The sequence below is a fragment of the uncultured Cohaesibacter sp. genome, assembly GCF_963556055.3.
Lineage (GTDB): Bacteria > Pseudomonadota > Alphaproteobacteria > Rhizobiales > Cohaesibacteraceae > Cohaesibacter.
Window position 1 is genome coordinate 402,869 of sequence record NZ_CAUVYE020000013.1, and the last position, 115,343, is coordinate 518,211.

Here is a 115,343-nt window from a genome sequence, read left to right on the forward strand (position 1 = left end):
AAAAATCGTCGGCGTATTTGAGAGAGGATCTTCAGGGAGGAAGCGCACAACGATGACCACCAAACCGCTTGTACTTGCCATAACGGGCTGCATATCAGGTGTGGCACATACCTATATGGCTGCAGAGGTAATCGAAAATCTCTGTCGTGAACTCGGGTATAAAGTGTCTGTCGAAACACAAGGGGCCCTTGGCATTGAAAATGCCCATGGCCCTGATCTGATAGAGAAAGCGGATCTGGTGATCTTTGCAGCCGATGTCACCGTTGCGGAAAGAGAACGGTTTGTTGGTTTGCGCATCATTGATACCGATATTCAGACAGTGCTCAAATCACCTGAAAAGGTTCGGGAAGCCATCGTCAGGATATTGTATTTGCAAAATGGTTTTGTCATGCAAATCTGACGATCCTTTTTGAAAAAGCAAGCTCGGCATCGCCATTCCTCTCGGCAAGCTTGAAAAGCCCGTGCCCGTGAAGTCATAGAGCCCTCTCCGCCTTTACCAAAGTCAAGGAGACACCGCGTCTTCTCGCAACAAAGGAGAACCGTCATGTCCTCCATCAAAGTCGCAATCATTGGATTTGGAATGTCCGGAGCCTGCTTTCACGCTCCCATTCTCAGAGACATGCAAGACTATGAAATAGTGGCAATTGTCTCGTCGCGTATCGATGAAGTTCACGGATATCTGCCCGATGCTCAAGTTTTTGCCGATACGAACAGCATGCTCGGTGAGTCCGATGCCGAGCTTTGCATCATTGCCACGACCAACGAAATGCATGTCCCGCTTGCCAGAGCCTGCCTTGAAGCGGGACGGCATGTCGTGGTCGAAAAGCCGTTTGTGCTGGATCCATTGGAAGGACTGGCCCTTGATACCCTTGCAAGACAGAAGGGGCTCTCTCTCACGGTTTACCAAAATCGCCGCTGGGACGGTGATTTCCTGACCCTGTGCGCCCTCATTGCCCAAGGAAAGATTGGCAAACCGCACACATTGGAATCCCACTATGATCGCTGGCGCCCAAATATTCAGGATCGCTGGCGCGAGCGTCCCGGCCCTGGAGCAGGGATCTTGTGGGATCTCGGTCCACACCTCATTGATCAGGCTCTTGTTCTGCTCGGTCCGGCCAGAACAGTCACAGCTCGGCTCGCCAACTCGAGAGCAGGGGCGAGCGTCACCGATCACTTCCATATCCTCATCGAACATGATGATGCGGTTTCAATCCTGCATGCCGATAGCCAAACATGCGCCCCCGGCCCCCGGTTCATGCTGCACGGGGATCGGGGCTCCTTCGTGAAATATGGAATGGATAATCAGGAAAACTGTTTGCGCGAGAAACAAGGCCCCAACTGTCCCGACTGGGGCAAGGATCCACAAGACCATTGGGGCTTGCTGACGCAGGCAGATGAAGCGCAAACCCAAATCGTGAGTCACATAGAAACAGAAGCTGGCTGCTATGAACAATTCTATCAGCTGCTGGCCCGCTCAATCCGCGACAAAGCCCCCCAAATGGTACCGGTTACTGCAAGCTCGGCAATCGATGTCATCGCTCTCATCTTGGCCGCCCAGAAGAGCGCCAATGAAGGACAAACCATTTCATTATGAAGGATTTGCGATATGAATTTTCAAACACCTCCAGCCAATTCTGTTCCCCCCTTGTCACCACCACCCGTCCTTTCCATCGCCAGCATCGCGCTGATGCTGGATTTTGATGGCACCCTCATCCCCTATTCGATCAAGGATACAAAGCAGCCGAAAGTCGACAAAGCCCTGCCAAGCTTGCTAGAGGCCCTTCAAAAAGGCACAGAAGGAGCGACCGCAATTGTCTCTGGCCGGGGGATTCTGGAGTTGGATAGCCTGCTGTGCCCGGCCCGACTGCCGATCTCGGGGACTCACGGGGCACAAATCCGGCTTTCATCCGACGGTGAGATAAAAACCCTGTTCGCAGCTGATGGCTTGTCTGAGATGATCAGACTTTGCAAGGACTGGGCCGCTGGCTATCCCGAGGTCGAGGTCGAGCAGAAGCCGATCACCGCCGTTCTGCATTTTCATGGTTTCCCGGCCCTTGAAGCCCCTGCACAGAGCTTCGCAAAACAACTATGCGAGGAGTTTTCCACCTTCATCCCTCAATTTGGCATCGGTTCCGTCGAAATGAAACCGGAAGGGGCGAATAAGGCCGTGGGGGTGACCCATATGATGCAGGAAGCAACATTCCAAGGTCGTCGGCCCATCTTTATCGGCGATGATCTGGCCGACGAAGCTGGCTTTGAATGTGTCAATCAAATGGGGGGCATCTCGATCAAGGTCGGACAGGGCGAAACAATCGCCAAACATCGACTTGCAGACGCCATGGAAGTCCGCAGCTGGTTGGCGTCATTGCTGAATTGATCAAACGCCTCCGCTTGATTTTCTGACCAGGCGTGAAAACACGATGCGGGAGCCTTCAAATCGAATTGAAGGCTCCCTTTTTGTCAGTTGAATTTGGGCTGGCTGCGATATTGCATCCGATATTCGGAGGGAGAGCGGTCGGTTTTCTGGCGAAACAGCCGACAAAAATAATTGCTGTCCGCAAAACCGCTGCTATTGGCCACTTCCTTGATCGTCATGCCATAATTGCGCAAGAGGTGTTTTGCCTGTTCAAGACGCACCTGATTGAGATACTCATTGAAAGAGGTCTGAAACTCCTTCTGGAACAGATGAGAAAGATAGTTGGGCGTGATGCTGAATGCATAGGCCACAGATTCCCGGCTCAGATGCTCGGAGAAATTCTCCTCGATATGTTCCTTGATCGCCTGGGCCAGAGCAGAGCTGCGCGATGTCACGGTTACCTGAATGTTCATCAGATCCTGAACATGAGCAACCAGCGCCCGGATCAGATAAACCGGAGTTGACTTGTCTTGCGGTCGCATCACCAGTTCGTTGAGAGCATTGAGAATAAAGGTGCCACTGCGAGGCCCACGGCGCGGAAGATCGAATTTGGTAATTGAGCTTTGCTCATGCCCGTCCCACCGTGAGATCGAAATACCCACCCGCTGCTTGCCAAACAGCAGATCCAGCATTTCCACTTCGCCGTCGGACCATTGCGGATCGTTCCAGCCGTTTGAAGGAACATAGAGCGCAGTGGAAGAGGACTGGGTAATCTGTATCGTTCGGCCCAGCTTGTCACCGATGGTCTGCTCGAGTTTGCCGGACAGGATGAAGCCCACGCGCGGAAAGGGAATCTGATAGGCCAGCTTGGGTCTCTGATCTCGTTCAGGAGCAAAAATGACCTGATCGATTTTCGGAATCGTCTTGAGAAACTTGCTATATTCTTCCTGCATGGTCAGGTCGATCTGGTCATTACTCACCAGCGGCATTTTTCTTGCTGGTGGCACATGTCGCTTTCTGGGTAGTGATGCAACTGTTTGCATGGGTCTTCCAATCAGACCAAGTCCCCACGGCTCAGGACACGTGACAGGCACCTGTCTTGCCTTCCATCGTGGGTTACATTCAAAAATAGAAACATGTCGGGTTTCTGTCAATTGATCTCAGAATGCCCGCAGAGCTAGCTGTGTGCCGCAATAAATGACTTAAGCACGGTAACGACAAGACGATGATCGTCCGCTTGCGGCAAGCCCGAAACCGTTACGACGCCGATCCGTCCGGCCCCCTTCACTCTCAAGGGAAAGGCCCCGCCAAAGGGACCAAACTCTGCCCGACTGATGAGTGACTTTTCCTCAATAGTCGTTCCCTTGGCCTCATATTGATGCTTCATATACCAGGAACTATGCTCAAATCGCTCGACGATTGCGCGCTTGCGTGCGATCCACTCGGCATTGTCAGCACTTGTGCCTTCCATTGCGTGGAAGAAAAGGCAGCGACCATTGACTGTGATGTCAATGGCGACCGCCACACCTGATGCATTTGCCGCATCACGCAAGGCACAGCCCAGCTCAAAGGCCAGATCCGCACCAAAGGATGGAAGGATGAGACTGCTTTCTTCCTCTATCAAGTCTTGCAAAAGATCCGCCAATGTCATTGTCTGCCTCACAAGGTAAAACGGAAATCGGAAATGCAATGCTCCATTCCGGCACTGCTGAGTGGGAAGCTTACCCCAAGAGACGCCAGCTTGTCAGTAGCAAGCCGTATGTCCCGACGCGCAGGCGCTTCAACCGCTTCGAGAAGCTCGCTAGTGCGCTCCCCCAGCCCCATCAGCTTGAGGCAATGCTCCGCCAAGTCATAGCGCGAGAGATCATTTCGACTGCCAACATGGTAAAGATCCGGCTTGCACTCCAGAATGGCTTCAAAGCGATCAAGCAGATCATGAACATAGGTAATACCGCGGAATTCGTTGGTGCGTTCCTTGAGCATCTTGCCAGCCATCAGAGACTGGACCACATTCCAGACAACCCCCGGAGACATGCCCGTTCCCCGCTCAGGCAAGCCAAAGAGCCAGGTGAACCGCAAGGTCCACAGATCCTCAAGACAGGTGCGCAACTCTCCCTCAGCGGCAAGCTTGGTCTCGCCATAGACCGTATCCGGCTTTGCGCTGTCTTCTTCGCTATATGGCCCGTCTTCCTCATTGCCATTAAAGACCTGTTCGGAACTGATGAATACCATACCAGCACCGGTCTTTTCTGCTGCCCTGGCAAGAGAAACTGCACCGTCAACATTGATCTTTCGGGCAAGATCAGGATGTTCATTGCAGAAGGCCGTGGCAGCAACCGCAGCAGCATGCAAGACAAGATCCGGCTTGAAGGTTTCAAAAGCCGAGGCGACATGGTCCTCGTTATTGATATCCAGCGTATCGACATCCGTCGCCAATATGTCAAAACGATCATCAAATCGTTGAACAAAACGGCTGCCAAAAAATCCATTGGCCCCGGTGATAAGAATACGGCGCTTGGCCATGCTATTACTCCTCGTGAATAGACGCTTGAATATACTCAGTCAGAAAAGATCGAGACAAATGAGCATTGGAGCCAGGCACCTTGCATGAAAGCTTCTGAAGTCTCGCGGCTGGCTGGCGTCCAGCCCGACCAAGCAGTGAAATCAACTGGCCGGGCTGGCATTGTTTTTTGATCAGATGTGCCGTCAGAAAGGATCTTGATCAGACCGTTCGCTCACGCGCCCGGCGACCGGTACACCGGATCCTTATCCAATCTGGATATCCAGGCTCAAATCATCATCCAGAGCAGAGTCCGGCGCTTTTCGAGTTGCGGTGAAGCTCTTGAGCAGGTTGACGATGATCGCGGTTGCAACACCACCCACAGCAAGGGCAATGATGAAACTCAGGCGCCCATCAACAACGGGCAGAACAATAAGGCCAGCCCAAGCCGCATAGGATTTGACCCCAAGCATTGCAGCGGTCACACCACCAATTGCGGTCCCGATCATGATGGAAGGAATGACGCGCAACGGATCTGCCGCAGCAAAGGGGATCGCCCCTTCCGTAATCCCGACGCATCCCATCAGGAAAGCAGCCTTGCCAGCTTCCTTTTCGGAAGGGCCATAAAGCTTGTTGCCTCCGATCATCGACGCAATCCCCATACCGATGGGAGGAACGGCGACAGCAACAGAGCTGATACCGGCAATATTGTAGAGCCCTTCCCCGACACAGAGAACAACAAATGCATAGGCAACCTTGTTAACCGGTCCGCCCATATCGAAGGCGATCATCAGCCCCATAATCGTGGCAAGAACAACGATGGAACCGGACTGGAAGCCCTTGAGCCATTCGGTGAGCCAGGCTGTCATCGAGGAAATCGGAGCCCCAATGACCCACATCATCAGACCGGCAACAATGAAGGTCCCGATAACAGGAATGACCACAATCGGCATGACCGACCGAAAGACTTTCGGAACCCTGATCTTTTTCATATAGAAGACCACGATACCTGCAAGAAGGCCTGCAATGATGGCACCAAGGAATCCAGCACCGAGATTGTTCCCAACCATTGCGCCAATGGCAGCTGGGGCCAGCGCAGGTCTGTCGGCGATGGAAAAGGCCACATACGCCGCCAAAATAGGCACCATCAATGTGAAACCGACAACACCAATATCGAAAAGATCCTTGAGAAACTTGCTGTCTGGCACAGCCCCCTTACCTGAAAGCATCACCGCCAACGCAAGTAGAATACCCCCGGCAACAACGAATGGAATCATGTAGGAAACACCCGTCATCAGATGTTTTCTTGTTCCCTTCAAGATTACGATGAGATCGTCCATTTTCTTTACAGGATATTGAACTGTCAGCAGATCAAATCTCCCGTCCTCCGTTTTTTAATGAAACTGTGATCAGGATATCCCTTTGAATTGCCCGAACTAGTGGACCAGATATCTTTTAACTGGATGACGGTGTTCTAAAACCTATGCCCGATGATCATTTTAACACAATGATCCAGAATGCAGGCCTCTCAAAATCCTTCTCAGGACTGAGCGGGAAAGAAGAATATTGAACTGCTGAAACAAGCGCACCTCTCTGACAGAGAGTGGAGTGCCACCGGTCAGAGCCCTTTTTCGATTCCTGAAACCAGACTTTTCCATTGAGCCGCAGAAGACCTGCAAACCCGATTTCCATGACTCAGGCATAGAAAACCATAGCCTACAAAATTAGGGACTTTTCAAATCTGTTTTCATTGAGAAAAGGATGGTGGGCGTAACTGGGATTGAACCAGTGACCCCTACGATGTCAACGTAGTGCTCTCCCGCTGAGCTATACGCCCATCCTTGGTGACTGGACCGAGCCAGTCTCATGCGGTGACAAGGCTTCTAGCGCCCTGAGCAAGGGAATGCAACCCCCTTTTACATATCTGTCATAAGTGAAGGCAAAATCTGTGAAAAACCGATCTGAAGCCTTCCCATCACGTACCTTGGCGACCGCTCGAAAGCCTTTAGGCGGCCAGCATTTTACCGACTTCGTTAACCAGATCACGCAGATGAAACGGCTTTGAAAGCACTTTGGCATCCTTCGGTGTCTGACTATCCGGATTGAGCGCAACGGCAGCAAAACCGGTGATGAACATCACTTTAAGATCAGGATCGAGCTCGGTTGCCCGTCTGGCCAGTTCTATGCCATCCATCTCGGGCATGACGATATCGGTCAAAAGAAGCGTGAAAGGCTCCTCGCGCAGCCTGTCATAAGCGCTTTTCCCATTATCGAATGATACGACTTCGTAACCCGCATTCTGAAGGGCGCGCGCAAGGAAACGGCGCATGTCATTGTCGTCTTCAGCAAGCAAAATCTGCGACATTTTTATTATCTCCGGCCCGTTCGCGGGCAAGCCTCAGCAAATTCGTTCAAGCCCATGTTCGGGATTCATAGAACACCATTTCAATGCCCATGGGTAAAAATCCCGTGAACCGAGCAGCTTTTTCGCACAAGACTCCTCAGTTCTTTTCAAATCCCAGCCCAATTTTGTCGAAACTATCGCTCCCAATTTCGATAATATTGAATTACAATTCCATGACAAGTGTCTTGATGCACAGGGAATCAAGTTTTTGCGAGCATCGTAAAAATACCTTGTCCGATCAAATACCTGCACCATTTGCAAGAACCAGATAATGCGCACCCTGCGCGTTCTTTCGACAGGCTGTCGAATTGACAAAGAGAGAATGAGTTGAACGAAGAAACCTTTTTGCCAACGCAAGAGCTTACGGATCCTTTCACGATCGAAAGGCCAGAAGAGCAATTGGCACCCTTCCTGTTCAATTCTCCCCACTCAGGCCGTTGCTATACCGAAAGCTTCAAGCAATCAAGCAGATTGACGGAAGAGGAACTCAGAAGCTCGGAAGACGCATTTGTCGATCTGCTCTTTGCCAAAATACCCGCTTGCGGCATGCCTTTGATGAAGGCTCATTTCCCACGTGCATTCCTGGATCTCAATCGGGAGCCTTATGAACTGGACCCTTCCATGTTCACGAGCCGCCTTCCCTCCTATGCCAAGACAACGGGCCCGAGGGTTGGAAGCGGGCTTGGCACGATCGCCCGCATTGTATCGGAAAACAAAGAGATCTACCGACACAGACTTAGTCTGGAAGAGGGCATGAACAGGATTGAGACCCTGTACAAGCCCTATCACCAGAGCCTGCGGCGCGAGCTGGCGCTGACGCATGTCAAGTTTGGCTATTCGTGCCTCATCGACTGCCATTCGATGCCTTCGCGGGTCTTTCAGAACAGCTGCCAACGCAATCGCCCTGATATTGTGCTGGGCGACAGATATGGTACCAGTTGTCATCCGTCACTGACCAACTCCGCAAAGAGCATATTGCAGCATCTGGGTTTCAAGGTGGACATGAATCGTCCCTATGCGGGCGGCTTCATTACCCAGCATTATGGGCGACCCTTAAAAGGTTTGCACGCCCTGCAAATCGAAATCGACCGCGGTCTTTACATGGATGAACAAAGCTTCCAGCCCGTGTCTCATTTTAACGAACTGGCAGAGCTTTTCGCTCGCTTTGGAGACTTGTTGATGCAATGCATGAATGATGCTCTCTTCCCGTCCGCAGATGCCGCGGAATAGCCCCCGGCACCATCTTTGAGAATCTGTCCCGGCGCTTTTGATGCGGGCAACGAGTTTGTCGCAAAAAAAAGGCCGCTACATGCGGCCTGAGAAGTCTAAGGAGGAAACGCCCAGCAAGGGCGGCGGGAAAATGTTCCGCACCTTCAGACTCGCATCACAGCCTCAAATAGTCAAACAAGCGCTGCCTAATTTTAAATCACCAACCTCCCGATTTTACTGTAGAACCCCTCAAGGAAAGCACCAAAACGAACACAAGGCATTGAAATACCGCCCCATTCCGTAGAGGAACCGCCAGCAAAAGTGACTAATAATTAGTGTGCGCAATAATTAGGCGACCACAATTTTGGGGGATTTTTGAACAAATATTGAGCAAAATCCACCAAGACACTGCCCTTTCAAGCAGGGTTGACGACATGCTCACATCAATCCGCTCATCGACTCGCCCCGCGACACCCGAACCGGAGCACTGCGCACCAATGCACATATCACCCTAAAGGGCATGAAATCGGGAAAGCACCAACTCCATGCTTGACTTGAGGCGAAAAATGGCCCGAAAAGAGAACACCCTATCCCGCCTTGAGGACAAATTCATGTTTTTTGCAAGTGACAACTGGGCAGGTGCATCCGATCCCATTATGAATGCACTGGCACGCCACACGGATGGCTTCGAACCGGCTTACGGCGAAAGCAGTCTTTGTGATTCCATCGAAACGCAATTTCAAACTCTTTTCGAAACCGACTGTTCCGTTTTCGTCGTAGCAACCGGAACCGCAGCCAATGCCTTGGCCCTGTCCGCCGTCACAGGTCCGGCAGGAACGGTTTTTTGTCACAAGGACGCTCACATCCGCGTTGATGAATGTGGCGCCCCTGAATTCCTCACCTCGGGGGCACGAATGTGGGGCCTTGATGGAAAGTTCGGCAAGCTGACCCCGAGAGCCCTTGAAACGGGATTTCAGGAAGTACCACAAGGTGTAGTCCACCACGGACAACCAAGTGCCATTTCCCTCAGTCAGGCAACAGAATGGGGCACCATTTACGATCTGTCCGAAATCAACACCTTGTCAGCGCTTACTCACGACAAGGGACTTGCGGTCCATATGGATGGCGCACGCTTTGCGAATGCAATGGTGACGCTGGAAACAACGCCTGCTGAAATGACATGGAAATCAGGAGTTGACCTATTGTCTTTCGGAGCCACCAAAAATGGCGCCTGGTGTGCCGAAGCGGTTGTCTTCTTCAACAAGGATTACGCTCGCGACTTCATCTATCGAAGAAAACGCGCTGGCCATCTTTTCTCAAAAATGAGGTTTGTTGCCGCCCAGTTCGAAGGCTATTTCGAGAACAATCATTGGCTCGACAATGCACGCCATGCCAATGCCATGGCCACCAAACTGGCAGAGGGCCTTGACGCGACCTCTTTCTGCCGCACGGTCTGCCCAACACAAGCCAATGAAGTCTTTGCAGTCATCCCCAAAAAGCTAGCAGAAAAAGCCCAGTCGAACGGCGCCGTCTTCCATGATTGGCCAAGCCTTGGACTTGATGGGAAAGAGCGCCTGAGCGAGGATGAGGGACTTTATCGCCTGGTCTGCTCGTTCAGAAGCACAGAAGCGGAAATCGACCGGTTCTTGAATGAAATCGGAGCCTAGCCGATTTCAAAAAGGTGCCCAAAGCAACCAATGAGCACCTTTCCGGTGAGAGAGCGGATGCCGAAAGCCCTGGCACAAGACCAAAGCCTCCGACAACCCGTCTTGGGATGAAGAGATGGGCGGTCCCGACCGGACCGCCTCGTTGCCACGGCTCAAAAACCGAGTGACAACATCGGGTCAGAGATTAATGCTTGGACCCTTCGATCACAGCTGGATCGTCCGGATTGCCGGTAGAGCGAATAGAAATCTGGCGGGGCTTCATGGCTTCAGGGATTTCGCGTTTGAGATCAATGTGCAATAGACCATGTTCCATGCTTGCGCCTTCTACCTGCATGTAATCGGCGAGCTGGAACTGACGTTCAAAGGCGCGCGATGCGATTCCGCGATGCAGATAGTCTTTTTCCTTCTCGCTTTCCTCGATGACTTTTTCGCCGGTCACCTTAAGGCTATTCTCTTTCACTTCGATGGAAAGATCCTTTTCCGTGAACCCGGCTACCGCCATGGAAATGCGATAGGAGTTTTCGGCCAGACGTTCGATATTGTAAGGTGGGTAGGACGGAACACCATTCTCCGGACCTGTCACGCTATCAAGCATTGAGAAAAGTTTGTCAAAACCGACGGTCGAACGGTATAGTGGTGTAAGATCATAGTGACGCATGGTAAGCCCTCCTTTTGAGCGACAGATTTGCGTTTATTGACAATAGGAAATTCCCCCGAAAAGTGGCGGGAACAGTGTCATATCGGAGCCTTCTCGGCCTCCGATGCAATTGATATGGAAATAGGTAAAAAGCATTTCAAGACCCCAAAAACCATTTTCTGTGCCCGCGAAAACGGCACCTTTGTCATGAGGCTGCCTTATATTTGCCACCTTGTTAAATCTGACATGAACATGCTTTTCCGAAATGGTTCATCGGGACCTGCTAAAGTAAAAACAAGGGCAGAGATTTCATCGATACAAACACAAGGACGCAAGCCAATGAAAATAGCTGCATTTGCACTTCCAATTTTGTTGTTAATGGCCTTCACGAGCGCGCCCGCGCTGGCAGAGAGGGACACTCCGAGAAACGTTTACGATGATGCTCCAACCTATCAGACCCAGAAAAAACCTGTCGCGAAGAAGAAGGTAATCAAGAAGAAGCCTGTCGTAACGAAAAAGCCCGTCGTTAAAAAGAAACCGGTGGTCAAAAAGCCGGTTGTCAAAAAGCCGGTGGTGAAAAAGAAACCCGTTTACAAAAAGCCAAAGCAGGCGGGCCCCATGTCGCTGGAAAAAATGATTCAGCGTCTGAGAAAACAAGGGTTTTATGAAATCAGCTTTATTCGCACGGAAGGCCTTACAAGCATCTTTTCGGCACGCACCCGCTATGGTCGCCTCGTTTATCTGACAATAGACTCCCGCACCGGAGAAATTCTCAGTCAACGCGAAGCCATGGGACAGCAATATAACAGCAACCCCTGGGCACCCCAGCAAAATCCCTACTATCAGGGCCCAAGTTACGGTCAACCATCGCCCTACAATCAGGGCCCCGGTTATGCCAACCCTTATGGATACAACCAGGGTTCGGGCTACCAACAGCCATCGCCCTACTATCAGAGGCCTAGCTACCCTCGCCGCGAACCAAGCCGCATCCCATTCTGGCAGCAATAACAAAACGCGTCCTTCAGAAAAAAATCGGGCCCATCTCTGGGCCCGATAGTCATTTGATACCGGTCAAGACATTTTGATCGAAAAAAATGGTGGTCCGAGCCAAATAGCTCTCCACTTCAAGATGGTTTTCGCTAAACTGTCGGCAAAACGCCAGCAGCTGCCGGGAACGCCGATGTATTTGAATGATTTGGAAAATTATCCGACCCTTAATGATGGCATCTGCAAAAGCATGACATGCTGGGATCGGTATAGAATTCGCTTCGCGCTTTGGCCATCCCTTCAAGGCACCCCGAAAGGAACGGTCTGTCTGCTTCACGGTCGGGCCGAGTTCATCGAGAAATATTACGAAGTCATAATGGAATTGCGTCAGCGAGGCTTTGCTGTAGCAACCTTTGACTGGCGCGGGCAAGGCATGTCGGAACGCCTCATCCCCAACCAGAACAAAGGCTATGTCCGGAAATTTTCCGATTATGGCAAGGATCTTGAGCAGTTCATCAAGAAAGTGATGCTTCCTGACTGCCCACCCCCCCATTTTGTGCTTGCCCATTCCATGGGAGGTCTGGTCCTTCTCTCCAACCTGCCACGCCTGAGAACCATGATAGAGCGAGCGGTTCTATCCGCACCTCTCATTGAAATCGCAACGAGTCACAAGAGGCTGATGGGCCTGAAGATACAACAATCCGGCATCAGGAAAGTGTCCGCCTTCCTGCGCCTTTTCGGGCAGGGAGCAATGTTCATGCCCGGTGTCTCGTCATCGCCATTTGATCCTCAGGGTTTCTATAGCAATGCCGTGACATCCGATGGCCCGCGCTATGATCGGAACCGGCAATTTCTGATCGATTTCCCCAAATTGGCCATTGGCGGCCCAACCGTTCAATGGGTACATGAAACCTGCAAGGTGATCGACAAGCTTCAGTCGAGCGACTTTCAGGCAACCATCCATACCCCGACATTGATCGTCACGGCAGGACAGGATACCGTCGTCAATTCACTTGCCTCGGAATATTTCGCAAGAACGACCCGGTCGGTCAATTCGGTCGGCATTGCCGGGAGCAAACATGAGCTGATGATGGAACGCGACATGATCCGGCAACAGTTCTGGGCGGCCTTTGACAGTTTCATTCCGGGCGAGGCACCGATAAAAATTGCAGCAGCCTAGACATCGTTACCCTGCGCCCGAGAACGCAGGGCACGCCTGAAGGACACGGCCCCTCCAGAGCAAGCTCAAATTGGCCTGGAAAGAATCTCGAGCACCTGCTCATGCAATTCCGCATTGCCGCTGGCGACCACCTGACCGCCATCGAAAGCAGATCCACCCTGCCAGTTGGTCACAATACCGCCAGCCCCTTCGATGACTGGAATAAGAGGCGCGATATCGACAGGCTTCAGCCCTGCTTCAACGACCAGATCGACCGAGCCAAGAGCAAGCATGGCATAAGCATAGCAATCAACACCATACCGAGACAAACGAACGGAATGTTCCAGGATCTGGTAATGCGCCCACTCCTGAGCATTGAAAATCTGCGGCGCAGTTGTAAACAAGGTCGCACTGCCAAGCGCGGAGCAATCCCTGCACCGGATTTCCCGCGTCCCGTCAGGGCCGCGATAATGGCTCTTTTTGCCATCCCCCCAAAAGCGTTCCCCGGTAAATGGCTGGCTCATCATGCCAAGACTCTGAACGCTGTCGTGGCGGTATCCGATCAACGTGCCCCAGGTTGGAAGTCCTGAGATGAAGGCCCGCGTCCCGTCAATGGGATCAAGAACCCACAATTGTTCCGCATCAAGATTCTCGGCCTCATATTCCTCGCCAAGAATGCCATGATCGGGAAACCGGTCCTTGATCAGCACCCGCATTTCACGTTCGGCCATTTTGTCGGCCTCGGTTACCGGATCAAAGCCATCCAGCTCCTTGTTCTCAATCTCGATCGGCTTTCTAAAAAGCGGCAGGACCACCTCGCTCGCCTTGTCTGCAAGGTGATGTAAAAAATCAAAATCGGGCTCAAGAACAGGATTTGGCATAGAATGGGTTCCAGACAGATGAAGGCTGAAGCAAAAGCAAAAAGGGGGCCTGACTCACATCAGAGCAGGCCTGCCAGCTTGTACAGTTTCCACCACACAAGAGCAATCCCCCCATTTCGATCAGAGCGTTCAGAGCCTTCGCTTGAACGCACTAGTTTCCGCCTTTCCAGGAAAAATCATCCACTCGATATTTAGGGGGATAACGGGACGCCGAAAGCTCGTCTTCTGAAAGCGAGTTATTGGAGAAGGACAGCGCAAAAACGCTTGGATTGATCAACTGTTCAGCATTGAGCGATGGCTTGCGCAGAACGAAGATATTTCGACGAGCACCAAGCCCGTCCCGCAGCGCCGTTTCATCGGCCACAGTCAGATTTTTCGGCAAGACATCTTCGTCAACCGATTGCGACAGGACGCGAATAACCAGTTTCTCAACAAAATAGGCAAGTTTGCGACGTCCATCCTGCGTAAAACGGATACCGTTTTTGAGGCGCAACCTCACTTCCTCCCCCGCGAGGTCGGGACCGCGCAGGGAAAAGGCTCCTTCTTCATTGGAAAAGGCGTCCCAGATATCAATGAATTCCTCGTCGCGCTCGGTCAGCCGACTGGAGACGAGATCATTCAGATATCGCATATCGCCAGACAGTTTCTCGCTTCCCACTGGCGGTAGACCAACCCAGAAAACCGGCTTATCCTGCTCGGCGAAAGCCAGTCGCAACCGGTCGATCTCACGCTGATAGGCCCTCGCCCAGCTGTCGGTTCGAAATTCATATGGCGGCGATATCTCCGTCCCGTCTTTGTCTTTCCGGCCCGGCATTGTCACCCGGTCATTCAGACCAACCATGACAACAGCAAAATTGAAGGGATGTTGTGCAAAATAGTCATCGGGATCGAAGAGCGGTTTGTTGCGACTGGCACGATAAACGATACCGCTTCCGGGAATGGAATGAAGTTCCACCTTCACGTCAGACATTTTGGCAAAGGCATCTTTCAAACCCCAGCCGATATCCTGAGAAAACTCATCGCCGAAAACGGCAATCACGAAAGCATCGTCATCTTTGGGAACCGTTTGAATAACAGGCTTTGGAGCGGCTGCCGGGTTCGACGCCTTCTTCTTCACTGGCTCGCTCTTGGTTTCTGTCTTTTTCTTGCGTGAGCTGCGCTTGAAAATCCGCTCGAAGAAACTGAGCGCGACTTCGTATCTGCCATCATCAGGTTTGACCCTGACAGGCTGTGACATGTCAGCACCGGCACCAAGCTCGCTCAGGGAAACAGAACTTGCCGGCTCCACCAGAACGAACTGGAAAAGCAGACAGGCGCAAACCATCTGCCCAACAAAAGCAAGACTTTTCGCCTTTTTAACTCTTCCGTTCCCTTGATCCATAACCTGTCACCACGATTTCAAAATCAATTGGAGGTCTCGCTGCCCTAACCACCCTTGCGCAAGGCTTCAAGCACCATGCCACTGGCAAAACCATCGGGTATCATGCCAGAACGTTTTTGCCAGCTTCGAATGGCTGCACGGGATTTCGACCCCAGCCGACCGTCGATACCGCCAGTATCATACCCCCGTTTATTCAACAATGTCTGCAATTCTTTGCGCTCACTAAGGGTCAACATGCGATCTGACCTTGGCCATTCATGATAAAAGGCACCCCCGCCCATGATCCGATCTGCCAAATGTCCGATCGCCAACGCATAGGATGTGGCGTTATTGTAGCGTTTGATGACCGAGAAATTCTTCAAGATCAAAAAGGCTGGCCCTCGATAGCCCGCTGGCATGATCAGTTGCGCCTGATCATCAAGTCGCGGGAAAGCAAGTCCCCGCACCCGTTTCGCACCCAAAGCCTGCCATTGCTCAAGGCTTTTGGTTGTCCTGCCGTCGGCAAGCTCAAAAGTGAAATTTTCGGGCAGGCTGACTTCATAGCCCCAGGTTTTGCCGGTTTCCCAACCAGCCGTTTTGAGGAGATTGGCACTCGAAGCCAAAGCGTCCGCCACCGAGTTCCAGATATCGCGCCGACCGTCGCCATCATGGTCAACTGCCTTGAGCAGATAGGTCGTTGGAATGAACTGGGTATGCCCCATTGCTCCGGCCCATGACCCCACCATCGAAGAAGCAGGCACATCCCCATTTTGCAGAATCTTGAGGGCAGCAATCAGCTGCGTGCGGCCGTATTTCCCGCGTTGCGGATCGGCATAGGCAAGGGTCGCCAGAGACTGGATGGTCGGCTTGATCAGTTTCTTGTTGTTGAAAATGGCACCATAAGCGGATTCCATGCCCCAGATAGCGAGCAGGATGTGCCTGTCAACACCATAGGTCTGCTCCAGTTTGGCAAGCAGGCTTGCATGACGCCTTTTCATTTCGACGCCATTTTTGATTCGGTAATCGCTGACCGCACTGTCCAGATAGGTCCAGATCGGTTTGACAAACTCGGGCTGATTGCTCGCTTTCGTGACGATTGAAAGATCAAGCCGAGCACCTGCAAACGCGCTGTTATAGGTCTGAGAAGTAATCCCGGCCGATTGTGCTGTTGGCCAGAAGCTCCTGATCCAGCTCTGAAATCCCTGTTCAGTCTGGGCTTTTGCAAGGCCTGACCACAAAAGAACAAGGGCGATGCTTACGAAAATGGCTCCCAAATGGGCAGGAAGAATCGATAGACTTGGCCGCTTGACATCTGGCATGGAATAATCCTGTTTCAACAAATCAAATTTGGCACCCGAAAAACCAATGGCACAAAAATATGTCCATCGTCGTAATCTATTTATCAAAACTTTTGCGCTAAGTGTGTTTTTATCTGATTGCGCGATTTTTCCTTCTGCCTGTTTTGACAAGATCGCCGGGGGGCAAACTGATACAGACATGGAAATCGACAAACCTGTGATCGGGGAAACACAGCAAGAGAATCTCGAACTATTTCACTAAGCACCTGTTTTCCCAAGCCTTATTCGACGGAGCATGATAGTCATGGCAAAACCCATTCGTAAGGCCGTATTCCCAGTGGCCGGTCTTGGAACGCGTTTCCTTCCCGCCACCAAGGCGGTTCCCAAAGAGATGCTGACGATTGTTGACAAGCCCGTCATTCAATATGTTGTTGATGAAGCAAGAGACGCTGGCATCGAGTTCTTCATTTTTGTTACCGGCCGAAACAAGGAAGTCATCGAAGACCATTTCGATGTTCAGTTCGAGCTGGAACACACCTTGCGCCAAAGGGGAAAACTGGATGCGCTTCGGGCTTTGCGTCGCGATTTGCCCAAAGCGGGCCACATGAGTTTCACCCGTCAGCAGCAGCCGCTTGGTCTTGGCCATGCTGTTCTGTGCGCCAGCGAACTTGTGGGCAACGAGCCCTTTGCCCTGCTTCTTCCGGACATGATCATGAAATCGGAACGGGGTTGCCTGTCCGAGATGATGTCTGTTTATGAAAAACGGGAAGGCAATGTGGTCGCCCTTGAAGAGGTGCCGATGGAAATGACCCACAAATACGGCATCGTGCAGCCCGGTACGGTGAGAGACGACAGCATCGAGATCACGGGCATGATCGAGAAACCCGACCCCGGCACGGCCCCCTCCAACCTCATTCTTTCGGGGCGCTATATCTTGCAGCCTGAGATTTTCAGCTATCTCAAGGAACAGGAACCGGGTAGCGGTAACGAGATCCAGCTCACCGATGCCATGATCAGTCTAAGCAATGAACAGGATTTTTCCGGCTATCATTTCAGAGGAAAAACCTATGATTGCGGCTCGAAGTCCGGTTTTATTCTCGCCAACATGGCTTTTGGCATGGAGCGGGATGACATTGCTCCCAATGTCGTGGATGCCATTGAAAAAATTGTCGGAGAATACAAGCAGCATAACGCCAAGAGCTAGACGCAGATAACCGAAGCGGATCAAACGATCCGCTTTTCTTTTGAATGCCAAACGGGACATGAGCCGCCCGCGACTATTCAACCAGAGTGATGATATTGCCTGAAGGGTCAATCAGATGCACAAGCGAGCCGCCCCAGAACTGACGTTCCGGCGGAGACACGAACGGCACGCCGCGCGCCTTCAATGTCTTGTAAAGGGAGGGCAAATCATCAACCGCGAGCGACAGCCCCGTGAAGCGCCCGATGAGTGAAGCCTGCGGCCCACGTGCGTCTTCTTCTTCGATGATGACGAGCATGCCCGGCTCAAAACCGACGGCTCCCTGCTCGAACCTGTCCCAAACCATGGGCCATTGCAGGGAGTTTGCGTAAAAATCGCGCGCAGTGGCGAGATCCCTTACGAAGATCCGAAATGCGGTTACATGCATTGGTTCGCCCCTATTTGCCCAAAGCTATCCCAGTATCAGCTTCTTCGAACCCATAGCAGGCAAATCAAACTCGATCAACTGAGCGTTTGTGCTTTTCAATGATACTGTCGTATCGCACACACTCTTTGCAGTCTTGGCCGGAAAAGGGCTCTTAAGACTAACAATATATTGGAAACAAACCCTTGGGTCTTGAGTAATTGCTCACAAACTAACAGCAATTTTGCCTTTCTGGCAGAAGAAAAGGGCGCGTTCAGAGAACCCGCCCTTCAAAATCCAAAGGCTTTGGCACAATCGCCAATACAAACCAGTTATTCCAGCAACAACCCGGTTTCCGGCCAGGAACCGGCAATCGCCATAGCTTCTTCTTTGGTGATTTGCTGATAGCGTTTGAGGATGGCCTGACTTTGTGCCGACGAAAGACAAAGCATCCAGGGGCCGCATTCGAGTATGTCGCGAACAAATTCATCGGTGAACGATCTCAGCCGGAACAGGACCAACACCTGCTCCCAATGCAGACAGGCCATCATTCGCGCAACAATCTGATGTGGAAAACCGGACAATTTAGAAATCCCGCAAACCAGATCAGCGAACTGATCGTTGCAGGCAAATTGCCTCAGAACCCCGTTGCCCAGAAAACCCTGCTCAAACAGCTTTTCAATTTTCAGAAGAGATGGATCAAACCTGTAATGCTCAAGGTAGGAATGGCCCGATAGGTCATAATAGCGCTCTTCAATTTGAGGCTCTATCCTTTTCCAAAGCCGGCTAAGATCCATGCCGACGTCATCAGTGAGATTCTTTTTCTCCGCATTGCCAGCCGGTCGATTGAAGGAAGAGCGGTTATCCATTTCATGCGCAAGAGCGTGGTCATTTGCTGCGGCGGACTTGAGAATGCTCATACCCCGCTCTGATAACTGAGCGTCAGAATTGGCAGCAAGCTTGATCATCACGGTGCCATGCCCGGACCGGATGAGAACGTCGGTCACCAACGAATTCAGACCTTTGCGCATGCATATGGAGATCATATGCTCGGTGCCCTTGACCTCACTGACTTCGATCAGATCATCATCGGTCAGCACCGGCGAATGCCGCAAAACAGGATCTGCAACCTTAATGCTGTCAAACGCAAACCGTTTGATGATGTTGTAGGGCGCATTCTCCAGCTGGCAGATCTTTTGCGCAGCAAATGTCCGCGTTTCTTCCCCCACAAGATCAGATAAACGCATCAACACCGTGTCATAGGTTTCCAGCTGTTCATCGTCACAATGGGTCGCGGTCAAAGAGAAAAGGGAAGCTACATGCCGCATCAACTCATCGCTTTTGCCATGTGCACCTTGACCGTTGAGAACTTTCCAGTCCACCAGTTCTGTTTTCATTGCAAGCTGCATTTGTTTCATCCCGCTCGGATTGACAGTTGCTCCGACTGACATCGGAATCCTCTTTCCAAATACTCTACGGGCAAGCTCTCTATAAACGGCTAAGTCAAGGTCCGAATTTTTAGAATAACACTCTGAAAAACTAATGAAAATTTGATTCAATTTTTCATCAGTCGACGTCACTCAAAAGAGTCCATGCATACCGGGCCACTCGCAAGGGAAGTTTGCTGCACCGATGCACACTCGAAAAGCATGACCCGTTCATGCGTTATTCTGGATACGAGTTTTCAACCCGCCCAACTCAACAACTGGACAAGAACAGCCGCTGACACAAAGTCACAGCCCATTGCCTCCCGGCAATGGAAAAACGCTGCAACGCCCATCCCGAAAAGTGATGCAAGCAATTGATTACAGGAATGAATTTTCATCCACCCAGCCAGGACAAAGAGAATTTGCAAGCTTGAACACCTGTGTTCGTCGTCAGCGTTTCTCGCATCCTTTGCCTGAACAACAAATGGCAGCTTCTTGACCCATGCAGACACGACCACGAGGAAAGCCCATCAGGCAGAATGTCAGCCTTACAAAACCGCATTCTCTCTCCGCCTGAGATATCGTTCCGGACTGTTGCCAAGATCACAAATCTGTCCAAAACCCGCAAGATCGGAAGATCCCGGTAAGCTTTCGTAAATCATAAACAAAAAAGCCCCGCTCTTTCGAACGGGGCTTTTGCCATCATTCCATCGAAATCAACGCGTGAAGGGTTTGTATTTCACCCTCTTGGGATTAACCGCATCCGGCCCCAAACGTCTCACCTTGTCGGCTTCATAATCTTCGAAGTTCCCTTCGAACCACTCCACATGACTATCCCCTTCGAAGGCCATGATATGGGTTGCAAGGCGGTCAAGGAACATACGATCATGGCTGATGACCACGGCGCAACCTGCAAAATCCTCAAGCGCATCTTCCAGAGCGGCCAGGGTTTCCGTATCCAGATCGTTGGTCGGTTCGTCGAGCAGCAAGACGTTGGCACCCGATTTCAGCACCTTGGCCAAATGCACCCGGTTGCGCTGGCCACCGGACAGCGAGCCAACTTTCTGCTGTTGATCACCACCCTTGAAGTTGAAGGCCGAGCAATAGGCGCGGCTGTTCATCTCGCGCTTGCCCAACTTGATGATATCGTCGCCTCCGGAAATCTCTTCCCAGACCGTCTTGTTGGCATCAAGCGCATCGCGAGACTGGTCGACATATCCCAGATGGACGGTGTCGCCCAAGCGGATTGAGCCGTCATCCGGTGTATCGTCTCCCGTCAACATCTTGAACAAGGTGGTCTTGCCAACACCGTTGGGACCAATCACGCCGACAATACCGCCCGGTGGCAGTTTGAAATCAAGCCCGTCAATCAGAAGGCGTTCACCAAAGCCCTTTTTCAGGCCTTCAGCTTCAATCACGATGTCACCGAGACGCTCTCCTGGCGGAATAATGATCTGTGCCATGCCCGGAGCCCGTTCCTCGTTGCGCTTGAGCAACTCGTCATAGGCCTTGATACGGGCCTTTGACTTGGCCTGACGAGCTTTCGGGCTGGCTGCAATCCATTCCTGCTCGCGCGACAGGGCGCGTTGGCGAGCTGCCTCTTCCCGGCCTTCCTGAGCGAGACGTTTGGCCTTCTTCTCAAGATAGGCAGAATAGTTGCCCTCATAAGGAATGCCGGAGCCGCGGTCGAGTTCCAGAATCCAGCCGGTAACATTGTCGAGGAAGTAGCGATCGTGGGTGATGATCAGCACAGCTCCCTTGAACTCGCGCAGATGCTTTTCAAGCCAATGAACGGTTTCCGCATCAAGATGGTTGGTCGGCTCGTCAAGCAACAGCAGATCAGGCTCGGCAAGCAGCAACTTGCACAAGGCCACACGACGCTTTTCACCACCGGACAGGACAGACACATCCGCATCGGACGGAGGACAGCGCAAGGCATCCATCGCCATTTCGACCTGTGACTGCAAATCCCACAGATTCTGCGCATCGATAATGTCCTGAAGCTTGGCACCCTCTTCCGCCGTTTCATCGGAATAGTTCATCATCAGTTCATTGTAACGATCAAGAATGGCCTGCTTTTCGGCAACCCCTTCCATCACGTTGCCAAGCACATCCTTGCTTTCGTCAAGCACGGGTTCCTGAGGCAGATAGCCGATCTTGGCGCCATCGGCCGCCCAGGCTTCACCGGCAAATTCCTTGTCCAAACCGGCCATGATGCGCAGGATCGTTGATTTACCCGCCCCGTTCGGGCCCAGAATGCCAATCTTGGCATCGGGGTAGAAAGAGAGATGGATATTATCCAGCACCTTCTTTCCGCCGCTATAGGTCTTGGACAGACCATGCATATGATAGATGAATTGTCGAGCCATTCAGTCGCCGCCATTCAATTTCACTAGAGGGAGATTTTTCAAGTTGCCCCGTTTTAATGGGCCAAGCGTGGCGTTTCAATCCCTATTTCAGAAACTGACCGATCAAGTGGCAGCATTCACGTGACAAATTGAGGCCAACAACACCAAACTGGAGTTGGCCAGCCAAAGAAATGCCAAACGCAGCTTTTTGGAAACGCATACGATTTCACCAATTGGAGCATGGCAAGAACCGGGCGAGGAATGCCGCTTCAACACGAACTGACAAGGCTACCGACATCCCCGAAGACTCAGGAAGAAGCAACAAGCAAAGGCCTGGCGTCGATGCAGAATTGTTGATCCTTGAAACAGAACCGCCCGCGTCCGCTGCTTTTGCTAACATAGAGCTGTTCGTCAGCACGCGCCACGACTGCGGCTGAACCTTCTCCTTGGCGCGAAACCGCACCACCCAGAGAGGCTGAACAGGACACGATTCGTCCATCAATCTGAAACCAGGACTCCTGTACCAGATGCATGATGCGCTTGCCGACAGACACAAGGCCTTCCTCCGTGGCATGAGGAAGAAGCACGACATATTCGTCTCCGCCCCATCGACATGCGACATCCTGCGCCCGGATGGCTGAAGTAAGCGTTCTAGAAACCGTAGCGATCACACGGTCTCCCACCTGATGCCCCCAGGTATCATTGATCGATTTGAAATGGTCGATATCGATGAACAACACGGCATAGGGGACACCGTTCGTTTTCAGATTCTCTTCCATATTCTCCAGCGTAACATCGGCAAAACGCCGGTTGCCGATACCGGATAGCGGATCGATGAGAGCATCCTGTCTCAAGGCCTCGACCTCCGACAACATCGCAAGACGATTGCTGTTGTCTGAGAAGACCTCTACCGACCCGATGATTTTGCCTTCATCGTTGCGCATGGGGAAAGAGCGGATGTGAACGGGCACCCTGTAACCGGACTTGTGATGCATGTAGACATTGACGTCGCGCGGCACTCCATCGCGCATGCAACCAGCCAAAGGACATCCGGTCTTGCAAAGCTTGTTACCCTCGTCGTCAACATGATTGAGCGTGTTTTCGGCGCAACACTTGCCCAGAATTTCTTCCGCGCGGTAACCACTCAACTCTTCAGCGGCCTTGTTCCAGAAAAGAACCTGACGCTTTCGATTGACGAAATAGACGCCATCACTCATGACATCCAGTATAGAGCGATAAAATTCTGCATCCATCCTGTTAGAACCCTCCCCGATTCCAAGCTCGTGGGTCCCAAAGGTGGTAGCAGATTTGAATTACTCAAACCCTAAGGCGAGGTAATAATTTACCCCATGATTTGAACAGCTTGTCACTTTGGTTAAATTAGTTCAAAACAGCAGTATTACTACTCAGACGCATCGACACACAAACGAGAAAGCACCATGCGCAGACCCAACATGATGGTCGCAATCAATCGCCCAGATCGCACCAGTTCACCGTCTCTCGCCCCATTTCTGATAGAAAAGTGTTGGCTCGAGAAAAACAGCGGGATCCCAGAAAAGCATCAAAATCCTTGCCAGCCTTTCGCGCCCGCAGAGGGCTTGGGTGCGATGTCCGAATGATCATATGCCGACTGGCATCAATTGCCTCGGCCTGCTTGTGGCTGTGCTTGCCCCAAGCCAGAAAGACCACCGGCTGTGGCTGCCGATCAACCGCAGCCAGAACCGCCGCAGTAAACGCTTCCCACCCCATCTTCGCGTGGGAAGCCGCCTCTCCCTGCCGCAAGGTCAATGTACTGTTGAGCAGCAGAACACCTTGCCTCGCCCAAGCGCTGAGATCACCATGATCGGGCTTGATCAACCCGAACTCTTCTCCCAGCTCCTTGTAAATATTGTTGAGCGACCTTGGAGGCTTGATCCCTCGTGGCACAGAAAAGGATAGCCCCATCGCGTGGGGAATATCACCCTCCAGTCCCGGATAGGGATCCTGCCCGGTGATAACGACCTTGACCGCCGAAAGCGGTGTCTGACGAATGGCATTCAACCGCATGCCTCTTGGTGGCAGGATCCGGGAATGACGCTCCTCTTCCAGAAGCCAGTCATCAAGACGCTCGAGACGATTGTGTTGATCGGACAGAGCAACATTCCATTCGGAACAGACATCAAGCTCCTCAACAAGACGCATCATCACCCTCCCCGGCAAGGGCAAGGAAAGCGTCGTCTCTTGCCACATACAGCTTCTCGGATTGCGACCAGCAAAGACCGCATGCCTCGTAGAATTTTTGCGCGCTCACATTGTCCGCATCAACAGACAATCGAACATAAGCGCAGCCCCGATCTTTGCCCAAACGAGCCACATACGCCATCAAGCGCCGTCCCAGTTTCAATCCGCGCGCTTCAGGCGCAACAAACAGATCCTGAACATAGAGACCGGGCTTGCCCATCCATGTTGAGAAACTGTCGAAAAACAGACACATCCCAACCGGCTCGCCATCCAGCTCTGCAAGCACGCATTCAAAGCGCGGCGCCTCGCAAAATCCATATTGCAGATAGTCCTCGGCGCTCGCCTTGTGCTTGTGCGCCTCCCCCAAATGGGCCGCTATACCGGCAACCATGCGATGGATCGCTTCAACGTCTCTTGCATTTGCCATTCGCAACTGAACAGCAGCCCTTGCGATCTCATCGGTGGAAAGAAGCTTTGAACTCATTTTGGAAATTCCTAATCATATGGATTTGCCAGACCCTACAAGCCTTCTGCCGGTTGTTCAATTTCTCTGACAAAAAAAGGGCGGAGCAATCCCGCTGCTCCACCCTGTCAGTCTGAGAGGTCAGGCCTATTCTAGTTCATCAGACCTCTACACCAGCTTTCCATTTCTCTGGTTGCCATTTCCATAGGCGGCTCAAGAAAGGAGATGTGAAAGCTGTTTCCCATATCCGCAACCCCGATGGACCGCGGCCGAACCGAAAGCACCTTGGGATTTGGCAAAGCCAAACCGAAACAGAACAGAATATTCTTGGCGTCCATGATATTTTCGGCAATCGCCCCGTCAATCGACCGGGTGTGACCATAGTGATCAAACACGCCAATATAGGCGACCTTCGGATGAGCATCGATTTTCTCCTTCAAAGCGGCAATGACGGCATCGACGCTTTCATAAGGTGTTTCACTCTTCTCAAGATCCATGTCGAAGATCGGATATTTTTCCATCAAAATTGATTGTTTCACAATTGTTCCCTTTCAATTCATTCCTGAAGCCATCGAGATCGGAATCATTCCAAGTTCATAGAGTATCTACGTAAGTACAAACCACGTATCAATTGACCAAGTTGCCGCAGTCGATGGGAATGCAAAAAAGAATTCACCAAAAAATCAATCAATCGATTGATTAATTTTCATGCTCATGATATTTCTCAATCAATCGATTGAATAAAAACGATCAAGAAACACAAATCATGGTTCAAACACGATCAGACTCCACCAAAACCGCCCTGGTTGACGCAGCAACGAGATTGTTTGCGGAGAAAGGCTTTTCGGCAACATCGACACGCGAAATCGCATCGGCGGCAGAAACCAACATAGCTTCGATCACATATCACTTCGGAGGCAAGGAAGGTCTTCGAATGGCATGCGCGGAGGCGATAACGGACCTCATGTCGCAAATCCGAAAAAACCCCGAAGCGCTCGAAACGCCCAAACTGGTTGAAGTGGCTGAAACAGCGTTTGAGGCTTCCATTCTGCGACAGGCGAATTTGCTTCTGAACTTTGAGCAAGCAGAGCCAAAAATCCGGTTTTTCTTCCGCGAAATATACGAAAAAAGTGATATATTTGAATATATTCATGAAAGTTTCCTCGCGCCGACTCTTGACTTTCTGCTCTTGCAATGGGCTGACGCAATCGGCATCTCCGCCAAGGAGGCTGACAGGGAGGAATGCCGGTTGGCCGTTTTTTCTGTCATCTCCCAGATTGCCTATTTCCGCATCGGTCAGCCTCTCATCAGCCTTTACATGAAATGGGATGGCTATGACCGGGAGAAAACCGAGCAAATCCTGACAATCATCCAGTTCAACATTCGTGCAATCATCAAGGCACACCGGAGAGTCTCATGAGTTTTGTTTGTGCTGTTCCCATTCTCGGCCTTCTTTTCAGTAGCTGTCTGCCGCCACAACCATTGGCCACCGGGTATGTCGAAGGCGAATATGTTCTGGTTGCGCCAATTGAAACCGCAAGAATTGCCAAGATCTCTGTTGAACGGGGAGATCGTGTTCGCTCCGAGCAATCCGTCATCTGGCTGGAACAAAAAGACGCTGAAATCGCCGTCGCGAATGCAAATGCTGCGCTGGCCCAAACCAAGAGCACCCTGGCCAATCTGCGACAGGGTGCACGCCCCGAAAAGATTGCTGCACTTGAAGCCTCTCTCGATGCGGCCATCATCAATTCCAGAAAAGCGGAACGGGACATGATACGGCAGGAAAAACTCCTGCAAAAAGGCTCCGTGGCACAATCAACATACGACACGGCAAAAACGTCGTATGATGTATCGGAGGCGCAAGTGAAGGAGATCAGGGCAAACCTCGCCTACACTCGCCTTCCGGCACGCGACTATGAAATTGCGGCAGCAGAAGCAGCAGTCGACCAAGCCAGAGCCAGCCTGCAATCGGCCGAATGGAAGCTGTCTCAGCGCACCTTGAAGACACCCCAGAGCGGTCTAGTCACCGACATCATCCATGAAGAGGGAGAAATGGCAGGCCCACAGGTGCCGGTTCTCTCCATTTTGCCAGACAATGGCGTGAAGCTGCGGCTCTACCTGCCTCAGAATGATCTGGCATCCATTCATCTGGGCACCAATCTCGCAATTGACTGCGATAATTGCTCGCAAGATTTGAGAGCGACCGTTAGCTACATCTCTGACGGACCGGAATTCACCCCGCCGGTCATCTATTCCATCCAGAACCGTCAAAAACTGGTCTATATGATCGAAGCCAAGCCATTGGAAGGATCCAACTTGCAACCGGGCCAGATCGTCTCTGTAAGACTGGCCACAAATGCCGCGGAGATCGCCAAATGAAGGCGATCGACGTGCAAAATCTGGTCAAGCGGTTTGGTGACAAAACCGTTGTTGACGACGTAACCCTGTCGGTTGAGGAAGGCGAGATCTCCGGCTTCCTCGGCCCCAACGGCTCAGGCAAGACAACGACGATCCGCGTGATGTGCGGGCTTCTCACGCCCGATGAAGGAAACGGAAAGGTCCTTGGATATGATTTGCGCGCCGACCAGCTCAAGATCAAGCGGCAGGTTGGCTATATGACGCAAAAATTCTCCTTCTATACCGACCTCACCATCGAGGAAAATCTCTATTTTGTTGCCCGCCTTTATGGGTTGAGCCCTGCACGGGACTATGTGCGGGACACCCTGGACAAACTGGGCCTGACATCGCGCAAGAACCAGCTCTCCGGCTTTCTGTCAGGCGGATGGAAACAACGGCTGGCCCTCGCTGCCTGCATCATGCATAAACCGAAACTTCTCCTGCTGGACGAACCTACGGCCGGGGTCGACCCCAAGGCAAGACGGGAATTCTGGGACGAAATCCATACGCTTGCCGCCGATGGCATGACCGTCATGGTTTCCACTCACTATATGGACGAGGCCGAGCGCTGCCATCGCATCAACTATATTTCCTATGGCAAGCTTCTGACGTCAGGAACAGTGAAAGAGGTTGTCGATGAAGCCGGGCTTCTGACCTACATTCTGACAGGGCGAAATTCTCAGTCTGCGGCAAAAATGCTGACAACCCTCGAAGGGGTCGATCAGGTCACGCCCTTCGGCAACAGCCTCCACGTTGTTGGGCGGAATCCCGATCAGCTCAAAAAAGCAGTCTCCGAGGCGACCGAGAAATTCGGCGTAAGCTGCGAGGTGGGGGAAACAACGCTGGAAGATGTCTTCATTCAATATATGGCCGACTCGACCGACAACATGGCCACTCATTCGGAGAATTGAGGAAAACAAGCATGAACCACATCTTCTCCATGACCCGCCTTTACGCTCTGCTCGCCAAGGAAATCACCCAGATGATGCGCGACCGCATCACCTTTGGCATGATGATCGGTATTCCGCTGGTTCAGCTTGCCCTTTTCGGCTTTGCCATCAACACTGACCCCAAAGAGCTCCCGTCTGCCCTTGTCGCAACATCTCAGGACCAGTTCACCCGCGCAATCGTATCGGCTCTGGAAGTCACCAATTACTATCGTTTCGATCACATTCTGGACTCCGCAGAACAGGCCGACAAGCTTCTTGAAGAAGGCCGGATCTCCTTTGTTCTGACCATCCCCTCGGACCTCTCCAAGAGGGTTCTGCGCGGAGACAAACCCCAAATCCTGATCGAAGCGGATGCCAGTGATCCAGCTGCCTCGTCCGGAGCGATTTCAACCCTGTCCAACGTTGCCAAACAGGCTTTCGCCCGCCAGCTCGGAACCGAGGAGCAAGACAGCAGCGGCCTCGATATCGTCATTCATCGTCGCTATAACCCGGAAGGCATTTCCCAATATAACATTGTCCCCGGTCTGCTTGGTGTTATCCTGCAATTGGTCATGGTCATGATGACATCCATGGCCCTGACGCGGGAAGTTGAAAGAGGGACCATGGAAAATCTGCTGGCCATGCCCGCGACCCCGTTTGAAATCATGCTGGGCAAGATTTTGCCCTATCTGGGCATCGGAGCAATTCAGGTGGTCGTCATCCTCACCGCAGCAAAGCTCGTGTTCAATGTACCTTTTGTCGGAGACTTGTCCCTGCTTCTTCTGGGGATTCTTATCTTCATCGCCTCGCTCGTGCTCATCGGCTATTTCATATCCACCGTCGCCCGCAGCCAGATGCAGGCCATGCAAATGAGTTTCTTCTTCTTCCTGCCGTCTCTGATGCTGTCCGGCTTCATGTTTCCCTTCAAGGGGATGCCGGAATGGGCACAGGTGATTGGCAATCTCTTTCCGCTTACCTATTTTCTACGTATCGTCAGAGGTGTTATGCTCAAGGGAGCAGATCTTGAAACGATGCGGTCACCGATCTTCGCCCTTGTCCTGTTCACGGTGGGACTGAGTGTCCTGTCGCTCCTCAGATTCCGCAAAACCCTGGATTGACGCTTGGGTGTCACGCAATTCGTTTACAAGCTTCACAGAAAGAAACCACAGACTCCACCTGACAGACACAAATCCTCGCGTTCACCAATGCAAGAAGGGCACATCTAATGGTCGAGACCGTAGACAAGCCGCTGGCCTTTCAGACCAAAAATCTGACAAAGGTTTATGGCGAAGGCAATGCCGCGGTGCATGCCCTTCGCGGTGTTGATTTGCAGATTCCATCAGGCGAAATCGTTGTTCTGCTTGGCGCGTCGGGATCGGGCAAGTCAACCCTTCTCAATATCGTTGGCGGTCTTGATCGGGCAACCGATGGTGAAGTCTATTTTCAGGATCAATGCCTGTCCGATCTTTCCAATGACAAATTGACGCTCTATCGACGCGATCATGTCGGTTTTGTCTTTCAGTTCTACAATCTGATGCCCAGCCTGACGGCTTATGAAAATGTCGAACTGGTAACGGAAATTGCCGATAATCCCATGGAGCCGCAGACCGCCCTTTCCCTTGTTGGCCTTGCGGACAGGGCCGATCATTTCCCCGCCCAGCTTTCAGGGGGCGAGCAACAGAGGGTTGCCATTGCCCGCGCAATTGCCAAGCAGCCAACGGTTCTGTTCTGCGACGAGCCAACCGGCGCACTGGACAGCAAGACCGGCAGAGTCATCCTGAAGGTCCTCAAGGATGTCAATGAGCGCCTGGGAGCCACAATTATGATAGTCACCCATGCGGCAAGCACCGCAGCGATGGCCGACCGGGTCATTCACTTTGCCGATGGACGCATTCGGGAAATCGTCAAGAACGAGAACAAGCTCAGCCCTGAAGAAATCGAGTGGTAGGGAACGCGCGCACCATGGCACCCCTTGATCGAAAATTGTTGCGAGATCTCTGGCGCATCAAGGGCCAGGCCATCGCCATCGCTCTGGTCATAGCAACCGGTGTCTCGCTACTGGTCATGATGTCTGGCATCATCACTTCTCTGGAGGAAACCAAACGCGCCTATTATGAGCGCAATCGTCTCGCTGACATTTTCGCACCAGTGAAACGGGCACCCCAGCATTTGACCAGAAAGCTTGCAGACCTGCCCGGCATCTCGGCAGTGGAAGGACGCATAAGCGGTTCCGCTCTTATCAGCTTGCCCAGCCTTGACCTGCCATTGCGAGCAACAGCCATATCATTGCCGGACAACAGAGAAACGCGCCTCAATACCATTTACCTCACAGACGGCCGTCGGCTCGACGCGAAAAATGCCGATGAAATCATCCTGCTGAGCGGCTTCGCCAAGGCTCATGATCTCAAGCCGGGCGATCATCTGAGCGCAACCATGAACGGCTCGAAGCGGACCTTTCAGATTGTCGGCCTCGCCCAGTCCCCGGAATTCATCTACAGTGTCGCTCCGGGTGAAATGATCTCCGATGACAGCCGTTTCGGGGTCATCTGGATGAGCCAGACAGCCCTCGCCGCGGCCTTTGACATGCAGGGCGCCTTTAATGAAGCCCTTCTTGCGATAGGCAGAGGCAACAATCTCCAGGCCACGCTTGAAGGGATAGACCGGATATTGGATCCCTATGGCGGATTGGGGGCCTATGGGCTCAAGGACCTCACATCAAACCGCTTTGTGGTTGAGGAAATCGAAGGCATGCGGTCATCCTCAAGCGTCGTTCCGCCACTCTTTCTGGCGGTCGCCGCCTTCCTTCTCAACATCGTCGTCTCGCGCATGGTGCAGGCAGAGCGCGAACAGATTGGTCTCATAAAGGCCTTTGGCTATTCGGATCTCGAAGTCGGCCTTCACTATTTCAAACTGGTACTGATCATCGCCATTGGTGGTTCGCTGCTGGGCTGCGTTGGCGGCATTTCCCTTGGACGAGCCATGATGCCGCTCTATCTGGAATTCTATAAATTCCCGATCCTTTTGTTCCGACTGGACCCGGCCTCCTTCGCAATTGCAATCCTGACATCAATCTTTGCAGCCTCCGCCGGAGGATTGTTCGTCTTGCGTCAGGTTTTTGCTCTCACGCCCGCCGTTGCCATGAGGCCGCCTGCTCCTGCCGATTATTCATCGACGGGACGGTTTGGCAAAAGGCTGAACAAGCTCCTCGATCAGCCGAGCCGTATGGTTTTACGGCGCATAACGCGACAACCGGGCCGCATGCTCGGCTCACTCGTGGGAATTGCCTGCGGCATGGCCCTGTCGGTTTCGATGATTTCGATGCTGTCTTCCTTCGATCAAACCATCGAGATGACCTATACCGTCATGAACCGAAGCCATGTCACCGTCACCTTCACTCATGCGATTTCTCCCGATGTCATCCATGAGTTGAAAAGCATCGAAGGTGTCCTTGATGTCGAACCTGAGCGAGCCGTGTCCGTCGAGTTTAAAAACGGCCTTTACAGCTATCGGGGCGCTATCAATGGGCTGGTAACCGAACAACGCCTCAAGCGTGCCCTGGACAAAGACACTGCGCCCATTTTCTTGCCCGAAAGAGGCATCGTTCTGTCGCACTCTCTGGCCAAGACACTCAACATATCGCCCGGAGAGATGCTCAGCGTCAAAATACTCGAGGCAAACCGCCCCACCTTGCGCATTCCGGTCACCGCAGAAGCCGAAAGCCTGTTGGGATCACCCGCCTATATGCGCATGGAAACGCTCGACAGATTGCTGAATGAGCCAAACAGGATTTCTTCCGCTTATCTGCGCATCGACATGCAAAGAAAAGGTGCCATTTTCAAGGCACTGAAAAGCCGACCCTATGTGGCAGGTGTCAGCCTCAAGTCCGACGAGCGGGCGGCCTTTCAGAATATGATGGATACCGGTGCAGGCTCGATGCGCTTCGTCATGCTGATCATTGCAGCGATCATCACCTTTGGCATCGTTTACAACGCCGCTCGCATTGCCTTTGCAGAAAGACAGCGCGATCTCGCCAGCCTTCGCGTCATGGGCTTCACAAAATCCGAAGTCGCATTTGTGCTTTTGGGGGAATTGGGTCTTGTCACCCTCGCAGCCCTGCCCGTGGGCAGCCTTTTGGGCTATTATTTCACCCAAGTCATTGCAGCAGGCTTCAGCACCGACCTCTATCAAGTACCAACCATGTTCATTCCCGCAAGCTATGGCAAGGCTGCTCTGGCGATCATTGTCGCCTCGGTTGCATCGGGATGGCTGGTCAAACGCGACATCGATCGCCTCGATCTGGTCGAATCCCTCAAGGTCAGGGAATGATGTTTATAGGTAAACCGTAAGGATGTTCGTCATGGCAAGAAAAAGATCCCGTTCCTATTTCGCCATAATCGCATTGGCAGCAACCACGGCCGCCCTTGCCTATGCTTTCTGGCCGCGCCCGCTGACGATAGACATTGGCAAGGCCGCAATCGGCTCCATGACGATTACCATCAATGAAGAGGGCTTCACGCGGGTTCATGACGCCTATGTCGTTTCAGCACCGGTGGCCGGTCGCCTGATGCGTGTCGCGGTCCAGCCCGGCGATGCGGTTATCAAGAACCAAACCGTCATAGCCCAGATGAGACCAGCCAACCCATCCATGCTTGACATAAGAACCCGCGAGCAGGCCGCAGCCTCGGTCGAGGCCGCAGAGGCAACGCTCCGGGTCGCCAGAGCCGACCTCAACAAGGCGACATCAGACCTTGATTACGCCAAGCGGGAGCTGGAAAGATATCGTCAGCTCGCAGACAGGGGAACCGCCAGCCAAGCCACTCTTGACAGATATGAAGCAGACTATCGCAGCGCCAGCGCCGCCCGCGACAATGCAGAAGCCGCCATTGCGGTAAGGGAAGCCGAATTGGCCAATGCCAGATCCAGACTGGTCGGCTTCAATGACAGGGATCTCAAGTCCTCTGTCTCTGACGACAACAGCATCCCGCTAAGATCTCCAACCACCGGCAATGTCTTGCGCGTCATCCAGAAAAGCGAAACGACTCTTTCCGCCGGGGCCGAAATCATGGAAATCGGCGATGTCACTCACGATCTCGAGGTGGTCGTCGAACTGCTATCCACCGATGCCGTTCAGGTAACGGTCGGCGACCGGGTCATCATCGATGACTGGGGTGGAGACACGCAACTGGCAGGGACCGTTAGCCGCGTCGAGCCATGGGGTTACACCAAATATTCCTCGCTCGGCGTTGAAGAACAGCGCGTCAAGGCCATCATCGCTCTGGACAGCCCGCGAGAAAGCCGCGCCAAACTGGGCCATGGCTATCGCGTCGAAGTCAGAATTGTCATCTGGGAAGCGAAAGACACGCTGACGATTCCTTCCAACGCCCTTTTCCGCGATGGCGACGGTTGGGCGGTTTTCAAGGTCGTGGATAAAACAGCACAACAAACCCCTGTAAAGGTCGGAAAAGACAATGGCCTTTCTGCCCAGATACTGGATGGTTTAAGCGCAGGAGACCCGATCATTCTCTATCCTTCCTCAGGAATAACCAATGGAGCCAAAGTGGCCCAGAGAATGATCGAATAAAGCAAAGCTGCAAAAAGCCAGCACGGATATGACAATGTCGACTTCGAATCAAAGCACCCCCACCCGCCCGCAAATGACCAAAGAGCAGGCTGCTCTCTATCGCCCGGACATCGTGCTCAGTCACGACACTGCCTCTGAAGAAGGAGAGCCTTGGGACCCGATAGCCCCGGCTCTTGCCTCCCTTCCGCGCAAGGCAAAACCGGACTACCGCGTTGACCCGACTGACCTGAGCAGCGCCAACTGCTTTGCCTCCATTCAGCGGGCAATCAACAAGGCCGTGGTCGATGCCAAGACCAAAAAGATCACCGATCGCCTCGTCATCGAAATCGCTCCGGGCACTTACAACGAATTGGTCTATGTTCCCTCGCTTGAAGTCGATGGCAAGAAAGTGCCCCTTACTCTCATCGGACGCGAAACCGATGCGACAAAAACCGTCATTTCTGTGAATATTGATCAGGGACTGACCGCAGACGCCTATACGATGCGTTTCAGCTCCGCATTTTTGGAACTCGATGACAGCATCCGCAGCATGTTCGAAGCCGTATCCGCACGTGGGGATTTCGATATCGGCACGACCAACTCCTGTGTCATGCGCGTTTGCAACGACGGGTTTGAGGCCGTCAACCTAACCATCGAGAACAGCTATAACGAAGATCGCCTGACGCCCGATGTTGCGGATCTGCCGGCGGATGAACGTCCTCTCAATGAGAAGGGACAACTCGCTTATGGGCAACATCAGGCCGTTGCCGTCTTGATCGATGCAGCCGACAGGGTCTATTTTGAAAATGTCCGCCTGCTGGGCGATCAGGACACGATCTATTTCAAGACCAACGAGCCGCGCGAAACCGTTAAATCCTATTACAAAGATTGCCATATCGAGGGCGATGTCGACTTCATTTTCGGCAACAGCACTGCCTATTTCGATCATTGCAGGATCTGCTCGAAGGGGGCTCGCACGCCAAATACCTATGTTGCTGCCCCCAGCACCAACATTCACATTCCCTATGGCATTGTCTTCTGGGATTGCGATTTCATCCACGACGACAGCGAAGCCGCCTTGGCTGGTCGCTTCCATCTCGGACGGCAGTGGTTCGAACGCGTTCGAGCAACACCATATGGCAGCTCACCAGTGCCCGGATATAACTGCAAACTAGGTGATCTGTCTCATTATGAAGAACCCGTTGGCACCATTGCCCTCAAGACGCTGGAAGCCGTCGGGAAAGTCGCGGTCCTGCACAGCCGGATTGGTGATCACATCAACCCTGCCGCCCCATGGACAGACTGGAATGGCGGCGAGTTCGACAGGGATGGCAATTACCTCCCGGCCCCGTGGGCCCCACGCTTCCGCCCTGTTCAGTATGATTTGGATGACTTCACCCGCTATCTGGAAGACTGGCTCGCCAAAGAGGGCCTCGATTACAGCACGCTGGACAAGACGCTGCCCTTCATCGGCGAATATGGCAACAGCGATAACGGGGAAAACTGAAACAAGGGGGGTGGTGGGCCCGGAGGGACTCGAACCCCCAACCAGACCGTTATGAGCGGTCGGCTCTAACCAATTGAGCTACAGGCCCTTAGATTTCAGGTGAAAATGAACTATACTGAAATGCCCCTCGGAGCAAGCCCCGCGCACCGGATCAGTGGATAGCCCACGGACTTTTTCCCGTATGTCCTAGGGCAAATGTAGCTGTATCCATTCCTCACCCCACTCTGGCCACAAATTTCGTTATAGGTGTCGTGTCGGCCAATCAAAACATGGCCAAAACAGATTCACATGGAAAACGACTTTTCCTTGACACAAAATCGCCTATTGCGGAGGAACCAGCTCATGAAATTTCCGGCTATCGCCATTATGGCGCTTCTTGCCTTGTTGACGTTACCAGCAACCGCATCTGAGCTGGGCAAAAACACCATTTCGATAACCGGATCCGGCATTGTAAAAGCCGAACCGGATATGGCGATTGTTTCGGCCGGAGTAGAAACAAGAGCAAAAGATGCCAAAGCGGCGCTTTCTGAGAATAACAGCAAGATGGCGGCGTTGATGGAAGCCCTGCAAGAGGCTGGCATAGACAAGAAAGACATCCAGACCAGCAATTTCAATATCAGCCCGCAACTCACCTACCCCAAAGATCAGGACAGAGCCCCTGAAATAGTCGGCTATGCCGTCAACAATCAGATAACGATCCAGATCAGACAATTCGACAAAATCGGCAATGTCCTCACCTCTTTGGTCAACAGTGGAGCAAATGACATATCGAGCCTCAGGTTCGATGTTTCAGACAAGTCCGAGTTGCTCGACACGGCCAGAAAGGCCGCTCTTGCGGACGCTCGCCACAAGGCAGAGCTCTATGCAAAAGAGCTCGGAGCTGAAATTCATGGCCTCAGAAGCCTGTCCGAATCCAGTGGCTTCGACAGTCTTGCTGCTCCCGAAATGAAGCGCGCAATGAGCATCAGCTCCGATGTTCCCGTTGCCGGGGGATCGGTTGACTTGTCCATTTCAGTCAACACCACCTGGATCCTTGCAGACTGATAAATGGCCATCAGGCATCGGATCAATGGTCTGCGAGAATGTTATGGAACAGATTTACGCCCTTGCTATTGAAGCCTGACCGGGGTCAAGGTGTTGGCTTCGGTCCAAAAAAAGAAGCCGGATCGAAGACTTCGGCAAGAAACGTGACTCAGACTCTCAAGCAGGCTGAACAGGAATCAACCGATAAAAAAACCCGGCGTCACCGCCGGGTTTCTCATGACAATCAAATCTGACCATCAGCTATCCAAGAAGCTGCGCAGTTTGCGCGAACGGCTTGGATGCTTGAGTTTGCGAAGTGCCTTTGCCTCGATCTGACGGATACGTTCACGGGTCACCGAGAATTGCTGCCCCACTTCTTCAAGCGTATGGTCGGTATTCATGCCGATGCCGAAACGCATGCGCAACACGCGTTCCTCACGCGGGGTGAGCGATGCAAGCACGCGGGTTGTGGTCTCGCGCAAGTTGGCCTGAATGGCCGCATCGATTGGCAGAACCGCATTCTTATCCTCGATGAAATCGCCAAGATGGGAATCCTCTTCATCACCGATCGGTGTTTCAAGAGAAATCGGTTCCTTGGCGATCTTGAGCACCTTGCGCACTTTTTCAAGCGGCATTTGCAGCTTTTCACTGAGCTCTTCCGGTGTCGGCTCACGCCCGATTTCGTGTAGCATCTGACGGGAGGTGCGAACGATCTTGTTGATCGTCTCGATCATGTGAACCGGAATACGGATCGTGCGAGCCTGGTCGGCAATAGAGCGGGTAATCGCCTGCCGGATCCACCATGTGGCATAGGTCGAGAATTTGTAACCGCGGCGATATTCGAACTTGTCGACCGCTTTCATCAGGCCGATATTGCCTTCCTGAATAAGGTCGAGGAACTGCAAACCACGGTTGGTATATTTCTTGGCAATCGAGATAACCAGACGCAGGTTCGCTTCCACCATTTCCTTCTTGGCCTGACGGGCTTCACGCTCGCCTTTCTGCACGGAGGAAACAATGCGGCGGAACTCGCCGATTTCAAGGCCGGTCTCGGTCGAAAGCATCTGGATGTCTTCGCGCAGATTCTCGATCCGCGGCAATTCGTGATGGACAAATTCTTTCCAGCCACGCGATGTCAGATTGGATACGCGCTCCATCCAGTTCGGATCAAGCTCGTTACCCTGATAGTGTTTGAGAAATTCGGAGCGATTGACGCCATAAGCCTCGGCAAGGCGCAAGAGACGCCCTTCCCGACCGACAAGCTGCTTGTTGATGTCATAAAGCTGAGAGACCAGGGCATCGATACGGTTCTGGTTCAGCGACAGGCTCTTGACCTCGACAATGATGTCTTCCTTGAGCTTGTCGTAGCGACGTTCCTGGCTCGGAGACAGCGTCTTGTTTGCCATCCGGTTTTCAACGAGCTGATCTTGCAGACGGCGCAGTTTCTTGTAGTCCTCGGCGATCTGATCGAAGGTCGCCAGCACCTTTGGCTTCAGTTCGGCTTCCATTGCCGCAAGGGAGAGGCTGTTTTCGAGGTCATCTTCATCCTCGTCTTCGTCGTCTTCCCCTTCGCCCTCGCCGCCTTCTTCGCTTTTCTCATCATCGGATTTTGCGGCAGCAGGTTTGCTTGCGCCATCATCATTGGCGGCAGGAGCCGCAGCCGGTGCAGCAGCCTCTAGCTCTCCGCCCTCGGCCTCGTCCTCATCATCAGAGTCGTCATCCTCATTGCCGGGACCTGCATAAGTAGCTTCCAGATCGATGATATCGCGCAGCAGAATATTGCCCTCAAGCAATTCGTCGCGCCAGATAATGATGGCCTGAAATGTCAGAGGACTTTCGCACAAGCCTGCGATCATGGCCTCACGACCGGCCTCGATCCGCTTAGCAATTGCAATCTCGCCTTCGCGGGAGAGAAGCTCCACAGACCCCATCTCGCGCAGATACATCCGCACAGGATCGTCTGTCCTGTCGGTTGGTTCCTTGCTCGTGGTTGTTTTGGCAACCGCTGTCGACGTTTTCGCTTCAACCAGTTCGGTTGACTCGCTCTGCGTTTCGTTGTCTTCGGCTTCTTCCGCCTCGATGACATTGATGCCCATATCCGACAGCATCGACATTGTGTCTTCGATTTGTTCTGAAGAAACTTCTTCCGACGGCAAAACTTCGTTCAATTCATCATAAGTGACATAACCACGCTTTTTAGCGGTCTTGATCATCTGTTTGACAGCCGAAGCTGTCATATCCAACAATGGGGCATCGGAGTTTGAGCCTTCACTGTTGTTCTTGTCGTCGTTTTGCGTTGCCTTCGTTGCCATTCCTGTCTCCAAGGACGCTCCTTTCAGACATATGTCTGTATTGGCCATCCATTCGATGCGGATAATCGATCATGCAGTTTTCTCGTCTAGAACAAAAACCTGCATGATTTTTCAGGATTCAAATGTCTACATACCGATGGGTTCGTTAAATGCCTCTTAATCTGACCTGTTATCAGGTGCCACCACTGAAGTATTTCACACACGAAAACAGGCCGGACAGACAGCAATGCCCCCGGCTTTCAAATCACGGTTGACTGTTCGCAGCTAAAATCATTTCGTCGCCAGCTTGACATTTGGCGCATAGAGGCTGCCGGACCCTGATATTTAGCGCAGCGAATCGATTCGGCAACCCCCAAGACTATAAAAAAAGGCGTTTTTTTGGATTATCCGAATCATTTTGCACCTTTGCGTCAGCAGATTCGGGATCAAGGCAGCGATTCGCATAAATTAACGATAGTTCAGAGACAAACGCTTTATGCGCTACTCTTCAAGCGAACCGGGAATAGCCAAATGAGCCAGAACATCTTCAAGGCTACGGGAGAGTCCGGCTGATTTCATCTGATCATAAAGCTCGCTCAACTCCTGCTCCTCGCGCAAATTCTCTTCACGCCGTCGATGCAATTCGTTGGTCAGGGTCTGGATTCTTGAAAAGGAGTCTTCATCGACACCACCTGACAGCCCTTCGATTTCCCGCGACAGATCCGTCTCGATTTCCCGTACTTCCAACACATTCAAATAGGATTGATAAAGCCGCTCCAGAAAGAGTCGGCTCGGCTCATAGACCAGTTGATGAACCCGTTGCCGCCCGGCAAGTCGCCATCCCCAGGGATGCACCAGATTGCCATTACCGTCCCGCACCTCTGCCCCGTGCAGGTCATCCAGCAAATCCTTGAGATTGTCAGGACAATGCAAATAGATATCTTTGTAGCTGGTTGCGTGTTGATCGAAAATGATGTGCGAGAGCACGAATTTAAACGCCTCGAGGCTGCTTTTCTGAAAAGGCACCGACAGGATTTGCTCTGCAAATTGCTCAAACAGATAGGGCATGTGGATGGAAAGCCCCATCAGACAGTTTTCATATTCGATTGACTGACCGTCTTCCGGTGCGCGGGAAATATTGATCGAAGCCTGCAAGGCATTGGCAGGGCCAGCCCCCTTGCCAGCCCGAGCGCCTCCTCCGGTATAATAGCGGTTCCGGTTCTGGTCGCGTTTGGCTCTTTCCTGCTGCCAGAAATAGTTTGAAAGCGCGGACTTGAAGCTCATCTGATACTGGCGCTGAACCCGCTCGTCCTTGATCTGGCGGATGAGATCCTCAATCCGTTTTTCAAAGGCAGCCTTGCGCTCAGGCGTATCGACCGGTTGCGCCTCCTGCTCCCGCTCCCAAATCACATCGGACAGGGGTTTTGCCTGTTGCAAAACCTGTTGGAAGGCCTTGGCACCGCCCTCCCTGACCAAGTCGTCGGGATCCTTGCCGTTGGGCAAGAAAACGAACTGGAAGGAATAGCCGGTCTTGAGGCTCGGCAAAATGCGGTCGATGGATCTGTGCGCGGCTCCCCTGCCCGCTTTATCACCATCAAAGCAGATATAGGGCTCGTTGGAAAAACGCCACATCCGCTCGATCTGCAACTCTGTAAACGCTGTTCCCAGCGAGGCCACCACATGGCGAATGCCCGCCTGATAAAGCGCGATTGCATCCATGTAGCCTTCTACAACAATCGCGGCACCCGCATCATATGCCGCACTGCGCGCCCTGTGCGCATTGAACAGCATGGTCCCTTTGGAAAAGAGCCGGGTTTCGGGTGAATTGAGATATTTCGGCTTGCCGTCCTTGTCCAGAAGCCGCCCGCCAAAGGCAACAACCCGCCCCTTCTCATCTTCGATGGGAATCATCAAACGATTTCTGAAACGGTCATAAGTCGCTCTGCCATCGTCAGGCTTGATGACCAGCCCCGTGGCGAGCATGTCCTCTTCGCTCACACCATGTTGCAGCAGATGGTTTTTAAGATGATCGCGGCTGTTTGGCGAAAAACCGATACGGAAGGTGCGCAGCGTCTCCTCACTCAGATGCCTGCTTTGTGCATAAAGGAGCGCAGGTCGTCCGATTTCAGATCGCAACTGCATCTGAAAATACTTCGTTGCCAGTTCCATGACATCATAAAGGCTGGCCCGCTCCTTTTCCCGCCTTTGCACTTGCGGATCCGGATCCGGCAGAGAAACCCCCGCCTGATTGGCCAGCAGCTCAACCGCTTCAGGGAAACTCAAACCCTCGGTTTCCATGAGAAAACGGAAAATGTCACCATGTTTGCCCGATGAAAAGCAATGATAGAACTGCTTCTGATCATTGACGAAGAAACTGGGTGTCTTCTCCTTGTTGAAGGGTGAGAGACCCGCAAACTCACGCCCCTGACGGCGCAACTTGACCTTGCGCCCAACCACATCGGACACCGGAATCCGATCTCGTATCTCCTCGAGCAGACTTTGCGGAAACTTCATCAATTTGTCTCGAACTTCATTTCACATCTCGCCAGTCAAGCGGAGTGAAAACACCAAAGCAAGGGATCATGTGGGAAATGATAATAGGCGGATATCCCAAAAGCACAATGGCCCCGAAAGCAGGGGCCATTTCTCTATTGGATAGATGCAGAATCTTGAGCGCTAAAGCAGCAGCCCCTTGACAACACAGCTTGCCTTGCCGAAATCCATCTGACCCGGATAGGTGGCTTTGAGGTAATTCATCACCTTGCCCATATCGCGCAAGCCCTCGGCTTTCAGATCCTTGACAGCCTGAGCACAGGTTTGGGAAACCTCTTCTTCATCCATTTGCGCAGGCAGGAAATCCCGAATGATCGTCACTTCATCGCGCTCTTGCGCGGCGAGTTCCTCTCGTCCCGCCTCTTCATAAACACGGATTGATTCTTCGCGCTGCTTGATCATTTTTGACAGGATTTGCAGCACTTCATCGTCAGTAACGCGCTCTTTGCCGTGCCCCCGGGCTTCAACATCACGATCCTTGATCGCAGCCATAATCAGCCGCAAGGTTGCCATTCGGCGTTTATCCTGGGACTTGATTGCGTCCTTAAGGCTTTCCGAAATCTGCTCACGCATGTCTGTTGGCCTTTCTCTTGCCGTAAAAACGGACCCGCTTCGCATGACAGGCTTTATGCCGCCACGCCGTTTGACTTGATCCATTTTTCGCTGACTTGCATTATTTTCTCTCCATCTCGATCCAAACTGTCAAGGTCACAAAAAGAAGCCGAAGCCTCTTTGGCAAAAAGACCCTCACTCGAAAATTTCACGGCTATTCCCGGTCGTTAGAGGAAAGCACACGATGGCAAAGAAAACTCTGTTTCCCTCGTAAGCAGGAGCAAACCGATTTCCGATTCTGTGCAACCTGCCACGGATTGATAATTTCTGAGTGCCCCGTCGGCACAGCGACCAAAACTGTGTGTTTGATACAGCCACTTCATCTGATAGTAAAGTCGGCTTTGCACTTACGTATAAGCAAGGGCCTTTTCTATTGCCAGATCGACAATCTGTCAGCACACCCCGATTAGCTCAGAGAAATGTAGATAACAATTCAAAACTGTTAGCTTTCCGCTCGATTGAGCAAGTAGATCCAATGAAGGCACCTATGAAAAATCTTGGTATAAACCATCGGACGCAATATCTGAGGAAAAACCGGATCTGAAGCACCAGCAACAAGTGGCGTGCCGCCGTCGCCACAGTTGAAATCGACTTTTACAACCGGAGGTCTGCCCTGGTTTCGCCCCCTTGACAGACATGACCTTGTTCACGACATCAAAGACCGCCCTGTCTTTGGCCAACCCGAAAGCCCGGTTTCCCCATCCACCACGACATTCGTCCGTCAAAAACGGGCAAAGGCAACATTATCAGCATAAAATTTTGAAATTTCTTGTTTTTACAAAATTTTTTATTCAATTTGAGCACAGCAAGCATTGACGCTGGACCTCTTTTGTCATAGATGATCACCTCTGAGAACAAGCATTTCCCGTATCCTTTGAAATCAAACTGTGACAGCTGCTGCCATACCGCTCAGCGCATAGGCTAGGATACAGAATGCACCTACAGCATTTTCAGGACTTTTCGGCATGGCAAATCCCGACATATCAACTGCCCAGGAAAGCACACCAGCCCCCTGGCAAGACCAAAAACCGACAGCGCTGCTTGTCCTTGCTGACGGGACCGTCATCGAAGGCCAAGGCATCGGAACAACCGGCACGGCCGTTGCAGAAGTCTGCTTCAATACTGCGATCACCGGTTATCAGGAAATCCTGACCGATCCCTCCTATGCCGGACAGATCGTCACTTTCACTTTTCCCCATATCGGCAACGTCGGAACCAATGATGAAGATGTTGAAACCATCGATATGAACACAAATTCCGGTGTTCGGGGAGCTGTGGTCAAAACAGATATCACCGACCCGTCGAACTATCGCGCCAACCGCCATTTCGATGCATGGCTGAAATCCCGCGGCATTATCGGGATCGCGGGTGTTGACACACGTGCCCTGACCGCCCTCATTCGCGAAAAAGGCCTTGCCAATGCCGTCATAGCACATTCACCGGATGGCAATTTCGATGTTGAAGCCTTGAAGCGAGAAGCAGCAGGCTGGAACGGACTGGTTGGTGCAGACCTGGCCAAGGATGTGACCGCACCGCAAACCTTCACCTGGGATGAGACCCCTTGGGTGTGGGACAAAGGCTTTGGCAGCCGCAAGGAAGGCCAGTTTCATGTGGTCGCACTCGACTTCGGTATCAAACGTAACATTCTGCGCCTGCTCGCCGAACAGGGTTGCCGACTGACGGTTCTTCCGGCAACCGCAACCGGCGAAGAGATTTTGGCACTCAAACCTGATGGAGTATTTCTCTCCAACGGTCCGGGCGACCCGGCAGCCACAGGCGACTATGCCGTAGATGCGATTAAGACCGTGATCGATGCAGGCATTCCGCTATTCGGAATCTGCCTTGGACATCAGATGTTGGCCTTGGCCCTTGGCGGCAAGACCGCCAAGATGCATCAGGGGCACCATGGTGCCAACCATCCCGTACAGGACAAGACAACGGGCAAGGTGGAAATCACTTCCATGAACCACGGCTTCGCGGTTGATGGAGAAAGCCTGCCGGATAATGTGGAAGAAACCCACATTTCACTGTTTGACGGATCAAACTGCGGTCTGGCGGTGAAGGGAAAGCCGATTTTCTCGGTCCAGTATCACCCTGAAGCCTCTCCCGGCCCACAGGACAGCCACTATCTGTTCACGCGTTTCACCAACCTGATGCGCGCCCAGAAGGGCCTGGAACAAAGACCCGAATAACACATCTCACAGACTTTGAAGCACGAGAAAGCCCGCCATGGAAAACCATGACGGGCTTTTTTTCAAACAGACAGTTTGGTCAGAGGCTCTTCACAGAAAAGGTGTCGCACGCTTTCAGGTTGCCATTCTCATAGCCTTTGCTGAACCATCTCTTGCGCTGCGCCGACGTACCGTGATTGAAGCTGTCCGGAACGACATACCCTTGGGTTCTTTTCTGAAGGGTATCATCTCCGATCTGAGTTGCCGCATTCAGGGCTTCACCCAGATCGCCTCTCTCCAAAAGCCCCTTCTGATCGGTGTAATGCGCCCAGACACCGGCATAACAATCTGCCTGCAACTCGACACGAATCGAGAGTTTGTTGGCTTCAACCTCCGAAAGGGACTTCCGCATCTGGTTGTATTTGGGCAGGATGCCGAGCAAATTCTGAACATGATGCCCCACTTCGTGTGCAACAACATAGGCTTGTGCAAAATCACCGGGTGCATCGAAACGGGTTTTCAGCTCTTTGTAGAAGGACAGATCGATATAGACCTTCTTGTCACCGGGACAATAGAAGGGTCCCGACGCAGAAGAGGCCGTACCGCAGGCCGATTGAACCTGATTGGAGAACATGACCATCTTTGGTTCGGAGTAGCTTCCACCCGCTTTCTCGAAGATCGCGCCCCAGACATCCTCTGTCTCAGCAAGCACAACCTTGACGAAGCTGGCCAATTCTTCTTCTGCGGCTGATCGCGGAGTGGCCGAGTTCTGCACCGACTGGGTCTGAGTGCTATAAGTGCCCCCGCCGCCCAAAAGCATTGAAATGATCTCATTGGGGCTGACGCCCATCATCCAGAGGACCCCGCCAATAACGATCAGGACGAGCAGGCTCGGCCCACTCTTACCGCCCGACCTGCCAATAGGCAGGCGCATTCCACTTCGAGAATATCCTCCCGAGGATTGCCCACGTCTATCTTCTACATTGCTGCTCTGCCTGCGACCGCGCCAACGCATATCTGCCCCACTTCCTTCAAGCTTAAGTCCACCCTTCGGGCTCCAAAACACCCTAAACCCGGACACACAAAAAACAAATCGGGGAACGCTTTGCAATCACAAATTTGCTATGAGCCGGATCTATGCAAGCAAGAGGCTCAAACAAAGAAGAAGAGGCCCGATGGGAAACCCGGCCTCTTCTTTCTGGTAATTTTATTGAACTTGATGTTCGTTTATTTGGATGCGGCTAAACTGTTCAACTTCTTTTGAACACGCGTGCAAACCAGCAGCGAACCTGAGCGAACTTATGTACGTCGCACCTACGATTGACGCCCAAAGCTTCGCGACTTACCATGATGTCTACCAACATTGGGTCTCTCCATTTTGTGGGCCTATACTTAGTCCCGGTTAGCATCGCACATAAATACATCCTCGACCCATTGACCTCTTGGCAAAGGTGCGCTTTATATAAGTCCCAAGACTGCACTTTGTGCGCTTACGATTTTAAATATGCGCACTGCGTGCACAATTGTCAACCCCGAAGCGCACTTTTTGCGCAAAAAGAATTAGTGACGTGCCGAAAACATCAACAAAACAAAATCGCACACAGATGTCCGCAGGCCAATTCAAGGCATGGCGCCACAAAATGGGGCTAAAACAAAAAGACGCAGCAGACCTGCTTGGCCTGAAAAAACGGATGATCCAGTATTATGAAAAAGGCAATCGGGACGGCAAGGAAGTGACAATTCCCAAATCTGTTCGTTTGGCCTGTTATGCCTTGGCAATTGGCGTCAGTGATTATGATGGCACTGAAGTCAAGTATTCCGACATCAGCAAAACCAGCGAGACCGTGGGCGAGAGCGAGATCAACATGCTCGGCGAAACCGATTGAACGTCAACGCCCCCTCGGCGACCACCTGCTGGGTCAAGACCGGGGACACACTTTCCCTAAATTTTTCTTTCAAATATCAAAATTGCAAACAAAACCGCTTTCACCCCCCAAATGCACGATCATGGGTTGAAAGCCCATCGCAAACCGCACAAACTTTCATAAAAAACGAAAATGAGATAAAAAATCGACTCCCAGCTATGGCGTTGAAGCGATTATTTCGCTATAGCGATCCAAATCTCATTTGCAGCCCCAGACTTGCAACGGCCAGGCCTCCTGAAAGACAAGGGAGAGCGGTGCCTCGACGTGAGCGCGAAAAACAATGCCAAAACGGAACGACATTCAATCCATCCTGATCATCGGAGCCGGACCGATCATTATCGGCCAGGCATGCGAATTTGACTATTCCGGGACCCAGGCCTGCAAGGCCCTTCGAGAAGAGGGCTACCGAATCATTCTGGTCAACTCCAATCCGGCGACCATCATGACCGATCCGGAGATGGCGGACGCGACCTATATCGAGCCGATCACGCCCGAGATCGTCGCCAAGATCATCGAAAAGGAACGCCCGGACGCATTGCTGCCCACCATGGGCGGTCAGACCGCGCTCAACTGCGCCCTGTCGCTGCGCAAGATGGGTGTATTGCAGAAATATAATGTCGAGATGATTGGCGCGACCGCAGAAGCCATCGACAAGGCGGAAGACCGCGAACTGTTCCGCGAAGCGATGGACAAGATCGGGCTGGACACACCGGTTTCGCGCCTTGCGCATGACATTCCCGAAGCCCTTGCAGCCCTTGAGGTCGTCGGTCTGCCAGCCATCATCCGCCCCTCTTTCACCATGGGAGGCACTGGCGGCGGTGTTGCCTATAACCGGGAAGAATATCTCGACATCATCGAAACCGGCCTCGACGCCTCTCCGACCACCGAAGTGCTGGTAGAAGAAAGCATCATTGGCTGGAAAGAATATGAGATGGAGGTCGTTCGCGACAAGAATGACAACTGCATCATCATCTGTTCCATCGAGAACCTTGATCCGATGGGCGTTCACACCGGCGACTCGATCACCATCGCGCCCGCGCTGACGCTCACCGACAAGGAATATCAGATCATGCGCGACGCATCTCTTGCAGTGCTTCGCGAAATCGGTGTCGAAACCGGCGGCTCCAACGTTCAGTTCTCGGTCAATCCCGAGAATGGTCGCCTGATCGTCATTGAAATGAACCCGCGCGTATCTCGCTCTTCGGCGCTGGCGTCCAAGGCAACCGGCTTCCCGATTGCAAAAGTCGCCGCCAAGCTCGCCGTCGGCTATACGCTTGACGAGTTGGCCAACGACATCACCGGAGGGGCAACTCCCGCATCCTTCGAGCCGTCAATCGATTATGTCGTGACCAAGGTCCCACGGTTCGCCTTTGAGAAATTCCCCGGCGCGGAACCCATTCTTACAACCGCCATGAAATCGGTTGGCGAAGTGATGGCCATTGGCCGGACTTTCCAGGAATCATTGCAAAAAGCGATGCGAGGACTGGAAACAGGCCTCACCGGTCTCAACGAAGTGGAAATCGAAGGCCTCGGACAAGGCGACGACAAGAACGCCATACGGGCTGCTCTTGCAAAGCCCACCCCGGACCGGTTGCTCAAGGTTGCTCAGGCAATCCGTCTGGGCGTTACGCATGACCAGATTTTCCAGACCTGCAAATTCGACCCCTGGTTCATTGAACAGATCCAGGGCATTGTCGACATGGAAGAGCGCGTCCGTGCCCATGGCCTGCCGTCCGACGCGGCAAACCTGCGCAAACTCAAAAGCATGGGCTTTTCCGATGCGCGCCTGGCCGAACTGGCTGGCACGACAAGCGACAAGGTTCAGGCCCTTCGCTATGATCTCGGAGTCCGCCCGGTCTACAAACGCATAGATACTTGCGCGGCCGAATTCGCATCGCCGACCGCTTATATGTATTCGAGCTACGAGATGCCATTCAATGGTGTGCCTGCATGTGAAGCCAATCCCTCGGACCGCAAGAAAGTGGCAATTCTGGGCGGCGGACCAAACCGGATCGGTCAGGGCATCGAGTTTGACTATTGCTGCTGTCATGCCTGTTTCGCCATGAGTGATTGTGGTTTTGAAACCATCATGATCAACTGCAACCCCGAAACGGTGTCCACCGACTATGACACTTCCGATCGCCTCTATTTCGAGCCGCTGACCGCAGAAGACGTGATTGAAATCCTGCGCAAGGAACAGGAGAATGGTGAACTGGTCGGCGTTATCGTCCAGTTTGGCGGCCAGACTCCGCTGAAACTGGCTCAGGCCCTTCAGGACGCAAACATCACGATTCTGGGCACATCACCCGACGCCATCGATCTGGCCGAAGACCGCGACCGTTTCCAGAAATTGTTGCATCAGCTTGATCTGAAACAGCCACGCAACGGTATTGCCTACTCTATTGAACAGGCTCGCATCGTCGCCGATCAGATCGGATTCCCGGTGGTTGTGCGCCCATCCTATGTTCTGGGTGGCCGCGCCATGGAAATTGTTCGCACACCAGAAGCATTTGAAAAATATATCCAGATGACGCTGGCTGAACTGGTTCCTCCCGATATTCGCCTCAAATATCCAAACGACAAGACAGGTCAGATCAACGCGGTTCTGGCACAAAATGCCCTTCTGTTCGACAGCTACCTTTCCGGTGCCATCGAAGTGGATGTCGACTGTCTCTCGGACGGTGAAAATGTTGTCGTTGCCGGTATCATGGAACATATCGAGGAAGCGGGCATTCACTCGGGCGACTCCGCTTGCTCCCTGCCACCTTATTCCCTTTCCGACGACATTCAGGCCGAACTCGAACGCCAGACCGTAGCCATGGCACTGGCCCTCAATGTGGTTGGCCTGATGAATGTCCAGTTTGCGGTTAAGGAAGACGAGATCTTTGTCATCGAAGTCAATCCGCGAGCCTCCCGCACGGTGCCATTTGTGGCCAAGGCTGTCGGCAAGCCGATTGCCAGCATCGCATCGCGTTTGATGACCGGAGAATCCCTCACCAAGTTCAATGTCAACCGCGAGAAAATGGACCATATCGCAGTCAAAGAGGCAGTCTTCCCCTTTGCCCGTTTCCCCGGCGTAGACACTATTCTCGGCCCGGAAATGCGCTCGACCGGCGAAGTCATGGGACTGGACAGGGACTTCCCGATCGCTTTTGCCAAATCCCAGCTTGGTGGTGGCACGAAAGTGCCAAGCGAAGGCACAGCCTTCGTCTCGGTCAAGGATGAAGACAAGCCGCGCATCCTGCCAGCGGTTCGTCGCCTTAAAAATGTCGGGTTCCGGATTATTGCTACTGGCGGTACTCAACGCTATTTTACGGAAAACGGGATCGAATGTGAAAAAATCAACAAGATGCTGGAAGGACGCCCGCATATTGTTGACGCCTTGAAAAACGGTGAAGTACACCTTGTTTTTAACACAACCAAGGGTGCAAAAGCCATTTCCGACAGCCGGGATTTGCGCCGGGCGGCTCTTTTGCATAAGGTACCCTACTACACAACCGTTGCAGGCGCTTTGGCCGCAGCCCAGGGTATTGAAGCCTATAAGAAGGGAGATATTGAAGTCCGCCCCTTGCAGGACTATTTCTCATAAGGCAAAGTAAAGACTCGATTGGCTAATTCATACGCGTCTCGCATGCAAATCGCATTCGGGACGCGAAACTTTTTGTTGAGGGGACTTATTTGCCCCGGATAATTCAGGAGGCTTTCCTAAGGCTATGGAAAAAATCCCTATGACGCCTGCCGGATATCAGGCTCTGAGTGAAGAACTGAAACTGCGTAGCAGCGAAGATCGTCCGCGCATCATTGCCGCGATTTCTGAAGCACGCGCCCATGGCGACCTGTCCGAAAATGCCGAATATCATGCTGCAAAAGAACAGCAGAGCCTGAACGAAGGCCGTATCGCAGAATTGGAAGACAAGCTTTCGCGCGCCGAAGTCATTGACGTTGCCAAGATGAGTGGCGACACCATCAAGTTCGGTGCGACCGTGACAATTGTCGACGAAGATACCGACGAAGAAAAGACCTATCAGATTGTAGGGGATGTCGAAGCGGATCTGAAAAAGGGAAAAATCTCCCTGTCATCGCCGATCGCTCGCGCCCTGATCGGCAAACAGGTTGAAGACTCCGTCGAAGTGACAGCACCTGGTGGTGCGAAATCCTATGAGATCCTGAAAGTTCAGTATATCTGATCTGCTGAAATGACGATGGCCCGCAAGGTTCAAACCCGCGGGCCATGATGTCTCGAACGATGGCAATGCCTTACAGAAACAGGATCATCTGGCAGGATCACTCCTGTCAGTCGCCAAGATTGATTGGCACATTGGGATCATTTTTGCTCTGACGGATCGTCAGTGATGTCCGAACGCTGTCAACATTGGGTGCAGATGTCAGTTCATTGATGATGAAAGACTGGAACGCCTGCAAGTCCGGAGCAACGCACCGCAATACGAAGTCGATATCGCCCGAGAGCATGTAGCATTCCCGCACTTGTGGCCAGGACCGAACACGCGCCTCAAAGGCCACCAGATCGGCTTCGGCCTGACTATGCAGCCCGACCATTGCAATCGCAGAAACGTCAAAGCCAACCTGCTTTTCATCGACGATTGCCCTATATCCCTTTATGATGCCAGCTTCTTCCAGTGCGCGGACACGACGAAGACAGGGCGGAGCGGAAATCCCGACACGTCGTGCCAGTTCCACGTTGGTTATACGACCATCGTCCTGCAATTCTTTCAGGATTTTCCAGTCAATCGGATCTAGTCTTGCTTTCAAGGTGACAGGTCTCTTATTTTCAAGGAGCCTCGTATGGATCGGGCTTGGATTATACAAAAGATATAGCGCGGCACGTCATTTGATCATAGTGATAAATGATCAAGATTGGAAAGTTTGGACATGTTTTTGTTCTCATTTAGGTCACAGATTAACACTCTTGTGAATGATTCGAAAAGATCACGGTAAAAAACACGAGAAAGTACCAGCCATGCTGAAGCGGAAAATATGGGTTTTGACGGACGGCAAAGCCGGTGACGAGAATCAGTGTTTAAGCGTTGCCGAGCGCCTTGGTGGGGAAATTGAAGTGCGCCGGGTTGCTCCGACCTCTCCATGGGTCTGGATCATGCCCTGGGGGCCGGTACCATGGAAAGACCAGCCCAACAATCCATCCTCCCCCCTTCATGGACCGTATCCGGATCTGGCAATCGCATCGGGCCGAAGAGCCGTGGCCTATCTGCACAAGCTCAAGAAAATCAATCCGGACACCATCACGGTATTCCTGAAAGACCCCAGAAAAAGTTCCCTCAATGCCGATCTTGTCTGGGTACCGTTCCATGACAAGCGACGCGACAGCAACACCATTGTGACACTCACCGGTCCGAACCGGCTGACAGCCGAGCGACTGAGGGACGCACGCACCAAGGGCCCGCAAGCCTTGCACCACTTGCCCGTTCCGCGCATCGCCCTGATTTTGGGCGGAGATACAGCCAAAGAGAAGTTCGGAGTTGGTGCCTCACGACGGCTCGCAAACTTTCTGGCCAACGAGCTCCAGCCGGATGCCTCGGTCATGGTCACCCCGTCTCGCAGAACCCCCGATCATCTGATTGGCGCGGTCAGCAAAGCGCTCAAGCCGCGCAGGCACTGGATCTGGGACGGCAAAGGCGACAATCCCTATTTCACGATGCTGGCTCTGGCTGATGCCATCATCGTGACTGCTGATTCTCACTCCATGCTCTCGGATGTCCTGGCAACAGGTGTCCCTGTCTATATTTTCGAGCCCGATGCCTATCCAAAGAAGCTCAAACGCACAATCGATCAGCTGATTCAGCAACCTTTCGTGCAACTTCTGTCACACCCCCTTGAAACTGGCACCCGGCCAGCCATAGATTCAACTGAATTGATTGCAGATGAAATCCGTCACCTGTTGCAAACCAGATAGAGAATAAACGGAGATCCCAGGCAGGCCCTCCTTGTCCTCGTCTCCTCTCAGAATTTTCAGATCAGAAAGTTATCCCGATGCATAGCAAAATGTTGATCATTGGATCCGGTCCCGCTGGATACACCGCCGCAATTTATGCCGCACGCGCCATGCTTGAACCCACCCTGGTTGCAGGCATGCAGGAAGGCGGTCAGTTGACCATTACCAGCGAGCTTGAAAACTACCCCGGTTTTGCCGAGGAGATTCAGGGCCCATGGTTGATGGAACAAATGAAGGCCCAAGCCCGGAATGTCGGAACCAACCTCATTTCCGATATCATAACCGAACTTGACCTGTCTGAACGCCCATTCAAGGCGAAAGGAGATTCCGGCACAGAATATACCGCTGACACCATCGTCATTGCCACCGGTGCTCAGGCTCGCTGGCTCGGGCTGGCATCCGAGGACAAGTTCAAGGGCTTCGGCATTTCCGCCTGCGCCACCTGCGATGGATTTTTCTACCGCAGCAAGGAAGTTCTCGTGATCGGCGGCGGCAATACAGCGGTTGAGGAAGCGCTTTATCTGACCCACCATGCTAGCAAGGTCACAGTGATCCATCGCCGCGATGAGTTCCGAGCTGAAAAGATCTTGCAAAACCGTTTGGAGAAGAACCCCAAAATCGAGGTAATCTGGGATTCAACCATTGAAGAGTTCATCGGCAAAGAAGGCTTCCCGCCAAGCGTGACAGGAGCCAGACTGCGCAATGTCAAAACGGGCGAGATTTCCGAAATCACGGCAGACGGGATCTTTGTCGCCATTGGACACGCACCCGCAGTTGAACTGGTCAAAGACAAGCTGAAAATGAAAGAAAACGGTTATCTATGGACAGCCCCCGATTCGACTCAGACATCGATTCCGGGCGTTTTCGCCGCAGGAGATGTCACAGATGACAAATACCGTCAGGCTGTTACAGCTGCCGGTATGGGCTGTATGGCAGCCCTTGAAGCGGAACGTTTTCTTGCTGAACAGGAAGATGACTGAAGAACAAAGGGTTTTGCCCAGAAAACATACCTTTCGACCTCCGACCACCTTGTTTTGAGCTTGAAACTTATTAGACTTAGGGCTACGCCAATATTTGCATATCTGGCGTAGCCCAAACGCATACCGTTTTGGCGAGGTAAAGACGTGACCGATGGCGAGTTGAATTGCGCCTGGCGCCATTCAATCGGAGGATATAATGGATTGGGACAAACTTCGCATTTTTCATGCAGCTGCTGATGCGGGCAGTTTCACACATGCCGGTGACAAGCTGCATATGAGCCAATCCGCTATTTCCCGGCAGGTCAGCGCCCTTGAGTCCGATTTGGGCGTCACGCTCTTTCATCGTCATGCGCGTGGCCTTATTCTGACCGAGCAGGGTGAACTGCTTTATCGCACCGCTCATGACGTGCTGATGAAGCTCGAAACAGTCAGAACTCACCTGACCGATTCCAAGGAAAAGCCAACCGGTGAATTGCGGGTAACAACAACGGTCGGTCTCGGCTCAGCCTGGCTCACCCAGCATCTGGCCGAGTTCATGGAACTCTATCCCGGCATCTCGCTGTCCCTGTTGCTGGAGAACGAAGATCTTGACCTAGGCATGCGTCAGGCCGATGTCGCAATCCGTCTGCACCAACCAACCCAGCCGGATCTCATTCAGCGCAAACTCTTCACCGTGCATTTCCATATGTACGCGTCTGCCAGCTACCTAAAGAAATTCAGCCAGCCCCGCTCCATGGATGAGCTGGAACAACACAGACTGATTTGCTTTGGTGAAAAACACCCAAACTATCTCAAGGATGTGAACTGGCTTGAAACGGCCCAGATGCCTCCTGGCAAGAAACGGGAAATGGCCCTCAAGGTCAACAACCTTCTGGGGATTCGAAACGCAGTGATGCGCGGTGCGGGTATTGCGATTCTACCTGATTATGTCGTTCATCCACGCGATGAGCTGATTCAGCTGCTACCAAGTGTGGAAATGCCCAGCTTTGAGACTTATTTTGTCTATGCCGCAGAATTGAGAAATTCCATGCGCATTAATGCCGTTCGCGATTTTCTGCTCTCAAAAGCCGCTAGCTGGCATTATTGATCGATTTGCCGCCCGATCACGGAAGAAACGTTCCGTTCTCCGACCTAACGCAGAGAGAACGCACAGCGCGTCATGCGAGCAATACTCAAAACGCATGACTGCTCTGCACTTTCACGTATTGAATAGCGTCTAAATAATAGGCATATACGCCTTAGCTGAAGGCAATAATCGTTGCTAACTACCTCCCTGCGACGATGTTTGTAGCCAGCTGTTCCCCTCTGGAAGGTGATTGCTCCGCACTTTTGTGCGGAATAGACTTTATAGCCGGACTTTTTAGTCCGGCTTTTTTCTACCCTCTCCATTCACCATCAATATTCTGAATATGACTATTATTTGGGCATGGCTAATTTTGCTGCACTTTCATGCTATGCAGTTTTAGCAAAGCTCAGCCAGGCCATTCCGATTCAGCTGTATCAAACAAACAGTGCAGTCCACGCCCATGAGATTGGCATGACAATCCAGAGAGCCGGAAGCATGTTGCCAACCGGAAACTGTTTGATGCCACATATCCGGAGGCCCACGGCAAGCATGATGCAGCCACCACAGGCCGAAAAGTCGGCCAGCATGTCTGGCGTCGTCAACGGGATGATCAGCACAGAGGCAGCAAAGAAGGCGCTTTGAATGAGCAACTGCGGGATAAACAATACAGCGATGATATATCCCATCGAAGCGGCAAATATCATGGCCGTAAAGAGATCGAGGATGGATTTGACGACCAGCAATGTCGTATCGCCCGTCATCCCCTCATTCATGGCACCATAAATGCCCGTCGCGCTCATCGCGAACAGGATCAGCAAGGCCACGAAACGTCCCATGAATTCTTCTTGCGACAATTCCCCTTCTGCCGGTGTCAATCTGGCCAGAATGGTCTTGGTCTTGAGAGACAGGCGATGAATCCAGGCCTCCAGCTGGACAATCTCCCCGAACAGGGACCCCACAATCAGAGCAAGAACGACAGGGGCAAGAGAAACGACCTTGCTGGTCATTGCCACGCCAAGCCCGATGGATGAAATGCCAAAAACCAGCGGCATATTCTGTTTGACATTTTCGCGGATTTTCGAGCCAACAAAAGCTCCTGCAACGCTGCCGATCAGGATCGCAGCGCTGTTCAACAATGGACCGATCATTGAATTTCCTTATTTTTATAAACCGATCACACAACCGGAATTTGGCTTTCACCGATCTGAACTGAATCCGAACGTGATTTCCGATTTTGTGTAAAAGACTTTCAAATCATTTTTCTCGAGCAATGCCATCATTGCCTCGCATTCTTCTTCTGAGAGAGCCATGGTCAACTTCTGAGGCGGGTCCTGCATATCGAAATAGCCGTTGGAATGATATCGGCCATCGTGGCCAAACCCTTCCTGCGCAGTGGAGAGCGTTGCTCCCCGAACACCAACTTTCATGGCTTCATCCATGATCCAACGAGCCAAGGATTTGCCATCATATTCGCGACTTCTTTGCGTAAAGAAAGTGATCAAATATCCTTCTGTCATGATAAACCCGATCATTGCTAGATTTTGGCCTGCTCGTTCCGGAAAGCCAAAGCAACACGGGAAGACTCGCACAACAAAACCAACGCAATGGAGCTTGTCGCAACGAATGCAGAACAGACCGTAGAGTGGAAGATGGCTTCAATATCAGACGAGGTGTCCAAAAAGGCAATCGAAAAGTCCGGTTTTTAGAGCATTGCAGGCATGAAATATACTAAAAAAGGCCTCCAGCACACGCAACAAGGCCGAAAGGGAACGAAAAAAGACGGAGCGTTGCACCCCGTCTTTCAAGCATTTCCTTAAAACCTGACTTCTTTGTCAGCCTTCCTCTTTGGCCGCTTCAAGAACAAGATCGGCCTGACGTCCGGTCAATTCCTGCATGTGATTGAATGTCGCCTCGAATGAAGCCACACCGGCAGAGATTGAGCGCAATTCGATAATCAGATCACTGATTTCGGACTGAGGCATCAGACTCTCGACCACGTCCCAACCTTCCCAGCCGGGCCGGGCATCATAGCCCATCAACTGGCCGCGACGGCCTGCCACAATCGTATTGACCTTGGCCGTAACATCATTGGGAACAGCAATTTTCACATTCATGATTGGCTCAAGCAGAACAGGGCTGCATTGCGGCAAACCTTCCCGCATGGCCAGCGTCCCGGCGGAGCGGAAAGCCTGATCCGAGCTGTCCACGGTGTGGTAGGAACCATCACTGAGGTTGGCTGCCAGATCTACAACTTCAAAACCCAGACTACCCTTGACGAGCGCATCCCGAATCCCGTTCTCGACCGAACCGAAATACTGTTTTGGAACAACGCCTCCGGTAATGGTCTCGCTGAACTGGAAACCCTCACCCCGCTCAAGCGGTTTGATATCGATGACAACATCGCCGAACTGGCCATGGCCACCAGACTGTTTTTTGTGCCGACCGCGCACCGTCACGCCCTTGCGAATGGTTTCCTTGTAAGGAATCGCAGGAATGTGACTATCGATATTGATGGAATATTTGCCTTCCAGCCGCTCCAGAGCAACGCGCAAATGCATTTCGCCCTGACCGCGCAGGATGGTTTCACTGCTATCCTGATTTTGCTCGATGATCAGCGAAGGATCTTCCTCGGCGAGCTTTTGCAAGGTTGCGTGCAGTTTGACTTCATCCCGATGCTCTTTCGGACGCACGGCCATGGCATAGACCGGTGACGGTATCTCAAAGGCGTCGAGAGGATCAATGCCTTCCTTTGCCGTTGTCAAAGTGATACCGGTGTGCGCATTGTCCAGCTTGCCAAGTGCGATGACTTCCCCGGCTTCGGCTCCACTATCCTTGACGGTCTTCTGCCCCTGAACGTGAAACAGACCAGAAACGCGGCCGATTTCCTCGCCATTTGCGGCATAAAAGATATCGCCGTCGGTGACTTTTCCTTTCAGGACACGTGAAATGGACAACTTGCCACCATGCGAGGTATGAATGCTTTTCATGACCTGCAACACCGGCTCACCATTGGGCATGTCAGGGCAGCCAAGGCGATCGGCCGTATAGGTAACGCCGAGCCCTTCATGGCGCAGCACTTTCAACAGGCGCAAAACACCGCTCTCCTGCTCGGCGGCACCGATGAGAACGGGCATGACCTGACCCTTGCGCATTTCTGCAACCAGATCGGCAAAAACCTGTTCCTTGGATGGCTCCATGTCTTCAAGCAGCATTTCCATCAGCTTGTCGTCATGGTCCGAAAGGGTCTCGAGCATCGAGTAGCGCGCTTCCCATTCCCTTTCCTGATCGTCTGTACTCATATCGATCAGTTGGCTTGGAGCATGTTCTTGATACATGAAGGCCCGCTCCAGCGCCAGGTCGATCGAACCGATGACCTGCTCACCCTTCCAGATGGGAATCTGGCGCAGCAGAAGCGGCGTGTTCGAAGCCTGCTGAAATGCTTCGACCAGCTCTCTGACACGCGTGGTGCATTTATCCATTTTATTGAGGAAGAGGATGCGCGGAATATTGCGTTCTTCAAGTTGTTTGAGGATGACCTGCAAGGCTGGGATTTTTTTCTCGTCTGGTTCGCAAACGACGATTACCAAATCGACGGCAGAAAGAGCAGGCAAGCTTTCGAACTGGAATTCAACCGATCCGGGACAATCGATAAAGGTGTAAGTGTCTCCCATGAAGTCTGTTTCGGCGATGTTGGCTTCGACCGACATCTGATGCGCTCGAGCTTCCTGAGATCCGTCCCCGACAGAGCCGCCGCTCGCAACAGACCCGAATTTGTTAATGGCTCCGGTTCGCGCCAGCAAGGCTTCAAGGAGTGTTGTCTTACCGCTACCAAAGGGCCCGACGATGGCTATGCAACGTGGACCCTCGACTCTTCTGCCTGTTTGTCCCATGGCAGATCCTCCTTTCTATTCTTATGTGAAGTCCGGCACCAGCCTGACATGTCGCCGGAAATGGCGACAGACAGCTCCTCCTGGCAATTTTGCAAGTTTGACAACAGCCCTCCTGTTCTTTATTCGCGCCAAACTGTCAAAGTCTCGGACAGTACAAGCAATAGCTTAGCCTAGATTTGCCCTTCCCATTTGATCGAGCGCAAATAGAGGACAGTAAGCGGCTCAGAGTCACCCATATTTGACGAATTGATGACAAAAATCCGCGTCAATCTCCCCTTACGACTAAGGAATAGCAGTTAGGAAAATTTCGGTATTGCCGGCCTGTTAGAAGAGGCACGATCCACTCTCCTGCAATCGGAAAATGCACTGGCAGCTGCCCTACCATTTGAGCAACAGACTGCGGCGCAATTGATTGACCGCGTCGGTCTGTTCTGCCGAGGCCATGGACCTGTGGGAGCAAACCCGCTTGGCCATCCCGTAAAGCTCCTTGCGTTCACGAACCGTCAGTTGATCGCGCCACATTTTCGATAAACCATTGATGACACTTGATATATCAAGTCCCGCATCAAAAGCCCGATGCGCATAGGAAAGACGCTCCTCGCAGTCCCTCACTCCCGTGACGCGACAAAGCAGCCGCACAATTTCGGTCTCGTCCCTTTGCGTGAAAGGACCACCCAACCTGACCAGACCAACAAGCAGGATCGCAGCACCCAATGCAGGTTCGTCAACCCCTATCAGTGGAGAAGCGTCCGGAACAGCCGACTGTCTGGCCTGTTCATAAGTCTCCCGGGCGCGAGCGACAGCATCAGGATGGGCAGAAAGGCGGGAGCCCCGTCCTCTCTGGCGATACAACCAGAGCAGCACCAGACAAAGTGCACTTAAAACGAGGCCCCAACGATACATCAGTTCAGCTCACCCGAAGAAAGAAACCGGAGTGAGTCTAGCGCGTAAGAACAAAAAGAAAAGGGGCCTTGAAGCCCCTTTTCGTTCGTCTGAATCAATTTGACGCAAAAGCGCGACTATTTTACGGCTTCACAGAAGCGTTTGATGCGAACACAGGCCTCGGTCAGGGCCTCGGTCGAGGTTGCATAGGAAATGCGGAAGTTCGGGCCAAGTCCGAATGCGGAGCCCTGTACAACCGCAACGCCTTCGGTTTCGAGCAATTCGGTCACGAAATCCTCGTCACTCTCGATGACTTTGCCAGACGGTGCAGTTTTACCGATCAAGCCTGCACAAGACGGATAGACATAGAATGCCCCTTCCGGCGTTGGGCAGCTGATGCCTTCACAGGCATTGAGCATGGAGACAACCAAATCACGGCGTTCCTTGAAAACCTGAGCACGTTCTGGAATGAATTCCTGAGTGCCGTTCAGGGCCTCAACCGCCGCCCACTGGGAAATGGAACTCGGGTTGGACGTTGATTGTGATTGCAGTTTCGCCATGGCCTTGATCAGTTCGGCAGGACCTCCGGCATATCCGATACGCCAGCCAGTCATGGCGTAGGCTTTGGAAACACCATTGACCGTCAGAGTGCGATCATAAAGAGCAGGCTCGACCTGAGCCGGCGTGGTGAAATTGAAATCATCATAAACCAGATGCTCATACATATCGTCGGACATCACCCAGACCTGAGGATGTTTGAGCAACACGTCGGTCAAGGCTTTCAGCTCTTCTTCCGTGTAGGCCGCACCGGACGGATTGGACGGCGAGTTGAAAATCAGCCATTTGGTTTTCGGCGTGATCGCAGCTTCCAGCGCTTCCGGGGTCACCTTGAAGGTCGCCTGATCCGCTTCCACAATAACCGGCTCGCCACCAGCAAGCAGAACCATGTCAGGATAGCTCACCCAATAGGGAGTCGGAATGATCACCTCATCACCCGGGTTCAGGGTGCAAACCAGCGCATTATAGAGAACCTGCTTGCCACCGGTTCCAACCGAAATCTGGTTCGGCTGATAATCAAGACCATTCTCACGTTTGAATTTGGCGCAGATTGCCTGTTTCAGTTCTGGCAAACCGTCAACTGCGGTATATTTTGTCTTGCCTTCATTGATGGCGGCAATCGCTGCTGCTTTGATGTTGTCGGGAGTGTCAAAATCCGGTTCACCAGCACCCAGACCGATCACATCACGGCCCGCAGCCTTCAGTTCCCGAGCTTTGTTGGTGACCGCAATGGTAGCGGATGGTTTAACACGCGAAAGCGACTCGGCAATAAAGCTCATAGAGCCCTCCAATATTCAGCCAAAAAAAGACAAGTAATTTGCGTCGCCAGACTGTTCGAAATCCGGCGCACATGCCCGCGAACCCTAGTTCAGCCCTTGCAACAATTCAAGGCAAGCTGAGCAATAAATAGCCACTTTCAGCGCCATCTGATCAATATTCTTGCGCACAAACGTACCCAACCAACAAGCAGATGCCTACAATTGTTTCAGCCCGACGAGAGCATACGGCAGGATACGTAGCCTGAAACGATGATCCACCGAAATCAGCCTAAGTCATTTTGATATATATCAAATTTCCGCTTAATAGCCGACTAAAGTGCGACATATTTCCGAATATTACAAATCGGCAATGTTTGGAAATTCAAATATAATGAAATGTGGACCGGGCGAGTCTGGCGCCCCAAACCCAGATTGCACAAACAAGCGTGCACAGACTCAAACCAGCCAGGTGAAAGTCTTCCACTCGCATCTGGCTGCATTACTGCATCCGTTGGGAGGACTAAATGACGGACCATGCAGCCTTCAGGGGCTTGGGATCAGTTTGCAGATTTTTCGCTGCGATGATCCTTCTTTCATTTTATTTCATCGCATCAGAACCAATCGTGGGACCAGGCAGCGCCCTGGCCGCGACGACTGGTTCTTCTGAAGCAAAACCCACTGACGACCAAATCACGGGCAAGAAACCGGGAGAAACAGCAGACCATACGAAATTCGAGATCCTGCAACAGGATTTCAAATCCGCACCGGATGTCACCAAGGCCTGCCTGAGTTGCCACAATGAAGCGGCAACCCAGGTTCATGACTCCATTCACTGGAAATGGGAGTATGACAACGAGAAAACGGGTCAGAAGCTGGGCAAGCGGTACGTGATCAACGCTTTCTGCGGAAACGTCGCTTCCAACGAAGCCCGCTGCACATCGTGTCACGCGGGATACGGCTGGAAGGACATGCGCCAACCGCCGCCAAGCGAGCCGGAAAATGTCGACTGCCTCGTCTGCCATGCAGAGAAAAAATACTATAGCAAATTCCCGACCATGGCGGGTCTGCCGGTTACCGAGCCGACTAAATTCTCGGGCAAGGATTTTCCGGTTTCAGACCTGACCAAAGCGGCGCAATCCGTCAGCCTGCCACAACGCGAGAATTGTGGCTCATGCCACTTCTATGGCGGCGGAGGTGACGGGGTCAAACATGGTGACCTTGACAGCTCGCTTCATAATCCATCTTTGGACCTGGACGTGCATATGTCCGCCGACGGTGGCAACATGGCCTGTTCCGCCTGCCATTCCGGCTCTGGACACACATGGCCGGGATCCCGCTACGATATCGATGCCAAACCTCAGGCTCGTGATGACGAAGGCAAGAAGCTGCCCGTTTTCGCAATGCGTCGGGTCAATGAAACCGCGTCTTGCGAAAGCTGTCACTCAGATGCGCCACACCAAAGCGCAACTCTTGAAGCCATCAAGCTCAACAATCACACCGATACCGTTGCCTGCCAAACCTGCCACATCCCGGAATTTGCACGCGGTGGCGTTGCAACCAAGACACTGTGGGACTGGTCAACCGCAGGCAAGCTCAAGGACGGCAAACCCTTCACAGTCAAAGACGACAAGGGCCATCCGAGCTACGATTCCAAAAAAGGAGATTTCAACTACGAGGAAAATGTCCAGCCGACCTATAGCTGGTTCAATGGCACATTCACTTATGTGACGGATGAGGATCCGGTCGATACATCCAAACCGGTCATTCTGAACGCTCTGGGAGGCGATGCCAATGACGACAAGGCTCGCATCTGGCCGTTCAAGCTGATGAACACCAGGCAGCCGATCGATGCGGAAAGCAAGAAGCTTGTCTATATGCATCTGTTTGGCAAAGACGCCGATGCCTTCTGGAAGAATTTCGATTGGCCGAAAGCCATCCAGAGCGGCATGGACTATATGGGCAAGGACTATTCAGGCAAGTTTGAATTTGTCGAAACCCGCATGTGGTGGCCGATCACACACATGGTGGCCCCTGCCAACAAGGCCGTTCAATGTGATGAATGTCACTCAAAGAACGGACGCCTTGAAGGCATCGAAGGCGTATTCATTCCGGGCCGGGACAATCACGGCATCATCGATTGGCTTGGCTATGGTCTGATCATCCTGACAATCCTGGGCATCGGGATCCATACCATTTTCCGCATTGCCACGCGTAAAAGCCGTCAGCATTAAGGAGGACAGACTCATGACAGACAATCAATCTTCCCCTGCGGCCAGAAAGAATGACAAACCTGCAACCTTCCATCGAAAGGTGAAAAACTACAGTCGCTATGAACGCTTCTGGCATTGGTCCCAGGCCATACTGATCTTCATTCTGGCCTTCTCCGGCTTTACCGTGCATGGCACAATCCGCTTCATTCCGTTCAAATCGGCAGTGATGATCCATGACATTGCGGCATTCGCCCTGATCTTCCTTTGGCTCTTCACCGCTTTCTGGACCTTCACAACTGGACAATGGAGGCATTTTGTTCCAACCAACAAGGGACTTTGGGCGGTCATCATGCATTATCTTGTCGGAATGATGAGCGGTCAGCCCCATCCGTACAAACGCACCCTCAGCCGCAAGCAGAACCCGCTTCAGTCCTTCGCCTATTTCAGCATCATGACTGTCGTCGGGCCATTGCTATGGCTGTCGGGTCTTGCCTATATGTTCTACAGTTTCTGGGCAGGCAACTCGGGTAACCACGACATATTCAGCCTGGTTGTGCTGTTGCACCTGATCGGAGCCTTCCTCATGGTCGCCTTTGTAATCGGACATATCTATATGGTGACAACGGGCAAAACTCTTATCCACTATACCAAGGCCATGATCACGGGCTTTGAGGATATGGAATTAACCGAGGCGGAAGTCACTTATCTGGAAACTCACGAACCAGACCGTATCAAATAAGAATTATCCCCAATACAAAGGGTCGCAGTTACATATTGCGGCCCTTTCTTTTTCATTATCATCGTAAAAATTACGTAGTTTTGAATACGTGCGACAGAATGTCCCACCGACAATATTCGAATATGTTAAACAAGAATAATATAGTCTTATTTAAAGCACCCGATGAATCGGCCCTGACCGGACCCGGTTCTCAGCACCTTGTTTTTACAATCTAGTACAGATCGGTCACCAACCGATCTCAAGTCTATTGCATTTGTTCGGAGGACCCTATGGCGAACGTTGCAAATAGGGGCAGACGGTTCTCGAACACACGTAACATTGCGTTGTCAACCTGGCTGTCGACCCTGTTCATCCTTTCTGGCTTTTTCATAAGCACAAACTCAGCCCTTTCGGAATCCGGCACCGATTTGCCGCACTCGCCAAGACAGGCAAATACACTGCAATTGTCTGGCAAGCCTGCGGGAGGAACGGCGGACCACTCCAAGTTTCTGATCCTGCAACAGGATTTCAAATCCGGCCCGGAAGTCACAAAAGCTTGCCTCGCCTGCCATACCGAAGCCGCCGATCAGGTTCAGCATACGCTTCACTGGAAATGGGAAGTCAAGAATGAAGCCACGGGTCAAACCCTCGGCAAACGCACCGTTATCAACGCATTCTGCGGCAACGTCGCCTCCAACGAGCCACGGTGCACCTCTTGCCACGCTGGCTATGGCTGGGAAGATATGCGCAAGGCCCCTCCCTCCGAACCGGAAGCGGTTGATTGCCTTGTCTGTCATGCAGACACTGCGCTCTATAGCAAATATCCGACCAAGGCTGGCCATCCACTCTATGAGCCGATCGAGGTGAATGGCAAGACCATCATGCCACCGGACCTGGCAAAGGCAGCCCAGTCGGTTACCAATCCACAACGCCAGAATTGCGGCTCCTGCCACTATTATGGCGGCGGAGGCGATGGCGTCAAACACGGTGATCTGGACAGCTCTTTGGACCATCCGGACGTCGCGCTCGACGTTCACATGAACAAAGACGGGCTCAACATGGCCTGCACGGCCTGCCACTCGGGATCAGGGCACCAATGGCCTGGGTCTCGTTATCATACCGAAGCCAAACCAACGACCAAGACCGTCGAAGGCAAAGACACCAAAAGCGCAAAAATGCGCAAGGTGGATCAGATGGCCAGCCTGATGGAGCCGACAGCCTCCTGCGAGAGTTGCCATTCCAACCGTCCACATGAAGATGACGAGCTGATCGGCATCAAGCTCAACGATCACACCGACACGGTGGCTTGTCAGACCTGTCACATTCCGGAATTCGCCCGCGGCGGCGTTGCAACCAAGACCCTTTGGGACTGGTCAACAGCTGGCAAGCTCAAGGACGGCAAGCCGTTCAAGATCATGGATGAGCACGGCCATCCGAGCTACATGTCCGAAAAAGGCAATTTCGAATATGGCGAGGATGTGATCCCTCATTATGCATGGTTCAACGGCGAAACCACATGGACCCTGCTTGATGACAAGATTGATCCGACCAAGGTCGTTGAAATCAATGCTCTGGGTGGCTCCGCAACCGATGGCAAATCCCGCATCTGGCCATTCAAACAGATGCTTTCACGCCAGCCTTACGACATGGAAAAGAACCAGCTGGTCTATAACCATGTCTATGGCAAGGACGACACCGCGCTTTGGACGAATTTCAATTGGGACACGTCGGTTCCCGCCGCCATGGACTTTGTTGGCAAGGAATTCTCAGGCAAACTCGGTTTTGTTGACACCCATATGTATTGGCCAATCACACATATGGTTGCTCCGAAAGAAGGAGCGGTCAAATGTACCGAATGTCATTCCAAGCAAAGCCGTCTGGCGGGAATCACCGGTATCTACATGCCTGGTCGCGACAATTTCAAATGGCTTGACTGGATCGGCTATGCAGCCTTTGGCCTGACCGTTCTGGGTGTCCTGCTTCATGGTCTGCTGCGCATTTTGTTCCGCAACCGCAACAACGAGGCATAAGGAGATCACCATGACTGACATCACGTCTTCTGCCAAAGCTGAAGATCTGACCATCAAGCCTAATGTCCACAAGCGCGCGGTCAAGATCTATTCACGCTATGAACGTTTCTGGCACTGGTCCCAGGCTGTTCTGATTTTCATCCTGGCCATATCCGGGTTCAACCTTCATGGCACGCTTAACTTCGTCCCATTTCCATTGGCTGTAATGGTTCACACCTATGCGGCGATCGCTCTTTTGATCCTGTGGTTGTTCACCACCTTCTGGAACTTTACTACCGGACAATGGCGCCATTATCTGCCGCAGAACAAGGGCCTGTTCGCCGTCATCAAATTCTATGCCATCGGCATCATCACCGGCGCACCGCACCCTTATTCAAAAACACTCAACCGCAAGCAGAATGCCCTACAGTCTCTGGCCTATCTGACCTTCATGGTCATCATCGGCCCTGCCCTCTGGCTGTCCGGCATCGCTTACCTGCTTTATGGTCTGTGGTCGGAAATCGCCAATGGGCAACAAATCTTCACGCTTGTTGCCTTCGTCCACACTGCGGCAGCCTTTGCGATGATCACCTTTGTCGTCATTCACGTCTACATGACCACGACCGGCAAAACTGTATTCCACTATATTCATACGATGATCACTGGATATGAGCGCATTGAACTGACCCCGGCAGAAGAGGCCTATCTGGAAGAACAACAGCCGGAGATGCTGAAGAATCCCGACGAATAGGTCCTGCTGACCCAAAACAAAAGCCGCAGCAAAAAATGCTGCGGCTTTTTTATTTGCGCGTTCAAACATCTCGAAATCGGTTTGTCGGGCGTCACGCCCGGCTTTGTGCAAGCCGATAACGATCAATCAAATGCAGTGCCAGGCTTGATGCCAATTTTCTTGAAGATCATGGCAGCAGGACAAAAACCGGTGAAAGCAGACTGAATCATGTTGGCACCGATGAACACGGTGAACCAGACGAAGAGCGGGTGAACATAGAGTGTCAATATGACCGACAGCAGAATCATAAAACCTGCAAAGGCCATTACAGAGCGATCAAGAGACATTTCGTACCTCGTAAATGAATATCTTCGAACATAACTATCAAATGAACATTTCAAGGTAAAGCAAGAACATTAAGGTTATCCCTGAGACAAGCTGCCGCGCCTTGTGTATGACCACAAGAAAATGAGTGCTTTACCATACTACAATTGACCCAATGGCCCTGAAAAGGTCACAAAATCGGCACTTTTGCGACCTTTTTCCCGCAAAACTGGGCCTCATTCTCATGTAATACTCGGCAATGATTATGGGACCAACCCTATTGCGGGATAGAAAAATGCCACTGCCAAAAACTCATTCGTCACGGCGCGGTCACAAGCGACACAGCATCGAACTGCGCCCCAAATCCAATCACGAAAAATCAGTTTCAAAAGCCTTCAAGCTTTGGCTAGGTGCGTATGCGCTGATCTTGGGCGTTGCGCTCTCGATTGCAAATTCGCCCGCCCAGTCGGCCCAGACCACGGCACCGGAAATAAAGGTGGAACAGCAAGACCCCTTGAGACTTGTCACGCCAAATGACATGCAATCGGGCAGCCTGCTGTTCAACTCCAAGGAACCGGGTCGCTTCATCGAAGCCCCGAAAGTCAACACGGATTTCAAGATCGACATAACGGGCCCTGTCGCCCGCGTCATCGTCACCCAGGAGTTTTTCAACCCAAGTGACGCCTGGGCGGAAGGGGTTTACGTTTTCCCTCTGCCGGACAATTCGGCGGTTGATCAATTGAAAATGAAAATCGGTGACCGCATCATCGAGGGCAAGATAAAGCGCAAACAGGAAGCGCGCGAGATTTACGAAAAGGCCAAGGAAGAAGGCAAGAAAGCCAGCCTTCTGGAACAGAACCGGCCCAACATTTTCACCAATTCGGTTGCCAATATCGGCCCCAAGGATTCCATTACAATCCAGATTGAATATCAGCAGACCATCCCGCGCAAGGAGAATGAGTTCTCGCTGCGCGTGCCCCTTGTTGTCGCGCCTCGTTACAATCCGCTCGACAAACCCTTGCGTCCGGTGATCGACATCCAGACCAATCAGACGCAGAGCACTTCGGGCTGGAGCAGCACAGATCCGGTTCCCGATCGTGATGCAATCACCTCCCCCATTCTTGACCCGGAGAAAGACGGCAAAAGCAACCCTGTGACATTGTCAATAAACCTCAAGGCAGGGTTCCCCTTGAAGAATATCATCAGTCACTATCATGAAGTGGCAATCAAACCGGACGGCGAAGACAAGATGTCACTCACTCTCAGAGACGAGACGGTTCCCGCCGACAAGGATTTTCTTCTGACCTGGACAGGCAAGGCAGGAAAAACACCCAATCTTGGCCTCTTCACCCAGAGCAAGCACACACCGGACGATCCAGCCGTATCGGACAAGGCAAATGTCGGACCGGATGAGGATTATCTGCTTGCCTATATCACGCCCCCCTTCAAGCTGACAGAAACCCTGATGACGCCGCCTCGTGAGGTTGTCTTCGTCATCGACCAGTCCGGCTCTATGGCAGGCCCGTCCATTGGTCAGGCCAAGGCAAGCCTGCTGGAAGCCCTTGGACAGCTGAAGCCGGAAGACAAGTTTCAGATCATTCGCTTCAACAATCAAATGTCAAAACTTTTTGACGCACCACAGCAAGCCGACAGCGAGCATGTCTCGACTGCTAAATATTGGGTGGCAGCAATTGATGCCAATGGCGGAACAGAAATGCTGCCCGCCATGGAAGAAGCCCTCAAGGACAGCAACCCGAACGAGCCAACCCTGCGTCAGGTCATCTTCCTCACAGACGGAGCAATCGGCAACGAACGCCAGTTGTTTGAAGCCGTGAAATCCAAAAAGGGCCGCTCCCGCATCTTCACGGTCGGAATTGGCTCTGCACCCAACAGCTTTTTTATGTCACGAGCCGCAGAAGTCGGACGCGGAACCTTTACGGAAATTGGCGACATTGGCGAAGTCAAAGACAAAATGGGCAAACTCTTCACCCAGTTGACAACACCGGTTGCAACCAATCTTGAGATTGAGCTTCCCGAAGGCAAAGACATCGAAGCCTCGCCGAGCGAGCTGCCAGACCTCTATCTGGGAGAGCCGGTCATTCTGGCTCTCAAGGCAAAAGACCTCGGCAGCAAGCTGACACTCAAGGGCCGCTTCGACAATCAGCCCTGGTCCATGGATGTCGATATTTCTCAAGCGGCCCCCTCCAGTGCCATCGACAAATTGTGGGCACGCGGCAAGATCCGTCAGCTTGAAAACGATCGTCTGCTCTCCAGTGACATGGTCGGCATAGACAAGGCCATCGAGGATCTCGGTCTGAAGCATCACCTTGTAACGCGCCTGACCAGTCTCGTGGCTGTTGACGTGACCCCGTCACGCCCAGAGGATGAAGACCTGAATAGCCAAAAGGTCCCGCTCAACCTGCCGGATGGATGGGACATGAACAAAATCGACGGGTCGGTTGATCCCAACGCAACAAGCGCCGCCTTGACAGCACCAGCACCGCTGGGCGCGACAAGAAGCTTTGGCAAGAAGCTTGCGCGCTTTGCTCTTGCTCCCGAAGCAATGCTGGCAATGGACACGAGCGCGGTGCCCACGGAAAGCATATCAAGTGTTGCTTCCGCACCAACCGGTGGACAGCAAATCAAACTGCCCAAAACCGCCACTTGGTCAGAGCTGATAACCTATGCAGGTCTATTCTTCCTTGCTCTGGCTGGAAGCCTCGCACTCTGGCTGAAATGGCATAAGCCTCAAACAAAAGGGTAGAAACAATCCGCGTGCGGCGGGCAATCGCCGCACGCCTTTTTGCAATTCATGAAATGAAGTGTCGCCTATCCGGGAACAAACAATTGAGGCCTTCGACAAGGACCACGATCAAATATCTCACACTGCTATTCCTGCTCTTGGGAAGTGGCCTGACGCTCTATGGCTTGTGGCTTCCCATCAAGGCCCAGGTGGCGCAGCTTCTTCTGGAACGCGCCTGGTCCATCAGCCGCAACACTGGCAAACCGCAGAAAGCATGGCCATGGGCCGACAGCTGGCCGGTTGCCAGACTGTCCATTCCATCGCTTGATCTGGACGCGATCATACTCAAGGAAGCGGGAGGGGAGGGCCTCGCCTTCGGCCCCGTTCTTCTTGATCAGTCCGCCCCTCTCGACCAGAAGGGAACCACGGTTATCGCCGCGCACCGGGATACGCATTTCAAGGCCCTCGCAGACCTACATAACGGGGCATTCATCAAAATTGAACCATTTGATGGAGCAGCGAAGACGTTTCAGGTCGACAAAATGCGCGTTGCCCGCTGGGACGAATCTGGCCTGATCAAGGAGTCTGACGAGCAGGAACTGGTCCTGTCTTCCTGTTGGCCCTTCGATAGCATCAAGCCCGGCCCCTTGCGCTTCATCGCCGAAGCAAGAAAGACCGAGCAAGCGGCAGCTCTGCTTCCCTGACCAGACATGCCTGTTTCATCAATTTTCCTTGGCAATTGATAAAAAGAATTTGGTTGCGAAAAGAGCGCTGTTTCGTTTAATTGTCGCTCATTCTGCCTCGCCTGGGGGTGGAGTTCTTTCTTTTCAGGACAATCCCAATGCCAAGAATGACTGCTAACCTGCTGTTGCTTGTCGCCGCCATCGTCTGGGGCGCGGCCTTCGTCGCGCAATCCACGGCCATGGATGCAATAGGCCCACTGAATTTCACAGGGATTCGCTTTGTTCTTGCAGCTCTAGCCGTGGCACCCTTCGCCTATTTCGAGCGCAGAAGGGTTGAAAATCCGATCCCTTTGCCGGTCATTCTCAAAGGCATCCTTATCGGGACCATTTTTTTTGCTGGTATCATCACCCAGCAATTTGGGTTTTTCACCACATCGGTCACCAATGCCGGTTTCCTGACCGCACTATATGTGCCGCTCACCCCGCTGGTAGGCATCATACTTCTGCGTTCCTGGCCATCGCCTTTCGTCTGGCCGATCATAGCGCTCTCCATGATTGGCGCCTATTTGCTGGCAGGAAATATCGACACCATGAGAACCGGCGATATTCTCATGCTCTTCAGCGCCCTGTCATGGGCTTTGCAAATCACCTTTGTCGGTCGCATGGTCAGCAAATATGGCAACCCGCTCGCTTTTGCCTTCCTGCAATTCGCAACAGCTGGCGTCCTTGGCATGATTGGCGGGCTTCCCTTTGAGACTCTTGAACTTTCAAGTTTGCAGGGAGCCTGGTTCGAAATTATCTATACCGGTGTCTTCTCAGGCTCGCTTGCTTTCGGTTTGCAGGCCATTGGCCAGCAATATTCACCCCCGGCCGATGCCGCCATCCTGCTGTCAAGCGAAAGCCTGTTTGCGGCAATCTTTGGTGCCATACTCCTGCATGAACGCCTGACTCCGAGCCAATATCTGGGTTGTTTCCTGATTTTCTCCTGCATCCTTCTGGTCGAACTCTTGCCACACATCCAGAAACGTTTGCGCAGAACCAAAGACCGGGCCGAAGCCGCAGCCGATTTGCCCGCATGATCCTTGCCAAGGCGCACAAAAAAAAGCCGCTGTACGAACGAACAGCGGCAGTCAGAGCCTTCAATTGGGAATTGCCGGTCCAGAGTTATTTGATCTTGCCGATATCGAGCAAGCTCAAAACGGCTTTCTCATAATAGGGTTCGGTCTCACCTTTACGGATCTTGCGCAGGAAATATTTCTCAAACGCAATCTTGGCCAGATGAACCCATTTGCCTTGCGCAGAATAGTTGGTGTTCCGCGGCGGAATCTGAGGCATCGCAACAAAGGCAAGCCCGCTATCGCCGAAGTCAGCCAGACAGATGGCATTCCACGTTGCCTGATGGGTCGGTTCCTTACCGTCCAGCAATTCACGCATATTGTGCGCAGCTGCGGTCACCATGGATTCGATCATGTAACCGGTTTTCGGCACACCCACTGGCACAGGTGTTTTCTCATAAGGCGGAATCGCAATACAAACACCAATACCAAAGATGTTTGGATATTTCGGATTGCGCTGATGTTCATCGACAATCACGAAACCACGAGGATTGACAAGTCCATCGATGCCGCGCAGTGCAGGAATGCCCCGGAAGGCAGGAAGCATCATGGAATGCTTGAAAGGAAGCTCGTGTTTCTGTTTCACATCGCCATTTTCATCGCATTCGGTGACATGCATGACACCTTCTTCAACCTTGTCCACCTTGGCATTGGTGATCCATTTGACCGTGCGATCACGGAAGGCTGACTCAAGCATGCCTTTGGTATCACCCACACCGCCAAGACCCAGATGGCCGATATAGGGCTCGGACGTCACAAAAGTCATCGGAACCTTGTTGCGGATCTTTCTCTTGCGCAGATCTGTATCGAAGATCATTGCCGTTTCATAGGCAGGACCATAGCAAGAGGCCCCCTGCACAGCACCGACAACAATCGGGCCTGGATCTTGGCAAAAGGTTTCCCATTTTTCAAAGCCTGAGGAAGCATGATCCACGTCACACACGGAAATGGTGTTACCTTCGGGGCCAAGCCCTTCAATTTCATCAAAGGCAAGCTCTGGTCCAGTCGCAATCACCAGATAGTCATAGGACCTGGTGGTGCCGTCTTCCATGCCGATGGAATTGTTTTCCGGATCGAGACTTGTAACAGCTGAACAATGGAAATCGACTTTGTTCTTGGGCAATGTCTTGGCAAGATCGAGTGTAATATCCTTCTTCTTGCGCCAGCCAACCGCAACCCAGGGGTTGGAAGGTGTGAACTGGAAGAATGGTTTATTTGAAACCACCGTCACCTTGTCCGTTTTGGACAATTTTTGACGAAATTCATAGGCAGCAGATAGCCCTCCCAATCCACCACCGATAACAACTACATGTGTCATTCTTTTCTCCTCGACACAGACTCCTCCCCTGAGCTGTGCCAAATTCCATTTCAAAACTGGCTAACTATTTTAGTCATTTCGAATATTAGGACAATTTAATAAAACTGAATATAAGCCATTCGATTAAGTTCAACCACGTATTCAGATCCGTGAATTTTTCAATTACCCCCTTCATATTCTCGCTTTGTTCCCTTACATTACTTTTTCCAGTGAAAGAGGCATTGCAATGGCATCGGACGACAAGCAGAAAGATGGAAATAAGCCGAGCGGTTTGGGGGAAGCGCCTCAAGCATCGCTGGAAGGCATGCCTCTGTCCGATTCGATTTCCGAGTGGGCAAGTGAAATTGCCGAAGCGGCAAATCTGGACGCAAAACCGACCAAGAACAAAGAGAGCAAAGATAAGGCGTCTGCTGCGTCAAAGCGCAGCACAAGGAAAAAACCTCAGCCAGAGATATCTGCACGCGACAAGGCAGCCGGTGGCCTCAATCCCATCGCCGGTCTCGATATTTCCCTCGAGAAGGCCGAAGAGCTGGAGCGCGTCACCAAGGAACGCAAGAAGGCCCAGAAGAAAAAGGGCAAGAGTGATGATCGCTCCGGTGTTACAGAAACCGTCCGCGCACTTGAATCCCTCATCGAGCATGGCCGGCCCGAATTCATGGATTCGGAGCCCTGGCGTCCCCATCGCCCCGACCGACCGGAAAAGTCGGAAGGGGGTGTCGCTTTCGAGTTGAAAACCGACTTCGAACCTGCCGGTGATCAGCCCACCGCCATCGTAGACTTGACCGAAGGCATCAAGGACGGCGAAGCAACACAAGTTTTGCTCGGCGTGACGGGGTCTGGCAAGACTTTCACAATGGCCCAGATCATTGCCAGGACAAATCGCCCTGCTTTGATTCTTGCACCCAACAAGACGTTGGCTGCCCAGCTCTATGGCGAGTTCAAGAATTTCTTCCCCAACAACGCCGTGGAATATTTCGTCTCCTACTACGATTACTACCAGCCCGAAGCCTATGTGCCACGCACCGACACCTTCATCGAGAAGGAAAGCACGATCAACGAACAGATCGACCGCATGCGCCACTCGGCTACCCGAGCCGTGCTTGAGCGCGATGACGTGATCATCGTTGCATCGGTTTCCTGCATCTATGGTATCGGCTCGGTAGAAACCTATACCGAAATGAGTTTCAAGATCGAGGTTGGTGACGAAATCGATCAAAGTCAGTTGATGGCCGATCTGGTGGCGCTTCAATACAAGCGCAACAATATGGACTTCCAGCGCGGCTCCTTCCGCGTCAGTGGCGATGTGGTGGAAATCTTTCCCGCCCACTATGAGGATAGAGCCTGGCGCATCTCCTTTTTCGGTGACGAAGTCGAGGAGATAAAAGAGTTCGACCCACTCACCGGCCAGAAAATGGGCGAGTTGGAAATGGTCAAGCTCTACGCCAATTCCCACTATGTAACACCACGCCCTACCCTCAATCAGGCGATCAAGAGCATCAAGACGGAACTGACGGAAAGACTTGAAGAACTGGAAGCCCATGGCCGCCTGCTGGAAGCCCAACGCCTTGAACAGCGCACCCGTTTCGATCTGGAGATGATGGAAGCGACTGGCTCCTGTCAGGGCATCGAGAACTATTCCCGCTATCTGACAGGCCGCAAACCCGGCGAGCCACCGCCGACCCTGTTCGAATATCTGCCCGACAACGCCCTGATCTTCGTTGACGAAAGCCACGTTACCATTGGCCAGTTGGGTGCCATGTATCGCGGTGACTTCCGTCGCAAGGCCACCCTCGCCGAATATGGTTTCCGCCTGCCGAGCTGTATGGATAACCGCCCCTTGCGCTTTGAGGAATGGGACGCCATGCGCCCCCAGACCGTTTGTGTTTCGGCCACACCGGGCAACTGGGAAATGGAAGAGACCGGCGGTGTCTTCGCAGAACAGGTCATCCGCCCGACAGGTCTCACCGATCCGATCATCGAAATCCGCCCTGCGAAAACTCAGGTTGATGACCTGCTGGGCGAAGTGAAGGAAAAGGCAAAGGCCGGATACCGCACCCTCGTCACCACGCTAACCAAGCGCATGGCAGAGGACCTCACAGAATATCTGCATGAGCAGGGCGTGCGCGTCCGCTATATGCATTCGGACGTCGATACCATCGAGCGCATCGAAATCATCCGGGACCTGCGTCTGGGGCGTTTGATGTCCTGATCGGCATCAACCTGCTGCGCGAAGGACTTGATATTCCCGAATGCGCGCTTGTCGCGATTCTCGACGCGGACAAGGAGGGCTTCCTGCGCTCTGAAACGTCCCTCATCCAGACCATCGGTCGTGCGGCTCGAAATGCTGACGGCAAGGTCATTCTCTATGCCGATCACATGACCGGTTCGATGGAACGGGCCATTGGCGAGACCAATCGGCGCCGTGAAAAGCAGATGGCCTACAATGAAGAACATGGCATCACACCGCAGACGGTCAAAAAGAATATCGGCGACATCCTCGGCTCGGTTTACGAAAGCGACCATGTCACCGTCGACAAGGGCCTCGCCGAAGAAATGCAGGCTGGCATCGGTCACAATCTCGAAGCCCATATCGAGGATCTCGAGAACCGCATGAAAGAAGCCGCCGCCAATCTCGAATTCGAGGAAGCGGCTCGTTTGCGTGACGAAGTCAAACGTCTGCGCGAGACCGAACTCGCTGTGGCTGACGATCCACTCGCTCGCCAGTCATCCATCGACGAAAAAACCGGTGGCTATCGCGGTGAACGCAAATATGGCACGTCTGCCAATCTGCCAAAATCGGGATCGACAAAGGGAAGCCGCATAAAGAAACCGGATCTTGACGACATGGGGCCCGGTACCGACATGCCAAGGCCCAAAGGCGCAGGCAACACAAGAGGCCGACGGCGAAAAAGCTGATCTGCAACCACATGCATGGCCGTCGGGCCGTTGATGAACAGCGCCCCCCTGTGTCATACGCGCAGGGAGGGATGATGCATTTTTGCAATAGTCTCCACTGCAATGCCCGCCACCTCATGCAGATGACGAACGATACCACACTCTTGTCACAGTTTGCTCTGAAAGGAGATCGGTGCTCATGGCCTCAATGCGCTGTGACCAGACATCGATCCTGTTCCAAAGCAAAAGCATGGAGTGAACGCAACATTGCAAATCAACCTTTTGACAAAGACCCTGATACTCATCAGTGCAGGTCTTTTATTCATCGGTGTGTTGATGGATGTCGGACACACGGCAGAACCCGCAAGTTGCGGCATGGCCTCCTGGTATCAGCACACATCCCGAACAGCATCAGGCGAAATGGCCGATCCGGACAGTTTGGCCGCAGCGCATCGCAAATTCGAATTCGGCACCAAGGTTCGGGTACAGAATATGCGAAACGGAAAAACGGTCATTGTCCGGATCAATGATCGCGGACCTTTCACAAAGGGGCGGATTCTGGATGTAACGAGGGCAGCGGCCAGAAAACTCGGCTTCATCAAAGCCGGCACCGCAAAAATCTGCCTTGAAACTATTCCTTAGCGAGCGATGCGCGCTGTTTGCCCTTTTCCTCACCAGAGTCAGGATCAACCAAGTCCTGTAGCTCGCTCATCTTGTCATTGACAAGCCAACCGTAATAATTCTCTCGCGGCCAGATGGTGCGGCCCGCACGTCTGATTTTGTTCCGCAACTCCTCTGCATGCTCGTGGGAGTCACCAATATTATAGAGGGTGGCCGTAATGCCCGGATTTTTGGTTATGTCCAGCCCCGCAATATCGCGATAATCATCGATAGCCTTCCTGATGGCGGCCGCCATATAGGCCAGTGAAACATCCGGGTCCATGATGGCGTGATAGACTTCCGGTGCATCCGTTTCGTCGAGCTTGTCGTATCCTGACTTCTCATGCACGAAATCAGTGAGCTTTAGCGCGGTCAGAGGGCTGATCTGACCCAGACCAAAGGTCTGGCCCGCATAAAGGGGCTGAAAGAAAATCTTGCTGAACCGATCTTTCGGAAAAGCCTTTCCGTCGACTGTCTTGCCTTGAAAATCCTTTTTTCCAGATCGCCTGCCGACAGTTCCAGAGGTCGTAGGAATCTTTCACATCCTTGCAGGACTCAAATTGCTCCCGCTTGAGAAAATCCTCTATATTCTCCCCATCATAGGCAAAACGGATACGCATGCCGGAATAGATCGCTGCCTTGGTGTAATAGGTCTGCAAGTGATCGAAGACGTTGATGTTATAGGTGTGTTCCCCCACCATGGCCCCGATCATGTGAATCGGCTCGATGTCATAGACATCGGCAATCTTCTTGATCTTCGATATGAGCTTCTTGTCTGATTGCAAGAGGGTCTTGATCTTCTCATATTTCTTGTCAAACGACGTTTTCTGAGCACTCGTGCGAAGGGATGAGCTTGTTGGAATTTTGGGCTGTTTCTGGAGCCTGTTTCCTGCGGGAACCACACGGACACTTTTCGCCATGACTTGCATGTCGGGCTGAAACGGCTGACACAGCAAGAAAACAAAAAATAAAATATGGATCGGCTTAATCGAAAATTTCATCGGAAACACCCCAAATCACCAGAAACTATTCACAAGCAAGCAATGGTAACTTTCAAAAAAAGTCTGTTCAGAACAGCATTGCCTCTTATCCGCCAACCAACGCTCCAAAATAAGGATCAGCGATGCAATACATCGATCTCTTTTTCGAGACCGTAAAGAGCCTCGTTATAATTATCAATATGCTTTTCAATCAAAGCACGCCCATCTAACAATCCCTTATTGTAGAAGACAGGCCCCAATTGTTTTGAAAGATGATCGAGAAGGAATTCAGCCTCGAAACGTCCAAGCTCCTGATCCATTTCCGAAAGGAAATAGGTCTGCAACATTTCAACGAGCCCAAGCTTTTCTTCCTTGCTGAATGTAATATCACTCATCGTCCCACCATTGATAACCAGCTTTTGGTCTTAAAGCCCTTTCAAAAACGGATTGTTGCGTCGCTCTTCCCCGATGGTCGAGTGATTCCCGTGCCCACACAAAAAGGTCACATCATCGCCGAGCGGCAGGATCTTGTCACGGATCGAGGCAAGCAACGTGTCGTGATCTCCTCCGGGCAAGTCCGTGCGACCGATGGATCCGTTGAACAACACGTCTCCCATAATGGCAAACCTGGCCTCTTCATTGTAGAAGACCACATGTCCCGGAGCATGACCGGGGCAATGTAGAACGGAGAAAGGCATTCCGGCAATATCAACCTCATCGCCTTCCTCCAGCCAGCGATCCGGCTCACAAGCCTTGACATGAGGAACGCCGAATTGTTGCGCCTGCACTTCGATATGGTCCATCAGCATCCGGTCTGCTTCATGCGGCCCCTCGACATCGACATCCAGAGCATCGCGCAACTCAACCGCCCCACCGACATGATCAATATGGCCATGGGTGATCAGGATCCGTTCCACATCGATTTTCTCATGTTCAATGACCTGAAGAATCTTGTCAACTTGCCCACCGGGATCAATCACAACGCCTTTCCCGGTTTCTTCATCCCAAATCAAGGTACAATTTTGCTGAAAGACCGTGACCGGTACGATAGCTACTTTCATCCTGTTCTTCCTGACTGCCCAGAAGGCATTTCCAACTCTGCAACCACAGCACAACCGGCGAGCAGGTGCTCAAGCGAATCGACGGCTGTTCAGCATCCCCAGACTTCAAAAATATCGCCCATGCATAGCGCACCACAAAGCAAAAGTAACTGTGAATGTCGCAGATTTTCAACTTTGCACGGCTTCAAAAAGATTTGAAGTCTTAATGTGAGCGTAATACGGCACGAAAGGCCTTCTTTTTATCCGCTCAAATAGCATTTTCATGCGGGATCGGTTATCCTTCCCACCTATTGATCGCATCAGGAGAAACGATATGCGAGTTGGACAGATCGCTCCGTTCCCCGAAGGGCAAAGCCAATCCGGATCCGTGCCATTCAGAGCACTGGCACTGCTATTGGCGGCCCTCTCGCTTCTCATTTTCTCATGGGGGATTTCGACGCAACCAGCTTCCAGCGAAGAAATACCCAAGTCGCTTCTGAACAACCATCGGGCAACTATGGGGTGTTGGCTTGCCGATATCGACAATTCGGAATTGGCAGACAAGGCCTTGGTCATCCATTTGGGCGTTCAGACATTTTACGGCTTTGTCTGTTCCTCCGGCCTCAATGGAGACAGCTATCGCATCTATCAGGTTGAAGATGGCAGAGACGAATGGGCCAACCTCATCACCTTCCCGCAACTTGACGTAAAACTTGGCTGGTATGCGATCACCGAGTTACAAAAACCCACATGGGATGAAAAGAAAAAACTCCTGCGGGCCGAGTTTCCAAAGCAGGGCAGCACCAGTTCATGCCGCCAATACAGCATTTATTCCTGGCAGAATGATCGCTTTTTCATCGCCCAGATCGGCCTGTCGGGCGATTGCGAAGAAAAGGACACCGACAAGGATCTAATCATTTATCCCTTTGTCGATGAGGTGGAAAAGGGCAAGGCCTCCGGGCTGGCCACAACAGGTGATATCAGCAAAGACGCAGGGGCAGCAAAAGAGGAAGGCACTGCGACCGAAGCCTCGGAGACACCGGATCCCGAAGCAAAGAGCAAAGCCCAATAAACCTGTTGGCTTTGCAACGCCCCAATATCCATTGACAGCGCAGGCAATCCTCATTCATAGGAACGGCTTGATCGAAGCTTATGAAGTGGATCACTTTTAATCTGGCGTACCAAAGTCCGCCCTCATACCGGGTATCCCTGTCCGATGAATTACCGCCACATCTATCACGCAGGCAATTTTGCCGATTGTCTCAAACACATAATTCTGAGCCGAATTCTGCAATATCTTCAAAAAAAGGACAAACCCTTCTTTGTCCTTGATACCCATGCGGGCATCGGCAGCTATGACCTGACAAGTGAAGAGGCTCGAAAAACGGGTGAATGGCAGGATGGCATAGCCCGCTTACTGGGCAAGGACGCACATCCTGTGCCCGATCTCATCAAGGAAATCATAAGCCCTTATGCGGACGTCATAAAAAGCCTCAACCCAGAAGGCGAGTATTTCTTTTATCCAGGCTCCCCGAAGCTTGTGCAGATGATGACCCGCGAGCAGGACCGCGCCTTCTTCATGGAAAAGCATCAAGAAGATTTCAAAACGCTCGCAAAGAGTCTGCGCGGTGACCACCGTATGCATGTAAGACAGGATGATGGCTGGCTGGCCCTCAAGGCCACCCTCCCCCCGAAAGAGCGCAGAGGTCTGGTATTGATCGATCCCCCCTTTGAAGAACCGGATGAATATCGCCGCATGATTGAAGCCTTTCTTGCTGGCTACAAGCGCTGGTCAACGGGCACCTATTGCCTCTGGTATCCGATCAAGGCCCGCCGCGATGTGGATGTCGCTGCGCAAATGCTCGCCGATGCAGGCATTGAAAACTGCCTTCGCGTCGAACTGGTCATTCAGAAACTCGACACTGCAAAACGGTTGAACGGAACGGGTTTATTCATCATAAATCCCCCCTTCACTCTTCATGCGGATCTCAAGTTGCTGCTGCCATTTCTGGCCAAAACACTTGGACAAACGGCGCAAAGATCAACCCTTGAGTGGATTTGCGAGCCGAAATAACTCAAGTTGCGCTGCGGGTGCCCAATGGGGAAAGTGATATGAAAAGAAAAACCGAACTCACCAAACTCTTCTGTCTCTTTGCCATTCTGGCAACAGGTCTGATTTTTCATGCAAGACAGCCCAGGGCGCAAACCGCCGGTGATTTCGACTATTACATTCTAACCCTTTCCTGGTCCCCCACCTATTGCGCCGATGACGCAAAGAAGGGACGCGACAATCTGCAATGCTTCTCCGAACGCGCCTACGGCTTTGTCATTCATGGCCTTTGGCCTCAATATGAAAATGGCTATCCTGATTACTGCCGCACGGACTTTCGCAAACCATCCGAAAAACTTGTCGAGCAAATGCTCAAATATTCTCCAAGTCGGGCGCTGGTTCATCACGAATGGAAGAAGCATGGGACATGCAGTGGTCTGAGCCCGCTCGACTATTTCCGCCAGGCAGTCAAAAGCTTCAAAAGCCTCAAGACACCCCCCAGTTTTGACAATCTGGACCGACCGCTTCTGATGACCGCAAGAGACATCACCAGTTCCTTCTATGACATCAACCCGCAATTGCCGAAAAACAGCCTGTTCGTCACCTGCAAGCGCCAGAAGCTGCAAGAAGTCCGTTTGTGCATCGACAAGAATGGCAAGCCCAGAAGCTGTAGCCCAGAAGCCCTCAGAGGCCAATGCAGGACAAGTGGCAAATTGCGCATTCTCGCGGTGCGATAAGCTTCACTCCGACCAACGACGCCAGACGAACAAGATTCGGACATCCTTGAACGGTCAGCAACCACACCAGGATCGCGGGCAATTTACACCTCTGTCCTGTCAATTCTGGCAGGCTGGATGGCTTCATGGCAACGGCTTGCCCAATCAGGCCTTGAAAACACGGCTCTGCCCCCCATTAAACCTTGACGAGGTCACGGGAAATAAGAGAAATTAGGCGCGTTAACGAATTGTTAGAGTCCGATTTCTCGCATGAAGCCGGTCAGCCATTTGCTCTTGCCGCTCAAATTGCGCAGAAAAACAATATGCAAATTGACTACACATCCTCGCAAACCTCTTGAAGAAAGAGCATTGAGGAATACCGGATAAAGGAACTGACAGCATGAAACAGCTTTATTTGAAACTCTTCGGCGCCTTGATGCTTTCAGCCGTAACCGGAACTGCATCGGCCGCCTATTTACCTGATTGTGATAGCGCAAGCGTATTGTCACGCGTCAATAACACCCTCGCGATTGCCGAGACCAATGTCGTTCAGTCTGGTGACCCGGTCATTGCAATTGAACACATTAGCCAGTCCAAGCTGCTTGAACAGAGCGAGCCATTTTTCGCAAAGCGTTATTGCAAGGCAACGGGCTATACCGAAACGGGTAAAAAAACCGCCATTTACTACCTGATTGAAGCCAACGCCGGGTTTGTTGGCTATGAATATGGTGTTGAAGCCTGCATTCTTGGGCGCGACCCGTGGAGAATCCATGGCGCTTACTGCCGCTCCGTTCGCTAGGTCCGAATAGCCCCCATATTTCAAGACAAGACCACCTCGCCTGCCCGACACCGAGCAGGCGATTCATTTTGTTCGAGAAAATTCAAAAAAACTGCACAAAATCGAATAAATTCAGACAATTACTTTCGAAATATTTCAAAAAAAATCAAATAATATTTTGCTTCAAACCTTTAAATAGTGTTTGCGCGTTCCTATATCTGATAAACGTTGTAGATCGACGATGGCTGCTAGCAGTAAAAAACCAAAAAAATAAACGGATCCAATCCCACTCATGATGATGTATGTGTACCTCGTCGGAGGTCTTGTATTACTCTTGGTAACGGGCGACTTGCTCGTTCGCGGGGCCATCGCGCTTGCAACGCGCCTTAACATACCTCCGTTGATCATCGGCCTTACCATCGTGTCTTTCGGCACATCGGCGCCCGAGCTTTTCATCTCCCTTGACGCAGCCTTCAAAGGCCTTGGCGGCATATCCATCGGCAACGTTGTCGGTTCCAACATCACCAATGTCCTGCTCGTTCTTGGTTTGCCCGCGTTAATCCGCCCCACGCAATGCAGCGAAAGCGGCACGCGCTCAAGCACCATATTCATGATAGCGGTGTCGGTGATCTTCACGGTCTTGTGCCTACAGAGGGTTCTTGATCTCACCTCTGGTATCATTTTGCTCTCTTTGCTTGTCTTTTTCCTGTTCTGGACGGTCTGGACCTCTCGCAAACAAAAGGGCGAACCATGCGACCTTGTCGATGATGAGCTGCTGGAAGAAGCGCCCTCGAAACTCTGGGTCGCCATTCTTTTCATCATCATTGGCATCATAGGTCTGCCAGCCGGTGGTCATCTGACCATTGAAGGAGCATCAAATATCGCCAGAGACTGGGGTGTATCCGAAGCCGTCATCGGCTTGACAATCGTTGCGCTGGGAACGTCCCTGCCCGAATTGGCAACAACTCTTGTCGCAGCCATCCGCAATCAGGGCGCAATGGCATTTGGCAATGTGATCGGCTCGAATATTTTCAACATTCTGGCAATCATGGGCGTGACCGCAACCATCATCCCGGTTCCCGTTCCACACAGGGTCGTGGAACAGGATCTGATCGTGATGCTCGCATCATCGGCCTTGATGCTGCTTTTCACAATTTTCAAATTTCGCCTGACCCGATTCCGCGGGTTATTGATGATGCTTGCCTACTTCGCCTATTTCGCAACGGTATTCTGCAAAAACTGACTTTGGATTTCCCATGGGGCTGCCCACCACGAGACCATTGACATTTGCAATCGAGTCATTGTCTCTAAAAGGCCAATTCCCGTTTTCACGACCAAGACAGCGCTGCCATGACCGAAGAAAGCGACACCGAAAGAGTAGCAGACTCTGAGAAGGCACCGGAGAAGAAACGCTCAACCGGCTTTGAGGTCATTGCCGAGTTTGTTCGCCATTTGCCGAACAGCCCGGGTGTCTATCGCATGCTCAATGCAAATGGCGACGTGCTTTATGTGGGCAAGGCAAAAAGCCTGAAAAAGCGCGTTTCCAGTTACACACGTCATGGAAATCAGACAAATCGTATTCTGCGCATGATCCAGCTGACCGCCAGCATGGAGTTTGTCACCACGGCAACGGAAACAGAGGCCCTGCTGCTTGAAGCCAATCTGATCAAGCGACTGCGTCCCCGTTTCAACGTCTTGCTACGGGACGACAAGAGTTTCCCCTACATCCTCATCGGCGAAGATCACGAAGCACCCCAGATCACAAAACATCGCGGGGCACGCAAGAGAAAGGCCAAATATTACGGCCCCTTTGCTTCCGCCGGTGCCGTCAACAACACGATCAATGCGCTGCAAAAGGCGTTTCTTTTGCGCACCTGTACAGACTCCTTCTACGAGAGTCGGACAAGACCTTGCCTGCTATTCCAGATCAAGCGATGTGCCGCCCCTTGCACCGGTGAGATTTCAATCGAGAATTACAGAAAGCTCGTCGACGAAGCCCATCTCTTCCTGACCGGAAAGAGCCAGACGGTGCGCAAGGAAATGTCCGAATGCATGCAACAGGCTTCCGAAGCACTCGACTTCGAGCGCGCCGCCATTTACCGCGACAGGATCACGGCGCTCAGCCATGTGCAGTCCCATCAGGGCATCAACCCGCAAAACACCGAAGAAGCGGATGTTTTTGCCTGCTATCAGGATGCAGGCCAGACCTGCATTCAGGTCTTCTTCTTCCGAACCGGACAGAATTGGGGCAACCGCGCCTATTTCCCGAAAGCCGACAAGAGCCAGACAGAAGAGGAAGTGCTCGGTGCCTTCCTCGCCCAGTTTTATGACAACAAACCTTGCCCGCGCCTCATTCTGCTGTCCCACGCCATTGAAGAACAGGATCTTGTTGCAGAAGCGCTGAGCAGCAAGTCTGACCACAAGGTCACGGTATCGACACCCCAGCGGGGAGAAAAAAGGGAACTGGTCGAGCATGCCCACGCCAATGCCCGTGAAGCATTGGGACGGCGCCTGGCCGAGACCACCAGCCAGGTGCGTCTGTTACAGGGGGTCGCCGAGGTCTTCGGCCTGCCAGACCTTCCAAAGCGCATAGAAGTCTATGACAACAGCCACATTCAGGGCACCAACGCGGTTGGGGGCATGATCGTCGCCGGAACAGAAGGCTTCATGAAGAATCAATATCGCAAATTCAATATCAAGTCTGACGACATCACCCCCGGTGACGACTATGGCATGATGCGCGAAGTTCTGGAGCGCCGGTTCTCTCGTCTTCTGAAGGAAAACGGCCCCCGTCCTGAAAAGCCGGAAAACGAAAAGAGCGAAGACAATGGCCACACTGACGATCCGGCCTGGCCAGACCTGCTATTGATCGATGGCGGGCGTGGACAGCTCAATGCCGTGAGCGAGATTCTCGCAAATCTCGGCGTCCACGATCTGCCTATTGTCGGCGTTGCCAAGGGCCCGGACCGGGATGCAGGGCGAGAACATTTCTTTCTGCCCGAAAAGGACAGTTTCATGCTGCCTTTGCGCGACCCGGTGCTCTATTTCATTCAACGCCTGCGCGACGAAGCCCACCGCTTTGCCATCGGCACCCATCGGGCGAAACGATCAAAGCAGATTTCCCAAACAGGCCTTGAGGACATTCCGGGCATTGGCCCGGCCCGCAAACGCGCCCTGCTTCATCATTTTGGAACAGCCAAGGCCGTTCGCAATGCCGCCCTTTCAGATCTTCTGGCTGTTGAGGGCATATCCGAACAGATGGCCAAGACGATTCATGCCTATTTCCACGATGATAACCCTTGATCGCATAAACAGCGAACAAGCTGCATTGACGAGCTGCATTGGAACATGCTTTGAGATAGGATGAAAAAATATCCAAAATCAGTCTTCACGATGGTCTGCACAAGATGAATGGCTTAAGCACCGGCTCCTCCACCTTCAACATCCCAAATCTGCTGACAATTGCCCGCATTGTCGCCGTACCGGCAATTGTCTTTTGCATGTTCTGGTCAGATCTTGACTGGGCTCGCTGGACCGCGCTAACGCTTTTTGTTGTTGCAGCTATCACCGATTTTCTGGACGGATATCTTGCCCGTCGCTGGCAAATGCAGTCAGCCCTCGGGCGCATGCTCGATCCCATTGCCGACAAGCTCATCGTGTCGGTCAGCATCCTGATGCTCGCCTATGATCACACACTGATCAGTTGGCATATATGGGCTGGCGTGATCATTCTTTGCAGGGAAATCCTGGTCTCGGGCTTGCGGGAGTTTCTGGCAGCCCTTCAGGTCAGCGTGCCGGTCACCCGGCTTGCCAAGTGGAAAACGACAGCGCAGCTTATCGCAATCGCTTTTCTGTTGGCAGGGCCTGCGGGCGACAAAGTCATCCCCTACACTTCGGAAACAGGTTTGGTGCTGCTTTGGATCTCTGCCCTTCTGACTCTTTATACCGGGTATGACTATTTCCGGGCTGGCCTGCACCATTTGTTGGAAGACTGACACCCCTCCCAACAGAACCGAAACAAGGACTGAAGATGAAACTGGTCTATTTTGCCTGGCTCCGAGAGCATGTGGGGCTAAATGAGGAACAGATCGAACTTCCCGAGAGCATCAAGACGGTTGCAGACCTTCTGAATTGGCAAAAAAGTCGTGGAGACGCCTATGAACGCGCCTTTTCCGAACCGGATACCGTGCGCGTAGCCCTTGACCATTTCCATTCAGAGCATTCGGACAAACTCGAGGGAGCGGAAGAAGTGGCATTCTTTCCCCCGATGACCGGCGGCTAACGCCTGCCGAAATGACCTGAAACTGAAAGGGTTTGACAATGAGCGTATCGCTCCAAAGCGACGATTTCGATATTTCCGCCGAACTCGATGCCCTTGTTGCGGGACGGACGTCAATCGGTGCTGCGGTTACCTTCACCGGGCTAACTCGCGACATGGTCGCAGACCAGCGCATCATGGACATGACCCTTGAACATTATCCCCAGATGGCTCAGGCGGAACTTGAGCGCATCGAGGCCGAAGCTTTGACTCGTTGGCCGCTCCTGGAAGGAACGCGCATCATCCACCGCTTCGGCACATTGGTGCCGGGAGATCGCATTGTTCTGGTCATCACGCTTTCCGCACATCGCCAATGCGCATTTGAAGCGGCCGAATTCATCATGGATTTCGTCAAACTGCGGGCCCCCTTCTGGAAGAAGGAAAGAACCGCAGAAGGAGACAATCAATGGGTAGATGCAAAGGACGCGGACAAACGCGCGATTGAACGCTGGCAAACCCCGAATGAGCAATGAAATATGCCGCTTGCACCTGAGCGCAAACGGCATGATCATGATCCAGCAAAATGGTGGACTTTATTCAGCGGCCACCGCTTTTGGCATAACTTCATCCATATAGTCATGCATCAGGCGCGTCGTGATTTCGGCGGGCTTGAAATTGTATTTGTCAATCGACGCGACAGGTGTCACTTCAGCAGCGGTACCGGTCAGGAAACATTCCTCGAAATCTGCCATTTCTTCCGGCAGGATCTTGCGCTCGAGAACCTCCAGACCACGGCGCTTGGCCAGCTGGATAACGGTCTGACGCGTGATCCCGTCAAGGAAGCTGTCCGGTCTCGGAGTGTGCAGAACACCATCCTTGACAAAGAAGATATTGGCCGCAGTCGCCTCGGCAACATAGCCTTCATGATCAAGCATCACGGCATCGGTATAGCCGTCATTTTCAGCTTTGTGCTTGGAAAGCGTACAAATCATGTAAAGGCCGGCAGCCTTGGCCTTGCACGGAATGGTGCGAGGGTCGGGACGGCGCCATTCGGCAATTGCCAGTTTAAGACCCTTCAGGCGTTCTTCCGGTGAGAAATAGGAAGGCCAATCCCAGGCAGCAACAACCATGTTGATGCTATTGCTCTGTGCCGCCACACCCATCGTTTCAGATCCGCGCCATGCGCAAGGACGAAGATAAGCGTCTTGCAAGCCTTCCTTCTTGAGAATGTCGAGCTGAACCTGGTTCAATTCGTCACGCGTATAGGGCAGTTTGAAACCAAGAGCGTCAGCAGATCTGAACAGGCGCTCAGTATGCTCTTCCAGTTTGAAAATCTTGCCACCGTAAGCGCGCACACCTTCAAACACCAGAGACCCGTAATGCAGACCGTGGCTTAGAACGTGAAGCTTGGCGTCTTTCCAGTCTACATACTCACCGTTGTACCATATACTGCCTTCTCTCTGATCAAATGCTGGGCCAGCCATAATCTTGCTCCTTTTAGCCCGCCGATACTTTGCCGACGGTTTTACACTGATGGGCATCCTGGTCAGAAATTTTCCCGCCACTTGAGCCGCACCAGAAATTTTTTAGATCCTGATACCAGACTGAATTGAGACGTTTTTACGCACAATTTGAACAATCATTACGCGGATCTTGAATTATGTGTAACAAACAGAACAAATTATGTCAACAACACTGACGTATTTTCTGAAAAAATTGCCCGTCCACATAAATGATGACAAAATGGATTGAACCGGATATTCAGGGATGTGTAGAAGAATATTCCCTTGAGCAGCAATTGATGCAACGTCTTCATCGCCCCAAAACAGCGAGCAGAGAAAAAACGAAATGGTTGAAAAAGAGGTGGATTGCGACCCTTTAATTACAACGCCGATGTCCGAAAATGACGGCATTTCCTTTGAGATGATCGAGTTGTTGTTTTTTGCCTACCGCGACTTCGTCGCCGACCCGGACGCCATGCTGGCGTCCCTGTCCTACGGTCGTGCGCACCACCGTGTTCTGCATTTTGTCAATCGCACGCCCGGTATAACGGTGGCCAATCTTCTGGAAATTCTCAAGATCACCAAACAGAGTCTTGCCCGCGTGCTCAAACAATTGATTGAGGATGGCTATATCGCGCAAGTAACAGGCGAGACCGATCGCCGCCAGAGATTGCTGTATCCGACACAAAAGGGACGAACGCTTGCATTGGAGATTTCCAAATGCCAGGCTCGACGTATTGAAGAAGCCCTTAAAACGCTGCCCGAAGAAACAGGCAAAGCAAGCAAAACATTCCTGTATGCCATGATTGAGCCGCAAGGTCGCCCTATCATACAGCGACTGAACCATGGCCTTAATGCACTTCACGCACTGGATAAATCCGATACCGATTGGCGAGATTGAGAGACAAAGACCCATGCCCAGCGCCGCGCAAGCTCTACCCGATAATGCCCAGCATCTGCTGGTCATTGATGATGACAGCCGCATCCGCAATCTCTTGCAGCGTTATCTCTCCAACAACGGATATCGGGTTACGACAGCGCAAAATGCGCAGGAAGCGCGCAAGACCCTTGAGGGACTGAGCTTCGACCTGCTCATCCTTGACGTCATGATGCCCGGCGAGAGCGGAATGGATTTTGCGACCAATTTACGCAAGTCCGATCAGGTTCCGATCCTGATGCTTACAGCACGTGCCGAGGCTGAAAGCCGTATTCAGGGACTGGAAATCGGCGTCGACGACTATCTCCCCAAACCGTTCGAGCCGCGCGAATTGCTCTTGCGGATTAGGAACATCCTGAAAAGAGGCAATAGCCAACCCAACACGCCGATTGACGAAGTCAGCTTCGGCCCATTCCTCTTCAAACTGGAGCGCCAGGAACTGCTTTGCGGCGATGACACGGTCCGCCTGACCGACAGGGAACGCGAATTGCTCAGCCTGTTTGCCTCGCAACCGGGTGCGACGGTGACACGAGCCGCCCTATCCGGTGAAGATGGAACTGGCGAACGAACCGTCGATGTCCAGATCAATCGGTTGAGACGAAAGATCGAACCAGACCCATCCAACCCAATTTACTTGCAAACAATCCGAGGCATTGGCTATCGTCTTCTTACCGACTGATGCAACAGGCAATGGCTAAAGGTAAAGCCCAATGAGCGACGTGCAATCAGATGACAAGACAGCAAGTGAACGAACGCGGCCAAACTGGCTGCGCATGATTTCGCATAGTCTCTTGCCGTTGAAGCTGCTCTATAAGGGCTACAAGGTCATCGCCCGCCAATTGGCTCGCAGCATGCCCAAGGGGCTGTTTGCACGCTCCCTGATCATTATCGTCGCCCCGATGGTCATCTTGCAGTCGGTGCTGGCCTTTGTTTTCATGGAACGACATTGGCAAACGGTCACGGATCGCCTCTCGACGGCAGTGACCCAGGATATCGCCGCCATAATCGCGATCCTGGAGACTTACCCTCAGGAAGAGGGGTATGACGCGCTGATCAATCTGGCGCAGGACAAATTGCAGCTGAATATTTCCGTTCTGCCAGACAGCCCGTTGCCGCCACCTGGCCCCAAACCATTTTTCAGCCTGCTAGATCATGCACTATCGCGTCATATCACCTCGCAGATCGGAAGACCTTTCTGGATCGATACGGTCGGCCGATCCAACATCATTGAAATCCGCATCAAACTGGATGGCAAAGTCCTGCGTGTTTTCACCCGCAGATCCCGTGCCTATGCGTCCAACTCGCATATCTTTCTTGTCTGGATGGCAGGCACGTCGCTGGTGCTGCTGGTCGTCGCCATTCTGTTCTTGCGCAACCAGATCCGACCAATCCAGAGGCTTGCGAATGCTGCCGAGCGCTTCGGCAAGGGGCAGGATGCAGATAACTTCCGCCCTGCCGGTGCACGAGAAGTCAGGCAAGCAGCCCATGCCTTCCTCGAAATGAAACGCCGGATTGAGCGACAAATCGAACAGAGAACCATCATGCTGGCTGGTGTCAGTCACGACCTTCGCACGGTCCTGACGCGTTTCAAACTGCAATTGGCCATTCTGGATGATTATCCGGAAGTTGAGGAAATGCAGCGCGATGTCGACGAAATGCAACTGATGCTGGAAGATTATCTGGCCTTTGCCCGTGGCTCTTCGGCGGAAAAGACCGAGGTCATCGACATTCCCCAGATCCTCGAAGAGCTGCGCTATGATACGCAAAGAAGCGGTTACGATCTCACGATCAACCATACCGGTGGCAAAAATGTGGAAGTGCGGCCCAACACGATCAAACGATGCCTCAACAATCTGATCAGCAACTCAACCCGTTATGCAGATACGATTCGCCTCACATCAGAGCGTCTGGGCAACTGGTGGCTGATTTTCATTGATGATGATGGTCCGGGCATCCCAGAAGAAGAGCTCGATACGGTTTTCCGCCCCTTCTATCGGCTCGACACGGCTCGGAACCAGAACACCCCCAACACCGGCTTGGGGCTGGCGATTGCCCGTGACATTGCCCGCAGCCATGGGGGAGAATTGAGGCTCAGCAAAAGCCCTCTGGGCGGCCTGAGAGCAACGTTACGACTTCCCTCCTGACAGCTTTCCTCCTGGCTGGACACAAGTCCGCGAAAAAGAGCAACGCCCAGGGGTCACTCAGCAAAGACGCGCTCCATTGGCAACAGCCCTCTCGACAGCAGCGAGCACAATCGCCCCATTGTCGTCTTCATACCCCAGAGTCAACACTTCAGACATGAAGGGGCCGATCTGCCTTGGCGGAAAATTCACCACAGCCATGACCTGTCGGCCAATCAACTCTTCGGCCTGATAGTGAACCGTGATCTGGGCAGAGCTTTTCTTGATGCCAATATCATCGCCGAAATCAATCCGCATCTTGTAGGCAGGTTTGCGAGCTTCGGGGAAAATCTCTGCTTCGATGATGGTACCGATGCGAATATCAACTTTTAGAAAATCGTCAAATGTAATGGAATCTGCTGGTTTGGTCATGATCATTCCCTCTGCAAAAAGGGAATGATCCTCGACAGCCATAAAGAGATCAAGATGGCATCGGCGAGATCGAACCATCATCCACAGACGGCCCGTCAGTCACAGAGGTTTCATTCATCTCCGACCCATCAGCCTTTTTGCTCGATTTGCGGGACGAGCGGCACCTGTCTGCCATTTTTGACAAGCCGCCAACGACTTTCCCCGCCTGCTGATAGGCCTTTTCACCGGCTTTCAAAGTCTTGTCGAGCATTGCCATTGTCTTGGCAAGATCCTCACTGTCATCATCCATCCATGTCGCGAAGGCTCTTGCATAGGCCAGCAATACCCCTTTGGAGCGAGCAAAGCCGGAAAGACCAGCAGGAGAAATCTGCGAAATATCGAGGAACCATTCGCCGGTCAAACGAGATAGCGAGAGCAGATGCAGAGACAAAAGCGGATCGCGACGCGTGGATTTGTGAAGGGCCAGAATGAGAGCGCGATACCCCTGCATGGTTTCAAACCGAGCCATGATGACATCAAACAGGCGATCTCGAGCAGCTTCCTCGCCCATTTCCCTGTCATAAGCATCAATCATGGCCCGATCGATCCGGCGAACAAGCTCGGTCACATAGGCATATCTGTCCTGATATTCAACAAAGGCGAGTTTCATGTCGACACCCGCTTTCTCTGCGATTGCCGAGCAAGACACTTCGCGCCAACCATCGGCGATAACAGTCTGAGAAAACTGCTCAAACAACTGCTGTCTGATTTCCGGATTGTAATCCATCTTCTTCTCTCCTCGAATTATCATGCCGCTGGCGCGACCTCATTTGAACACCTTCGCTCCTGCGCGGTTCCATGACGCCAAGACGCAAGTGCAAGAGGCGGAATTCGCAACGCGATTCCCCCACTTCTAGCCTATAAATGTGGTCAAAAGGCGAAAATTCAAGCTTTTGCATATTAGAGCCAAGCAACGCCCGAACAGGTTCGACACAGCAAATACTATCACCTGGATAGCTCAATCGAGCGATCTCGTGCAGCAACAGTCGCCTTTTTCATCAGGCCTTCAAGTCCATTTTGATCGGCCATCAGAATTGCGAGCGCTGCTGCGGTGGTCCCTCCCGGAGAGGTGACATTCTCCCGCAGGACCGAAGCGGAAAGCTCTGACTGATGCAATAATTCGCCAGCCCCGACAATGGTCTGTCGCGCCAGCAGGCCCGCGGTTTCCTCATCGAACCCCAATGCTTCCGCAGCCTTTGCAAGCGCTTCGACCATGTAGAAGACATAGGCCGGGCCCGAACCGGAAACAGCCGTGACCGCGTCGATCAGCCCTTCCTCATCGACCCAGACAAACGCGCCGGTCGAGGAAAGAAGCGCCGCGATCACTTCCCGCATGGTCTCGTCGATGTCTGCGGCGAAAGCTGCAATCATGCCGCGCCCGACCTGAGCCGGTGTATTGGGCATGGCCCGAACGACCTTGAGACCTTGGCCCAGATAGGAGCGAAAGGTTGAAATGGGGGTTCCGGCTGCCACCGAGACCAGAACAGTATTTGGCGCAATCAACCCCGTGAGCCCCGGCAGGACCTTGCCCATCATTTGAGGCTTGACCGCAACAACCACGATATCAGCCTTGGCCAGCGCCTCGGCCGATGCAACCAGTTGGAACCCATGGGTTTGGGACAAGGATACCATTTCCTGCGGCATGCCGGGATCAACCACCGTCACGTTTGAACCGGACAATCCCATTTCGAGCCAGCCCGTCAGCATGGCTCCCCCCATCTTTCCAGCCCCCACCAATACAAGAGACATATCTGAAAGCGTCATCTTAAATCCTTCGTCCAACAATTTTTCAAAATCCCATGCTAGCGCGACTTTCGCACCGCTTTCAAGAAACAGGACACGCAAATACCAACGAAAAAACCCGACGGACCAGTCCGACGGGTTCATGGTTCACATCATGACGATCCGGAACAGCTGGAACGGCCCGGAGCAGATCAAGAAAGGAGGCCCTTGAGAAAGGCGCTATTCCGAGCTGTCGTCACCAGTTGGTTGATCATCAGCGGCAGCCACCAAACCGAGCTTCTCCTCCAGAACAGCAATCCTGGCAGCAAGAGCCTCATTCTCGTCGCGCGCGGCAACGGCCATTGCCTTCACGGCTTCAAACTCGTCCCGAGTCACCAGATCCATGTCGCCCATGAAGCGCTCCAACTGCGCCCGAATGGCAGTTTCAGCTTCATCCCGAACCCCTTGCGCGACGCCTGCGGCATCATTCATCAGTTTGGCAAATTCATCAAAAAGCCGGTTGTTCGTCTGTGTCATCGCACTTCCCCTAATTCGACTTGAAACACCATCCGCCAATGGCTGGACGGGCACGCGCCACATATCTGTCTTTATCACCAGATATAATGGCTCGATGGTATTTCACAACGAATATTTGTACTTTCCTTGACTTCAGGCAGATTAACCAACAAACAGCAATCAAAATTGCAGACTGAAACATAGGCGGCACCGTGACCTTTTTCGCGATACCCTTTCCCATGATCGATCCGGTTCTGATCTCACTGGGTCCGATTCAAATCCGCTGGTACTCAGTGGCTTACATTGCAGGTATCCTGCTTGCATGGGTCTACACCAAACGCATTGCCGCGAACGACAAGCTTTGGGCAAGAAATCAACCTCCGCTGTCTGGTGCCGAGCTTGATGATTTCGTGCTCTGGGCAACCATTGGCATCATCGCCGGAGGACGCCTTGGTTATGTCCTTTTTTACAATCTTGGTGAATATCTGGCCAACCCCCTGCAAATATTTGCCACCTGGCATGGAGGCATGTCCTTTCATGGCGGTTTTCTGGGGGTCACCCTTGCCATGATCCTGTTTTCGATAGCGCGCAAGATTTCGGTTCTGTCCATGTTCGATCTGATTGCGATCGCCTCCCCCATTGGACTGTTCTTTGGCCGCATCGCCAACTTTATCAATTCAGAACTCTGGGGTCGTCCCACCGATTTGCCCTGGGGCATTGTCTTCCCAACAGGTGGCCCAGACCCTCGCCACCCAAGCCAGCTTTACGAAGCTGCCCTTGAAGGTTTGGCAATTTTCCTCATCCTGCGCATTCTGAGCCACGCGACGGGAGCCCTGAAAAGGCCAGGCACGATTGCAGGCAGCTTTGCAATCCTTTACGGCATATTCCGCTCTCTGGTGGAATTGGTCCGCGTACCCGATGAACAGCTAGGCTACCTGAGCTTCGGCACCACCATGGGCATGTGGCTCTCGGCCCCGATGATTCTGGCAGGTCTGATCATGATCCTCTACGCACAGTTGAAAAAGGCGCATGACTGAACAGCCAAAACCACCGCTTGAGGATCGCATAAAGCGAATGATCATGTCGACCGGGCCGATCAGCCTTGCCGATTACATGACCCTTTGCCTCTATGATCCCGATCAGGGCTATTACACTGCGATGAGGCCAATCGGTGCCTGCGGCGACTTCATCACCGCTCCCGAGGTCAGCCAGCTCTTTGGCGAGCTCGTCGGTATCTGGCTTCTCGCCAATTGGCAGCAATCAGGCTGCCCTGCACCCTTCCATGTCGTCGAACTGGGACCGGGGCGCGGCACCTTGATGAAAGACATTGTGCGCGTCATGTCGAGCGCCCCCAAGGCAAAAGACCGCCTGCATGTGCATCTGGTTGAGATCAATCCGGCCCTCAGGGACGAACAGGACAAGGCGCTTGGTGAGGCAACGGTCGCGATCCGGTGGCATGACACAATTGAGACACTGCCCAAAGAGCCTCTCTTTATCATCGCTAACGAGTTTTTTGACTGCTTCCCCATCCATCAATGGGTGGCAAAGGACGGGAAATGGCACGAGCGCGTCATAGGACTGGATCAGGAGGAAAACCTCGCCTTCGGCCTTGGCCCGGTCCGCGCAATCATCAATCCCGACCAACCGATCAAGGAAGGTTCCATTCACGAGGTCAGCCCTGCGGCTGACGCGGTTTTCTCGATAATCGCGAGCCATTTGGCCGAATTCGGCGGCGCGGGCCTGTTTATCGATTATGGGTATAGCCAACCCGATTTGGGAGACACCCTGCAAGCCATACATCACCATGCCCATGCGAACCCGCTTCATCATCCCGGGCTGCAAGATCTTACGAGCCACGTCAATTTCGCCAATCTGCACATGATCGCCATGAGCGAACTGGAGGCAAAAGAAGCCTGCAATCTGACGGCTGCCCCCCTTGTCACACAAGGCGCGTTTCTGCTGGCGATGGGACTACTGGAACGCGCAGGACAATTGGGCAGAGGAGAGACACAGGCCCGACAGGAATCGATTGCAACGGACGTGGAACGCCTGGCCGCTCCAGACCAAATGGGTACATTGTTCAAATGCCTTGCAATCATGCCAAAAGGGTCGAATCTGCCTCCGATGACCCTAGAATAGAGTGCGGGAGCAAAAGTGATGCGGCAGGCCGCCTCACAATGCTCTTTTCCCGGTTGACTTCATCGCAAAAGCCCAACAATTTGCTGATCAGAATTCTATCTACCACTGCCCAAGGAGCCTAGATGCGCATTCAACATCCCTCGCTGCTCAATTTGTCCGGCATTGAACACGGCTTCTTCACCCGCAGCGGAGGCACATCGAGTGACACCTACCATAGCCTTAATTGCGGATATGGCTCGGATGACGATCAAGACAAGGTGCGCCAAAACCGGGCCCTTGTTGCAAAGACAATGGGCGTTGACGAAGGACGATTGGTAACGGCCTATCAGGTACATTCCGCAGACGCGATGGCAATAGATGCCCCTTTTCCGAAGGACAACACACCAAAGGTCGACGCATTGGTCACCACTTCGGAACGTCTTGCCGTGGCCATTCTGACAGCGGATTGTGGACCGATTCTTTTCGCAGATCCGATCCATCGCGTGGTTGCAGCCGCCCATGCCGGATGGCGCGGTGCATTTGGCGGCGTCATCGAGGAGACGATCCGGAAAATGTGCGAACTGGGGGCTGAGGCATCAAAAATCACCGCAATTCTGGGGCCAACCATATCTTGCAAAAACTATGAGGTTGACCAGGGCTTTTTGAACCGCTTCACTGAAACGAGGAAAGAGTGGGAACGGTTTTTCAGTCCGGGGCAAAGAGAAGGCCACCACCAGTTTGATCTGCCAGCCTTCATCATGATGCGGCTGGAGCACAGTGGTATTGGCACTGCGGTCAATCTGGATCTGTGCACCTATGAAGAAGAAGACCGGTTTTTCAGCTATCGGCGCTCAACCCACCGCAAAGAACCGGATTATGGTCGACAAATATCGACAATTGCCCTTGTCTGATCGACCCTGAAAAGAACTGCTTGAAGTCCGCCAACCAAGGAGCTTGAACATGGCGCTACACTTTTCCGAGGAAGAATTCAAAAGCCGCAAGGCCTCCCTCTTGGCAAAAATGGCAGACCGCAAGCTCGACGTCATGCTGATTTTCTCTCAGGAAAGCATGTTCTGGCTCACCGGCTATGACACAACCGGCTTCGATCTTTTCCAATGCCTCATTCTGCGCAAGAACGGAAAAACCGACCTGCTTACGCGCTCTGCGGATGTCAGACAGGCCAAACTGACGAGCAACATCAACAATATCCATATCTGGGCAGACCGAAAAAAGAAGAAGGCATCGCCAGCGATGCAGCTGCGTGGCCTGCTTGAAGATCTCGATCTTCTGGGAAGCCGCATCGGCATTGAATATGATGCTCATGGCCTTACCGCAAAAGATGGCCGGACCCTGGACGAATCCTTGCGATCTTTTGCCGACACCGAAGACGCATCGAGGATCATTCCTCCTTTGCGGTCAATCAAGTCCGGGGCAGAAATCGCCTATATACGCCGCGCCGCCGAGTTGACTGATCTTGCCTTCAACGTGAGCCTTCCGCTCATCAAGGCCGGCAGTGACGAAGGCAAAATTCTGGCCGCGATGCAGGGAGCCATTCTTGAAAATGGAGGTGATTTTGCAGCTTCTCACTTCGTTTGCGGCTCGGGCGAAAACGCCCTGCTATGTCGCTACAAGACTGGCACCCGGACACTGGAAGCAAAAGACCAGATCACGATGGAATGGTCTGGTGCCTATCGCCATTATCACGCCCCTGCGATGCGAACTGTCTTGATCGGGGAAGCGACGGCACGCCATCAAGAGCTCTATGAAATTGGCAAACAGGCTCTCAAATCCGTTGAGGCGGTCATGCGACCTGGCCACATGATCGGAGAAATATTCGACGCACATGCCAGGGTCATCGACGAATTGGGTGCGCACGCACACCGGCTCAACGCCTGCGGCTATAGCGTCGGAGCCGCCTTTGCCCCGAGCTGGATGGGGTGGCCGCTGATCTATCGCGGCAATGAATATCAGATCTGCTCCAACATGACATTGTTTGTTCATATGATCATGATGGACAGCGAAAACAACATCGCCATGAGCATGGGCCAGACCTACTTGACCACAGAAGCCGAGCCAGAATCCCTTTCAGCGCTCCCCATGGACTTGCTCGTCCTTTGAGGAAGAGCAGCAAACTGGACAAGTTCGGGTGCCGGGATCGCATGGCACCCCTTCCTTCAAAAAACTTGCCCCAGCCTCAATCGCACATCAAAACTGCCGATCAATAAAGTGTTTCTTTATCTCCTTGGTCTACCGTGGCGATAAGGATAACGTTTTGTTTCTGAAGTCTGTGGCATTTTCATCATTGCATTAAGGACGTTTGAGAATCTGCCCAGGCCAGTAAAACCGCTAATTTCGTTCGAAGCCAAACGGCCATTCAAATCCGAGCAGGAAGCGGCTGAAAAATGCGGAGTATTAGTATCATGCGTAAATTACTCTTTGGATCGACCTCCAAGGTCGCAATCTGTGTGTCAGGAACTCTGATCTTGTCCGCCTGTGCGTCAGGTGGCGTACCGACCCCTCCCAGAACCATTGGTGGAACACCACCATCAATCATGGAAAGTCAGCCGCCAGCAGAAGACTACACAACAACAACAACAGATCAGAGTGAAAACCAGTCAGATCCGTCACCCACTGAAGACGAGAGAACCGACACCCTTCCTCCGGCAACCAGTATGCCAGGCGAAACCGCTCCGAGGGCGCAGGAACCGGCCCCTCAGAGAACCGAGGAAACAAGGGCATATCTTACCTTTGAACCCATGGTCGGAGCTCCGAAATCGGTTGCAACCGAATTGTCCAAGGCATTGGGCCTGCGCGTTGCACAGAAGGCTTTGCCTGTTGTTGCTCGGTCTGACACGAAGGTTACCCACCGCATCAAGGGCTATTTCTCCGCCAGTGAGTCCGGCTCCGATTGCGTCATTTCCTATGTTTGGGACATTTTTGATCCCAAAGGAAAACGCGTTACCCGGGTAACTGGATCGAAAAAAACCGCCATGATTTCATCTGACCCATGGGACAGCGTAAAGGGCGATGTTCTGGATGAAGTGGCGATTGATACGGCCGCAAAAATCAAGACCTGGTTCAGCAGCCTCTGAAAGCTTCCGCACCCATTTCCTTTTCATGAGCCTGAAACGAACGGCAGTCAGACCTCGTCTCGCTTTCGGCTCATGAAGGTATCTCCCCGTCAGCAAGGCTGGCCACAGGCCAAAACAATATTAATAGGCAAGAATTCCAAGGGCAGGCCTGTGAAAACATTGCCTGTTACATCCTTGTAAAAAATAACAATCAACCCACCCAACCAAACCAAAACTGCTTAAAAACCAAGCAAAGCCCTGCGCTCAAACTGCGACAGATTGTCCCGGTCTATTTGTTTTTGGCACAATTAACTATAATTAAAACAGGCTACTCATAACGTTTTCGCAAAAGCATGAATTCTTCTTTTCGAGGACGCATCCATATGAAAAAGCGCTCATTTTATGGATTTGCGAGAACCAAATTTTCATTCTTTGCAAATTTCGTAACGTCCGTTTTTATTTTCTTGATTGCCACAAAGCAGGTCTGGGCCACAAGTTCCCTTGAAGCTCGAATTTCAGAGCTCGAAGCACAAATCGCTCAGGGGCTCGAAGCGCAGCAGACCAACTCCGATCACATCTGGACGATGACAGCCGCTGCCCTGGTATTGCTTATGCAGGTCGGTTTTCTTCTGCTTGAAGGCGGCATGGTCCGATCGAAAAACTCGATCAACGTTGCGCAGAAAAACATACTGGACCTTCTGATTTCCGTATCGCTTTTCTACTTGATCGGTTTCGGATTGATGTTTGGCTCCAGTGTTGCCGGCGTGGTTGGCTGGGAGCCATCGCTGTTTGCCTGGGATTCCTTCCCTGACTGGAACTATACCTTCTTCGTTTTTCAGGCCGTTTTCGTAGGAACCGCAGCAACGATCGTCTCTGGGGCCGTGGCCGAAAGGATGACCTTCACCGGCTATCTCGCCAGTTCCGTCCTCATATCGATGATCATCTATCCTGTCTTTGGCCATTGGGCCTGGGGCAACCTGCTAGAGGGTGACAACACCGCATGGCTGGCAGATCAAGGCTTCATCGATTTTGCCGGATCAACTGTCGTCCACTCCGTTGGTGCCTGGGTAGCTCTTGCCGGTATCATCACTATCGGCCCACGTATTGGCAGGTTCAACAAGGACGGGTCCGTCAACAAGATTCAAGGCTATTCCATCGTTCTCGCATCAGCCGGTGCGATCATCCTTCTGTTCGGTTGGATCGGCTTCAATGGCGGCTCCACGACAGCGGGAACCCCGGACTTCGCCAGAATTGTCGCCAATACCCTGCTCGCTGCCGTTTTCGGTGGAACCGTCGGCTTCTTGTTTGGCTGGATACGCGACGATGTGTTTGAACCTAGCCGCTCCATCAACGGGATGTTGGGCGGTCTGGTGGCGATCACCGCGGGTTGCGACGCCGTCAATCCCCATGGTGCGGTTATCATCGGCATCACCGCAGGCATCTTGGTCTGTGTGGCTGAAGATGTCATCGCCAGCAAATTCAAACTTGACGATGTTGTCGGTGCGGTATCCGTACATGGTGTCGGCGGGGTCCTCGGTACTCTCATGGTCGCCCCCTTTGCCATCGAAAGCAAACTGGCAGCTGGAAGTCGCCTGGGACAATTTGTCGTCCAGGCCGAAGCCGTGGCGATCTGTTTTGCCTGGACCTTCTCAATGGCCCTGATCATGTTCAAGCTGATCGACAAGACAGTTGGCTTGCGCGTCAGCATTGAAGATGAACTGAGGGGCCTCAACATCGCAGAACATGGCGCATCCCTTGGCACCGGCGAGTTGCAACGGCAACTGATCGAGATGACAGACGGGCGTTGTGATTTGACAAGCCGCTTTGACGAAAGCTCTGGCGATGAAATGGGCGAGTTGGCTCAGGTCATCAACCCATTCGTTGCCAAGGTTCACAATCTGGTTCGGCAGATCTCCAAACATGCAGGGGAAGTAGACGAAACCTCTCAAAATCTCGTTGAGATTTCCGAGGAATTCACCACCAACTCGCAATTGCTGTCCAGTCACTCGAACAAGATGCACGATGTTGCCTCAAGCGTGGAGTTGCGGATCGGTTCGGCCAAGGAAACCTCGAACCAGATGGCGCAATATGGACAGGAAATCGTCGGCTCCGCAAAAACCATGTCCGATGAGATCCGCGAAGTCTCAGACACGGTTGGCGAGTTGGCCTGCTCGGTGCAAAATATTGCCTCCAACGCAGACAGCGCATCCGAGATTGCCCTCAAGGCGTCGGACCTGTCCCAGTCTGCCAATCAGACAATGCAGTCACTGGTCCTCGCGTCTCGGGAAATTGATACGGTCGTGCAATTCATTATGAGTGTTGCTAACCAGACCAATCTGCTCGCCCTTAACGCAACCATCGAGGCCTCGCGTGCAGGCGAAGCTGGCAGAGGATTCTCGGTCGTTGCCAATGAGGTCAAACAACTCGCGATTCAGACGTCAAAGGCCGTCGAGGAAATCCAGGAAAAGGTCGCCCGCATTCAGTCCGGTTCCAATAGCGCTCAAAGCGGTATCGACGAAGTGGCCCAGATCATTGATGCGATCCGGGATGGCGTCGAAATGATCCGAGAAACGACTCATCAGCAGAGCCAGTCAACATCCAACATCGCCAGAAGCACGACTCACATCAGCACGATGGCCGAAGAAATGACCAGTCGGATAACCAGCCTGTCGACGGGCATCAACGACATATCCAACAATTCGGTGGACATGTCTGTGGATTCCGCAGGCCTCTCCAACACCAGCAAAGAGCTGAGCGCGCGAGCCAAAGATGGTGAAGCCAATGCGGGCAGAACCAGACAAAGAGCCCATTCGCTCAAGACGGTGTCGCAGGAACTGGTGCAGGCCGTATCAGAATTCGAGGTTTGATCACCAGAGACGGTCACGTCTGAACTTTTCAAATCAACACAATACAAAACTCACGCTCCGAAGCGGCAAACCGTTTCGGAGCTTTTTTTGACGAGTTTTTAACGAAAAATCACGCTCAACCTGTCACATAAACTTTACATTTACAGGCTTCCGTGTTTACAACGCCCTAGAAACATCTCTCGTATTTTTCATCACTGCGGATGCTCGGACTTATCTGCAGACAATCACTTTCTCAACATTTGGCCAAGTTTGTTGAATGTTGACAAGTTGATTGTGTTTTTTAGGACGCAAACTGAGCCACCCCCGACTACAGGCTCCCCATCATCATTGCAAAAGCGATAGGGCATACGGTTCATGAAACTTTTCGCCGGCAACTCCAATCCCACTCTTTCCAAACGCATCGCGGACTATCTGGGCATCGAACTTTGCGATGTCTCTGTACGACGCTTTGCAGACCAGGAAATCTTCATCGAGATCCATGAAAATGTCCGCGGCCAGGATGTATTCGTGGTTCAGCCAACGTCCTACCCGGCCAACGACCATCTGATGGAATTGCTGATCCTTATCGACGCATTGCGTCGCGCCTCGGCACGCCGGATCACAGCAGTCGTTCCATATTTCGGTTATGCCCGGCAGGATCGCAAACCCGGTCCAAGAACGCCGATCTCGGCCAAGCTGGTGGCCAACCTGATCACCAGAGCCGGAGCGGACCGCGTCCTCACCCTCGATCTGCACGCAGCGCAGATACAAGGCTTCTTCGATATTCCAACCGACAACCTCTATGCCGCACCGGTTTTCTCACGCGACATTCTGGAACGCAACGAAGTGGAAGACGTCATGGTTGTTTCGCCAGACGTTGGCGGCGTTGTCCGTGCCCGATCACTCGCCAAGCGCATCGGCGCACCGCTCTCCATCGTCGACAAACGGCGCGAGCGTGCAGGTGAATCCGAAGTGATGAACATCATCGGCGACATCTCGGGCCGTAACTGCATTCTGGTTGATGACATCATTGATTCCGGTGGCACCCTCTGCAACGCCGCAGAAGCCTTGATGGCAAAAGGCGCTGCATCGGTTACCGCATACATCACCCACGGCGTCCTCTCCGGTGGAGCCGTTGCAAGGATCACATCCTCGAAACTGCGCGAACTGGTCATCACCGATTCCATCGAGCCGACCGAAGCGGTACTGAACGCCCATAATATCCGCGTTCTCAGTGTCTCGAACCTTTTGGGAGAAGCCATCTCCCGCACGGCCAACGAACAATCGGTCTCGTCCCTTTTCGACTAGCAGCCCCGCTCTCAAAGCGATGGCGTTCAGTTGATATGAACGAACAAGACAATTGGCCCGCCAGCAGATCCGATCTGCGGCGGGCTTTTGCTTTCCTTGTCAAAAAAAGGCGGCCCTCTTGGCTGTCCAGATCATCCTGTTTATTCAACAAGAGATGAGCTGATTTGCCGCAAAGGAAATGATCTGATCTGCTTGCCCCCTCAGGGTCAAGGCCCCATTTAAACAATGGGCTTTCTCACCTCAGGGAGGATATCATGCAGTTCACGGAAGCAGATCTTTTCGCCGTTTTCGAGGCGTGGAACAATGCCGCCTGGCCCTTGCAGTTTATCGCTTATGGGCTTGGGCTGATCGCGGTCGGCCTTTTATTGCGCCCCTCGAAGCGATCCACGACAACAACACTCATCATCCTTGCAGCAATGTGGCTCGTCAATGGGATCGGCTTTCACTGGTCCTACTATACAGCTGTCACCCCTGCTGCCTGGGTTTTTGGCGCAGCCTTCGTGATCGAGGGTCTTCTGCTTGCCGCCACGCCCTTTGTTGCTCCAACCTTCAGGATCGGACCGCGCAAGGATGCCGCAACGCTTGTTGCTCTTGCCCTTATTCTCTATGCAATGGTGTTTTACCCACTCTTGGGGATGTTATTTGGCCAAAGCTATCCTGCGACACCGACCTTTGGATTGATACCCTGCCCGACAACGATTTTCACCCTCGGTCTCCTTCTGCTCGGCAGTTGGGGAATGGCAAAATGGCTCTTGATCATCCCTTGCCTTTGGGGCGTCGTCGGAGGCAGCGCTGCGATCCTGTTCGGCGTACCTCAGGATTACGGACTGATCCTTGCAATGCTCCTGGCTGTGGGATCCGTCATCGGTCACTGGTTCGGACTGCGCTTGGTCCGGCATGAGATTCAGGAGCGTGCCTGAAGGAGCGAAACCGGCGTCTCTTTCATCCCGCGCGCGACAAGGCTAGCGGCTGACGCAGCAAACAAGGCTCAGGCCCTCATGCCTTCAAACCCGGTCGCTAAAAAGGCCCATATTTCAGCGCCAAACGCTTGCCTTCCTCGTCCCTTTGCCTTATAAGCCCGTGAAGCTGCCTCTACACCCTTGGAGGAGTTGCAGCAAATGGGCCGGAAATCGGCCTTTTTTCAGTTATCTAGGAGTTTACTATGGCTGACTTTGAATTCAAAGCAGAACGCCGTGATCGGGTTGGTAAGGGGGCCGCTCGTGCACTTCGTCGCGAAGGCAAGATCCCTGCCGTGATCTATGGCGATAAAAAAGAGCCACTGGCCATTTCCATTCCTTTCAAGGAAGCGGAATTGCAGATCAAGAAAGGTGGCTTTCTGTCTCACATCATCAGCATTGATGTGGAAGGCGAAAAGGTCCGCGTGATCCCTCGCGACTATCAACTTGACGTCATTCGCGACTTCGCCACGCATGTTGATTTCCTGCGCGTTTCCCAAACCACCAGAATCACTGTTGGTGTGCATGTCAAATTCATCAATGAAGAAGACTGCCCGGGTCTCAAACGCGGCGGTGCGCTCAATATCGTGCGCCGTGAAGTTGAAGTCCAGTGCCCTGCAACAGAAATTCCTGAAGCAATCACTGTTGACCTCAAAGAAGCAGATATCGGCGACTCGATCCACATCTCATCGGTTACCCTGCCGAATGGTGTGACCCCGACAATCACCGATCGCGACTTCACCATCGCAACCATCGCAGCTCCAGCCGGTTACAACGAACAGGCTGAAAGCGAAAGCGAAGAAGAAGAAGAATAATCACTCTGAATTTTCAGAGCCCTAAAAGAACACGGGTTCGGGAGAAAGTACCATGTATCTGCTTGTCGGACTTGGCAATCCCGGACCCAAATATCAAGGCAATCGCCACAATATCGGTTTCATGGCGATCGATGAGATTGCCCGCCAGCAAAATTTCGGCCCATGGCGCCGGAAATTCCAGGGCGAAGTGAGCGAGGGCCAGATTGGCAGACACAAGGTCCTGCTGCTCAAACCAACCACCTTTATGAATGAATCCGGCCGGGCGATCACCGAGGCATGCCGGTTTTACAAAATCGAACCTCGGGACGTCTTCGTTTTTCATGATGAACTTGATCTCAAGCCCGGCAAGGTAAAAGCCAAGCTTGGTGGTGGGGTCGCAGGGCATAACGGCTTGCGCTCGACAGGAGCCCATATCGGCAACGAGTTTCACCGTGTACGCCTCGGGATCGGGCATCCCGGACGGGAACGCGTCACCCAGTGGGTTTTGGGAGATTTTGCCAAAGCGGACAGAGAGTGGCTCGAGCCAATACTCGATGCCCTTGCCAAGTCCACCCCCAGTTTGCTCGAAAAAGATCTGGGCCGTTTCATGACCGATTTCAGTCAGATCCTGTCACCTCCGGTCAACGGCCATAAGAAACAGAAATCTGTTGATGGCGATGGGTCTGATCGGAAGCCGGACCAGAAGTCGGATAAAGAAAAGAGCAACGCCGATAATGGCACCAGGGACAAAGCCCGCTCCGACGAAGCACAGGAGCCCCCTAAGAATGCGATGGCCGAAGCGCTGATGCGTCTTGCCTTCAAGAACAAGGATGAATAGCAATGGGTTTTAAATGCGGTATCGTGGGCTTGCCAAATGTTGGCAAATCAACCCTGTTCAATGCGCTCACCAAAACAGCGGCAGCACAGGCTGCCAATTACCCCTTCTGCACTATCGAGCCCAACACCGGCGACGTCGCCGTACCGGACCCTCGCATGGAAGCAATTGCCAAAATTGCTGGCTCCAAAGAGATCATCCCGACACGCTTGACCTTTGTTGACATCGCCGGCCTTGTACGCGGCGCATCCAAGGGTGAAGGTCTTGGCAACCAGTTTCTGGCCAATATTCGTGAAGTCGACGCAATCGTTCACGTTCTGCGCTGCTTTGAAGATGACGATATCACCCATGTCGAAGGCAAGATCGACCCGGTCACCGACGCGGAAACGGTCGAGACCGAATTGATGATATCGGACATGGAGAGCCTTGAGCGCCGCGTCATCCCCTTGCGCAAAAAGGGACAGACTGGCGACAAGGACGCCAAGGCACAGGCTGCTCTGATGGACAGCCTGCTTGAGCTGCTGCATGATGGCAAGCCGGGCCGGATGCTCGATATCATCGACGAAGAACATCGTCGGGCCGTCTCGGATCTCAATCTGCTGACCACCAAACCGGTTCTCTATATTTGCAATGTCGATGAGGAAAGTGCAGCGACGGGCAATCAGTATGCCGATGCCGTCAAGGACATGGCAGACAAGCAGGGCGCTGGTGCAGTGGTCATTTCAGCGGCCATTGAAGCGGAAATCTCCCAGCTCGACAGCGAAGAACAAGTCGACTTTCTTGAGACCCTCGGGCTTGAAGAACCCGGACTTGATCGCATGATCCGCGCCGGTTATGACCTCTTGCACCTCATCACCTATTTCACCGCAGGTCCGAAAGAAACCCGCGCATGGACGGTGACCAGGGGTTGCAAAGCACCTCAGGCAGCAGGCGTGATTCATACCGACTTCGAACGTGGCTTCATTCGCGCCCAGACCATCGCCTACAACGATTATGTCACGTTGGGGGGCGAAACGGCAGCCAAGGAAGCTGGCAAAGCCCGCGACGAAGGCAAGGAATATATCGTCCAGGACGGCGACGTCATGCTCTTCAAGTTCAACACTTGAGTTGAATCAACTATTCCGCGTCTGTCTTCAAAACAACAAAGCCGCCTCGAGATTTTTGAGACGGCTTTTTCATGTCTGCGTGTCAGAGATTAGTCATCTTTGCCACAGCTGTTTATTCCCAATGGCACATACAGCGGGCAGAAGCGAAACAGCCCTGTGGCAAGGGGCACAATGCCGATCAGCCCCCACAGGCTTTTTGGCCCGATCACCGTAATCGCCAACAAGGCGACACCAATGATGATCCGTAGAATGCGATCAAGATTTCCCACATTGGTTTTCATTTCAATCTCCTCAATAAGCAATAGCCTCATATTAGCCAACGAGCAGCGCTTCGCCAATAAAACCATACGGTGAAGAACCGCAACACCCTAATTAAAAAATGGACAGTTTGTGCCTGTCTCACACATCGTAAGCCTGGACAGGCTCAATCTATCACCGCAGGGCAATGAGCCTATAAAACAGAAATCCGCCGATCTCACGCACAGATCGACGGATAAACGAGACATCACAAAATAGATCGAGAAGAGCGGCCTATTCGCCTTCGAAAGCAACCAGCGAATGCACATCGACGCCCTTTTCACGCAAAAGCGAAGCACCGCCAAGATCTGGCAAATCGATAACAAATGCGGCAGAAACGATATCGCCACCAACCCTTTTGAGCAACTCAATGGCGGCAAGAGCCGTTCCGCCTGTTGCAATCAGGTCATCAACCAGCAGCACGCGCTCTCCTTGCGCGATCGCATCTGCATGCAGCTCAATACGATCCGTTCCATATTCAAGCGAATAGTCCTGCCCGACCACTTTGCCAGGCAATTTGCCTTGTTTGCGAATCGGAACGAAGCCAACACCGAGCACGTCCGCCATGGCGCCACCAAAGATGAAGCCGCGGGCCTCAATGCCAGCCACCTTGTCGATTTTCTGGTCCATATAGGGCTCTGTCAGATCGCGCACCGATTGTTTGAAGCCCGCACCATGTGCAATCAGACTGGTAATGTCACGAAATATGATCCCGGTTCTTGGATAGTCCGGAATGGAACGAATAAGGGATTTCAGGTCCAGTCTTTCGCTGCTTTGCATCAAAGGCTCCAATTCTTCACAAAACACATCGGGATAGCGGTCTCCGGCGTGCCAATCAACCATAGATCTCATCCATGTCAAATCTGCCAGTTCGCAGCATGAAACCACGTCGCGACGTTGATAGACACACGACCCACCCCACAGATGAGAGGATGATCAAGCCCCCCTGATCGAGTCCAAAATCTGATTTGCAATCGCGACTGATCCCATTGAGATCCGCAATATCCTGATCCGCTTTCAACAAACAAATAGGTTGGTCAGCACACCAGCAACTCAATAGCAAATATCAGCCTGATATGCCAGCTTGGCTTTCGGCCTAATCGTCATGTCAAACGCCGACCACACACACCCTTGAAATCTGCCAGACCCGGCATCGAAAGTCACAATTCGGCAGCGAAAGACAAATCACGCCTCACCGGGAAAAGGAAATCCGCTCAATCGCACTATATGCGGCAAATAGACGGGCTCACTCAGCCCTTCATCCCCCCAGATCGCCTTGAGTGCGGCAACGCAGGCCTTGCCGTATCCTTCAACAGGAACGCCAACAGCATTCAGCCAATCGGCAATCCAAATGTTGATGGGATTATTGTCAAACCCGAAAAAGGCGAAATCCCGAACAGGATCAAGCCCGGCTTCGACGACCCGGCGCTGAGCGCCATAAGCCAGAACATCACTCATGCAGAGGATGACCCGAGGCGGATCCGGCATTTCCAGAATGGTCTTCATGCATGCATAGCCGACTTCTAGGGGATTGGGGTCACTGGTGGTAAAATGCAATATCCGCTCCGGGCCTATTCCGGCTTGCGCCATGCCATCAAGCACCCCTTGCCGCCGATAAGTCGCGGCCGTTGCATCAAGCGAGGCGTGAATAAGCCCAAAGCGATCAAGCCCCCTCACCGTCAGGCAATTGGCAATGTCAACACCGGCCTGATAATTGTCCAAACCGACATATGGGCTGTTGAAATTTCCGGGATCAGGTCTGTTGACGAAAAGCATGGAGACACCGTGCTCGCGCATCCGATCAAGAACGCTGCTCTGCACCGCACCGATAATGATCACGGCTCTCGCCAGTTGGGATTGCATCTCCAGCAGATATTCGTCCTGAACATCTGCCCTTTCGTGCGTGTCGCACAAGGACAGGACATAGCCCTCATCCCTCAGTGCCCATTCTATGGAAGAGGCAATCGCTGCCATAGCCGGATTTTCGATAGCGGCAGCCAGAAGCCCGACAATCCGACTCTCCTGACATCGAAGAGCCCGGCCAATGCTTGCAGGTCTGTAATTCAATGCCTCTACGGATGCACGAACCCTCAGAATGGTGTCCTTGGAGGCTTTGTTCGTTACGCCATTGATGATACGGGATGCCGTTGCGATCGATACGCCAGCATGTTCAGCAACCATTGCGAGCGAGGCCCGGCCATTTTTTTTCTTGGGTTTGGCCTTTTTGGAATCAGATGACATATGGGTTCCCTATAGGAATAATCTATATTTTCATAACCAATATGATCCGACCCTACAAGTCTTACGAGAGTTTTATCCAGCCACCAGCAAGAATTATTCAAAAGAGACCACAAAGCAACGTAAGTCCGCAATATTCTTGGTGATTGAGGACACTTTGCAATCGGCGGAAACGATCTCCAAACAGAAAAAGGGGCTCAAATGAGCCCCTTTGATCGATACCGATAAATCCTGATCTAGTGTTTGACGCCAGACCACAATTTTCTCTTTGTAAAATAGAGCAGCACGGAGAACATGACCAGGAAAATCAAGGCATTGATTCCGACCCGTTTGCGCTCTTCGAGCTTGGGCTCTGCCGCCCACATCAGAAACGCGGTCACGTCTTTGGCATATTGCTCCTTGGTCATCGAAGTGCCATCGGTGTAATCCACCAATTCATCATCGAGCGGTGGTGCCATGCCAATCGCGACCCCTGATCCGTAAGCAGGGTTGTAGTATTTATCCCCGACGGCTTCTTCCAGCTCCTCAGGAGTCTCTTCATAAGAGGTCAGAAGAGCATAAATATAGTCTGCACCATATTCCTGATAGCTGGTAATCGGATGCCAGACCATACGAATGAGATCATTGAAAAACTCAATACCGACATCCGGGCCAATCGAGGCAGCTCTGGCTTTCGCGATCAAGGAGAGATCCGGCGGCAGCGCACCACCGTTGGCAGATTTCGCCTCTTCGTCATTGGCAAAGGGTGATGGGAAATAATCGTAAGGCTTGGCTTCACGCATAAACATTTCGCCATCGGCATTCGGACCATCTTCGACTTCATATTCAGATGCCAGAGACTTGACCAGTTCTTCGTCGAACTCAGGTCCGCCTTTGTCGCTCAGGTTGCGGAAGGCGATATATTTCATCGCATGGCAGCTGGAGCAGACTTCCCTGTAAATCTGATAACCGCGCTGGAGCTGGGCCCGGTCAAACTTGCCGAATGCTCCGGAGAATGACCAGTCCTGTTTCTTGTAGTGAAAGCTGCTTTCACTCGAAGCCTCAACCCCTGCGACAGACATCGCAAGAGCTCCGGCCATGACGAGCGCACGCGCAGCGTTTTTGGTAAGCGTAATCATGGATCAACCCTTTCCTCGCTCGTTCAGGCTTTTGAATCGGCGCCGACAACTGCACTATGCTTTGCCAGAACCGCTTCGTTGATGGATGCAGGAACTGGCTTTGGCTTTTCAATGAAGCCAAGCACCGGCAAGATCACCAGGAAGTATGCAAAATAGTAGACGGTGAAGATACGCGCCCACAGGATGTAGCCTCCTTCAGCCGGTTTGCCGCCCAGATATCCAAGACCCAGACAAACAATCACGAAAATCCAGAAGAATTGTTTGCCAAGCGGGCGGTAGGACATCGAGCGCACCTTGGACGTATCAAGCCAAGGCAGCACAAACAGCACAAGAATCGCACCGAACATCGCCAGAACGCCGCCGAGCTTGTCGGGAATCGCGCGCAGAATCGCGTAGAACGGCAGGAAGTACCATTCAGGCACGATATGAGGCGGTGTGACCATAGGGTCGGCAGGAATATAGTTATCCGGATGCCCCATGAAATTCGGCACCATGAACATCATCCAGGCAAAAAAGACCAGGAAGACAACGGCAGCAAAAATGTCCTTGACCGTATAGTAAGGTGTAAAGGGAACCGTGTCCTGACTGTCCTTCACCTCAACCCCGGTTGGATTGTTGTTGCCGACCACATGGAAGGCCCAGATATGCAGGCCAACCACCGCTGCCAGCATGAAGGGCAACAGATAATGCAGGGAGAAGAACCGGTTGAGCGTTGCATTGTCAACCGCGAAACCACCCCACAAAAGCTCGACAATCGGGTCACCAATAATCGGGAAAGCCGAAAACAGGTTGGTGATAACGGTAGCGCCCCAGAATGACATCTGACCCCAAGGCAGAACATAGCCCATGAAGCCGGTTGCCATCATCAGCAGGAAGATAACGACACCCAGGATCCAGACCACTTCGCGTGGAGCCTTGTAGGATCCATAGTAAAGACCGCGGAAAATATGGATATAGACCGCGATAAAGAACATCGAGGCACCGTTGGCATGCATGTATCGCAGCATCCAGCCCCAATTGACGTCGCGCATGATATGCTCGACGGAGTCAAACGCAATGGCGGTGTTCGGCGCATAATGCATGACGAGCACAACGCCGGTCAGAATCTGGGCAACCAGACAGATCGCCAGAATTGCACCAAAGGTCCAAAAATAGTTGAGATTCTTTGGAACGGGATAAGCAACGAATGAGCCATGCACAAAACCGAAAATCGGCAGGCGGCGCTCCATCCATTTGACAAACCCGTTCTGCGGTTCGAAAGTCGAATGTCCGCTCATGACTGGTCTCCTTAAGATTTTGCTGGCATTAGCCGATTTTGATCAGGTCGTCGGTGACGAAATCATAAGGCGGCAGCTCAAGATTGAGCGGCGCAGGCCCCTTACGAATACGGCCAGCTGTATCATAATGCGACCCATGACACGGACAGAACCATCCATCATAGTCCCCTTGCTCACCCAAAGGCACACACCCCAGATGGGTGCAGATACCAATCTGGATCAGCCACTGATCCTTGCCAGCTTTGACGCGTTCTTCATCCGTCTGCGGATCTCTGAGCTCAGCCAAATCGACAGCCCGAGCAGCATCAATCTCTTCCTGAGTACGATACCGGATGAAAATCGGTTTACCGCGCCATTTCACGGTCAAGGTCTGTCCTTCTTCAATTGAAGAAAGATCTACCTCGATGGATGCAAGAGCAAGCGCGGTTGCATCTGGATTCATCTGGTCAATAAACGGCCATGCAAGCGCTGCCGCGCCTACCGCCCCAAACGCTCCGGTCGCGATATAAAGAAAATCGCGGCGGGTCGGTTCTTCCCTCTCGCTGGTAGCCAAGACTTGGTCCTCTTCTAACCAGTGCCCAACTCTAGCTCGCATGCGGCTCCTAAATGCAACCCTCTCCTCAAAGCGGGTAAGCTCCCTTGATCGCAACAAGCCAACTCAATCAAAGCAGACAAAGAATGTTTGCTTTTCCGCATTTCTTTTTACACTGAACACGGGCCTTGTCCAGAGCAACAGACGGCAGTTTAGACCAATTCTACCAAAACTCGGCTGACAAATTCGTCTTATACATGGGAAAAAGTCCCGTAAAGCTCAGCAATATTACGGATTAAAATAAGCAGAACTACAGAACACAAAGGGCAACAAGCCGTGACAAGCCTGTCGCTCAACGAGAATATTGTCGCACCTTAGAAAAGTTGTAAAAAGCCGGTCAAAAAGCTCAAAATCACGCGATGAAACCACCCGATTGCCGATCCCACAAGGAGGAATAAAGGCCTCCCTTTTGCAGAAGTTCTTCATGCGTTCCCATTTCAACCACCTGTCCTTGGTCCATGACGATCAAGCGATCAAGGCTGGCGATGGTTGAAAGCCGGTGGGCAATCGCCAACACAGTTTTGCCATCCATCAGGAGATTGAGGCTGTCTTGAATAGCCGCCTCGACCTCTGAATCGAGCGCCGATGTTGCTTCATCCAGCACCAGAATGGGAGCATTTTTCAAAAGCACGCGTGCAATGGCGATTCTCTGTCGCTGCCCACCGGAAAGCTTGATTCCCCGTTCTCCGACATGAGCCCGCAAACCGGTCCGTCCTTTGTGGTCCTTCAATCCGGCAATGAAATCCAGAGCCTGAGCCCGAACCGCAGCCTGACGCGCCTCCTCTTCGCTCGCCCCTTCTTTGCCATAGTTGATATTTTCCATCACGGAGCGATGCAGCAAAGACGTATCCTGAGTGACGACACCAATTTGCGATCTGAGACTATCCTGCTGTATGTCGGCAACCGATTGACCGTCAATTCTGATCGCGCCGGAATTGAGATCATGAAACCGCAGAAGCAGGTTGATGAGAGTAGATTTGCCGGCACCAGATCGACCGACAAGTCCGATTTTTTCTCCCGGTCTGATAGTCAGGCTGAGATTGTCAACCACGGGCTCGTCCTTGCCATAGTCAAAGCAAACCTTGTCAAAGACGATCTCTCCTTTCGTGACCTTCAGCGGCACGGCTCCGGGTTTGTCCACGACCACATGCGGTTTGGAAATTGACCCGATGCCATCCTGCACGGTGCCGATATTCTCGAAAATTCCGGTAACCTCGAACAGAATCCATTCTGACATCCCGAGCAGGCGCATGATCAGGCCGGTAATCAAGGCAATATCACCTGGCAGAGCCTGCCCCAATTGCCAGAAATAAAGAGCGACCGCGACCGATGAAAAGAGAAGCAAATGGTTGATGCTCTTGAGGAAAAGTTCCATCGAAGTGACCAGACGCATCATCCGGTAGACATTCTCGATAAAACGAACCATGAAGGTCTTGGCATAGCTGTCTTCACGCGAGGCATGAGAAAACAGCTTGACGATTGAAATGTTCGAATAGGCGTCGACCACCTTCCCGACCATCTCGGATCTCCGGTCCGCCTGTTCTTTCGAAACGTCCCGCAGCCGAGGCACAAAATGGTAGAGCACGCCCAGATAGGCAATCAGCCACACGATCATTGGCACCATGAGCTGCCACTTTGCTTGTGCGATGATCAGGGCCGCAGTTGTGAAATAGACCGAAACATAAACCAGAACATCAACCAGACGCGTCACGATTTCGCGCGTCGACATGGCAGTCTGCATGACTTTCTGTGATATCCGGCCAGCAAATTCGTCCTGATAATAGACCATCGACTGGCGCAGCAAATACCGATGCAGCAACCAGCGGATCGAAGTCGGGAAGTTTCCCATGATCGTCTGATGAAACAGAAGCTGCCAAACAAGTTCCACAACTGGCATGATCACCAGAATGAGGATCGCCATGAACCAGAGATCCGCTCCATGCTCGGCAAAGAAGCTCGCCTTGTCTCCTTCCGAAAGCCAGTTTACCAAATCCCCCATGAAGCCGTAGATATTGACCTCGATAATCGCAATACAGGCCGATAGAATCGAAATCACCCCCAGATAAGGCGCATAAGGTTTGGAGTAATACCAAATAAACGACCAGAAAGCCTTTGGTGGCTGCCGCAAGTCATCTTCTGCGAAGGGATCAACACGCTTTTCAAAAAACGAAAACATTACCTAGCTCCTGAAGAACCGCGGTTGGAATGATGAATGTGGTGAATTATTGAATCGGAAGAGAAACACGCCGATCCCGTCGGTGAGATGCCAGCAAGATATCGCATTCACTTTGCTGAATAAAATCTGTTTCACGGTCCGGGAAAGGAATGGCCATATCTGTGACATTTATCACACGAAAGAAAAATCCACCGACCCGACCAACTATCTGGAATGATTAATACAATCACCATCCCTTTGCCGAAAAAATATTCCCGTTGTCATCTGTCGAAAAGCCTGTAAAACAGGAGGCATGACAATGATCGATATTGCCCTTTATCAGCCGGACATTCCCCAGAACACTGGCACCATCTTGAGGATGGCGACCTGCCTTGACCTGCATGTTCATATCATCGAGCCTTGCGGCTTTACGCTCAATGACCGGACCCTGCGCAGGGCTGGAATGGACTATCTCGAAAGATCCTCCTTTACCAAGCATCTCTCCTGGGACAGATTTAAGGATTGGCACCAATCGAGCGGCAAAAGGCTCCTGCTCGCGACGACCAAGAGCAACCGTTCCTTTTATGGCCAGACATTCGAGGACGGCGACATCCTTCTGTTTGGCCGCGAGTCCGCCGGTGTGCCCGACGACGTCCATGACTATGCGAAAGACCGCATCACCATTCCGATGCGCGAAGGAGAAAGATCCCTTAATCTGGCGATCTCGACAGCAATGATCGTAACCGAAGCGCTGAGACAAGTGAGACATCTCTGATATGAACGAAACCACAAACAGCACACTTCCCGAAGGCTTGCCCACCGATATCGAGAGCAAGAAATGCACGGCAGAATCCTGGTTTCGATCTCTGCGCGATCAGATCTGCGCGGCATTTGAAGAAATCGAGAGAGACATCAAAGGCCCCAACGCCCATATGGAACAAGGAGCTTTCACCCGAACTCCATGGCAACGCACCGATCACACGGGCGCAGCTGGTGGAGGAGGCGAAATGTCTATCATGAAGGGCCGCGTCTTTGAAAAGGTTGGCGTGCATGTGTCTACAGTTCATGGAGAATTTGCCCCCCAGTTCCGCGACCAGATACCCGGTGCCGATGTGGATCCACGTTTCTGGGCTTCAGGCATCTCGCTGATTGCCCACTTGCACAACCCCCATGTGCCAGCGGTGCATATGAATACCCGCATGATCGTGACAACCAGACAGTGGTTCGGCGGCGGTGCCGACCTGACACCGGTGCTCGACAACAGGCGCAACCAGACAGACCCGGACAGCCTCGACTTTCACGCCGCCATGAAAAAGGCTTGTGATGCCCATGAAGTCGCCGATTATAAGGCCTACAAGGACTGGTGCGACCGCTATTTCTATCTGCCCCACCGCGATGAACCGCGCGGTATCGGCGGAATATTCTATGACCGGCACAACAGTGGCGACTGGGATGCAGACTTTGCCTTCACCAAAGACGTGGGGCTGGCGTTTCTCGATGTCTATCCAGGGCTCGTCCGCCGCAACATGGAAACATCTTGGACGGATGCCGAGCGGGAAGAACAGCTCATCCGTCGAGGTCGATATGTTGAATTCAACCTTCTATATGACCGTGGCACGATTTTCGGTCTGAAAACCGGTGGCAATGTGGCGTCCATCCTCTCCTCAATGCCACCGGAAGTGAAATGGCCCTGATAGGCGTTGCAGACCGACAGATGAGGGCAGCAAGAATGCGCAAGCAGCCCTTACCGTCGCAAATAGGCCTTTGAAAGCAGCTCCCTCTTGCTCAATTCAAAGCCGCTGTTGACCCATGCCCTTTCCAGTTGAGCCAGCCGACAGCCGACATTTGGACCGGGCTTCATGCCCCGGTCCAGCAAATCCCGGCCATTCAAGGGAAAAACCGGCATTTGCCATAATTCGAGATTGCGCATTTGCATGGAAAGATCAGTGAGATCAGGCGCAAGCTGTCGCCGCACAACTGCCAACAGGACGAGATCACAAGCCGTCTCCTTGCTGTGCTCATAGGCCAGCTTCTGCAACAAGTCTTCGGATACATCACGGATGGTCCTGACATTTTGTGCCATACGCATCATGTGATCCCGCGACCGATTGGGCAGCCGCAGAACGCGCGCCAATCTGGCGGCATCCTCACGCACATCAACCGCCAGTGCAGCAAAAAGAAGATTGATATCAGGCGACATATAGAGCCTTTTCGCCAATCGTTGCAGACGGGCAAAACGGGAAATATGGGGAACAGACCCCAGAATAGATGTGAGCATGCCACCCTTGTGCATCGCCTCAAGCGCCCCATAAGCGAAACGCCCCGTCACGAGCTTGACCATCTCGGCGCCAACCCGCTCGGCGGACAGGGTTGAAAGCTGCTTTTGGGCTGCAACACACGCAAAGTAATCTTGCTGATCAAAGGCCCTTCCATACTGAGCAAAGAAACGGAAGAATCTCAAAATGCGCAAATAGTCCTCGGCAATGCGTTGTGACGCCTGTCCGATAAAACGAACGCGGCGCTCCTTGGCGTCCGCAATGCCCTTGC

Annotated in this window: 103 protein-coding genes, 2 tRNA genes and 1 pseudogene (1 of these 106 cut by a window edge); 59 read left to right on the forward strand and 47 right to left on the reverse strand. The window is 52.5% G+C overall.

The genetic code is table 11. The features are described from left to right. Positions 1-52: 52 nt before the first annotated feature. The 3 genes from ACHZB8_RS10525 (at position 53) to otsB (ending at position 2,377) form a co-directional block, all read left to right on the forward strand. The gene (locus ACHZB8_RS10525) at positions 53-400 is read left to right on the forward strand and encodes a fructose PTS transporter subunit IIB (RefSeq protein WP_316860217.1); all 348 of its coding nucleotides are present in this window, start codon (positions 53-55) and stop codon (positions 398-400) included. 144 nt (positions 401-544) lie between these two features. Beyond that, complete coding sequence (locus ACHZB8_RS10530) at positions 545-1,594, forward strand: Gfo/Idh/MocA family oxidoreductase (protein ID WP_316860218.1); 1,050 nt, start codon at positions 545-547, stop codon at positions 1,592-1,594. A 12-nt stretch (positions 1,595-1,606) separates the two neighbouring features. Next, on the forward strand, positions 1,607-2,377 hold the full coding sequence (gene otsB, locus ACHZB8_RS10535) for a trehalose-phosphatase (RefSeq protein ID WP_316860219.1): 771 nt from the start codon (positions 1,607-1,609) through the stop codon (positions 2,375-2,377). 83 nt (positions 2,378-2,460) lie between these two features. Here the strand turns inward: otsB and ACHZB8_RS10540 are convergent, their stop codons facing one another. The 6 genes from ACHZB8_RS10540 to cpdR all read right to left on the reverse strand — a co-directional run bounded on the left by ACHZB8_RS10540 (position 2,461) and on the right by cpdR (position 7,221). Then, on the reverse strand, positions 2,461-3,399 hold the full coding sequence (locus tag ACHZB8_RS10540; RefSeq protein ID WP_316860220.1) for an AraC family transcriptional regulator: 939 nt from the start codon (positions 3,397-3,399) through the stop codon (positions 2,461-2,463). Positions 3,400-3,533: 134 nt separating this feature from the next. After that, positions 3,534-4,007 carry a heme-degrading domain-containing protein gene (locus tag ACHZB8_RS10545; protein ID WP_316860221.1) on the reverse strand — a complete coding sequence of 158 codons (474 nt, stop codon included), beginning with the start codon at positions 4,005-4,007 and terminating at the stop codon, positions 3,534-3,536. An 8-nt stretch (positions 4,008-4,015) separates the two neighbouring features. Beyond that, on the reverse strand, positions 4,016-4,879 hold the full coding sequence (locus ACHZB8_RS10550; protein WP_316860222.1) for a sugar nucleotide-binding protein: 864 nt from the start codon (positions 4,877-4,879) through the stop codon (positions 4,016-4,018). Positions 4,880-5,122: 243 nt separating this feature from the next. Beyond that, the gene (locus ACHZB8_RS10555; protein WP_316860223.1) at positions 5,123-6,196 is read right to left on the reverse strand and encodes a PTS fructose transporter subunit EIIC; all 1,074 of its coding nucleotides are present in this window, start codon (positions 6,194-6,196) and stop codon (positions 5,123-5,125) included. A 422-nt stretch (positions 6,197-6,618) separates the two neighbouring features. Beyond that, positions 6,619-6,693, reverse strand: a tRNA-Val gene (locus tag ACHZB8_RS10560). Positions 6,694-6,861: 168 nt separating this feature from the next. Next, on the reverse strand, positions 6,862-7,221 hold the full coding sequence (gene cpdR / locus ACHZB8_RS10565; RefSeq protein ID WP_316860224.1) for a cell cycle two-component system response regulator CpdR: 360 nt from the start codon (positions 7,219-7,221) through the stop codon (positions 6,862-6,864). 366 nt (positions 7,222-7,587) lie between these two features. On the opposite strand from cpdR, the gene ACHZB8_RS10570 reads away from it, so the two are divergent. Further along, the gene (locus ACHZB8_RS10570) at positions 7,588-8,490 is read left to right on the forward strand and encodes an N-formylglutamate amidohydrolase (RefSeq protein ID WP_316860225.1); all 903 of its coding nucleotides are present in this window, start codon (positions 7,588-7,590) and stop codon (positions 8,488-8,490) included. A gap of 590 nt (positions 8,491-9,080) precedes the next feature. Next, positions 9,081-10,136, forward strand: coding sequence for a low specificity L-threonine aldolase (locus ACHZB8_RS10575; protein ID WP_316860226.1), 1,056 nt, complete (start codon positions 9,081-9,083; stop codon positions 10,134-10,136). Between the two features lie 184 nt (positions 10,137-10,320). On the opposite strand, the gene ACHZB8_RS10580 is transcribed toward ACHZB8_RS10575, so the two are convergent. Beyond that, positions 10,321-10,794, reverse strand: a complete 474-nt coding sequence (locus ACHZB8_RS10580; protein WP_316860227.1) for an Hsp20 family protein — start codon at positions 10,792-10,794, stop codon at positions 10,321-10,323. A 27-nt stretch (positions 10,795-10,821) separates the two neighbouring features. Here ACHZB8_RS10580 and ACHZB8_RS10585 point away from each other — a divergent pair, with 27 nt between their 5' ends. Together ACHZB8_RS10585 and ACHZB8_RS10590 are read left to right on the forward strand one after the other, a co-directional pair. Continuing rightward, positions 10,822-11,781 carry a hypothetical protein gene (locus ACHZB8_RS10585; protein WP_316860228.1) on the forward strand — a complete coding sequence of 320 codons (960 nt, stop codon included), beginning with the start codon at positions 10,822-10,824 and terminating at the stop codon, positions 11,779-11,781. A 172-nt stretch (positions 11,782-11,953) separates the two neighbouring features. After that, positions 11,954-12,940 carry an alpha/beta hydrolase gene (locus ACHZB8_RS10590; RefSeq protein ID WP_316860229.1) on the forward strand — a complete coding sequence of 329 codons (987 nt, stop codon included), beginning with the start codon at positions 11,954-11,956 and terminating at the stop codon, positions 12,938-12,940. 65 nt (positions 12,941-13,005) lie between these two features. Here the strand turns inward: ACHZB8_RS10590 and hisN are convergent, their stop codons facing one another. The 3 genes from hisN to ACHZB8_RS10605 all read right to left on the reverse strand — a co-directional run bounded on the left by hisN (position 13,006) and on the right by ACHZB8_RS10605 (position 16,479). Further along, positions 13,006-13,800: a histidinol-phosphatase gene (hisN, locus tag ACHZB8_RS10595; protein WP_316860230.1), complete on the reverse strand. Its 795-nt coding sequence runs from the start codon at positions 13,798-13,800 to the stop codon at positions 13,006-13,008. A gap of 151 nt (positions 13,801-13,951) precedes the next feature. Further along, positions 13,952-15,181 (reverse strand): hypothetical protein, encoded by a 1,230-nt coding sequence (locus ACHZB8_RS10600; RefSeq protein ID WP_316860231.1) that lies wholly within the window; start codon positions 15,179-15,181, stop codon positions 13,952-13,954. A gap of 44 nt (positions 15,182-15,225) precedes the next feature. After that, the gene (locus tag ACHZB8_RS10605) at positions 15,226-16,479 is read right to left on the reverse strand and encodes a lytic murein transglycosylase (protein ID WP_316860232.1); all 1,254 of its coding nucleotides are present in this window, start codon (positions 16,477-16,479) and stop codon (positions 15,226-15,228) included. A 46-nt stretch (positions 16,480-16,525) separates the two neighbouring features. Between ACHZB8_RS10605 and ACHZB8_RS10610 the strand changes: the two genes are divergently transcribed. Together ACHZB8_RS10610 and galU are read left to right on the forward strand one after the other, a co-directional pair. Next, a complete protein-coding gene (locus ACHZB8_RS10610) occupies positions 16,526-16,720 on the forward strand; it encodes a hypothetical protein (RefSeq protein ID WP_316860233.1) in 195 nt (64 codons plus the stop codon). A 36-nt stretch (positions 16,721-16,756) separates the two neighbouring features. Next, complete coding sequence (gene galU, locus ACHZB8_RS10615) at positions 16,757-17,662, forward strand: UTP--glucose-1-phosphate uridylyltransferase GalU (protein ID WP_394706185.1); 906 nt, start codon at positions 16,757-16,759, stop codon at positions 17,660-17,662. Between the two features lie 73 nt (positions 17,663-17,735). Here galU and ACHZB8_RS10620 read toward each other — a convergent pair whose 3' ends face one another. From ACHZB8_RS10620 to ACHZB8_RS10650, 7 genes are all read right to left on the reverse strand, one after another. Beyond that, positions 17,736-18,086 (reverse strand): VOC family protein, encoded by a 351-nt coding sequence (locus tag ACHZB8_RS10620; protein ID WP_316860235.1) that lies wholly within the window; start codon positions 18,084-18,086, stop codon positions 17,736-17,738. Positions 18,087-18,394: 308 nt separating this feature from the next. Then, positions 18,395-19,513, reverse strand: coding sequence for a DUF2336 domain-containing protein (locus tag ACHZB8_RS10625; RefSeq protein WP_316860236.1), 1,119 nt, complete (start codon positions 19,511-19,513; stop codon positions 18,395-18,397). Positions 19,514-20,205: 692 nt separating this feature from the next. Continuing rightward, the gene (ettA, locus tag ACHZB8_RS10630; RefSeq protein WP_316860237.1) at positions 20,206-21,858 is read right to left on the reverse strand and encodes an energy-dependent translational throttle protein EttA; all 1,653 of its coding nucleotides are present in this window, start codon (positions 21,856-21,858) and stop codon (positions 20,206-20,208) included. Between the two features lie 287 nt (positions 21,859-22,145). Beyond that, positions 22,146-23,090 carry a sensor domain-containing diguanylate cyclase gene (locus tag ACHZB8_RS10635; protein WP_316860238.1) on the reverse strand — a complete coding sequence of 315 codons (945 nt, stop codon included), beginning with the start codon at positions 23,088-23,090 and terminating at the stop codon, positions 22,146-22,148. 214 nt (positions 23,091-23,304) lie between these two features. Then, positions 23,305-24,021: a uracil-DNA glycosylase gene (gene ung, locus ACHZB8_RS10640; protein WP_316860239.1), complete on the reverse strand. Its 717-nt coding sequence runs from the start codon at positions 24,019-24,021 to the stop codon at positions 23,305-23,307. Continuing rightward, on the reverse strand, positions 24,005-24,541 hold the full coding sequence (locus ACHZB8_RS10645; protein ID WP_316860240.1) for a GNAT family N-acetyltransferase: 537 nt from the start codon (positions 24,539-24,541) through the stop codon (positions 24,005-24,007). The genes ung and ACHZB8_RS10645 overlap by 17 nt, the downstream gene beginning before the upstream one ends. 131 nt (positions 24,542-24,672) lie before the next feature. Next, on the reverse strand, positions 24,673-25,059 hold the full coding sequence (locus ACHZB8_RS10650) for a DUF6858 family protein (protein WP_316860241.1): 387 nt from the start codon (positions 25,057-25,059) through the stop codon (positions 24,673-24,675). 227 nt (positions 25,060-25,286) lie between these two features. On the opposite strand from ACHZB8_RS10650, the gene ACHZB8_RS10655 reads away from it, so the two are divergent. The 8 genes from ACHZB8_RS10655 to ACHZB8_RS10690 all read left to right on the forward strand — a co-directional run bounded on the left by ACHZB8_RS10655 (position 25,287) and on the right by ACHZB8_RS10690 (position 34,913). After that, positions 25,287-25,940: a CerR family C-terminal domain-containing protein gene (locus tag ACHZB8_RS10655; protein WP_316860242.1), complete on the forward strand. Its 654-nt coding sequence runs from the start codon at positions 25,287-25,289 to the stop codon at positions 25,938-25,940. Next, positions 25,937-26,899 (forward strand): HlyD family efflux transporter periplasmic adaptor subunit, encoded by a 963-nt coding sequence (locus ACHZB8_RS10660; RefSeq protein WP_316860243.1) that lies wholly within the window; start codon positions 25,937-25,939, stop codon positions 26,897-26,899. Before ACHZB8_RS10655 ends, ACHZB8_RS10660 begins: the two co-directional genes overlap by 4 nt. Beyond that, positions 26,896-27,828, forward strand: coding sequence for an ABC transporter ATP-binding protein (locus ACHZB8_RS10665; RefSeq protein WP_316860244.1), 933 nt, complete (start codon positions 26,896-26,898; stop codon positions 27,826-27,828). The genes ACHZB8_RS10660 and ACHZB8_RS10665 overlap by 4 nt, the downstream gene beginning before the upstream one ends. A gap of 11 nt (positions 27,829-27,839) precedes the next feature. After that, positions 27,840-28,964 (forward strand): ABC transporter permease, encoded by a 1,125-nt coding sequence (locus tag ACHZB8_RS10670; RefSeq protein ID WP_316860245.1) that lies wholly within the window; start codon positions 27,840-27,842, stop codon positions 28,962-28,964. Positions 28,965-29,071: 107 nt separating this feature from the next. Continuing rightward, positions 29,072-29,794: an ABC transporter ATP-binding protein gene (locus ACHZB8_RS10675; RefSeq protein ID WP_316860246.1), complete on the forward strand. Its 723-nt coding sequence runs from the start codon at positions 29,072-29,074 to the stop codon at positions 29,792-29,794. Positions 29,795-29,808: 14 nt separating this feature from the next. Next, on the forward strand, positions 29,809-32,172 hold the full coding sequence (locus ACHZB8_RS10680; protein WP_316860247.1) for an FtsX-like permease family protein: 2,364 nt from the start codon (positions 29,809-29,811) through the stop codon (positions 32,170-32,172). A 31-nt stretch (positions 32,173-32,203) separates the two neighbouring features. Further along, a complete protein-coding gene (locus ACHZB8_RS10685; protein WP_316860248.1) occupies positions 32,204-33,427 on the forward strand; it encodes an HlyD family efflux transporter periplasmic adaptor subunit in 1,224 nt (407 codons plus the stop codon). A gap of 34 nt (positions 33,428-33,461) precedes the next feature. Further along, positions 33,462-34,913, forward strand: a complete 1,452-nt coding sequence (locus ACHZB8_RS10690) for a pectinesterase family protein (protein ID WP_316860249.1) — start codon at positions 33,462-33,464, stop codon at positions 34,911-34,913. 11 nt (positions 34,914-34,924) lie between these two features. Here the strand turns inward: ACHZB8_RS10690 and ACHZB8_RS10695 are convergent. After that, a tRNA-Ile gene (locus ACHZB8_RS10695) sits at positions 34,925-35,001 on the reverse strand. Positions 35,002-35,255: 254 nt separating this feature from the next. Here ACHZB8_RS10695 and ACHZB8_RS10700 point away from each other — a divergent pair. Beyond that, complete coding sequence (locus ACHZB8_RS10700; protein WP_316860250.1) at positions 35,256-35,957, forward strand: SIMPL domain-containing protein; 702 nt, start codon at positions 35,256-35,258, stop codon at positions 35,955-35,957. Positions 35,958-36,193: 236 nt separating this feature from the next. Here ACHZB8_RS10700 and rpoD read toward each other — a convergent pair whose 3' ends face one another. From rpoD to ACHZB8_RS10715, 3 genes are all read right to left on the reverse strand, one after another. After that, positions 36,194-38,248: an RNA polymerase sigma factor RpoD gene (gene rpoD, locus ACHZB8_RS10705; RefSeq protein ID WP_316860251.1), complete on the reverse strand. Its 2,055-nt coding sequence runs from the start codon at positions 38,246-38,248 to the stop codon at positions 36,194-36,196. 480 nt (positions 38,249-38,728) lie between these two features. Beyond that, entirely contained in the window at positions 38,729-40,741 is a 2,013-nt protein-coding gene (dnaG, locus tag ACHZB8_RS10710) for a DNA primase (RefSeq protein ID WP_316860252.1), read from the reverse strand. Between the two features lie 162 nt (positions 40,742-40,903). Beyond that, positions 40,904-41,353 carry a GatB/YqeY domain-containing protein gene (locus ACHZB8_RS10715; protein WP_316860253.1) on the reverse strand — a complete coding sequence of 150 codons (450 nt, stop codon included), beginning with the start codon at positions 41,351-41,353 and terminating at the stop codon, positions 40,904-40,906. Between the two features lie 1,004 nt (positions 41,354-42,357). On the opposite strand from ACHZB8_RS10715, the gene carA reads away from it, so the two are divergent. Continuing rightward, positions 42,358-43,584 carry a glutamine-hydrolyzing carbamoyl-phosphate synthase small subunit gene (carA, locus tag ACHZB8_RS10720; protein WP_316860254.1) on the forward strand — a complete coding sequence of 409 codons (1,227 nt, stop codon included), beginning with the start codon at positions 42,358-42,360 and terminating at the stop codon, positions 43,582-43,584. A 79-nt stretch (positions 43,585-43,663) separates the two neighbouring features. On the opposite strand, the gene ACHZB8_RS10725 is transcribed toward carA, so the two are convergent. Next, entirely contained in the window at positions 43,664-44,578 is a 915-nt protein-coding gene (locus ACHZB8_RS10725) for a neutral zinc metallopeptidase (RefSeq protein ID WP_316860255.1), read from the reverse strand. A gap of 589 nt (positions 44,579-45,167) precedes the next feature. Between ACHZB8_RS10725 and ACHZB8_RS10730 the strand changes: the two genes are divergently transcribed. The 3 genes from ACHZB8_RS10730 to greA all read left to right on the forward strand — a co-directional run bounded on the left by ACHZB8_RS10730 (position 45,168) and on the right by greA (position 49,675). Continuing rightward, positions 45,168-45,449, forward strand: coding sequence for a helix-turn-helix transcriptional regulator (locus ACHZB8_RS10730; protein WP_316860752.1), 282 nt, complete (start codon positions 45,168-45,170; stop codon positions 45,447-45,449). Positions 45,450-45,768: 319 nt separating this feature from the next. Next, positions 45,769-49,077, forward strand: a complete 3,309-nt coding sequence (gene carB / locus ACHZB8_RS10735) for a carbamoyl-phosphate synthase large subunit (RefSeq protein WP_316860256.1) — start codon at positions 45,769-45,771, stop codon at positions 49,075-49,077. A 124-nt stretch (positions 49,078-49,201) separates the two neighbouring features. Beyond that, positions 49,202-49,675 (forward strand): transcription elongation factor GreA, encoded by a 474-nt coding sequence (greA, locus tag ACHZB8_RS10740; RefSeq protein ID WP_316860257.1) that lies wholly within the window; start codon positions 49,202-49,204, stop codon positions 49,673-49,675. Positions 49,676-49,781: 106 nt separating this feature from the next. Here greA and ACHZB8_RS10745 read toward each other — a convergent pair whose 3' ends face one another. Then, complete coding sequence (locus tag ACHZB8_RS10745) at positions 49,782-50,258, reverse strand: Lrp/AsnC family transcriptional regulator (RefSeq protein WP_316860258.1); 477 nt, start codon at positions 50,256-50,258, stop codon at positions 49,782-49,784. A 208-nt stretch (positions 50,259-50,466) separates the two neighbouring features. Between ACHZB8_RS10745 and ACHZB8_RS10750 the strand changes: the two genes are divergently transcribed. From ACHZB8_RS10750 to ACHZB8_RS10760, 3 genes are all read left to right on the forward strand, one after another. Next, the gene (locus ACHZB8_RS10750; protein ID WP_316860259.1) at positions 50,467-51,417 is read left to right on the forward strand and encodes a mitochondrial fission ELM1 family protein; all 951 of its coding nucleotides are present in this window, start codon (positions 50,467-50,469) and stop codon (positions 51,415-51,417) included. A gap of 89 nt (positions 51,418-51,506) precedes the next feature. Beyond that, the gene (gene trxB / locus ACHZB8_RS10755) at positions 51,507-52,436 is read left to right on the forward strand and encodes a thioredoxin-disulfide reductase (RefSeq protein WP_316860260.1); all 930 of its coding nucleotides are present in this window, start codon (positions 51,507-51,509) and stop codon (positions 52,434-52,436) included. Between the two features lie 196 nt (positions 52,437-52,632). Then, on the forward strand, positions 52,633-53,523 hold the full coding sequence (locus ACHZB8_RS10760; protein ID WP_316860261.1) for a LysR family transcriptional regulator: 891 nt from the start codon (positions 52,633-52,635) through the stop codon (positions 53,521-53,523). 413 nt (positions 53,524-53,936) lie between these two features. Here the strand turns inward: ACHZB8_RS10760 and ACHZB8_RS10765 are convergent, their stop codons facing one another. From ACHZB8_RS10765 to ACHZB8_RS10785, 5 genes are all read right to left on the reverse strand, one after another. Continuing rightward, the gene (locus ACHZB8_RS10765) at positions 53,937-54,650 is read right to left on the reverse strand and encodes a DUF554 domain-containing protein (protein ID WP_316860262.1); all 714 of its coding nucleotides are present in this window, start codon (positions 54,648-54,650) and stop codon (positions 53,937-53,939) included. A 48-nt stretch (positions 54,651-54,698) separates the two neighbouring features. Beyond that, a complete protein-coding gene (locus ACHZB8_RS10770; RefSeq protein ID WP_316860263.1) occupies positions 54,699-55,019 on the reverse strand; it encodes a DUF190 domain-containing protein in 321 nt (106 codons plus the stop codon). 315 nt (positions 55,020-55,334) lie between these two features. After that, positions 55,335-57,392, reverse strand: coding sequence for an elongation factor G (locus tag ACHZB8_RS10775; RefSeq protein WP_316860264.1), 2,058 nt, complete (start codon positions 57,390-57,392; stop codon positions 55,335-55,337). 378 nt (positions 57,393-57,770) lie between these two features. Next, positions 57,771-58,295 carry a hypothetical protein gene (locus tag ACHZB8_RS10780; protein WP_316860265.1) on the reverse strand — a complete coding sequence of 175 codons (525 nt, stop codon included), beginning with the start codon at positions 58,293-58,295 and terminating at the stop codon, positions 57,771-57,773. Between the two features lie 116 nt (positions 58,296-58,411). Continuing rightward, positions 58,412-59,611, reverse strand: coding sequence for a pyridoxal phosphate-dependent aminotransferase (locus tag ACHZB8_RS10785; protein ID WP_316860266.1), 1,200 nt, complete (start codon positions 59,609-59,611; stop codon positions 58,412-58,414). Between the two features lie 503 nt (positions 59,612-60,114). On the opposite strand from ACHZB8_RS10785, the gene ACHZB8_RS10790 reads away from it, so the two are divergent. The 4 genes from ACHZB8_RS10790 to ACHZB8_RS10805 all read left to right on the forward strand — a co-directional run bounded on the left by ACHZB8_RS10790 (position 60,115) and on the right by ACHZB8_RS10805 (position 65,278). After that, positions 60,115-61,821, forward strand: a complete 1,707-nt coding sequence (locus ACHZB8_RS10790; RefSeq protein ID WP_316860267.1) for a tetrathionate reductase family octaheme c-type cytochrome — start codon at positions 60,115-60,117, stop codon at positions 61,819-61,821. A gap of 13 nt (positions 61,822-61,834) precedes the next feature. Further along, positions 61,835-62,539 (forward strand): cytochrome b/b6 domain-containing protein, encoded by a 705-nt coding sequence (locus tag ACHZB8_RS10795; RefSeq protein WP_316860268.1) that lies wholly within the window; start codon positions 61,835-61,837, stop codon positions 62,537-62,539. A 269-nt stretch (positions 62,540-62,808) separates the two neighbouring features. Further along, positions 62,809-64,548 (forward strand): tetrathionate reductase family octaheme c-type cytochrome, encoded by a 1,740-nt coding sequence (locus tag ACHZB8_RS10800; RefSeq protein WP_316860269.1) that lies wholly within the window; start codon positions 62,809-62,811, stop codon positions 64,546-64,548. Positions 64,549-64,558: 10 nt separating this feature from the next. Further along, positions 64,559-65,278: a cytochrome b/b6 domain-containing protein gene (locus tag ACHZB8_RS10805; protein WP_316860270.1), complete on the forward strand. Its 720-nt coding sequence runs from the start codon at positions 64,559-64,561 to the stop codon at positions 65,276-65,278. 122 nt (positions 65,279-65,400) lie between these two features. Here the strand turns inward: ACHZB8_RS10805 and ACHZB8_RS10810 are convergent, their stop codons facing one another. Further along, positions 65,401-65,604, reverse strand: coding sequence for a DUF2892 domain-containing protein (locus tag ACHZB8_RS10810; RefSeq protein ID WP_316860271.1), 204 nt, complete (start codon positions 65,602-65,604; stop codon positions 65,401-65,403). 272 nt (positions 65,605-65,876) lie between these two features. On the opposite strand from ACHZB8_RS10810, the gene ACHZB8_RS10815 reads away from it, so the two are divergent. From ACHZB8_RS10815 to ACHZB8_RS10825, 3 genes are all read left to right on the forward strand, one after another. Continuing rightward, complete coding sequence (locus ACHZB8_RS10815) at positions 65,877-68,345, forward strand: marine proteobacterial sortase target protein (RefSeq protein WP_316860272.1); 2,469 nt, start codon at positions 65,877-65,879, stop codon at positions 68,343-68,345. A gap of 83 nt (positions 68,346-68,428) precedes the next feature. Then, positions 68,429-69,028 (forward strand): class GN sortase, encoded by a 600-nt coding sequence (locus tag ACHZB8_RS10820; protein WP_316860273.1) that lies wholly within the window; start codon positions 68,429-68,431, stop codon positions 69,026-69,028. 137 nt (positions 69,029-69,165) lie between these two features. Then, a complete protein-coding gene (locus ACHZB8_RS10825) occupies positions 69,166-70,086 on the forward strand; it encodes a DMT family transporter (protein WP_316860274.1) in 921 nt (306 codons plus the stop codon). Between the two features lie 85 nt (positions 70,087-70,171). On the opposite strand, the gene ACHZB8_RS10830 is transcribed toward ACHZB8_RS10825, so the two are convergent. Further along, positions 70,172-71,440, reverse strand: coding sequence for an FAD-dependent oxidoreductase (locus ACHZB8_RS10830; RefSeq protein ID WP_316860275.1), 1,269 nt, complete (start codon positions 71,438-71,440; stop codon positions 70,172-70,174). Positions 71,441-71,891: 451 nt separating this feature from the next. On the opposite strand from ACHZB8_RS10830, the pseudogene uvrB reads away from it, so the two are divergent. Together uvrB and ACHZB8_RS10840 are read left to right on the forward strand one after the other, a co-directional pair. Next, positions 71,892-74,356, forward strand: a pseudogene (uvrB, locus tag ACHZB8_RS10835) (excinuclease ABC subunit UvrB). A 315-nt stretch (positions 74,357-74,671) separates the two neighbouring features. Further along, positions 74,672-74,977, forward strand: a complete 306-nt coding sequence (locus ACHZB8_RS10840) for a septal ring lytic transglycosylase RlpA family protein (RefSeq protein ID WP_316860754.1) — start codon at positions 74,672-74,674, stop codon at positions 74,975-74,977. On the opposite strand, the gene ACHZB8_RS10845 is transcribed toward ACHZB8_RS10840, so the two are convergent. The 4 genes from ACHZB8_RS10845 to ACHZB8_RS10860 form a co-directional block, all read right to left on the reverse strand. Beyond that, a complete protein-coding gene (locus ACHZB8_RS10845; protein ID WP_316860756.1) occupies positions 74,967-75,428 on the reverse strand; it encodes a DUF1402 family protein in 462 nt (153 codons plus the stop codon). The two genes, ACHZB8_RS10840 and ACHZB8_RS10845, sit on opposite strands and share 11 nt — an antisense overlap. Further along, entirely contained in the window at positions 75,349-75,915 is a 567-nt protein-coding gene (locus ACHZB8_RS10850; RefSeq protein WP_316860276.1) for a DUF1402 family protein, read from the reverse strand. Before ACHZB8_RS10850 ends, ACHZB8_RS10845 begins: the two co-directional genes overlap by 80 nt. Before the next feature lie 197 nt (positions 75,916-76,112). Continuing rightward, positions 76,113-76,370 (reverse strand): DUF2164 domain-containing protein, encoded by a 258-nt coding sequence (locus ACHZB8_RS10855; RefSeq protein WP_316860277.1) that lies wholly within the window; start codon positions 76,368-76,370, stop codon positions 76,113-76,115. 30 nt (positions 76,371-76,400) lie between these two features. After that, the gene (locus ACHZB8_RS10860; protein WP_316860278.1) at positions 76,401-77,036 is read right to left on the reverse strand and encodes an MBL fold metallo-hydrolase; all 636 of its coding nucleotides are present in this window, start codon (positions 77,034-77,036) and stop codon (positions 76,401-76,403) included. Between the two features lie 313 nt (positions 77,037-77,349). Here ACHZB8_RS10860 and ACHZB8_RS10865 point away from each other — a divergent pair, with 313 nt between their 5' ends. The 9 genes from ACHZB8_RS10865 (at position 77,350) to ACHZB8_RS10905 (ending at position 85,350) form a co-directional block, all read left to right on the forward strand. Beyond that, positions 77,350-78,087, forward strand: a complete 738-nt coding sequence (locus ACHZB8_RS10865) for a hypothetical protein (protein WP_316860279.1) — start codon at positions 77,350-77,352, stop codon at positions 78,085-78,087. A 144-nt stretch (positions 78,088-78,231) separates the two neighbouring features. Then, positions 78,232-79,089: a 23S rRNA (adenine(2030)-N(6))-methyltransferase RlmJ gene (locus ACHZB8_RS10870; RefSeq protein ID WP_316860280.1), complete on the forward strand. Its 858-nt coding sequence runs from the start codon at positions 78,232-78,234 to the stop codon at positions 79,087-79,089. A 38-nt stretch (positions 79,090-79,127) separates the two neighbouring features. Beyond that, positions 79,128-79,802 carry a ribonuclease T2 gene (locus tag ACHZB8_RS10875; protein ID WP_316860281.1) on the forward strand — a complete coding sequence of 225 codons (675 nt, stop codon included), beginning with the start codon at positions 79,128-79,130 and terminating at the stop codon, positions 79,800-79,802. 379 nt (positions 79,803-80,181) lie between these two features. Beyond that, on the forward strand, positions 80,182-80,580 hold the full coding sequence (locus ACHZB8_RS10880) for a hypothetical protein (RefSeq protein ID WP_316860283.1): 399 nt from the start codon (positions 80,182-80,184) through the stop codon (positions 80,578-80,580). A gap of 271 nt (positions 80,581-80,851) precedes the next feature. Continuing rightward, the gene (locus ACHZB8_RS10885) at positions 80,852-81,802 is read left to right on the forward strand and encodes a calcium/sodium antiporter (protein ID WP_316860285.1); all 951 of its coding nucleotides are present in this window, start codon (positions 80,852-80,854) and stop codon (positions 81,800-81,802) included. A gap of 107 nt (positions 81,803-81,909) precedes the next feature. Next, positions 81,910-83,862, forward strand: a complete 1,953-nt coding sequence (uvrC, locus tag ACHZB8_RS10890; protein WP_316860286.1) for an excinuclease ABC subunit UvrC — start codon at positions 81,910-81,912, stop codon at positions 83,860-83,862. 104 nt (positions 83,863-83,966) lie between these two features. Then, a complete protein-coding gene (gene pgsA / locus ACHZB8_RS10895) occupies positions 83,967-84,554 on the forward strand; it encodes a CDP-diacylglycerol--glycerol-3-phosphate 3-phosphatidyltransferase (RefSeq protein WP_316860288.1) in 588 nt (195 codons plus the stop codon). Between the two features lie 35 nt (positions 84,555-84,589). After that, the gene (gene moaD / locus ACHZB8_RS10900) at positions 84,590-84,841 is read left to right on the forward strand and encodes a molybdopterin converting factor subunit 1 (RefSeq protein WP_394706175.1); all 252 of its coding nucleotides are present in this window, start codon (positions 84,590-84,592) and stop codon (positions 84,839-84,841) included. Positions 84,842-84,879: 38 nt separating this feature from the next. Continuing rightward, positions 84,880-85,350, forward strand: coding sequence for a molybdenum cofactor biosynthesis protein MoaE (locus ACHZB8_RS10905; RefSeq protein WP_316860289.1), 471 nt, complete (start codon positions 84,880-84,882; stop codon positions 85,348-85,350). A 60-nt stretch (positions 85,351-85,410) separates the two neighbouring features. Here the strand turns inward: ACHZB8_RS10905 and ACHZB8_RS10910 are convergent, their stop codons facing one another. Beyond that, positions 85,411-86,301: a branched-chain amino acid aminotransferase gene (locus ACHZB8_RS10910; protein WP_316860290.1), complete on the reverse strand. Its 891-nt coding sequence runs from the start codon at positions 86,299-86,301 to the stop codon at positions 85,411-85,413. 364 nt (positions 86,302-86,665) lie between these two features. Between ACHZB8_RS10910 and ACHZB8_RS10915 the strand changes: the two genes are divergently transcribed. The 3 genes from ACHZB8_RS10915 to ACHZB8_RS10925 all read left to right on the forward strand — a co-directional run bounded on the left by ACHZB8_RS10915 (position 86,666) and on the right by ACHZB8_RS10925 (position 89,400). Continuing rightward, positions 86,666-87,220, forward strand: a complete 555-nt coding sequence (locus tag ACHZB8_RS10915) for a MarR family winged helix-turn-helix transcriptional regulator (protein WP_316860292.1) — start codon at positions 86,666-86,668, stop codon at positions 87,218-87,220. A 13-nt stretch (positions 87,221-87,233) separates the two neighbouring features. Further along, positions 87,234-87,935, forward strand: coding sequence for a response regulator transcription factor (locus ACHZB8_RS10920; RefSeq protein ID WP_316860293.1), 702 nt, complete (start codon positions 87,234-87,236; stop codon positions 87,933-87,935). Positions 87,936-88,107: 172 nt separating this feature from the next. Next, positions 88,108-89,400 (forward strand): ATP-binding protein, encoded by a 1,293-nt coding sequence (locus ACHZB8_RS10925; RefSeq protein WP_316860758.1) that lies wholly within the window; start codon positions 88,108-88,110, stop codon positions 89,398-89,400. A 57-nt stretch (positions 89,401-89,457) separates the two neighbouring features. On the opposite strand, the gene ACHZB8_RS10930 is transcribed toward ACHZB8_RS10925, so the two are convergent. From ACHZB8_RS10930 to ACHZB8_RS10945, 4 genes are all read right to left on the reverse strand, one after another. Further along, a complete protein-coding gene (locus ACHZB8_RS10930; RefSeq protein ID WP_316860295.1) occupies positions 89,458-89,808 on the reverse strand; it encodes a tRNA-binding protein in 351 nt (116 codons plus the stop codon). 49 nt (positions 89,809-89,857) lie between these two features. After that, the gene (locus tag ACHZB8_RS10935; protein WP_316860296.1) at positions 89,858-90,574 is read right to left on the reverse strand and encodes a hypothetical protein; all 717 of its coding nucleotides are present in this window, start codon (positions 90,572-90,574) and stop codon (positions 89,858-89,860) included. A 218-nt stretch (positions 90,575-90,792) separates the two neighbouring features. Further along, positions 90,793-91,611 carry a pyrroline-5-carboxylate reductase gene (proC, locus tag ACHZB8_RS10940; protein ID WP_316860297.1) on the reverse strand — a complete coding sequence of 273 codons (819 nt, stop codon included), beginning with the start codon at positions 91,609-91,611 and terminating at the stop codon, positions 90,793-90,795. A 198-nt stretch (positions 91,612-91,809) separates the two neighbouring features. Then, positions 91,810-92,106: an accessory factor UbiK family protein gene (locus ACHZB8_RS10945; protein ID WP_316860298.1), complete on the reverse strand. Its 297-nt coding sequence runs from the start codon at positions 92,104-92,106 to the stop codon at positions 91,810-91,812. Positions 92,107-92,297: 191 nt separating this feature from the next. On the opposite strand from ACHZB8_RS10945, the gene lgt reads away from it, so the two are divergent. The 11 genes from lgt (at position 92,298) to ychF (ending at position 105,119) form a co-directional block, all read left to right on the forward strand. Then, entirely contained in the window at positions 92,298-93,122 is an 825-nt protein-coding gene (gene lgt, locus ACHZB8_RS10950; protein ID WP_316860299.1) for a prolipoprotein diacylglyceryl transferase, read from the forward strand. After that, complete coding sequence (locus ACHZB8_RS10955) at positions 93,115-94,224, forward strand: class I SAM-dependent methyltransferase (protein WP_316860300.1); 1,110 nt, start codon at positions 93,115-93,117, stop codon at positions 94,222-94,224. Before lgt ends, ACHZB8_RS10955 begins: the two co-directional genes overlap by 8 nt. Positions 94,225-94,346: 122 nt before the next feature. Further along, positions 94,347-95,114 carry a peptidoglycan editing factor PgeF gene (gene pgeF / locus ACHZB8_RS10960; RefSeq protein WP_316860301.1) on the forward strand — a complete coding sequence of 256 codons (768 nt, stop codon included), beginning with the start codon at positions 94,347-94,349 and terminating at the stop codon, positions 95,112-95,114. Positions 95,115-95,163: 49 nt separating this feature from the next. Next, entirely contained in the window at positions 95,164-96,321 is a 1,158-nt protein-coding gene (locus ACHZB8_RS10965; protein WP_316860302.1) for a Xaa-Pro peptidase family protein, read from the forward strand. A gap of 302 nt (positions 96,322-96,623) precedes the next feature. After that, positions 96,624-97,295, forward strand: coding sequence for a hypothetical protein (locus ACHZB8_RS10970; protein WP_316860303.1), 672 nt, complete (start codon positions 96,624-96,626; stop codon positions 97,293-97,295). A gap of 362 nt (positions 97,296-97,657) precedes the next feature. Then, entirely contained in the window at positions 97,658-100,141 is a 2,484-nt protein-coding gene (amt, locus tag ACHZB8_RS10975; protein WP_316860305.1) for an ammonium transporter, read from the forward strand. A gap of 354 nt (positions 100,142-100,495) precedes the next feature. Beyond that, entirely contained in the window at positions 100,496-101,428 is a 933-nt protein-coding gene (locus ACHZB8_RS10980; RefSeq protein WP_316860306.1) for a ribose-phosphate pyrophosphokinase, read from the forward strand. Positions 101,429-101,682: 254 nt separating this feature from the next. Further along, positions 101,683-102,348, forward strand: coding sequence for a DUF6064 family protein (locus ACHZB8_RS10985; protein ID WP_316860307.1), 666 nt, complete (start codon positions 101,683-101,685; stop codon positions 102,346-102,348). A 242-nt stretch (positions 102,349-102,590) separates the two neighbouring features. Beyond that, complete coding sequence (locus ACHZB8_RS10990; protein ID WP_316860308.1) at positions 102,591-103,199, forward strand: 50S ribosomal protein L25/general stress protein Ctc; 609 nt, start codon at positions 102,591-102,593, stop codon at positions 103,197-103,199. A 52-nt stretch (positions 103,200-103,251) separates the two neighbouring features. Beyond that, positions 103,252-104,016, forward strand: a complete 765-nt coding sequence (gene pth / locus ACHZB8_RS10995) for an aminoacyl-tRNA hydrolase (RefSeq protein ID WP_316860309.1) — start codon at positions 103,252-103,254, stop codon at positions 104,014-104,016. A gap of 2 nt (positions 104,017-104,018) precedes the next feature. Continuing rightward, positions 104,019-105,119 carry a redox-regulated ATPase YchF gene (ychF, locus tag ACHZB8_RS11000; RefSeq protein ID WP_316860311.1) on the forward strand — a complete coding sequence of 367 codons (1,101 nt, stop codon included), beginning with the start codon at positions 104,019-104,021 and terminating at the stop codon, positions 105,117-105,119. Positions 105,120-105,208: 89 nt separating this feature from the next. On the opposite strand, the gene ACHZB8_RS11005 is transcribed toward ychF, so the two are convergent. From ACHZB8_RS11005 to ACHZB8_RS11035, 7 genes are all read right to left on the reverse strand, one after another. Then, complete coding sequence (locus ACHZB8_RS11005; RefSeq protein WP_316860312.1) at positions 105,209-105,400, reverse strand: DUF2892 domain-containing protein; 192 nt, start codon at positions 105,398-105,400, stop codon at positions 105,209-105,211. Positions 105,401-105,650: 250 nt separating this feature from the next. After that, positions 105,651-106,196, reverse strand: coding sequence for an adenine phosphoribosyltransferase (locus ACHZB8_RS11010; RefSeq protein WP_316860759.1), 546 nt, complete (start codon positions 106,194-106,196; stop codon positions 105,651-105,653). A gap of 405 nt (positions 106,197-106,601) precedes the next feature. Beyond that, entirely contained in the window at positions 106,602-107,657 is a 1,056-nt protein-coding gene (locus tag ACHZB8_RS11015; protein ID WP_316860314.1) for a LacI family DNA-binding transcriptional regulator, read from the reverse strand. A gap of 233 nt (positions 107,658-107,890) precedes the next feature. Continuing rightward, on the reverse strand, positions 107,891-108,772 hold the full coding sequence (locus ACHZB8_RS11020) for a cytochrome c1 (protein WP_316860315.1): 882 nt from the start codon (positions 108,770-108,772) through the stop codon (positions 107,891-107,893). Positions 108,773-108,795: 23 nt separating this feature from the next. Next, the gene (locus ACHZB8_RS11025) at positions 108,796-110,049 is read right to left on the reverse strand and encodes a cytochrome b/b6 (protein WP_316860316.1); all 1,254 of its coding nucleotides are present in this window, start codon (positions 110,047-110,049) and stop codon (positions 108,796-108,798) included. A gap of 28 nt (positions 110,050-110,077) precedes the next feature. Next, complete coding sequence (petA, locus tag ACHZB8_RS11030) at positions 110,078-110,602, reverse strand: ubiquinol-cytochrome c reductase iron-sulfur subunit (protein WP_316860318.1); 525 nt, start codon at positions 110,600-110,602, stop codon at positions 110,078-110,080. Between the two features lie 391 nt (positions 110,603-110,993). After that, positions 110,994-112,817, reverse strand: coding sequence for an ABC transporter ATP-binding protein (locus ACHZB8_RS11035; RefSeq protein ID WP_316860319.1), 1,824 nt, complete (start codon positions 112,815-112,817; stop codon positions 110,994-110,996). A 292-nt stretch (positions 112,818-113,109) separates the two neighbouring features. On the opposite strand from ACHZB8_RS11035, the gene ACHZB8_RS11040 reads away from it, so the two are divergent. Both ACHZB8_RS11040 and hemF read left to right on the forward strand, forming a co-directional pair. Continuing rightward, positions 113,110-113,571, forward strand: a complete 462-nt coding sequence (locus tag ACHZB8_RS11040) for a tRNA (cytidine(34)-2'-O)-methyltransferase (protein WP_316860320.1) — start codon at positions 113,110-113,112, stop codon at positions 113,569-113,571. Between the two features lies 1 nt (position 113,572). Continuing rightward, positions 113,573-114,490, forward strand: coding sequence for an oxygen-dependent coproporphyrinogen oxidase (hemF, locus tag ACHZB8_RS11045; protein WP_316860321.1), 918 nt, complete (start codon positions 113,573-113,575; stop codon positions 114,488-114,490). A 50-nt stretch (positions 114,491-114,540) separates the two neighbouring features. Here hemF and ACHZB8_RS11050 read toward each other — a convergent pair whose 3' ends face one another. After that, a protein-coding gene (locus ACHZB8_RS11050; protein WP_316860323.1) for a CCA tRNA nucleotidyltransferase crosses the window boundary here: on the reverse strand, positions 114,541-115,343 show its 3' portion. 154 nt of this gene lie beyond the right edge of the window; only the last 803 of its 957 coding nucleotides appear in the window; its start codon lies off the right edge, out of view; its stop codon occupies positions 114,541-114,543.

What these genes read in the sequence shown, in the direction of transcription:
- ACHZB8_RS10525 (WP_316860217.1), top strand. Translation starts at nt 53, where the DNA reads ATGACCACCAAACCGCTTGTACTTGCCATAACGGGCTGCATATCAGGT.
- ACHZB8_RS10530 (WP_316860218.1), top strand. Translation starts at nt 545, where the DNA reads ATGTCCTCCATCAAAGTCGCAATCATTGGATTTGGAATGTCCGGAGCC.
- otsB (WP_316860219.1), top strand. Translation starts at nt 1,607, where the DNA reads ATGAATTTTCAAACACCTCCAGCCAATTCTGTTCCCCCCTTGTCACCA.
- ACHZB8_RS10540 (WP_316860220.1), bottom strand. Translation starts at nt 3,399, where the DNA reads ATGCAAACAGTTGCATCACTACCCAGAAAGCGACATGTGCCACCAGCA.
- ACHZB8_RS10545 (WP_316860221.1), bottom strand. Translation starts at nt 4,007, where the DNA reads ATGACATTGGCGGATCTTTTGCAAGACTTGATAGAGGAAGAAAGCAGT.
- ACHZB8_RS10550 (WP_316860222.1), bottom strand. Translation starts at nt 4,879, where the DNA reads ATGGCCAAGCGCCGTATTCTTATCACCGGGGCCAATGGATTTTTTGGC.
- ACHZB8_RS10555 (WP_316860223.1), bottom strand. Translation starts at nt 6,196, where the DNA reads ATGGACGATCTCATCGTAATCTTGAAGGGAACAAGAAAACATCTGATG.
- cpdR (WP_316860224.1), bottom strand. Translation starts at nt 7,221, where the DNA reads ATGTCGCAGATTTTGCTTGCTGAAGACGACAATGACATGCGCCGTTTC.
- ACHZB8_RS10575 (WP_316860226.1), top strand. Translation starts at nt 9,081, where the DNA reads ATGTTTTTTGCAAGTGACAACTGGGCAGGTGCATCCGATCCCATTATG.
- ACHZB8_RS10580 (WP_316860227.1), bottom strand. Translation starts at nt 10,794, where the DNA reads ATGCGTCACTATGATCTTACACCACTATACCGTTCGACCGTCGGTTTT.
- ACHZB8_RS10590 (WP_316860229.1), top strand. Translation starts at nt 11,954, where the DNA reads ATGTATTTGAATGATTTGGAAAATTATCCGACCCTTAATGATGGCATC.
- hisN (WP_316860230.1), bottom strand. Translation starts at nt 13,800, where the DNA reads ATGCCAAATCCTGTTCTTGAGCCCGATTTTGATTTTTTACATCACCTT.
- ACHZB8_RS10600 (WP_316860231.1), bottom strand. Translation starts at nt 15,181, where the DNA reads ATGGATCAAGGGAACGGAAGAGTTAAAAAGGCGAAAAGTCTTGCTTTT.
- ACHZB8_RS10605 (WP_316860232.1), bottom strand. Translation starts at nt 16,479, where the DNA reads ATGCCAGATGTCAAGCGGCCAAGTCTATCGATTCTTCCTGCCCATTTG.
- ACHZB8_RS10610 (WP_316860233.1), top strand. Translation starts at nt 16,526, where the DNA reads ATGGCACAAAAATATGTCCATCGTCGTAATCTATTTATCAAAACTTTT.
- ACHZB8_RS10620 (WP_316860235.1), bottom strand. Translation starts at nt 18,086, where the DNA reads ATGCATGTAACCGCATTTCGGATCTTCGTAAGGGATCTCGCCACTGCG.
- ACHZB8_RS10625 (WP_316860236.1), bottom strand. Translation starts at nt 19,513, where the DNA reads ATGTCAGTCGGAGCAACTGTCAATCCGAGCGGGATGAAACAAATGCAG.
- ettA (WP_316860237.1), bottom strand. Translation starts at nt 21,858, where the DNA reads ATGGCTCGACAATTCATCTATCATATGCATGGTCTGTCCAAGACCTAT.
- ACHZB8_RS10635 (WP_316860238.1), bottom strand. Translation starts at nt 23,090, where the DNA reads ATGGATGCAGAATTTTATCGCTCTATACTGGATGTCATGAGTGATGGC.
- ung (WP_316860239.1), bottom strand. Translation starts at nt 24,021, where the DNA reads ATGATGCGTCTTGTTGAGGAGCTTGATGTCTGTTCCGAATGGAATGTT.
- ACHZB8_RS10645 (WP_316860240.1), bottom strand. Translation starts at nt 24,541, where the DNA reads ATGAGTTCAAAGCTTCTTTCCACCGATGAGATCGCAAGGGCTGCTGTT.
- ACHZB8_RS10655 (WP_316860242.1), top strand. Translation starts at nt 25,287, where the DNA reads ATGGTTCAAACACGATCAGACTCCACCAAAACCGCCCTGGTTGACGCA.
- ACHZB8_RS10660 (WP_316860243.1), top strand. Translation starts at nt 25,937, where the DNA reads ATGAGTTTTGTTTGTGCTGTTCCCATTCTCGGCCTTCTTTTCAGTAGC.
- ACHZB8_RS10665 (WP_316860244.1), top strand. Translation starts at nt 26,896, where the DNA reads ATGAAGGCGATCGACGTGCAAAATCTGGTCAAGCGGTTTGGTGACAAA.
- ACHZB8_RS10670 (WP_316860245.1), top strand. Translation starts at nt 27,840, where the DNA reads ATGAACCACATCTTCTCCATGACCCGCCTTTACGCTCTGCTCGCCAAG.
- ACHZB8_RS10675 (WP_316860246.1), top strand. Translation starts at nt 29,072, where the DNA reads ATGGTCGAGACCGTAGACAAGCCGCTGGCCTTTCAGACCAAAAATCTG.
- ACHZB8_RS10680 (WP_316860247.1), top strand. Translation starts at nt 29,809, where the DNA reads ATGGCACCCCTTGATCGAAAATTGTTGCGAGATCTCTGGCGCATCAAG.
- ACHZB8_RS10685 (WP_316860248.1), top strand. Translation starts at nt 32,204, where the DNA reads ATGGCAAGAAAAAGATCCCGTTCCTATTTCGCCATAATCGCATTGGCA.
- ACHZB8_RS10690 (WP_316860249.1), top strand. Translation starts at nt 33,462, where the DNA reads ATGTCGACTTCGAATCAAAGCACCCCCACCCGCCCGCAAATGACCAAA.
- ACHZB8_RS10700 (WP_316860250.1), top strand. Translation starts at nt 35,256, where the DNA reads ATGAAATTTCCGGCTATCGCCATTATGGCGCTTCTTGCCTTGTTGACG.
- rpoD (WP_316860251.1), bottom strand. Translation starts at nt 38,248, where the DNA reads ATGGCAACGAAGGCAACGCAAAACGACGACAAGAACAACAGTGAAGGC.
- dnaG (WP_316860252.1), bottom strand. Translation starts at nt 40,741, where the DNA reads ATGAAGTTTCCGCAAAGTCTGCTCGAGGAGATACGAGATCGGATTCCG.
- ACHZB8_RS10715 (WP_316860253.1), bottom strand. Translation starts at nt 41,353, where the DNA reads ATGCGTGAGCAGATTTCGGAAAGCCTTAAGGACGCAATCAAGTCCCAG.
- carA (WP_316860254.1), top strand. Translation starts at nt 42,358, where the DNA reads ATGGCAAATCCCGACATATCAACTGCCCAGGAAAGCACACCAGCCCCC.
- ACHZB8_RS10725 (WP_316860255.1), bottom strand. Translation starts at nt 44,578, where the DNA reads ATGCGTTGGCGCGGTCGCAGGCAGAGCAGCAATGTAGAAGATAGACGT.
- ACHZB8_RS10730 (WP_316860752.1), top strand. Translation starts at nt 45,168, where the DNA reads ATGTCCGCAGGCCAATTCAAGGCATGGCGCCACAAAATGGGGCTAAAA.
- carB (WP_316860256.1), top strand. Translation starts at nt 45,769, where the DNA reads ATGCCAAAACGGAACGACATTCAATCCATCCTGATCATCGGAGCCGGA.
- greA (WP_316860257.1), top strand. Translation starts at nt 49,202, where the DNA reads ATGGAAAAAATCCCTATGACGCCTGCCGGATATCAGGCTCTGAGTGAA.
- ACHZB8_RS10750 (WP_316860259.1), top strand. Translation starts at nt 50,467, where the DNA reads ATGCTGAAGCGGAAAATATGGGTTTTGACGGACGGCAAAGCCGGTGAC.
- trxB (WP_316860260.1), top strand. Translation starts at nt 51,507, where the DNA reads ATGTTGATCATTGGATCCGGTCCCGCTGGATACACCGCCGCAATTTAT.
- ACHZB8_RS10760 (WP_316860261.1), top strand. Translation starts at nt 52,633, where the DNA reads ATGGATTGGGACAAACTTCGCATTTTTCATGCAGCTGCTGATGCGGGC.
- ACHZB8_RS10765 (WP_316860262.1), bottom strand. Translation starts at nt 54,650, where the DNA reads ATGATCGGTCCATTGTTGAACAGCGCTGCGATCCTGATCGGCAGCGTT.
- ACHZB8_RS10770 (WP_316860263.1), bottom strand. Translation starts at nt 55,019, where the DNA reads ATGACAGAAGGATATTTGATCACTTTCTTTACGCAAAGAAGTCGCGAA.
- ACHZB8_RS10775 (WP_316860264.1), bottom strand. Translation starts at nt 57,392, where the DNA reads ATGGGACAAACAGGCAGAAGAGTCGAGGGTCCACGTTGCATAGCCATC.
- ACHZB8_RS10780 (WP_316860265.1), bottom strand. Translation starts at nt 58,295, where the DNA reads ATGTATCGTTGGGGCCTCGTTTTAAGTGCACTTTGTCTGGTGCTGCTC.
- ACHZB8_RS10785 (WP_316860266.1), bottom strand. Translation starts at nt 59,611, where the DNA reads ATGAGCTTTATTGCCGAGTCGCTTTCGCGTGTTAAACCATCCGCTACC.
- ACHZB8_RS10790 (WP_316860267.1), top strand. Translation starts at nt 60,115, where the DNA reads ATGACGGACCATGCAGCCTTCAGGGGCTTGGGATCAGTTTGCAGATTT.
- ACHZB8_RS10795 (WP_316860268.1), top strand. Translation starts at nt 61,835, where the DNA reads ATGACAGACAATCAATCTTCCCCTGCGGCCAGAAAGAATGACAAACCT.
- ACHZB8_RS10800 (WP_316860269.1), top strand. Translation starts at nt 62,809, where the DNA reads ATGGCGAACGTTGCAAATAGGGGCAGACGGTTCTCGAACACACGTAAC.
- ACHZB8_RS10805 (WP_316860270.1), top strand. Translation starts at nt 64,559, where the DNA reads ATGACTGACATCACGTCTTCTGCCAAAGCTGAAGATCTGACCATCAAG.
- ACHZB8_RS10810 (WP_316860271.1), bottom strand. Translation starts at nt 65,604, where the DNA reads ATGTCTCTTGATCGCTCTGTAATGGCCTTTGCAGGTTTTATGATTCTG.
- ACHZB8_RS10815 (WP_316860272.1), top strand. Translation starts at nt 65,877, where the DNA reads ATGCCACTGCCAAAAACTCATTCGTCACGGCGCGGTCACAAGCGACAC.
- ACHZB8_RS10825 (WP_316860274.1), top strand. Translation starts at nt 69,166, where the DNA reads ATGCCAAGAATGACTGCTAACCTGCTGTTGCTTGTCGCCGCCATCGTC.
- ACHZB8_RS10830 (WP_316860275.1), bottom strand. Translation starts at nt 71,440, where the DNA reads ATGACACATGTAGTTGTTATCGGTGGTGGATTGGGAGGGCTATCTGCT.
- ACHZB8_RS10840 (WP_316860754.1), top strand. Translation starts at nt 74,672, where the DNA reads ATGGATGTCGGACACACGGCAGAACCCGCAAGTTGCGGCATGGCCTCC.
- ACHZB8_RS10850 (WP_316860276.1), bottom strand. Translation starts at nt 75,915, where the DNA reads ATGGCGAAAAGTGTCCGTGTGGTTCCCGCAGGAAACAGGCTCCAGAAA.
- ACHZB8_RS10855 (WP_316860277.1), bottom strand. Translation starts at nt 76,370, where the DNA reads ATGAGTGATATTACATTCAGCAAGGAAGAAAAGCTTGGGCTCGTTGAA.
- ACHZB8_RS10860 (WP_316860278.1), bottom strand. Translation starts at nt 77,036, where the DNA reads ATGAAAGTAGCTATCGTACCGGTCACGGTCTTTCAGCAAAATTGTACC.
- ACHZB8_RS10865 (WP_316860279.1), top strand. Translation starts at nt 77,350, where the DNA reads ATGCGAGTTGGACAGATCGCTCCGTTCCCCGAAGGGCAAAGCCAATCC.
- ACHZB8_RS10870 (WP_316860280.1), top strand. Translation starts at nt 78,232, where the DNA reads ATGAATTACCGCCACATCTATCACGCAGGCAATTTTGCCGATTGTCTC.
- ACHZB8_RS10875 (WP_316860281.1), top strand. Translation starts at nt 79,128, where the DNA reads ATGAAAAGAAAAACCGAACTCACCAAACTCTTCTGTCTCTTTGCCATT.
- ACHZB8_RS10880 (WP_316860283.1), top strand. Translation starts at nt 80,182, where the DNA reads ATGAAACAGCTTTATTTGAAACTCTTCGGCGCCTTGATGCTTTCAGCC.
- ACHZB8_RS10885 (WP_316860285.1), top strand. Translation starts at nt 80,852, where the DNA reads ATGATGATGTATGTGTACCTCGTCGGAGGTCTTGTATTACTCTTGGTA.
- uvrC (WP_316860286.1), top strand. Translation starts at nt 81,910, where the DNA reads ATGACCGAAGAAAGCGACACCGAAAGAGTAGCAGACTCTGAGAAGGCA.
- pgsA (WP_316860288.1), top strand. Translation starts at nt 83,967, where the DNA reads ATGAATGGCTTAAGCACCGGCTCCTCCACCTTCAACATCCCAAATCTG.
- moaD (WP_394706175.1), top strand. Translation starts at nt 84,590, where the DNA reads ATGAAACTGGTCTATTTTGCCTGGCTCCGAGAGCATGTGGGGCTAAAT.
- ACHZB8_RS10905 (WP_316860289.1), top strand. Translation starts at nt 84,880, where the DNA reads ATGAGCGTATCGCTCCAAAGCGACGATTTCGATATTTCCGCCGAACTC.
- ACHZB8_RS10910 (WP_316860290.1), bottom strand. Translation starts at nt 86,301, where the DNA reads ATGGCTGGCCCAGCATTTGATCAGAGAGAAGGCAGTATATGGTACAAC.
- ACHZB8_RS10915 (WP_316860292.1), top strand. Translation starts at nt 86,666, where the DNA reads ATGGTTGAAAAAGAGGTGGATTGCGACCCTTTAATTACAACGCCGATG.
- ACHZB8_RS10920 (WP_316860293.1), top strand. Translation starts at nt 87,234, where the DNA reads ATGCCCAGCGCCGCGCAAGCTCTACCCGATAATGCCCAGCATCTGCTG.
- ACHZB8_RS10925 (WP_316860758.1), top strand. Translation starts at nt 88,108, where the DNA reads ATGCCCAAGGGGCTGTTTGCACGCTCCCTGATCATTATCGTCGCCCCG.
- ACHZB8_RS10930 (WP_316860295.1), bottom strand. Translation starts at nt 89,808, where the DNA reads ATGACCAAACCAGCAGATTCCATTACATTTGACGATTTTCTAAAAGTT.
- ACHZB8_RS10935 (WP_316860296.1), bottom strand. Translation starts at nt 90,574, where the DNA reads ATGGATTACAATCCGGAAATCAGACAGCAGTTGTTTGAGCAGTTTTCT.
- proC (WP_316860297.1), bottom strand. Translation starts at nt 91,611, where the DNA reads ATGACGCTTTCAGATATGTCTCTTGTATTGGTGGGGGCTGGAAAGATG.
- ACHZB8_RS10945 (WP_316860298.1), bottom strand. Translation starts at nt 92,106, where the DNA reads ATGACACAGACGAACAACCGGCTTTTTGATGAATTTGCCAAACTGATG.
- ACHZB8_RS10955 (WP_316860300.1), top strand. Translation starts at nt 93,115, where the DNA reads ATGACTGAACAGCCAAAACCACCGCTTGAGGATCGCATAAAGCGAATG.
- pgeF (WP_316860301.1), top strand. Translation starts at nt 94,347, where the DNA reads ATGCGCATTCAACATCCCTCGCTGCTCAATTTGTCCGGCATTGAACAC.
- ACHZB8_RS10965 (WP_316860302.1), top strand. Translation starts at nt 95,164, where the DNA reads ATGGCGCTACACTTTTCCGAGGAAGAATTCAAAAGCCGCAAGGCCTCC.
- ACHZB8_RS10970 (WP_316860303.1), top strand. Translation starts at nt 96,624, where the DNA reads ATGCGTAAATTACTCTTTGGATCGACCTCCAAGGTCGCAATCTGTGTG.
- amt (WP_316860305.1), top strand. Translation starts at nt 97,658, where the DNA reads ATGAAAAAGCGCTCATTTTATGGATTTGCGAGAACCAAATTTTCATTC.
- ACHZB8_RS10980 (WP_316860306.1), top strand. Translation starts at nt 100,496, where the DNA reads ATGAAACTTTTCGCCGGCAACTCCAATCCCACTCTTTCCAAACGCATC.
- ACHZB8_RS10985 (WP_316860307.1), top strand. Translation starts at nt 101,683, where the DNA reads ATGCAGTTCACGGAAGCAGATCTTTTCGCCGTTTTCGAGGCGTGGAAC.
- ACHZB8_RS10990 (WP_316860308.1), top strand. Translation starts at nt 102,591, where the DNA reads ATGGCTGACTTTGAATTCAAAGCAGAACGCCGTGATCGGGTTGGTAAG.
- pth (WP_316860309.1), top strand. Translation starts at nt 103,252, where the DNA reads ATGTATCTGCTTGTCGGACTTGGCAATCCCGGACCCAAATATCAAGGC.
- ychF (WP_316860311.1), top strand. Translation starts at nt 104,019, where the DNA reads ATGGGTTTTAAATGCGGTATCGTGGGCTTGCCAAATGTTGGCAAATCA.
- ACHZB8_RS11005 (WP_316860312.1), bottom strand. Translation starts at nt 105,400, where the DNA reads ATGAAAACCAATGTGGGAAATCTTGATCGCATTCTACGGATCATCATT.
- ACHZB8_RS11010 (WP_316860759.1), bottom strand. Translation starts at nt 106,196, where the DNA reads ATGCAAAGCAGCGAAAGACTGGACCTGAAATCCCTTATTCGTTCCATT.
- ACHZB8_RS11015 (WP_316860314.1), bottom strand. Translation starts at nt 107,657, where the DNA reads ATGTCATCTGATTCCAAAAAGGCCAAACCCAAGAAAAAAAATGGCCGG.
- ACHZB8_RS11020 (WP_316860315.1), bottom strand. Translation starts at nt 108,772, where the DNA reads ATGATTACGCTTACCAAAAACGCTGCGCGTGCGCTCGTCATGGCCGGA.
- ACHZB8_RS11025 (WP_316860316.1), bottom strand. Translation starts at nt 110,049, where the DNA reads ATGAGCGGACATTCGACTTTCGAACCGCAGAACGGGTTTGTCAAATGG.
- ACHZB8_RS11035 (WP_316860319.1), bottom strand. Translation starts at nt 112,817, where the DNA reads ATGTTTTCGTTTTTTGAAAAGCGTGTTGATCCCTTCGCAGAAGATGAC.
- ACHZB8_RS11040 (WP_316860320.1), top strand. Translation starts at nt 113,110, where the DNA reads ATGACAATGATCGATATTGCCCTTTATCAGCCGGACATTCCCCAGAAC.
- hemF (WP_316860321.1), top strand. Translation starts at nt 113,573, where the DNA reads ATGAACGAAACCACAAACAGCACACTTCCCGAAGGCTTGCCCACCGAT.